This window comes from Desulfobulbus sp. (genome assembly GCF_030824455.1).
Classification (GTDB): domain Bacteria; phylum Desulfobacterota; class Desulfobulbia; order Desulfobulbales; family Desulfobulbaceae; genus Desulfobulbus.
In genome coordinates this window covers 1-93,154 of sequence record NZ_JAVBXR010000110.1, presented here as the reverse complement: position 1 = coordinate 93,154, position 93,154 = coordinate 1, and the positions used below count along the sequence as shown (strand labels likewise).

Below are 93,154 nucleotides of genomic sequence, written 5' to 3'. Positions count from 1 at the left end.
CCAACGGCGGGGCATAGAAAGGAATGTCCGTGAAAAAAGGGCCGGCGGGTATGTCTTTTGAGGGACTGCCGGCTGATGGCGTCAGGTTGGGGATACCGGCGGAAGGCGTCAGGGAGATGTCGTTGCAGCAGTAAGTCCGGGCGCTGCGGACTCCGTCGGTAATATACCCGTCGCCTTTGGGCAATCGGATTGGTTTTGACGTTTGCTTGATGACGGCGCCTTTGCGGTGCGTGACATACATAAACGTTTCTTCGGCCTGTTGGCCGAGCACGGCTTTTTCCCAGTTGAATCCTGCAAAATGAATCGAGAGCACCGGATCGTTTTCAACAATGTTGCGGAAGTCTTCAACGGTTTGGACGCTGTTTTTTGCGCAGACGCCTCTCCATTTGCCGTTGAGTTCGCTGCTGGCGTTGTCGATTTCACTGATGTTTTCGTCTCTGGTTGCTGCTTCGGCTGCGCCGCTTTCCTGGCTTGAGCGGATGTTGTGCGCGTCCTCTTTGGTTTCGCTCGGCGATTGTATCGTTATTCCTTCAAAGTCTTTGGCGGACAAATAAATAAACAAAGGCGCGAGCACCAGAAAGGAGGCAATAGACAGAATGGTTATGGCCTTTTTGCTGAAAATACTGAATTTTTTCCTGGACGTTGAGCGTTTTTTTCTCGGCATACACTGACCCTGAAATGGAAAAGACTCCCTTTTGAATTATCGATTTGATCGTGGATTCCCTGCCGTCATTAACCATAAGGTGTAGCCGATCATCGAAAAAGCAACGCCGCCCGTGGGGGGGCGGCGGCAAGCGTCTATTTTTTTGTCATCGAAACAGGTTGAGGCTGTTGGATATAAAAACCCTGGACAGCGTCGACATGCAGGGCTGACAAGGCCTGCCACTGACTTTCGGTTTCAACCGCCTCAATGATTATCATCATATCAAGACTGTGGGCGACATTACAAAGAGTATTAATAAAAAAACAACTATCGCTTTGTTCGTCCAGGCTTCCGGCGGTGATCGCCCGGTCGATTTTGACGTAATCCGGCAGGAGGGATTTGAGATAGCCGAAATGGGTCAAACCTTGCCCGAAGTGATCAATCCCCAGGCGGTGCCCATGGTGTTTAATCCGCTCGGCAAAGGCTTTGATCACTTCGCTGTGGCGATGGATCCGGAACTCGGGGAATTCAAAGTTCAGGCGCAGGTCTTTGCGGGCGCATTGGATTAACTGCCCATCGAGCCAGGAGGAAAATGCAGCGTCGGCCAACGAAAGCGGCGAGAGGTTGATAGCTATCCGGTGCGGCGTGAACTGATCGAGCGCTTGCTCCAGCAGCAATTCGATGATCATTTTGTCCAGGGCGGGCATCAGGCCCGAGCGTTCAGCCAAGGGGACGAACATCCCCATCGAGAGTTCCCGGTCGTCATGGGTGCGCACCCGGGCAAAGATCTCGTGGTGGATGATGGTTCCAGGGTCCTGGCGGCTGACCGTTGGTTGGGAGTAGAGAACAATGGCCCGGTTGGCGATGGCGTCGCGCAGCAATTCCATCCATTGGGTTTTGCCGGCGCACATGGTCGGATCGCCGTCCGCCAGGGGGAGCAGCGCAACCGTCCGGGCCTGATGATGTCGGGCGGTGTTCAGGGCAGTGTCGGCCCTTGCCAGCAACTGGGTGAACGGGGTTGCCTGTTCATAGAGAACGCCGCCGCAACAGACGCTGGCCTCGTGGGCGGGCGCTGCTCCCATGGCGGCGTGCAGGTGCAATTCGGTGAGGATGGCGTTTGCAATTTGCTGGGTGGTGTGCTCGTCGACATTCGGCAGCAAGAGGGCGAAATCTCCTCCGCTCAGCCTGCCGAGCAGGGCCTGGGGAAGATCCCGGCAACCCTGCCGGAGGATGGCGGCGATCTCCTGAAGGATGCGGTCGCCCTCCTGATACCCACTGGCCTGGTTGATTGCCTGCAGATCCTGGAGTTGAAAGAGCAGAAACGCGCCCTTGACAACGCCGTGTCTCGCTTCGTGTTTGGTTTCGTGGAGCGCCGTGATCTGGGCTTCAAGATACCGCCGGTTGCCGATCGAGGTCAGGGGGTCCTGGTAGGTTCGTTGGAGCAGGCTTTCTGCAATTGCCGCCTGTTCCTGAAAAAGTTCCCGCATTCTGACGGTGAGGTGGTTCATGGCCGAGACAACCAGCCGCAGTTCCCTGGTGCGGGGGAGGTGTTCCTGGACGTTGAACTGGCGATTGCACAGCGCCATGGCCTGTTCTTCGACCTGGCGCAGCGGTTTGAGGAGGATCCGCAGGCCGAGCCCGCCCAGCGCGGCAATGGCGGCGGCGGTGAGCGAAAACCAGAGGGCCGTGGTCTGGACGGCCTGCCAGAGCGCCAGGTAGGCGTATCCGGTGTGGCTTTCCACGGTGAGCGTCCCGGTCTGTTGCCAGCCGTGCTGCACCAAGGCGGTGGCCTGCGGGGCGGAGAGCGGCACGATGCGCATGAACCAGGCCGGAACCTGGTCCTCAGTCGCGTCAGCCCGGCGTTCGACCAACAGTTTGCCGTCAACGTCGCGCAGTTCGATCAGGCGATAAAACCCCTGATCAAACAGGGCGTTGATCATGGTTTCCATGGCCGGGATGTTGCTGCCGTTGGTCAGCGTGGTAAGCGAAAGTCCCAGGGAGGTCGCGGTTTCCTGGGCATGGACCTCCATCTGGTTGATGAGAAAAGCGCGGGTGCGCGTCAGTTCGCCCATCCACAGCCCGGCGCACAGGCAGAGGAGCACCAGCAGGGCGCTGAGCAGCAGTTGTTTATATAACGTCATCGAACAACCTCATTTTTGATGTGTTTCTTCGGCCATTCTGGCCAACAGCTCGCGCCAGGGCCGGACTCGGCGGCCATCGCCAATCCGCTCGCCTCGGCCTCGTGGTTTCTCCTTCCAGATGCCGGAGGCGTTAAAGCTGTAGACAGGCAGCAGGTCCGTTCTTCTCGAAGCAGGCTCTATGGCGTCGACCAGGCTGTCGAGGATGAGCGGTTCCGCGCCAGGGGCAGGATAATAGGCCAGGACCAGGTGGGATTGATTAAGGCGCAAGGCGGTAACGTAGTTCAGGGTCAGCTGTTTTTCCGCCATCCCAAGGGCCAGCAGGGTGAAATATTTGGCAACGGCGAACTCTTCGCAATCGCCGCCGGCACTGGCGAGAAATTCGATCGGCGTTGCCCAGTAATCCGTCTGTCCCCAGTGATCGGTATCGCTGACAAAGGGTATTTTGTTGAAAAAACGATTCACTTTGTTCAGCTTCGTCAGGTCGTCTCCTTCTTGAGAGCGCATGAGTTCCTGCCAGGCAAGCAGTCGCCGGCGTGCGGACGCGCCATATTGCCCCTCGGCTCGATGGAGGACGCGTTCGGTGAGCAGCAGGGATTCTCCAGTAACGGCCGGGGCGGCGGTGAGGATCAGGAGCAAAAAAAACGTCCAGCGGACAAGGCCCCAGGGCCTGCCGGCGGACAATCGCCCGGAACTGATCTTAAATCGCCACGCAAGAGAGGAATGCAATGGGAAAAACCCTGTGGAATTTGAGGGTTGACGCATGAGCCGCGCTTGCTATGCAAGGGTGCGGCAGAGCTGCGGGCAAGCAAGGCGCTGGGTCTGCGCACAGGTCAACGTCCTGCTTTTGTTTGCCATGTATGCTGGATTGTTCACCGCAACAATGCATACCATGTTTGCGCCTGGCGGCCATCTTCGTTCTGACGGCAGGAACATTTTTTTATCCAGGCGCCGACCGCCTCCACACGGGCGGAGCAATCCAACCAGGTTGGCAATCCGCCGCAAAGATGCTATTGATGCGCCTGTGTTCAGGCAATTGGGGATGTCTGCCTGTTGGCCCGGAGAGTTTCCGGGTTCTGTTGCACTTGACTCGGGTTTGACACCGGTTTGACTCGACGCAAGGTTGCGATTCGCCGCCCCCTGGCCAGGAAACGTGCACCCCGTGCAGGACTTGCAGCGGCGGCCCCTGCGAAAAAATAAGCGACCAAGGTAATCTTTTGAGAAATAACGACATATTACGAAGCATCCGCTACACCTTTGATTTCAGCGACGCCAAGATGACGGCCATCTTCGGCTCGGTTGACCCACAGGTGACGCGCGGGCAAATCATCGATTGGCTGAAGAAAGAGGACGAACCCACCTTCCAGAATTGCAGCGACCGGCACTTAGCGGCGTTCCTCAATGGGCTGATCATCGAGAAGCGCGGCAAACAGGAAGGGCCGCCACCTGAGCCTGAGCAGCGGCTCACCAACAACCTTATCCTGAAAAAATTGAAAATAGCCCTGGATTTGAAAGGCGAGGACATCTTGGCGATTATGGCCCTGGCGCGGTTTCATATCAGTGAGCATGAAGTCAGCGCCCTGTTTCGCCGCCCGGACAATAAACACTACCGTCTGTGCAAGGATCAGATTTTGCGCAATTTCCTCAAAGGCGTGCAGCGTAAATACCGGCCCAATGCGCTGGTCGCGGAAGCCTGACGGCGTGCGGCGTGCTGTGGAACGTGTTGGCGCCGTGAGCAACGACCGGGGGGTGCTTTGAAACTGCTCTTGAGCAATCTGAAAATCCCGGTGGAACAAGATGGGGCGGAGGAGCCGGCCAAGGCCGCCGCGCACCAGTTGCAGGTCGGCGTTGATCGCGTCAATGTATTAAAAATATTGAGCAAATCAATAGACCTTCTTGATCAGGAGCAGTTCTATTACAAGTGGTCAATCGTGGTGCAGGTGTCGGGCGGCTATGACAATCCGCAGCGGTTGCCCTTGTACCAGGAACCGGTCGAAGCGAGCCGGCGCGAGGCGACGCTGAAGGAGCGGCCGATCATCGTCGGGTTTGGTCCGGCCGGCATGTTTGCCGCGCTGGAGTTGATTGCACACGGGCTGCGGCCGATCATCTTTGAGCGGGGGAAAAAGATCGAAGAGCGCTCGGTTGACGTGCAGCGGTTTATCGCCAAAGGGGAGTTGAACCCTGAGTCCAACATCCAGTTTGGCGAAGGCGGGGCCGGCTCCTACTCGGACGGCAAGCTGTTTTCACGGCGAGACGGCAACACCAGTTCCGTCAACCGGGTGTTGCAGACGTTGATACAATTTGGCGCGCCGGAAGAAATCGGTTACATCGGCAAACCCCATCTGGGAACCGACGTCTTGTGTGAAATCGTTGCCAATATTCGGGAGCATGTCCTCGCGCACGGCGGCGAGATCCATTACCAATCCAAGATGACGGACCTCTTGATCGCCGGCGACCGGGCCGCCGGCATTGTCGTCAACAACGCCCAGGAATATTGCTCGTCCCACATCTATATCGCTTTGGGTCATTCCGCCCGCGACACCATGGCGATGCTGCACGACAAGGGAGTGGCGCTTGAGCAACGGCCGATTGCGGTTGGCGTGCGGATCGAGCATCCGGCCGCCGTCGTCAACCGCATGCGCTACGGCCCGAAATATCACAATTTCGAAGGATTGGGCGCAGCCACCTATTCCTTGAACTACACCAACCAAAAAAATCGTCGGGGCGTGTACACCTTCTGCATGTGCCCCGGAGGCGAGGTGGTGAACGCCTCCTCAGGCCAGGGGTTGCTGGTGGTCAACGGGATGAGCTACTCGCGCCGGGATTCGCCTTTTTCCAATGCGGCGCTGGTTGTCAGTTGCCACGTCGAGGATTATCCATCGGCCAGCCCGCTGGCGGGTTTGCAGTTTCAGGAGGCCATTGAGCGCAAAGCCTTTTGCGCCGGAGGCGGCGCCTGGGCGGTCCCTGCCCAGAATCTGCTTCATTTCCTAGGCGAGAGCCGTGATGCGGGAATTGGTGAAACCTCCTACAAGATGGGGGCGGTTGCTGCGGATTTGAAAGCTGTCCTGCCGCAATTTGTGATTGCGGAGCTGTTGACCGCGTTCGGGAAATGGCGCCAGGAAACGCCGCTGTTTGTTTCCGATCAGGCGATCTTGTTGGGGGCGGAAACGCGAACCTCTTCTCCGGTGCGGATCAGGCGCAATGAACGCTTTGAATCGGTGAATGTGAAAAATCTCTATCCGATAGGCGAAGGTTCGGGCTATACGGGCGGCATAACGAGTTCCGCCGCCGACGCCATCCGCGCCGTCTCGCAGCACATGGCGGAGGCGAGCCGGTGAGGCGTTGTCGCGGGCGAGCGCAGCATTCGGCAAAGACGAAGCCGATATAACCCAATTCGCTGTTTGGTGATTAAAAAATGGGCGGAGCGCGATGCGGTTTCGTGGTTCCGCCTGCTGAATGAAAGGAGTTCTTGCCATGGATGTTGTTCTCGACGCAATCGAAGTACGGGTGCTGGGCAGTTTAATCGAAAAGGAATTGGCCACGCCGGAATACTATCCGCTGTCGCTGAACGCCTTGGTCAACGCGTGCAACCAGAAAACCAACCGGTCGCCGGTGCTTGCGCTGGATGCGGACACGGTGAGCGAGACCCTGCGCGCGCTCAAGGAAAAGCACATCGTCTACCAGAGCGACGCCAGCCGCGTGGCCAAATACTGGCAGGGGTTTGCCAAGCAATACAATCTGGTCAATCGTGAAGCCGCCCTGCTCGGACTGCTGCTGCTGAGGGGTCCGCAAACGGCGGGAGAACTGCGCAGCCGCGCCGACAACCTCTGCGCCTGCGACAGCCTGGAGCAGGTGACGCAATCGCTCGACAATCTCATTTCCACCGGTCTGGTTGTTCAGCTGGCCCGGCAACCCGGCCAGAAGGAACAGCGCTACGCCCACCTCCTGGCTGGCGAACCAGAGGCGGAGCAGGCTGCCGCGCGGCCGGAAACGGTTGTGGTGGTCCGAAAGGCGGGCGATGAGCGGATCGCCGAACTCGAGCAGGCAGTGGCGATGTTGCGGGAAGAGCTGGATGGTCTGAAAAGCGCGTTTCTCGCCTTTCAACAGAGTTTCGAGTAAATCCCTTCCTGGTTTTTTCTGTGGCGCATCATCTCGAAAATGAGTGCTTTTACCTAGACATCGCCGGAGGAGGCTCTTATCGTATGAAGTCTATAAGGGGCACAAGGTGGTTGTGCGCTCAGGTTTTGTTGGTGATTGCTCTCTTGGCGCCAAGAGAAGAGCTGTGTGTTGGGCATGGAAAAGAAGGTTTCATGGGACGATATCCCCTCCCTTGACGGGCTTGGGGTGGATTGGGAGTACCAGCCGGAGACGCTGCTCGACAAGAGAGCGTTTGTTCGCCTGGGCATGGGGGCGGTGTGCCGTTTGGTTGAAGTGCGCGAGATCGTGGTGCGGCTAGTTACGCCCAAGCAGCAATACGAAGGGCCGCTGGTCGACGTCGGCGCAGGAGGGTGCGCGCTCAGTTTGCCGGTTCTGCTCGCAATCGATTCGCCGGTAAAGGTGGGTTTTTTTCTGGGCAGCGCCAAAATTATTTCCCGTGGACTGGTTCGCCACGCCAATGCCGAGGGCGGACGATTCATCACCGGGATTCAGTTCATTGATCTTGCCCCGGCGTCGGCGGAATATATTGCCGGCCTTTACGCGGCAAAGGTGTTCAGCCACGCGGTGTGAGCCGTTCTTTTAGCCTTGCTGTGCCCGTCGCAAAAAGGCGAGTCATTTTTGAAATGCAATAAGGTCGGCAAGCGTCCAGGGGCTTGCCGACCTTTCGTTTTTTGCGCCTATACGCCCATAGCGTGTCGTCAACACCTGGGCACGCTTGATCGGCAAACGATCCCCTGGTAGACGAGCTGGTGAGCTGGTCGCAGCGCGTCTGCCTGCCCTACTTGGCTTTTACTGACCAGGCGCCGGTGGCCTTGTTCGTCCCATCGGCGGCGCGCCATTGGCCTTTGCCGGTCTTGGCGTCGAACTGACCGGTCAGGTTGCCGGTGATCTCGGCATAATCCTTGCCGCCCCGCAGGGCAAGCTGCGCCTGGCCTTGGGCGTTCACGGTTCCCTCGATCTTGGCGACCTCGAGTTTTTCAAAGGTGACCGCTCCCGTCACCTTGCCTCCGCCGCCGGCCGTTGGCGCAACGGTCAGTTTGATCCAGGCGGGGTCAGGATGCTCGCTGGTGGTCATGGTTCCGCTGTAGCTGCCGGCCAGGGCAATCCCTTGGGCAGGCCCCTGCGGCGACGCGGCCGCAACTGTTGGCGTCGCCGGTTTGGCCGCCGGAGCGGTGGGGACGCTTGCAGCTTGAACTGGAGGGCCAGGTAGGGGGTGCGGCGCCGTTGCTGTTGCCGCTGCCTGCCCCGCTTTTTTGGCCGCCTCGACATAGGGCTTGTTGCTCGGTTCGCAGGCGGCGGCTTTGGCATAGGCATCGGCTGCGCCCTTGAGGTCTGTTTCCTGCGTGCAGATCTGGCCGATTTGGAATAGGGCCTTACAACTGCTGGCGCAACCTTGGTTGGCCACCGACTCAAAGAGCAGTTTGGCTCTCTTTTTGTCGCCCTGGCTAAGGGAAGCGGCAGCCTCGTCCATGGTCATGGTGCAGGCAGCCTCCTCTTTGGCCCGCTTGTCGGAGCTGGATGTCAGCTGTTTTTCTGCCTCGACCAAGGGCGGATATTTGGGGTTGATTGCCTTGGCCTCGTTCAGGATGGCTTGGGCCTTTTTCTGGGCGGCTTTTCCGGCCGGGGTGCTCTCCTTGCCGCTGGCCGCGGTCATCTGCGCTTTGGCCTGTTGGGTAAGCTGGGCCAGTTTATCACGCTGCGAACAGTAGGCGGCCAGATCGCTGCGCTTGGGATCGGCCGCGAGCACTGCATTGGCCTTGGTGCAGGCGGAGTCGACATCGCCGCTGTTCCAGGCGGCCTTGGCCTCGGCCGCCAGCTTCTCGGTCTCGCCCCCTTTCTGCGCCCCTTGCTTGATAGCCTCTTGGGAAATCGTCACCTGCACGGTGGTCGCGTCTTTGCCCAACAGGACGTTGTTCTGATCCCGCACCTCAACCCGGATTTCCAGGGTGCCTGGCGTCGACCGCTGGGCACGGGTCTCGCGGCTGGCCGATCCACCACTCAGACTGCTGCCCTCGCCAACACTCCAAGCGTAACGCAGGGCGCGTCCTTCGGGGACCGGCGCGACCTCGGCCCGGAATCCCACATCCATGCCGGCGACAATCTCCTTGTCCAGCCGGACCGCGCCGACTCCCGGTTTCCAGGCCAAGGGCTTGGTGGTTTCGCCGCCCCAGGCATGGCCGAGATTGGTGATTTTGACCTGCACCTTCCTGGGCGTCACCGTCAAGGTCTGCGCGGCCAGCTCCTCGCCGCCGGCCTTGCCCTTGAGCCGGGCGGTGATCCGCACCGGCTCCTCGCCCTTGAGCGTCAGGGCGTAGCGACGGGGATCGGAGGCGGCTCCGCTGAAGGCGCCGCCCTGGCTGTCCTCCCAGAAGTAGGAACAATCCTGGTCGGTCATTTTCGGGGTTTCCGTTGCGCGGATTACGACTTCCTGGCCGGGCAGCGGATCAGTGGGGCTTGCCGCCAGCGCCAGTGACGGGCCAACCGCCTCAACCTCGATCTGGGCCGACTCCGCCGCCGTGGACAGCGTCGCCCCTTCCTTGGCCAGGGCAATGGCCCACAGCTTGGCTCGGCCCGGTCTGAGCAGCACGGCGCTGTTGTCCAGCACCCCCGGTCCTTCGGCCTTGGCATAGCGAACCTCGGTGGCGGGCTCCCAGCGGATCACATATTTTGCGGCGTCGGCCGGTTTGCCGCCTTCGGTGAGGGTCGCCTTCAAGCCAACCGCGCCGCCCACCGGAATCTTGGCCTCGGCGGGTGAGGTTTTGCTGAGGCTCAGCCGCAGGTCGGACACCGGCAAACTGAAGGCGGCTGAGGCGGTCTTGCCCTCACCGTCGGTGACCACGAGGCCAAAGGCCAGCGGGGCGGCCGGGGATTTGGCCGGCGCCTGCGCCTGGATTGATTCCGCCTTGGCCTGGGTCGGCGGGACCGGTCCGGTCCATGCGTAGGCGTAGGGCGGTTTGCCGCCTTCAACCATTGCTTTGACGGTGGCGATTGCGTTCGGCCCGAGGCTTGGTTTGTCGGAGACGATCTTCACCGCCAGAGGTTTGGCCTCTTCGGCGCTGAAGGTCTTGTTGGTGGCCGGCGTGCCGTCCGACTTGAAGGCGGGCGCGCCGATGCGCAACGAACCGATGATGCCCATCATCTCGTTCATCGCGGCGTTGGCTTCGCTGTCAAGGAACTGCGTGTCGTTGCGGCTCCAGGTGGTGTTGACGTGGCCCCAGATGACGCCGGTTCCGCCGGCGCCGCCGCTGATGGAGAAGACATGACCGTCGCGCATGATCGCGCCGCGCACAAAACCGCTATAAGCGCCGCCCGCGTCCACCCAGCAGAAATCCAGATAAGGGCAACGGTAATCGATGCGGGCCTTGTGGAAAATGACGTAGCCCTGGAATCCACTGGCCGAGACGGCGCGGATTTCGCCGCGCTGATCCATGCCGTTGCGCAGCGAGGCCTCCAGCTCCTGCGGACTCTTGGCGCAGAACGAATCGCAGCGGCGGACCTCAATGCTGGCGTTGACCGATGCCTTGCAGTCGTTGCCCTTGCACCCCGCCGACATCAGAACGGCCTCTTTGCGTTTGGCGGAGAAACCGTTGGCGTCCGCTGTTCCTTCCCAGGGGCCGGAGGCGGAAACGGTGAAGCCGGGGAAGGCGGACGGCGTGGTTGTGGCCGATGAGGCGAAGGGTTGCCCGGCAGTCGTCGTCCCACTTTCCGGGGGAATGGCTCCGGTGTTGAACGGCTGCTGCGGCGACGGGATGGGGTCAATCGGGCCGAGTTTTCCGGTCGGCGTCCCGCCGAGGCCGGCGGTGGCTGGGTTGCTGGGGTCGGTCTTCAGCCCTGGTCCTGTTTGCTTGTCGCCCTGGCCCTTGGATGAGGTGGTTTTGTCCGGATCGGGTGCAGGTTGGTTTTCGACCGGTTGTTTGGTCGCATCCGGGGGAGACGAGACCGTAATCTCGCTGGTCAGCTCGATCAGCGGCTTCTTGGTTCCGTCGGCGGCGGACTGACTGACCGTGCAGACCACCGTTGCCGTGCCCTCCTTGGGCGCGGTCAGTTTGACCACCGAGCCTTCGAAGGCGTCCAGGGCGCAGTTTTGACAGCGCCAGGCATAGGTCAGATTTTCCGAAGCCAGTTTGCCGCGCGGCCGCACTCCAGCCGTCGCCTTGGCGCCGGGCTTGACCTTGCGCGGGGCGATAGCGAGCACCACGTCGGGCCGGCCCTCGGCCACGGCCAGTTTTTTTCGGATTTCCGCTTCAACCGGCGGATCGGTTCCGGCCAGCACAAAGACCACGCCAACCGTCACCTTGCCCTCTTCAGGGGTGGTGAAACCGGTTTTGGTGGTCAAGGGTTCAGTGAACGATGCGCGCAGATTGTCGGCGCTCCAGCGGAAGGTTACTGCCCGGTCGTTAACCATCTTGCGCAGTTTTTCGTCCTTGAAGCGCAGCTCCAGGTTGACGGGTTCGCCGGCCTTGAGCACGCTCTGGCCGGGAACGATCTCGGCGCCGGCCTCGACCAGTTTTTTGAGATCCGCTGTTTTCAAATAGAGGGCCCGGACCTTTTCCAGGGCCTTGGCGTACTGTTCGTGAAAGAGCGAGCCCTTGGGACTCTGCGGGGCCTTGAGGTCGTCTTCGGGCCGCCCCGAGTCCTCGGCCGCGGTCGCCTGGTTGCCGGCGTCCAGGGAAGCGCGTTCGGGATATATCACCTCGGCCAGGATCCCGAGGGCTTGGCGGTCGGTGGCGTCGTCCATCAGGGGAGGGCCGCGCTTGATTGCGGAAACGTCGGTCATCACCCGGGCGGTGTCTGCGGCAAAGCCCCGCCGGGACTGCTTGTGGCGGACGCTGTCCTGCCGGAAATCGCCGGAGAAGCCAAACCGCAGCACCGGGGCCATGGTCAGGCCGGTTTTATCGGCAACGCTGGCGCGCAGCTCGGCCGCGGTTTTGCGCATGTCCTCGTAGGCGGCCGTGGCCTGGATCAGATACTTGCCCTCGGCGAGTTGTTTCTGGCGTTCGGTGGAGATGTCCGGCAGCGCCGGCAGAAGCCGGGGATCAGCCGCGGCTGCGGCCCGTTGCGCAGCCTCCTGGGCCAGGTCGACGCCCAGCGGCCCGCCGCGCAGCTCCTCCAGGGAGCGCTGGAGTTCCATCAGCTCCTTGACCATCTCCTGCGGGCCCTCGACCGCCTTGTGGGCCTCTTCGGCCAGGGTAATGAGGTGTGGAACCATCACCGAGGGATAGACCGCTCTGGCCCGTTTGCGCATGGCGTTGCGGTACTGATCAAGCAACTGACACCAGTTGTCTTTCCATTTGGAGCCGTCCGAGCAGACGGTGTCCCAGCCGGCAAGGTAGTCGTACAAGGTGAATCCGGCCTGGAACCATTGCCAGTCCTGCATCTCCGAGACGCCCTCGCGAACGGCAATCTTGCGCCAGGTCTGCTGATAGGCGTTCTGGAGTTCGCCCAGCACCGGATCGCTTTCGGCGTAGCGTCGGGCGTAAAGTTCGGCGGCCAGCTTGGTGAGATCAACGGTGATCCATTCCTGCGGCTTGTTCGGGTTGCGGACCGCCGATTCGCCGGCCCTGGGGAGAAACTGGGCCAGCTTGTCGCGGGGAATCTGCTGTTCGCGGCCCACGGCCAACGCCTTGAAGCTATGCCCCTCGAACACGCCGCTGGTCGCCAGCACGTCGACCAACTGGTCCTGGTAGGACTGCAGCTGCCAGGCGCGGCCGAACTCGACGGTCATCTTGGCCGCGTCCATGCTCAGCGCCGCCGGCCACATCCCCGGATAGAGATAGAGCGCATCGGTGACGAATTGGTAGGCCGCTCCCGCGCTCAATCCCTCCTGGGCGATTTTCTGGAAGGTCATGGCGCCGGGGGCGAAGTCAAACAGCGCAAAGGCTGCCGAGGAGAGATCCTCGGTCCAGCCGCCGTCCTTCCACCGGTCCGCCATGGCGTTGTAGATCCTGGGACCGGCAAGGACGGCGGTTCCTACCCCGGCCACCGACATGCCGATCATCAGTTTCTTGCAGCTGGGCGAACCAACGCATTTGCTGAAAAAGGCGTCTCCCTCCTGGGTCTGCAGGCTCGGTTTGAGGCCGTTTTCCAGGAATTCCAGCTCGGCGGCGGCCTGGGCCGCCTCGGGGCCGCCCTTGGCAACGGTCGCTTTCCTGGCGGCAACGGCCTCGTCGGCCGCCTTGAGCTTATCTGCCGCCCGCAGGGGACGGAGCCGTTCGAGCAGGCTGGCAAATTCCTCCTCCTTTCCCGACCACTGACGCAGGACGTCGAGCATGTCTTCGGACTGCCAGCGGGCGGTGTAGAGCAGTTTTTTTAGGCCAGGATTGCCGTTCGAGGATTTGATAAGTTCGTCCACCATGGCGTCGGCCTTGATCCAATGGCAGATTTCCGCCCCATTGGCCTCCAGATCCTTGAGGGTGGCGAGGCCGTTGGCCAGTTCGTCGACGGCGGCGCGGATGTTGGCGTTTTCCGCCAGTTTGCCGCCGGCGTTGCGGTCCACCAGATCCATCAGCCGGGAGTGGACGCCTTGGAAGGAGTCCCTGGCGCTGCGGACGCGCAGATCGTTCATCATCGTTTTTTCGGCCTGGCTGAGGTCGACCGGCGGAACTTTGCCGGCCTTGGCGATGATGTCGTCCAGGGCGGCCATTTCGCTGTTCGCGCTGGCGGCGCCGATGCCAGCCTCGTTGATCTTGGACCGGGTGCGTTTGAGGTACTTGGCTTTTTCCGCGTCGGTCAGCTTTGCCCAGCCGCCGTGGTGATGGATCTGGCGTTCGACGCTGGCAAACATGGTCAGCGGTCCGTACCGCTTGGCCGCGTCGTCGAGCAGGGAATTGAGCCAGGAGGAGGTCTCCGGCATATTCTTGAGATAGTCGGCCAGCGGCGTCTTCAGGGCGCTCAAGGCGCCGTCCCCGGTCCGCCCGTAGACCACCGCGCCCTTGTTCAGCATTTCGGAGCGGATGCCGCTCATCGCCGCCTGCCCCTCGAATTTCTCCGGCTCCAGCAGGTTGAGCACCGCCAGGTCCTGGCGGCTGAACCGGCCCGGGTCCTGGACGGTGAACCCCTTGACCTTGAGCTTGGCCAGGCCGCGACTCTCGGCCAGCCGGTTAAATTCGTTCTTGGCGGCCATGGAGTCCGGGCCGACAAAGGTGATGTCGTCGTCGGAAAGGATGAATTTGTAACCCGACTCCGGCCGGTCGGCGATGTGTCGCAGGCCGGACGACCCGGTGCGAATGACGGCCTCCATGTTCGGATGTTTGGCCACGATCTCGGCCAGCAATTCGTTGACTTGCCCCACCCGGACATCGTCGAGTTCGGCAAAGAACCGCCGGGCGGCAGCGTCCCGCGCCTGCTTGTCCGGGTGCGAGGTTGCCAGGGACTGGTCCACGGTTTTGGCAAAGTCCATGGTGTCCTTAGCCGAGTCGATGTTCAATTGCCGTAGTATCTCGGTGCGCTGGTCGCCCCCTCCGCCGGCCGCCCAGTCGGCGACTGCCTGGCGGATAAAATCCTGTCCCCCGTTCTGCGGGGCGGCGGCGTGGACGAAGGCGACCGCAACCAGGATGAAAAACTGCACGAACAGAAGACAGGCGGTGAGACGGGCGTAAGGTCTGCTGGGCATGGGGCGACTCCGTACAATGGGGGTCTATGGGCAGGGGGAAATCGTCGCAGGCAAGGTCGGCCCCAAAGAGGCCGCTGCTGCGGGTCAGACGCTGAAGCGGCTTTACGTCTTCACGCGGTGCCGGAGGGGGAAGATACGCTCCCCGTCGGTTGCGGAAGGCGAAAGTGGAGTGTGTTGGGAAAGGCGTCCCGGTTGGGTTCGGGTTGTGCCAAGGCGGGCGGCGCATTGGCGACTGCCAAAAACCTTTGTTGTCCCGCTGCAGCAATCAGCCGGCACTTCATCTTGCTGGCCCGCAGTCGTTGTCGCATAAAGATGTGCTACAAAACAGCAGACGGCAAGTCAAATGAATTTTCTCGGCTGCCGGCGTTGGATTGTCGACCCATGGCGCTGGCGCGTGAACACCCTCGGGCTACCAGAGAAGTTACTCCCTGGATTGCGACGAGCCGGAGGGGGCTACAAGTTTGGCCCTGATGAAGCGGAAGGCCTGCTGCTGTTCCATGTTAAGGAGCACGAAAGGATGGTGAGGTTCGGCGGGGCGGAAAAGTTTTTAGTGTTGGTTGAGGTGGCTATTTGCTCTTCTGAGCGGGATGCACACCACAAAACCTCGTCGATGAAGATGATATTTCATTTCTAAAACAAAAGGCCGTAAAACAGAGGTAGCTCGAGGGCGCCTTCCGCCAGGACCTCTCCTGTCGCATCAATGTCATCCCGGTGACCATCCCGCCGATGCGGGAGCGGCCCCTTGATCTGCCCTTGTTGGCGGAATCCTTTTTCCGCACCCTGCAGCTCAAAAGCGGCAAAGATATCCGCAGCGTCTCCCGCCGGGCCATGGACCTGCTCATGGCCTACTCCTGGCCGGAAAACGTGCGCGAACTGCGCAGCACCCTTGAGTATGCCTTTGTCACCTGCCAGACCACTTCGATCGAGCCCGAGGACTTGCCTGCCGCCATGCTTCAAGCGCAAACAGTGGCGAAAGGGCCGGTGGCCGGCGCATCCCGTCAATATTCAGGGGATCGGGAGCCACGACGGAAGCAGGAGTTGATCGAGGCCTTGCGGGGGGCCGAGGGGTATCAGAGTCGGGCTGCGGAGATTTTGGGAATTTCCCGGGTGACGGTGTGGAATCGGATGAAGCGGTATGGGTTGCGGGCCATACGGCAAGTGACTCAGTGAGTGGACTGATTGACCAGCGGCATGCCCAGGTAGAGGCGGCCCCTTTGAACAGCAAAGCTCAACAGGGCAAAGAAGTCCGTGCCGAGCTCAACGAGCTGGGGCTGGCTTCTGAAGCGTGGAAAGAGTGAATTTGTTGGTCTGGAGGAATTTGTTCGGTGCGGCGCGGTTGCAAATCGACTGAAGGGAGTTGGAGCCCTCAATGGGAAGGGACAGACGGACTCGAGGCTTTTGAAAAAGCAAGTGGTGTTTGCAATTTTCTCGTTAAATTGAGAGTATAAGTGGAATTCGCTGTGCGCAAAACAAGAACAGCCAGGACAACTGCGTTGTCCTGGCTGTAAATTTCGCTCTATTTCAAGCAAAACCGGTAACGAAATTAGGGGGATATATAACCCGAGAACTTCGTGACTTATAAAATGGTGCCGAAGAGAAGACTCGAACTTCCACTGGGGAACCCCAACTAGACCCTGAACCTAGCGCGTCTACCAATTCCGCCACTTCGGCACTGCGTCGGCGATTATGCTCGTTTGGCGCTCCTTTGTCAAGATTTTCTTTGCAGCCGGTGCGGAATGTTGCTCCGTCCAAGGCGCGGGGGCTTAGCCTGGTGGGCGGCGAAACAAGCGCTGCGCTGAAAATTGGTAGGCCGGCGGCGAACAGTTGCGGCGCAATTTCGAAAGGATAGAGCGTCGATTGGGAGGGCTGAAGGGCAGGGCGCCTCGGCGGCGGGCGGCTGCAGGATGCGCGTCGCCGGTTACGGCGGAGGACATGAACTGTTTGCTTGTTTTTTCGATTTGGGGTACATATCCCGATTCCATGGTCGCGAGGAACGTCTTGCCAACCGGGAATTCACTTTTTTGTTGTGCTACGAACCCGCCGATCAGCGGCGGCGGCTTCCATGGAAATATACACCGACCTTACAGAGATTCGACGTCCCTTCACCCGTGCGCATGTCACCATCGGCAACTTCGACGGCGTCCACTTGGGGCACCAGCGGCTGTTTGACCAGGTGGTGGCCAGGGCTCGGCAGAACAAGGGCGTCAGCGTCGCCGTCACCTTTGATCCGCATCCGCTCAAGGTGTTGAGCCCCCAGGGCATCCGGCTGATCTCGACCACGCCGCAGAAGATCGAGCTGATCGAACGGGCCGGGATCGAAATATTGGTAATCATCCCTTTTAGCCGCGAAGTGGCGGTGACCACGGCGGTTGATTTTGTCGACGATGTGTTGCTCAAGCGGGTCGGCATGGTCGATCTGGTGGTCGGCTATGATTACGCCATGGGCAAGGGACGGCAGGGCGACACCGCCTTCCTCCAGCTTCAGGGTGAGGAAAAAGGGTTTTCCGTGATGGTCATGCCGGCCCATTACGAGCAGGGCATGCTGGTCTCCAGCACCCGCATCAGGGAGTTGGTGGCCGCCGGCAAGATGCGCGACGTGCACCGCCTGCTTGGCCGCTACTATCAGATACGCGGTGACGTGCAGTGGGGGCGGCAGCGCGGCGGCAAATTGCTCGGCTTTCCCACCGCCAACCTCAACCTCTCCGAAGAAGATCTCTGTCCCAAACGGGGGGTGTACGTCACCCAGGTCATCTATGATGGCCGGCAGTACGGCGGGGTGTCCAACATTGGCTACAATCCGACCTTCGGCGGCGCCAGCCTGGTGGCGGAAACGCATATCTTTGATTTTAACGCCGACATCTACGGGCGACCGCTGAAGATCAATCTGCTGCGGCATTTGCGCGGCGAGATCACCTTCAACGGCCCGGAAGCGCTGGCCCGGCAGATTCGCAAGGACATCGAAGTCGCGCAGAAGGTTCTGGCCAAAGAACGGCAGAAAAAGCTGATCGCCTATCACCGGTCCGGCGACGCCTGAACTGCTTGCCGCACAAATTTTTCCCGAACGCGGCGGCTTGCGTCCGAAACGTTTGTGGCTATACTATAGAAACTTTTTTTCATGGGTTTGCCGGAACACGCCGGCAAAGGCTTGTCACTTAAGAATATAAGAAGGTTTTTTTATGACGGAAGCACAGAAGCCGGCCGATATCTCGGCTGTGATCAGCGAGCTTGAAAAGGTGGTGCAGGATAAACCGAACAACGTCATGGCCCGGCACCATCTTGGCCTTGTGTATCGGCAGGTGGGACGGGTCGACGAGGCCATCGTTCAGCTGGAAAAAGCCATCGAACTGGACAACCAGTCCATGGAGAGCATGATCAATCTCGGCGCCATCTTTTTTGATCGCGGCGACACTGAGCGCGCCATGGAGCTGAACGAGCGGGCGTTGAGCATCTCGCCGGACATGGCCGAGGCCCACGTCAACATCGGGTTGATCCGCCAGCACCGCAACGAGGTTGATCAGGCGGTCAAGTGCTATTCCAAGGCCCTGCAGATCGATCCCAAGCTGATCACCGCCTGGATCAACCTGACCTCGGCCTACACCATGCTCGAAGACGACGTCAAGGCGGTGGACGCGGCCCGTCAGGCCGTCACCCTGGAGCCGGATTCGCCCATGGCCCGCAACAATCTGGCCGTGGCCCTCTATTTCAAGGGCGACTTTGCCGAGTCCCAGCGCAACATGGAAAAAGCAAGCGAACTGGGGTACAGCGTTGATCCCCGTTTTGTCGACGCCCTCAAGGCGAAGCTGGCGTAAGAGCCATGGGCAGTAAGGCGGAGGCGTTTCTCAAACCCTGGTGTCCGTTCTGCGGCATGGACGTAGGCAAGCCAACTGAAGGCCAGCAGCGCAAATTGCGGGAGTTCCCCCTGGGCGTGTGCGAATGCGGCGCGGTGTATGTGGCCGAGGCCACAGGGCACAACATCGGCGCGGCCATGGTCGAGTGCCTGGTCAGCGCCTGCAACGATCAGTGGGACCTGGCCTGGGAGCTGATTCCAGAGGACGATTACCTGACCGGCACGCTGGAAAATTACGACGAGGTCACGCATCAGATCGTGCCCAAGCGCAATCTCGACGGTCGCGCCGTGCGCGGGGTGCTCTATTTCGTCCGCCTGCACCGGGAAATGGCCGAACTGGTCAAGCGCTACGAACACAAACTGGCCGCTGGAGTCGCTGAACAGGGCGGTCCCGCAGGCGCGGTCCCGGAGGTTGCGCCGGCCATCGAGCCCGCCCGTGATCCGAAACGGAAAAAACGTCGGGCCGACAAGCAGGTGGTCAAAGAACTGGCCCAGCGGCTTGACATTGACGCCTTGGTGGATCTGTACTTTGACGACCGCAAGGTGCTGCGCTATCTGCAACGGCTGCTCTATGAACCCCAGCAGGGCGCGCGCTACCAAATCGCCTGGGTGCTGGGGCAGGTCTGCGGTCGGGTGGCCACCCGCGAACCCGGACCTGTGGCCGATCTGTTGCACCGATTGTTTGAAGCCTGCTCCGACTCGGCCGCCAGTTCCTGGGGCATGGTCGAGACCATTGGCTCGATTATCGCCGCCCGGCCCGACATCTACGGCGCATTTACCCGGCATCTGTTCAATTTTATGGGCGATCCCGGCACCCGTGAGGCCGTGCTCTGGGGGTTGGGTGAAATCGCCGCGACCCGGCCGGAGTTGATCCGCAAAACTCCGTTTTATTCCCTGTTCCCGGTGCTCAACCACAGCGACCCGGTGCTGCGCGGTCTGACCCTGCGGCTGCTTGGCCGGATTGCGGCCAAGGAAGCCGGGTTGCAGATCATGGGATTGCAGCGCGACGACACCTCCGTCACCATTTACGAACAGGGCGCACCCGTGACCATCACCGTGGCCGAACTTTCCGCGCAAGCCACCAGCAACATTCACAAGGAAGCAGTCAATGGCGAGTGAAACCTTTCAACCTTTGAGTTCTCTGGGGCCTATGTCCCAGGAAACCAAGGCCGAACAATCCGACAATCCGGCCAAGAACGATTATATTGAGGGCCGCAAATTCTACGGCAACGGCGAATATGCTCAGGCGGCCATCGCTTTTCACAACGCTCTCAGAGGTTTTGAGGAGCAGGGCGACGAGCAGGGAATCGCCAACGCCTCGGATCGGTTGGGCGACGCCTGTCTGGCCCGCGACGAATACGCCATGGCCATCGCCAACTATCAGCGTGCTTACACGGTCTGCGAAAAAGAGGACGACAGCTTTTCCCAGTTGGCCCTGAACAAAAAAATGGCGGCCGCCTACCGCAAACTCGGGGACCACGAAAAGGCCCTCGAACTGCTCTACGACATGCTGGAGCATTACCGCCTGACCCAGAACCCCAAGGGCGCGGTCGAGATATTAATTGTCGTGGCCGAGGTCTACAACGAGCAGGGCGACAAGAGCAGGGCGGCCGACGCCTACCGCTCGGTGTCAAGCATTCACAGCCGGTTCAAGCATTCCCGCCTGGCCGAGGAGTTTGCTCAGTTGGCCAACGCGTTGGAGCAGGGCGAGTAAATGTTCACCGGGATCATCCAAGGGCTGGGCACGCTGGTTGAAAAGCGGCCGGCCGGCGGGGGCATGATCTTTGGCCTGGACGCGGATTTTGCCCTGACCGATCCCCAAGAGGGCGAATCGATCGCGGTGAACGGTGCCTGTCTGACGGCGCGCAACATCAAGGGGGCCAGGTTTTACGTCGACGTGTCGCCGGAAAGTTTGACCCGAACCGGGCTGGGCCAACTGCAGACCGGTCATCGGGTCAATCTGGAGCGGGCGCTGCGCCTGAGCGACCGTTTGGGCGGCCATCTGGTCAGCGGTCACGTCGACGCCCAGGGGCGGGTGGAACAGCGCCGCGCAACCGGCGATTTCACCCTGTTCACCTTTTCCCTGGACCCGGCGCTGACCAAGTATGTGGTGGAAAAAGGCTCGATCACCATCAACGGAGTCAGCCTGACGGTGAACGCCTGCGAGCGCGGTCGTTTTTCAGTGTCCATCATCCCCCACACCTTGTCGGTCACCACCTTGGGCGGCCTGAAGGAGGGCGACCGGGTGAACCTTGAAGTCGACATGATCGGCAAATATGTGGAAAAACTACTGGCGGAACAATCGTCCGGCACTGCTGCGGAAAACCGGATCAATCCGGCCTTTCTCGCTCAGCACGGATTTCTGTAAGATTGGTTGAGGATCGCTCTCCGGGCACGCGCCTGGAGGGGTTGAGCAAGAGGGAAGACCGCGGCAAAGCGGCCTTTCCGCAACGAGGCATGATATGGCAGTCAGTTCGATAGAAGAGGTAGTGCAGGACATCAAAGCCGGAAAGATGGTTATTCTGGTGGACGACGAGGATCGTGAAAACGAGGGCGACCTCTGCATGGCGGCGGAGATGGTGACGCCGGAGGCCATCAATTTCATGGCCACCCACGGCCGCGGTCTGATTTGCCTGGCCATGAGCCCGGACATTATTGATCAGTTGGGCTTGCCGATGATGGTGTCCAACAATCAGTCGCCGTACGGCACCGGGTTCACCATCAGCATTGAAGCCCGCACCGGCGTCAGCACCGGCATCTCAGCGGCGGATCGCGCCCGGACCATCGAGGCGGCAGTGGACCCCAAGGCCACGCCTCGCGACATCATCAGCCCCGGGCACATCTTTCCCCTGCGCGCCCGAGGCGGCGGCGTTCTGGTCCGCACCGGTCAGACCGAAGGTTCGGTTGATTTGGCTCGCATCGCAGGTCTGCGCACCGCCGGCATCATCTGCGAAATTATGAAGGACGACGGCACCATGGCGCGCATGCCCGATCTGGAGGTCTTTGCTCAGCAACATGGCCTGAAGATCGCCACCATCGCCGATCTAGTCGCCTACCGTTTGCGCAAGGACGTGCTGGTGCGCCGCGCCGCAGAGGCCCGGCTGCCCACCTTCCACGCCGGCGAGTTCCGTTTGATCGCCTATCAAAACGATGTTGACGGTCAGGAGCATGTGGCCCTGGTCAAAGGCGAGATCAATCCGGAAGAGCCGGTGATGGTGCGCGTCCATTCCGAATGCCTGACCGGCGACGTCTTTGGCTCCGCCCGTTGCGACTGCGGCTCGCAGCTGCACGCAGCGATGCGCATGGTTGAGCAAGAGGGTCGGGGCGTGGTGCTGTATATGCGCCAGGAGGGTCGCGGCATCGGCCTAATCAACAAGCTCAAGGCCTACAAATTGCAGGACAACGACGGCCTGGACACGGTCGAGGCCAATATTCGCCTCGGGTTCAAACCCGATCTGCGCGATTACGGCATCGGCGCCCAGATTCTCCGCGATTTGGGCGTGCGCAAAATGCGCCTTTTGACCAATAATCCCAAAAAGATTATTGGCCTGGAGGGCTACGGGCTCGAAGTGACGGATCGCCTGCCCATCGAGATTCCCGGCGACGAGGAAAACAAGGACTATCTGCGAACCAAACGCGATAAAATGGGACATATCCTTGAATTGTACGGCGATCAGCCGATGGGATGCATCACCAGGGATCCGTGATATTTTAACTACAGGAACACAGCATGGCACAGTATCTTGAAGGACATTTACAGGGCGCGGGACGTAAAATCGGCATTGTCGTGGCCCGGTTTAATTCGTTTATCTCTGAAAAACTGCTGGAAGGGGCGATCGACACCTTGGTGCGTTCCGGGGTCAACACCGACGACATCGTGGTTGCCCGGGTGCCCGGAGCCTTTGAAATTCCTCTGGCAGCGCAAAAAATGGCGAGGTCGGGCAAGTATGAGGCGGTTATCTGTCTCGGCGCGGTGATTCGCGGCGCCACGCCTCATTTTGATTACGTGGCTGGCGAAGTGGCCAAGGGCACGGCACAGGTGATGCTCGACGCCTCCATTCCAGTGCTCTTCGGCGTCTTGACCACCGAAACCATCGAGCAGGCCATTGAGCGCGCCGGAACCAAGGCCGGCAACAAGGGCTCGGACGTGGCGGTTGCCGCGCTTGAGATGATCAATCTGCTGGAAGCGATCGGCTGATCGCCTGTGCGCGCCTGCTTGCAGCGCGTTTTCTTTACCTTTATCGATTGTCATAGAATTTCATGGGATTACGTCGCAAATCGCGAGAGTTGGCCTTGCAGTTTTTATTCAGCCACGATTTTCAGGAGCGCTCCGGCGCTCCTGAAGAGGTGGGCAGAGATTTTGACGTCTTTTGTCAGGCCTTTGACGTCAGTGAACAATCCTTGCCCTACGGTCGTGAACTGATCCAGGGCATCTGCCGAGACTGCGACGCAATTGATGCCCTCCTGGCGGAACATTCGCACAATTGGCGGGTGGAGCGCATGTCCCATGTGGATCGGAACATTCTGCGCATTGCCGTGTATGAAATGCGCGACTGCGACCAGGCGCCCGCTCAGGTGGCGATCAACGAGGCCCTGGAGATTGCCAAGCGCTATTCCATCGGCGAATCTGTAGCGTTTATCAACGGCATTCTTGACGCCGTGCAGGCCTCGTTGCCTCGATAAATCCCGCCTGTCGCCGGGAGGCCGCTTGTCTTTCTTTCAGACTTCGCCAATCTGGTTCCACTCTTTCGCTCTGCCGCCGCGTTGGTGATTGCCGCCGTGCAGTCTCCCCCATCAGGGCGAGGAGAGTGATTGGTATTTTTTCGGGATACAATCCTTCCCGCCATTGCCCATCTCGCCCGTGCGTGTTTCAGGGCGCCTAAGCGGCCGCCGCAACGGCGCCGAGGACGCGACTTGTCTTTGAAGCTTGCACGGCGTGACCATGTCGGGCCTTATTTGAGCACCTTGGTATGTCCACATCCGTCTCGCGACCGCAGCCCAGAAGCCGGCAAGAGGTTGTTTCTCTCATCCTCCTGTTTTTTGTACTCTTTCTTTTGCTGGCCCTTGGCAGCTACAGCCTGCCGTTGCTTGGCCCGGAGCCCGCCCTGCAGCAACCGGCCGCCAATTGGTGCGGCGCCATTGGTTTCTATTTTGCTCACTACCTGTTGTCGATTTTCGGCCTGATTGCCGTTTTTCCCGTGGGCATCCTTGGCTACGCCATGACCACGGTGCTGCTGTCGCGTCCTGCAACCAATCGCCTGCCCGCCATAGTCGCAGGCCTCTCCGGAGCCATGATCAGCTCTTCAGGGCTGTTCGGCGCCTTTGAGCAGATGCTTTTGCCGGCGGCCTTTGTGGCGCCCGGCGGCTATTTGGGCTCTCTGGTCTGGACCCTGCTGCACAGCGCTATCGGCGGTGTCGGTTCGATGCTGGTGTTGCTGTTGCTGCTGATTTTTTCCCTGATGGCTTCGGTGCGATTTTCTCCTTTGGCCCTGGTGCGGCGCAGGTCAGCGGAAGTTGGCGTCGCCCAACCGCTCGCGAAGCCATTGGAATCAGAGGCGGCAAACTCGGAACGGCGCGTGAAAGCCCCTGCCGCTCCGAAAACGGCGGCAAAAAAATCCCAGCCTGCGCCTGAAACCGTTGCCCCCCCTGCGGTGCATGAGCCGTTGAAAAACGCGCCAAAACAGAAGCAGGAGGCTCTCGCCGAGGATCGCGGTCCTAAAACGCCGCGATTGAGCGATTTCCAACTGCCGCCGCTGACCTTGCTTGATCAGAACGACGAGGGCGATATTGAGCTGAGCCGCGAACACTACTATGAGGTGAGCGCCACCTTGCTGGCCAAACTTCAGGATTTCGGGGTGCAGGGAACAGTGGCTGGCATTTCGCCGGGGCCGGTGGTCACCACCTACGAATTTGCTCCGGCGCCGGGGGTCAAGATCAACAAGATCGTCACCTTGGCGGACGACTTGGCCATGGTGCTCAAGGTGGATCGGGTGCGGATTGTCGGCTCCATTCCCGGCAAGGCGGCCATCGGCATTGAGATTCCCAATCCGATCCGTAAAACCGTATTCCTGCGCGATATCCTCTTGACCGACGAGTATCAGGACGCCGCTTCCATGCTCACCCTGGCGCTTGGCTTTGACGTCATCGGCCGGCCGGTGGTGGCCAACCTGGCGCGGATGCCCCATCTGCTGATTGCTGGCGCGACCGGGGCGGGCAAATCGGTGGCGATCAACGCCTTTATCGCCTCCATCCTGTTCAAGGCCACGCCTGACGACGTGCGCTTGCTGATGATCGATCCCAAGCGGATCGAATTGTCGATGTACGACGACATACCTCATCTGCTCCACCCGGTGGTGGTCGAGGCGAAAATGGCGTCGCGGGCGCTGTTGTGGGCCGTGCGCGAAATGGAACGCCGCTATCGTCTGCTTGAAGAGCGACGGGTGAAATCCTTTGCCTCGTACAACAACGTCGCGGAAGAAAAGCTGCCCTATATTGTTATTATTGTCGATGAACTCGCCGATTTGATGATGGTCGCCTCAAAAGATGTGGAAACGTCCATCGCCCGCTTAGCGCAGATGGCGCGCGCCGCCGGAATGCACATTATTCTGGCGACGCAGCGCCCTTCAGTGGACGTGCTCACCGGGTTGATCAAGGCCAATTTTCCTACGCGAATATCGTTTAAGGTTTCGTCCAAGGTCGATTCGCGCACCATCCTTGACGGTTCGGGCGCCGAGCACCTCCTGGGCATGGGGGACATGCTTTTCCTCCCGCCCGGCGCCGCCAAGCTGCAGCGCATCCACGGCGCCTTTATTTCTGAGCACGAAACCGAGCGACTTGTCGAGTGTCTGAAGCTGCAGGGGAGCGCCGAATACGACGAATCGGTGTTGCAGGTGGTTGAAGAAGAGGCGGACGGCGGGGTTGCCACTGATGAGGAATATGATGAGAAGTATGACGAAGCAGTCGCCGTGGTGACGGAAACAGGGCAGGCCTCGATTTCCATGGTGCAGCGTCGGCTGCGCGTCGGCTACAATCGCGCCGCAAGGATGATCGAAATTATGGAGAAGGAAGGCATTGTCGGCCCTGCCGACGGCTCGCGGCCGCGTGAGGTTTTTGCCCGATCAAGCTATAGCGAGGATGATTGACCGGTGTGCGATGAGAGCCGCGCAAGCCGCCGTTTGATTCGCTGGCGCCGTGTTCAGCGTGTGGGAAAGAGTTGCCAGACGGCATGTTTATCAGTATGTATCCATAATTCTGATGCTTTGGTTAAATTTTGCTGTTCAGCCTTGTTTTGACGATTTTTCTTGACATAGGTGGGGCAACAAATTAAAAGACTCACACAACCAGAATGAGTGGCTGTTCATTTTTTGAAAAATAATAAAATGTCTGAAAAGACGTGTTAAATGAGCATGTTCTAAAAAATGGTTGCGGTGGAAAACGGATGGCTGCATGACGTGAGTATTTGTTTTTCTTGAAGCAAGAAGCTAGAGGTTATTGGCTGTCCAGTTCGGACGCCATAAAGGAAAATCCAAGTGAGGAGGTAGTTTAATGCCAAGTTACGTAGATCCTTCAAAATGTGATGGTTGCAAGGGCGGCGATAAGACCGCTTGCATGTACATCTGCCCCAACGATCTGATGGTTCTCAATGTTGAGGCCATGAGAGCGTACAATCAGGAGCCGGATGCATGCTGGGAGTGCTACTCCTGTGTTAAGATTTGCCCGCAAGGCGCTATCTTTGTTCGTGGCTATGACGACTTCGTGCCCATGGGCGGCCAGGTTCATCCGATGCGTTCTTCCGATTCCATCATGTGGACCGTTAAGTTCCGCAATGGCAACGTAAAGCGTTTTAAATTCCCGATTCGGACCACCGCTGAAGGCGCTGCCAACGAGTACGCCGGTCAGAAGGGTGCAAACCTTGACGACGAGTGTTTGTTGCTTGAGGCCAATCTGCCGACCCCCACTAAGCTGGCCTAAGCGTCAACGGGAAACAAGGGTTCACTCAAAATTCTATTCTGAAAATACTACTGAGGAGATAGAAATATGGCATTACCAAATAAGCCGAAAGGCGAGCTTGCCGCCGTTGTCGATCCGGAAATCGTTGAGCATAGCTGTGACGTGCTGATCGTCGGCGGTGGTATGGCTGCTTGCGGCGCCGCTTTTGAGATCAAGAAATGGGCTCCGGAAGGCATGAAAATCATCCTGGTGGACAAGGCGTCCATGGAGCGCTCCGGCGCTGTTGCACAGGGTCTTTCCGCTATTAACACCTACATCGGCGAGAACGCCATCGAAGACTATGTCAAGATGGTTCGCAACGACCTGATGGGCGTTGTTCGCGAAGACCTTATCTACGACCTTGGTCGTCACGTTGACGAGTCCGTAAAGCTGTTCGAAGAGTGGGGTCTGCCCGTTTGGAAGAGAGCTGAAGACGGATCCAACCTTGACGGTTCCAAGCCTGCTAAAACCCTTCGTGAGGGCGGAGCTCCGGTACGTACCGGCAAGTGGCAGATCATGATCAACGGCGAATCCTACAAATGCATCGTCGCTGAGCCGGCCAAGAAGGCGTTAGGCGAAGAGAACATTCATGAGCGTATTTTCATCGTTAAGATGCTGCTTGACAAAAACAAAGACAACACCATCGCCGGTGCTGTTGGTTTCTCCACCCGCGAGAACAAAGTTCATGTTTACAAATGCAAAGCAGCTCTCGTAGCCTGCGGCGGCGCTGTTAACATCTTCCGTCCCCGGTCCACCGGTGAAGGTAAAGGCCGTGCATGGTACCCGGTATGGAACGCAGGTTCCACCTACACCATGTGTGCACAGGTTGGCGCAACCCTGACCATGATGGAAAACCGTTTCACACCGGCGCGCTTCAAAGACGGTTACGGCCCGGTTGGCGCATGGTTCCTGCTGTTCAAGGCCAAAGTGCAGAACGGTCTTGGCGAGTTCTACGCCAACAGCCCTGCAGTTAAGGAAGAGTTGGCCCAATTCATGCCGTACGGCGCCTCTGCGGTTACCCCGACCTGTCTGCGCAACCACCTGATGCTCAACGAGCTGAAGGCTGGCCGCGGTCCGATCTACATGGCTACCGACGTTGCTCTGAACGCCTTCCTGGATGCACAACGTGCAGCCGGCAAAGACGAAAAAGAAGTGAAGAAGTTCTGGAAGCACCTTGAGTCTGAGGCTTGGGAAGATTTCTTGGATATGTCCGTTGGTCAGGCTGGTCTGTGGGCTGGCGCTGATATCGAGCCGGAGAAAGTTGGTTCCGAGATCATGCCGACCGAACCCTACATGCTGGGTTCTCACTCCGGTTGTTGCGGCATCTGGACCTCAGGTCCGGAAGAGAGCTGGGTACCGGCAATCGACGGTCCTCGTTCGCATCAGTACAAGTGGGGCTACAACCGTATGACCACCGTTAACGGTCTGTTCACCGCAGGTGACGGCGTTGGCGCATCCGGTCACAAGTTCTCCTCCGGCTCTCATGCCGAGGGTCGTATCTGTGCAAAAATGATGGTGAAATATTGCCGCGACAACGCTGCATTCGCCCCTGAATTAGCACAGACCCCCCAAGAACTGGCTGACGAGATCTACGCACCGGTCAAGCTGTACAACCAGTTCAAGGATGCATCCACCGCAGCCGACGTCAATCCGAACTATGTAAAACCGTCCGGAATGATGATGCGTCTGATGAAAGCCACCGACGAGTACGGCGGTGGTGTTGCAACCTACTACATGACCTCCGGCAAGCTGCTGAACATCTGTCTGGATCTGCTCCGCTTGATGCGTGAAGATGCAGCGAAGATGGCAGCCGGCGACCTGCACGAGTTGATGCGCGCTTGGGAGAACTATCACCGCATCTGGTGTGTAGAAACCCACATTCGTCACATCGAGTTCCGTAAAGAGTCCCGTTACCCCGGATTCTACTATCGCTCCGATTATCCGACCGTTGATGATGAGAACTGGAAGGTATTCGTTAACTCCACCTTTGATCCTAAGACCAATGAGTGGAAGTGCGAGAAGGTCAATTGCGTGAACATCATCGAGACCACTCCTTGGATCTGATCTCGAGACGACACTAATTGTCTCCAATAAAATCTCCAGACTCCCTTGTGGGGTCTGGAGATTTTTTGTATACGGCTCTGATTTTGTTTGAGTTGATGCGAAAGATGAAGTAATTTTTCACATTTCGGATCAATTGAACCAGAAATCACCTTTCATCAATACCAGCAGTTATGGAGGTTTGGCATGAGTGACACTGCAGGCAATGGTGCGGTACTGGTTGTGGGTGGCGGTATAAGTGGTTTGACCGCCGCGCTTGAAGCTGCTGAAGTCGGCAACGACGTTTTTCTGATCGAGAAAAACTCTTATTTTGGTGGCCGCGTAGCCCAGCTCAATCAGTATTTCCCCAAACTTTGTCCCCCAACATGTGGACTTGAGATCAATTTCAAACGCATCAAGGACAACCGAAAAATTAGAACCTACACCCTGACCACCGTGAAGTCGATCTCCGGCGGGCCTGGCAACTTTGAGGTTCAGCTGGAAACAGCGCCCCGCTACATCAACTCCAACTGCACCGCTTGCGGCGATTGCGCCCAGGTCTGCACCGACGAGATTGAAGACGCCTTCAACTTTGGCATGGGCAAGACCAAGGCCGCTTATCTGCCCCACGAGATGGCGTTTCCTCGCCGTTATGTGCTGGCCAAAGAAGCGTGTTCCGCCGCCTGTCTGGACGCCGTCAAGGCCGCCTGCAAGTACAACGCCGTTGAGTTGGACATGCAGCCCAAAACCTTTACGCTGAAGGTCAGCTCCATTATCTGGTCGACCGGTTGGAATCCTTACGACGCCAACAAGATCACCAATTTGAATTACAATTCCTCTCAGGCGATCATCACCAATATGATGATGGAGCGTTTGGCTGCCGACAACGGTCCGACAAGAGGCAAAATCGTCCGACCCGGCGACAACAAAGAACCGGCTTCCTTTGCCTTTGTGCAATGCGCCGGATCCCGCGATGAGAACCATTTGCAGCACTGCTCCTATATCTGCTGCATGGCCACCTTCAAGCATATTTCCTATATCCGGAGCCAGTATCCGGACGCCAAGATCTATGTATTTTACATCGATCTGCGCACCCCTGGGAAATACGAGCATTTCCGCGAGAAGTTCATGGCCGATGCAAACACCACCTTTATCAAAGGCAAGGTGGCCGACATTGTTGCCGAACGCGATGGTGGCGTCACCGTGGTTGCTGAAAACGCGATCACCGGTGCGAAAGTGCATCAAAAGGTCGACCTCTGTGTCCTGGCGACTGGCATGGAACCGGCTCTTGGCGAGCAGGGCAAGGCTTTGGGCGTAACTATGGACGGCAACGGATTTGTCGTTTCCAGTCCGGAAAAGGGCATGATGTCAGCTGGCTGCGCTAAATCAGCCGTTGATGTTTACTCCAGTGGACAATCCTCCACTGCAGCTGCTCTCAAAGCTATTCAGATCGGACGGTAGGAGGAGAGTCAATGAAAAAAGTATATGGTGCATATCTCTGTACTGGTTGTGGCATTGGCAATGTCCTCGATGTTGACGGATTGAAAGACGCGGCGGCCGACGCCGGCATCGCCATGCAGGACCACGGTTGCCTGTGCGGAGCCGATGGTCGCGCGTTTATTGAGAAAGACATTGCCGAGAAGGGCGTGAACACCATTGTCGTGTGCGCTTGTTCACCACGCGTCATGCAGCAGGAATTTAATTTCGGCGAGCAGACCATTACCGTGCGCGGCAACCTGCGTGAGCATGTGGCGTGGACTGCGGGCGAACCGAAGGAAGACGGCAGCGTCGATGATTTTCTCCAGGAAATGGGCACGGACTATGTGCGCATGGCTGTGACCAGAGCTCAGAAAACCGAGTTGCCGGTTCCCTACACCATGGAGAGCATCAGCAAAAAAATTCTGGTCATGGGCGGCGGCATTGCGGGTTTAACTGCGGCGAAAGAGGCTGCAAAAGCCGGTTATGCAGTGACCCTGGTTGAAAAAGACGCGCAGTTGGGCGGCAAAGCGCTGGGCTGGCGGAAGATGTTTCCGACTGCGTACCCGTATTCCGAACTGGAAAGTCCTAATATTCAGCAGCTGATTGCCGAAGTTCAGGGCGACAGCAAAATCACTGTAAAGACGGCCTGTGAAGTTGCGCGGATCGGCGGCGCTCCAGGCCAGTTCAATGTGACCCTCAAGGCTGCCGGCGCCGTTACCGAGTGGGACGCTCCCGCCAAGGTTACCGCTGATCAGCAGGATCTCATCAACAAGGGTGAGGTGGACGATCCCAACAAGGGGCTGCAAAAGTACACGCTGTTGAATCCAGAAGGCGAGATCTTCGGTGCCGTTGTCCTGGCCACCGGCTGGAAGCCTGCCGATGTATCCCAATACGAACATCTGGGTTACGGCAAGCTGACCAATGTGGTCACCAACGCCGAGTTTGAAAAGTTGGCTAAAAACGGCAAGGTCCCGGCCCGCGTCGCTTTTGTGCAGAGCCCTGGCGGCAAAGAGAACGACAAAGACTTCCCGTACTGCAACTCGGTCACTTCCATGGTGGCTTTAAAGCAGGCCAACTATGTTGTCGAAGACAACCCGGTGGACGGCAAGGCCTATATTCTCTATCAGCATATGCGCACCCCCGGCAACACTGAGTTGTTTTACAAGGGAATGCAGTCGCAGGACGGCGTGTTTATGACCAAGGCTGCAGTCACCAAGGTCGCTGCAGCCGGCAACGGTTTGACCGTCGATGTTGAAGACAACCTGTTGGGCGAGAATCTGCAACTGGAAGTTGACATGGTGGTTCTTGCCGCCGGCATGGTTCCGACCACCGCCGCAGAGAATGTGATCAATTTGGCGTACCGTCAGGGGCCTGCCTTTTTAGATCTTGATCTCTTCGACGGCTATGCTGATTCGCATTTCATCTGCTTTCCGTATGAGACCAGAAGAACCGGCATTTATACATGTGGCGGCGTGCGCAAAGCCGAGACCATGGAGGAAACCATTGACGACGCCACCGGCGCGGCATTGAAAGCCATTCAATGCATTGAGTCGGCCAATCGTGGCGTTGCCGTGCATCCCAGGTCCGGCGATCAAACCTATCCTGACTTCTTCTTCTCGCGTTGCACCCAGTGCAAACGCTGTACAGAGGAATGTCCGTTTGGCGCGCTGGATGACGATGAGAAGGGAACGCCGTTGCCTAATCCGACCCGTTGTCGGCGCTGCGGCACATGCATGGGCGCTTGTCCTGAGCGCATTATTAATTTTGCCGACTACAGCATCGACATGATCGGATCAATGGTCAAATCCATTGAAGTTCCCGACGACGATGAGGAAAAATTGCGCGTCGCCGTGTTTGTATGCGAAAACGACGCTTATCCCGCGATCGATATGTCAGGTATGCACCGTAACAAAATCAACCGCCTTGTTCGCTTCATTCCGGTTCGTTGTTTGGGATCGGTGAACATGGTGTGGATTAAGGACGCCATGTCTTCAGGTATGGACGGCGCTTTGTTGCTTGGCTGCAAGTACGGCGACGATTATCAATGCCACTTTGTCAAGGGATCCGAGATCGCCACCAGGCGTATGGAGAACATCGGCGAAACCTTAGGTTCGCTCGGCCTTGAACCTGAACGTTGCGGCGTGCGGGAAATCGCCATCTCCGATTACGATAAAATTCCTGCCATCATCGATGAATTTGTCGAGGAAATCGTGGCAATGGGACCCAATCCGTTCAAGGGCTTCTAATTTTTATCAAGCCTTTTTCTGCCGCCATCTTCTCGTTGAAGATGGCGGCAACTTATTGCTCTGTGACCCAAACCTACTGACGCGCAGATCATCACCTTTCATGACAGGAGGAAATAATGTCTATGAACGTGCAACCCGATCTTGATTTTATCAAAGCCATGAAGGAGGCGGGTGGCGACACTTTGAAAAAGTGTTATCAGTGTGCGACCTGTTCGGTCGCCTGCCCGCTTTCCTCTGACACCAATCCTTTTCCCAGAAAGCAGATGATTCTTGCTCAGTGGGGTTTAAAGGACAAACTTGTCAGCGATGCAAACATTTTCCTTTGCCACCAATGCGGCGACTGCACAGAGATGTGCCCCCGCGGAGCGCGGCCCGGCGATGTGCTCGGCGCTATTCGCTCCTACGCCTACCGCTCCTTGGGGTGGCCCACAGCATTGGCGTCACTGTGCGCATCCGCCAAAAACCTGCCCATGCTGATTGGCATTCCGGCTGTCGCCATTTTTATTTTATGGTTGATTTCTGGCGGCATGCACATCCCGACAGGCGAGCATTTTGCCAAAGCCGGTTACACCCAGTTCTTTGGACATTGGGATTTCCGTCTGCTTGCAAAAAATGTTTTGTTTATTGACATCATTATGCTGACTGCCGCCGGCATAGCCGTGACCTCGGTGTACAAAGGCGTTTCAACCCTGTGGAAAGGCATGGAATCTTCCATTGGACTGAAAGATGTGCCCTATCGCCCTTCCGTGACTCAATTCGTCAAATTGTTTTTGTGGCCGTCCGTTATTGAGATACTGCAGCACGCCCGTTTTAAAGAATGCACCGTGAACGCGGATCGGGTCAAAGGACATCAACCCTTAATGTTTGGCTTTATCGGCCTTTTTATCGTCACCTGTTATTCCCTGTTTACCCAGGATGTCATTGGCATTTTTATTCCGTCGATGCATGGCCCCATTTCGATGTGGAATCCGGTTAAATTGCTGGCGAACGTCTCTGCCGTGGCGATGATTGCCGGCATCGGCATTTTGTGGATGAACAGAACGAAAATGGAAACCGCTGGAAAAGCATCCAACACCTTTTATGATTGGTTCCTTATCTGGATCATCATGGGAGTTGGGGTGACTGGCCTTTCTGCCGAGTTGTTGCGACTAGTAGGCATCCCTTCTCTGGGCTACGTTGTGTACTACCTGCACCTGATTTCTGTTGTTATGCTCTTTTTGTACATGCCGTACACCAAATTTGCCCACATTGTGTACCGGACCTTTGCCATGGCGTTTGAGCGTTATCGGGAGTCGTCGTACATCAAAAATCCCTTGAATCAGTAAATACCGGTTTTTTATCGGTTGGCGCTTGCAGACCGAAGGCCTTGGCCTTCGGTCTTTTTTTTGAAGCGTTTATTAAACAAAATAAACATTGATTTTTTTAAAAAAAAGGGTATAATTGTCGAGTTCGTGCTGGCGTAGCTCAATTGGCAGAGCACCTGATTTGTAATCAGGGGGTTGCGGGTTCAAGTCCCATCGCCAGCTCCAGGTTGAGTTAGAAAACAAAAGCCAGAAAGCAGCTGGCAAGAATGTGTTGTCTGCTTTCTGTCTTTTGTTTTCTGGTTATATGTGGAGGGGTTCCCGAGCGGCCAAAGGGAACAGACTGTAAATCTGTCGGCGGAGCCTTCGGAGGTTCGAATCCTCCCCCCTCCACCACCACATGGTAAGTGCGTTTGCTGCTTTGGTGTAATTGGCAAGCGGGAATAGCTCAATGGTAGAGCATCAGCCTTCCAAGCTGAGGGTTGCGGGTTCGAGTCTCGTTTCCCGCTCCAGTTTTATTTGGTGGTGGCCGCACCGCATTCTGTATGTTCATTGCCCGCGTAACTCAGTGGTAGAGTACCTCCTTGGTAAGGAGGAAGCCATCGGTTCAAGTCCGATCGCGGGCTCCAAAGTATCAGTCGATCGGTAAAAGGGGTCGATTGAGCCTGATTGAACTTTTGCCCAAGGAGACATGAGATGGCGAAGGAAAAATTTGCGCGGACAAAGCCGCATGTCAATGTAGGAACAATCGGTCATATTGACCATGGCAAAACAACTCTGACAGCGGCTATTACGCGGGTTCTTTCAACTAAAGGGATGGCCAAGTTCACCGATTTTAGTGAAATTGACAAGGCGCCTGAGGAGAAAGAGCGTGGTATTACCATTGCAACGGCTCACGTTGAATATGAAACCGTTGCTCGCCATTACGCCCATGTGGATTGCCCGGGTCATGCTGATTATATCAAGAACATGATTACTGGCGCTGCTCAGATGGACGGCGCAATTTTGGTTGTGGCTGCAACTGACGGCCCTATGCCGCAAACGCGCGAGCATATTTTGCTTGCCCGTCAGGTTGGCGTCCCTGCGATGGTTGTCTTTCTGAATAAATGCGACATGGTCGATGACCCTGAGCTTATTGAGCTGGTGGAGATGGAGCTGCGTGAGTTGCTCGATAAGTATGACTTCCCTGGCGACGATATTCCAATTATCCAGGGCTCAGCGCTCAACGCTCTCGAGTTCCCGGAGGATGCTGACAAATCCAAATGCATCTGGGATCTGATGGCGGCGGTTGACAGCTATATCCCGCAGCCAGAGCGCGCTATTGACAAGCCATTCTTGATGCCGGTTGAGGATGTTTTTTCAATTTCTGGGCGTGGCACCGTGGCTACCGGGCGTATTGAGCGCGGCGTGGTTCATGTTGGCGACGAGGTTGAGATAGTTGGTATTCGGCCGACTGCAAAAACCACCTGCACCGGCGTTGAAATGTTCCGCAAGTTGCTTGATGAAGGACAAGCTGGCGATAATATTGGTGCCTTGCTGCGCGGCGTCAAGCGTGAGGAGATTGTTCGCGGGCAGGTTCTTGCTAAGCCCGGCTCAATCAAGCCGCACAAAAAATTCAAGGCTGAGGCCTATATTCTGAACAAAGAAGAGGGTGGTCGTCATACCCCATTCTTCAACGGTTATCGTCCGCAGTTTTACTTTCGGACCACTGACGTTACCGGTGTCTGCACACTCGAAGAGGGTGTCGAGATGGTAATGCCCGGCGACAACATTCACATCACGGGTGAATTGATTACCCCGATTGCGATGGAAGCTGGGCTTCGCTTCGCTATCCGTGAGGGTGGCCGCACTGTTGGTGCGGGCGTCGTTAGTGAAATTATCGAATAATGATTGCCTTCTCCTTGCGAGGGCGATATTGAAGTGAAAAAAGCAGCCGGGCATGTCCCGGCTGCTGTCACTCTGTAGGGCTAAATATGAGAGATAACATAACGTTGGCTTGCCAAGATTGTAAGCAGCGCAATTATACCACCACGAAGAATAAAAAAACTGTGCCTCACAAACTGGAGCTGAAAAAATATTGCCCTTTTTGTAAAACACATACACCGCACAAAGAAACCAAATAAACAGGCCAGTAGCTCTAATGGTAGAGCACCGGACTCCAAATCCGGGGGTTGGGGGTTCGAGTCCCTCCTGGCCTGCCACTGAGACTTCACAGCAATGTGAATCATAATTTTCTCAGCATTATAATGTCGACAAAAAAAGCAGCTCGCGTCAGCAAAATTGGCATGGAAGAGAATAAAGCGACGGGTGAACAGGGAGGTAAGTCTCCTTTTTCCCCTTCTGGTATCCGCCAGTTTTTTCTGGAAGTGCAATCCGAGTTTCGCAAAATCGTTTGGCCTGGAAAGAAACCTACAGCGGGTTTGACGGGTTTTGTCATTTTGCTGGTGGTTGTAATTTCTCTTTACCTGGGTTCTGTCGATCTTCTTTTAGGAAAATTGGTGTCGACTGTTCTCAAATGATTGGCACGCTGGGAAAAATACATGGCTAAATGTTGGTATATTGTCCATACGCACACTGGTTTTGAAAATAAGGTTAAAGCGACTCTTGAAGAACGCATTAAATTAGCCGGACAGGACGAGATGTTCGGAGATATTCTTGTGCCCACTGAACAGGTTGTTGAAATGGTCAAGGGGGCAAGGAAAACTTCTGAACGGAAATTTTTTCCTGGGTACATTCTTGTCAACATGGAGATGAACGAACACTCCTGGCACACGGTTCAAGAAACGCCGCGAGTTACAGGTTTTGTCGGAATCAATATGAGCCAAGCGGGAACTGATCGAGATATTTATAAAAAAATCCCATCATTGACCGAAAAGGAAGCGCATAAAATTTTAGGCCGAATAGCTGACGGGGCTAATAAGCCGAAACCCAAGGTTGTTTTTGTCGAGGGTGACGCGGTTCGTGTGGTCGATGGTCCGTTTGCCAATTTCCAAGGCGTTATCGAAGAGGTTTTTCCGGACAAAGGGCGGGTGAAGGTTTTGGTTTCGATATTCGGACGTTCCACGCCGGTTGAACTAGAATATATCCAGGTGAGTAAAAATTGAGCTCCCGGTTTATCGGGGAGGTTTGAACCATGGCAAAAAAAATACAAGCATTTATTAAATTACAGATCCCGGCCGGCAAGGCTAATCCATCCCCGCCTGTCGGGCCAGCGCTTGGCCAGCACGGCGTTAACATCATGGATTTCTGTAAAGCGTTTAACGCTCAAACCCAATCAGTCGGCGACACGATCATCCCGGTCGTCATTACCGTCTACTCGGATCGGTCCTATAGTTTTATTACTAAAACGCCACCTGCTTCTGTGTTGCTGAAAAAAGCCGCTGGATTGAAAAGTGGCTCAAGCAATCCCAAAAAGGATCGTGTTGCAGAACTTGACCAGGCCAAAATTCGAGAAATCGCAGAAACTAAAATGCCTGATCTCAATGCCTACGACATTGAGCATGCGGTGCGGATTATTGAGGGCACGGCTAGAAGTTGCGGCATCACTGTCATTAAATAATTTTTAGATATTCGCTAACCTATGCGTATCCACAAGGCGCATCAGGGAGAATAGGGAGGCTATTATGCCCATTCGTGGAAAAAATTACAAGAACGCTGTCGCTGGCTTGGATCGTCGTGCAATGCACGATCTCTCTGACGCTCTTGAAAACCTTCTTAAAGCGAAATTTGCCAAGTTCGACGAATCTGTCGATGTGGCTGTTCGTTTAGGCGTTGATCCTCGTCATGCTGATCAGATGGTGCGTTCCAGCGTTATTCTGCCTAACGGCACAGGCAAAACTGCACGAGTGCTTGTTTTCGCCAAAGGTGAAAAGGAAAAAGAGGCGTTGGCCGCCGGAGCCGATTACGCCGGATCCGATGAATTGATTGCAAAAATTAAAGATGGTTGGCTTGACTTTGACAAAACCATTGCGACCCCGGATATGATGGGCGAGGTCGGTAAAATTGGACGTATTCTCGGCCCGCGTAATTTAATGCCCAACGCCAAGCTGGGTACCGTTACCTTTGATGTTGATCGTGTTGTTAATGAAATCAAGAAAGGCAAGGTCGATTTTCGCGTCGACAAGGCCGGCGTTGTTCACGCAGTCATGGGCAAAAGCTCGTTTGGCGTGGAGAAGTTGACTGAGAACGTGTTGGCCTTCATTGATAAATTGATTCAACTGAAGCCTGCCACCAGTAAAGGCGTCTACTTGCGTGCTATTTCATTGTCGTGCACTATGGGACCTGGGTTCAAAGTCGATCCTTTGCAAGTTCGATCGCTGATCAAAACAGCGTAATACAATGGTCAGCAATTTCTTTGCTGGCTGCTGCATCTGAGTGCAACCTATTTTAAGATTAACCTTAGGGAAGGTCAAAGACAGCAGGTACGGAAGTTTAATAGCTTGAATCAACGATGAAAGCTACCTGCCGAGGCCATGCCGGCACGTTATATTTAATGCCGGGTTATAGTCTTCATTCCTCTTTCTGCTCTTTTTGACAGTTCCCGTTTACAACTCAAGGAGGTACTAACGTTGAATCGCGATCAAAAGACCGATGTCATCAGTGGACTCAACGAGACCTTTTCCAAAGCAAAGTTCGCCGTTGTCGCTGATTACCGCGGACTTAAAGTAACGGAACTGGAAAAACTACGCAAGAATCTTCGTCAGAGCGATGCTCAAATCCAAATTGCAAAGAACACTTTGCTCAAATTGGCAGTCAAGGGAACCGCATATGAAGGTCTTAGCGATTCTTTTAGCGGCACCACGGCAGTGGCCATCGGTTTTACCGAACCGGTTGGTCCTTCCAAGGCTCTAGCTGCTTTTGCCACAGAGTTTACTGCATTCTCCATTCGTTCAGCTGCGCTTGAAGGCAAAATGCTGCGCGCGGAAGATGTGGTTGCTTTGTCCAAACTACCCAGCAGGGAAGAGTTGCTGGGCAAGTTGTTGGGTACCATGGCGGCTGTTCCAACTGGATTTGTACGCGTTCTGAGCGCGGTGCCGCAGAAATTGCTGTATGCGTTTTCTGCGATCAAAGATCAGAAAGAAAGTTAAATCAAAACACCCCTCGCGATACGTGAGGGGTAAACGAGTATACCATTAGCCCGGAGGAATGAAATGGCTGTAACGAAAGAGGAAGTAATCGATTTTATTGCTAACATGACCGTACTTGAGCTTTCCGAACTCATCAAAGAGCTGGAAGAAAAGTTCGGAGTATCTGCTGCTGCCCCTATGGCAGTTGCCGTTGCTGCAGGCCCAGCTGACGGTGGAGCCGCCGCTGAAGAGAAAACTGAATTCGACGTTATCCTGACCAGTGCAGGCGACCAGAAGATTAAGGTAATCAAGGAAGTTCGCGCCATCACCTCTTTAGGGCTTAAAGAAGCCAAAGACTTGGTTGAAGGCGTTCCTGCAGCGGTAAAAGAAGGCGTCAGCAAGGACGAAGCTGCTGCAATCAAAACCCAAATCGAAGGTGCCGGCGGTACCGTCGAGATCAAATAATTATTTCTATCCTTTGCATTCTCGGGCACTTGTTGGCCCGAAGGCAAATCACCCCCCCATCAGGCAACGCTATAGGGCTTTTAGCCCCGTAGCGTTCCTGTGTTTGTAGGTTTTTCTATTTTTTCAGGTCGGATTGCTTTTTAAATTTAAGCTGTAATTTCAGATTAATATTAAATCGTGATCTGCGTCACGCGGAATGTTTCGAGGGAGCCATGAAAAGAGTACGTAAGAGCTTTGCTAAAACCAGCCAGATTATAGAGCCGCCTCATCTTATTGCAATGCAGCGGGAATCTTACGAGCACTTTCTGCAACGGGATATTGCGCCAGAGTTACGCAGGGAGCACGGACTTCAAGCCATATTTCGAAGCATTTTTCCTATATCAGATTTTAATGGATTGTGCTCCCTGGAATTCGTTCGATACTCATTCGGAGAGCCAAAGTATACGGTGGCCGAGTGTATAGAACGCGGCATGACCTACGAGGCCCCGCTCAAAATCACCGTCAGGCTTATAACCTTTGATGTTGACGAAGAATCGGGCGTTCAATCGGTTCGAGACATTAAAGAACAGGAGGTGTTTCTGGGCGCTTTGCCGCTGATGACGCAAGACGGCGTTTTCGTAGTGAACGGCACCGAGCGGGTAATTGTCAACCAGCTGCAGCGTTCGCCTGGTCTTTTTTACACACACGATCACGGCAAATCGCATGCCTCCGGGAAACGGCTTTACTCTGCCCGCATTATTCCTGTGCGCGGTTCCTGGCTTGATTTTGAATTCGACATAAAAGACGTGCTATATGTCCGCATTGACCGCCGACGGAAACTCCCTGTAAGCGTCTTGCTTAAAGCGTTGGGGTATGACGAAGAAGGGCTGCTGAATGAGTTTTATCATTCGGATGTGGTGCTCTTTGACGGTGAAAAATACGCTATTGCCTTTAACTCGGTCACCTTTGCCAACCAGCGTCTCACCACAGACATTATTAATCCCAATGATGGATCGGTTGTCGCCAAAAAAGGTAAAAAGGTCACCAAAACACTTGCCAAAAAAATTGAGAATTTAGGCGTCTCTTCATTGCCCGTCAATGCGGAAGATCTCCATGGGCGGTTTTTCGCCAATGACATTGTCAATGCACAAAACGGCGAGATCATTTTCAAGTGCAACGACACCGTCACCCAGGCAGCTCTACAAACACTTGTTGATGTCGGGATTAATACCTTCTCACTGCTCTTCATTGACGGCGTCAATTTCAGTGAATCGTTTCGCAAGACCCTGCTGTTGGATAAAATTAAGGATACCGACGAGGCCTTGATCGAAATTTATCGTCGTTTGCGCCCCTCCAGCCCGCCAACTCAAGAGGTCGCCAAATCCTTTTTTGACAATTTGTTTTTCAATGCCGCCACCTATGATTTATCCGAGGTCGGGCGCTATAAAATCAACACCAAGCTTGAAGTCGACACACCCATTGAGGTGCGTACTTTAACCCAGGAAGACATCGTCAAAAGCGTCAAATATTTGGTGCGAATCAAGGATGAACTAAAAGACGGCGACGACATCGATCACTTGGGCAATCGCCGGGTGCGAACTGTGGGCGAACTTTGCGAGAATCAGTTCCGCATGGGGCTGGTTCGGATGGAGCGCGCCATCAAAGAACGCATGACCCTGCAGGAAATTGAAACCTTAATGCCGCATGATCTCGTCAACCCTAAACCAGTGACATCGGCAATTAAGGAGTTCTTTGGCACCAGTCAGTTGTCTCAGTTTATGGACCAAACGAATCCCCTGTCCGAGGTTACCCATAAGCGACGACTTTCCGCATTGGGACCTGGCGGTCTTTCCCGTGAACGCGCCGGCTTTGAAGTGCGCGACGTCCACCCCACCCATTATGGTCGGATTTGCCCGGTTGAAACCCCTGAGGGTCCGAATATCGGACTCATTGTCAGTCTCGCAACCTATGCAACCGTCAATCCTTATGGATTTATCGAAACGCCTTATAGGTATGTTCGTGATCGTATAGTGTCCGACGAATATAAATACTTGTCGGCGCTGCAGGAAAAAGACCACGTGATCGCCCCAGCCAAAGTGGCGTTGGATGATCATCGACTCAGCGATGATTACCTGATCGCGCGTCAAGAGGGTGAGGTGGCCATGGTTGCGGCAGACGACATCACCATGATGGACATCGCTCCCAACCAGATGGTGTCGGTGGCCGCTTCTTTGATTCCATTTTTGGAGAACGACGACGCTAACCGCGCGCTCATGGGCTCCAACATGCAGCGTCAGGCTGTGCCGTTGCTGAAAACTAGTTCACCGCTGGTGGGAACAGGCGTAGAGAAATTCGTTGCCCGAGATTCAGGAGCCTGTTTGCTTGCTGCAGGCGAAGGGGTTATCGAGGAATCCGACGCGAACCGAATTGTTGTGCGTTACGATCAGCCAGGCATTGACGGCTTTGACACTGGAATCGGGGTTTATCACCTGTCTAAATACAAGAAATCAAACCAAAACACCTGCTTCAACCAAAAAGCGCTTGTTTTCCCTGGCGAGAGGGTTGTTAAAGGATCCGTGCTAGCCGACGGACCATCGACCGAGGCTGGCGAATTGGCCCTTGGCAAGAATGTGACCATCGCTTTCATGCCGTGGCGCGGGTACAACTTTGAAGATTCGATTCTGATCAATGAGCGTTTGTTGAAGGAGGACACCTTTACCTCCATTCACATCGAAATTTTCGAGACCATGGCGCGGGACACCAAACTCGGAAAAGAAGAGATCACCCGCGACATACCCAATGTTGGCGAGGAAGGCCTGCGAAACCTCGACGATTCCGGCATCGTTCGCATCGGCGCTGAGGTGCGCGCCGGCGATATGCTGGTTGGCAAAGTGACCCCCAAGGGCGAGAGCATGCTTTCCCCTGAAGAGAAATTGCTCCGGGCCATTTTTGGTGAAAAAGCCGGCGATGTTAAAGATTCCTCGCTCAGGGTTCCGCCGGGTGTTGAAGGTGTTGTGATCGACGCCAAGGTGTTTTCCAGAAAAGGGGTCGACAAGGATGAGCGCACCCTGATGATTGAGGAGATGGAAATTGAGCGCCTCAATCGAGACATGGAAGACGAGTTGAAGAGCCTGAAAAACGGCGTTCGCAACGCTCTTGGGGTGTTGCTCGAGGGGCGTACCGCCAAGAGCGACGTTACCGACAAGAAGGGCAAGGTTATTCTTAAATTGGGCAAGCAGTTAACGCCAAAAATAGTCAGCCAAATCAGTTTTGCCGATTTGCGGGATATGGATTTTTCCGAGAAGGCAAAATATGAGGAAGAGATTGACGCGGTTTTTAAACGCTACAACAGTCAGGCTTCCATTGTTCGTGGACGATACCAGGGCATTGTCGAGCGGATGGAAAAAGGTGACGATCTGCCGCCAGGTGTTGTCAAAATGGTAAAAATCTATGTCGCCACCAAGCGTAAACTTGCGGTCGGCGATAAGATGGCCGGTCGTCACGGCAATAAAGGCGTCGTCTCTCGGCTGTTGCCGGAAGAGGATATGCCGTTTTTTGCCGACGGCGGCACCGTCGACATCGTGCTCAATCCGCTGGGTGTGCCTTCCCGTATGAATGTGGGCCAGGTGCTTGAGTGCCATTTGGGCTTTGCAGCAAAGAAAATGGGTGAACAGCTTTCGGCGCTGGCAAAGCAGAATGAAATTGCTGGGCTCCGGCAGCGACTGCAACAGATCTACTCTGCGGATGAATATAATCGCTTGACCGAAGGATTAAATGACGACGAATTGCTCGACCTAATGCGCAAGTACGGGCGGGGCATTCATGTGGCCACTCCGGTTTTTGACGGTGCATCGGAGTCGGAAATACGGCAGGCCTTGGTTGATTCCGGCGTAGACGAGGTCGGCCAATCGACCCTGTATGACGGTTTGACCGGTGAGGCGTTTGACAATCAAGTAACGGTTGGCATCATGTATATGCTGAAGTTGCACCATTTGGTTGACAACAAAATACATGCGCGATCAACCGGACCTTACTCGCTAGTAACCCAACAGCCACTTGGCGGAAAGGCCCAATTTGGCGGGCAGCGGCTTGGAGAGATGGAGGTGTGGGCGATGGAAGCTTACGGCGCCGCCTACACGCTCAAAGAATTTTTGACCGTCAAATCAGATGACGTTGAAGGCCGAACGACAATGTATGAAAAGATCGTGAAAGGCAACAACTTCCTGGAAACCGGATTGCCGGAATCGTTTAATGTTCTTGTCAAAGAATTGAAAGGACTATGTCTCGATATTGAATTGCAGGAGTAATGTGCCTGCTTTCTTTGGGAATGGTCAACAAGATCATCTGGATTTCGCCGTATAAACGGGTTGATTTGAATATAAAATAGGTGAATTCGTGGAAGAACTGTTTAGCTTCTTTGCAAAACCAAAAGGTCCCGTCATTTTTAATCAGGTGAAGATTTCACTCGCCTCGCCGGACAAAATTAGGGAGTGGTCGCATGGAGAAGTAAAAAAACCGGAAACCATCAACTATCGGACGTTTAAGCCAGAACGCGACGGTCTGTTTTGCGCCAAAATTTTTGGACCAGTCAAAGATTACGAGTGCAATTGCGGCAAGTATAAACGCATGAAACACCGCGGCGTCGTGTGCGAAAAATGCGGAGTTGAAGTTATTCAATCCAAGGTGCGGCGCGAGCGCCTGGGTCATATTGAGCTGGCCGCTCCAGTCGCCCACATTTGGTTTCTGAAAAGCCTCCCATCAAAAATAGGGGCGATCCTTGACATGACGTTGAAGCAACTGGAACGCATCCTGTACTTCGAGTCCTATGCGGTGGTCGCTTCAGGGGTGGAAGATTTGCCGGTTGGTTCGTTGCTCAATGAGGATCAGTATCGCACGGCGCTTGAAGAACATCCCGGAAAATTTCGGGTGGGCATTGGCGCGGAGGCTATTCGCGAGATGTTGATGGGGCTCGACTTAAAGGAGCTTTCCGAAACATTGCGTAAAGAAATGAAAGAAACTGGCTCCGTCACCAAACGCACCAAGTACGGCAAGCGATTGAACGTGGTCGAGGCCTTTCGTGATTCCGGCAATCGTCCCGAATGGATGATTCTCGAAGTCATTCCGGTCTTGCCCCCTGACTTGCGTCCGTTGGTTCCCTTGGAAGGCGGACGGTTTGCCACCTCGGACTTGAATGATCTGTATCGCCGGGTCATTAACCGCAATAATCGCCTGAAACGACTTCTCGAGTTGGATGCGCCCGACATTATTATCCGCAACGAGAAACGGATGTTGCAGGAAGCGGTAGACGTCCTGTTCGACAATGGTCGGCGAGGTCGCACCATCACAGGGCCTAACAAAAGACCGCTTAAGTCGCTGTCCGACATGCTGAAGGGCAAGCAGGGACGTTTCCGGCAGAATCTGTTGGGTAAGCGGGTTGATTATTCCGGACGTTCCGTTATTGTCGTTGGGCCGCATCTCCGGCTGCATCAGTGCGGTTTGCCTAAGAAAATGGCGCTCGAACTTTTTAAGCCTTTTATCTACAACAAACTGGAGCGCAAGGGGTACGTCACCACGATTAAAAGCGCCCGCAAAATGGTGGAAAAAGGCACAAAAGAGGTGTGGGACGTTCTTGACGACATCGTCCAGGAGTATCCTGTCATTCTTAACCGCGCGCCTACCCTGCATAGATTAGGCATGCAGGCCTTTGAGGTGGTGCTGATTGAGGGCAAGGCCATTCAATTGCATCCCTTAGTCTGTGCTGCGTTCAACGCCGACTTCGACGGCGATCAGATGGCGGTGCATGTGCCCTTGTCTGTTGAAGCTCAGGTGGAGGCGCGAGTGTTGATGATGTCCACCAACAACATCCTGTCGCCTGCCAACGGCGGCCCCATTATTATCCCCAGCCAGGACATTGTTCTTGGGCTGTACTATATGACCCGTGAACGACTGGGCGTGGTGGGCGAGGGGGCTGTTTTCGGTTCTGCCGCGGAGGCTCGGATTGCCTATGACCATGGCGCCGCCCATATGCAGGCGCGGGTAAAAGTGCGCATCAAAGGCGTGTTGGTGGACACCACCATCGGCCGGATGCTTGTAGGCGATCTGCTGCCGTCGATGATTCCTTATTCCCTGGTGAACAAGGAGCTGTCCAAAAAGGAACTGGCGTTTTTAATTGACTATACCTACCGCCATGGCGGAACCAAGGAAACTGTCATCCTTGCTGATCGCCTGAAGGATCTCGGCTACGAGTATGCCACCCGTGCTGGAATTTCCATCTGCATCAACGACATGAAAATTCCGGTTCGAAAGGAAGAGTTTGTCGAAGATGCGGAAAGAGAAGCTGCCGATGTTGATCAGCAGTATTCCGACGGTTTGATCACTGATGGTGAAAAGTACAATAAAATCATAGATATTTGGTCAAAGGCCACCGACAAGATCACCAAAGAAATGATGGACGAGATGGCGGTAGAGTTTATGCCCGACATTTCCGGCAAGGTGCAGGAGATTAAAAGTTTCAACTCCGTGTACATCATGGCTGATTCAGGCGCGCGTGGCTCCAAGGATCAAATTCGACAGTTGGCGGGGATGCGCGGCCTAATGGCCAAGCCTTCCGGCGAGATTATTGAAACGCCGATTAAGGCCAACTTTCGCGAAGGCCTAAGCGTCCTTGAGTATTTCATTTCTACCCACGGCGCGCGTAAAGGTCTGGCGGATACGGCACTCAAAACTGCCAACTCTGGTTATCTGACCAGACGGCTTGTTGACGTTGCGCAGGATTCCACCATCATCATGAAAGATTGCGGTACGATGCGCGGCACATTGGCCGAACCGCTGATAGAGGGCGGCGAAGTGATTGTACGCATCGGCGAGCGCATTCTTGGCCGAGTCGCCCTTGAGGATGTGGTCGATCCGCACACTGGGCAGGTCTTGGCCGGCATGGACGAGGAGATCACCGAAGACAAGGTTGAAGCTATTGAAGCTGCCGGCATTGATCGGGTTCACATTAGATCAGTGCTGACCTGCGAAGCGAAACGCGGTGTGTGCGCCATGTGTTACGGCCGCGATTTAGGGCGCGGGCATATGGTCAATATCGGCGAATCGGTTGGCATCATTGCGGCACAATCCATCGGCGAACCTGGCACGCAGTTGACCATGCGAACCTTCCACATCGGCGGCACCGCTCGCGGCGCCGTCGAACAGGCGGAGGTTCGGACGCAACGCGGTGGGCAAATTAAATATAAGAATTTGCACTCGGTTACCAATAGCGAAGGCTACGAAGTGGTCATGAACCGAAACGCCGAGATTACTGTTCTCGACGATCAGGGCGTTGACCGGGAACGTTTTCCTGTTCCTTATGGGGCCACGCTGCGAATCACTGACGGCAAAGGAGTCGATCCCGGAACCGTTATTGCCGACTGGGACGCATTTTCCATCCCCATCGTGGCTGAAGTTAGCGGTAAAGTCAAATACGGCGATGTTGTTGAAGGCGACACCATGCAGGAGCGGGTTGACCAGATCACCGGCAAGGCCAGCAAGGTCATCACGCCTGGGAGTTCGACTAAGCAAATGAATCCTCGTGTATCCATCAAAGACGACCGGGGACGGACAATGAAACTTCCCGACGGCGAATTAGCAGCGCGCTATCCATTGCCTGTAGGCTCGATTATTACCGTCAGCGAACACGATGTGATTACAGCTGGCACCGTTATCGCAAAAATTCCTCGGGAAACCACGAAAACGAAGGATATTACTGGCGGTCTGCCGCGAGTCGCCGAGTTGTTCGAGGTGCGCAAGCCCAAGGAACAGGCCATCATCTCTGAAATCGAAGGACGTGTAACGTTTGGGAAGGATCTTAAAGGCAAGAGGCGTGTTGTCGTCACTCCTGAGATTGGCGAGCCCAAGGAATACCTGATTCCCAAATCAAAACACATTACTGTCCATGAGAACGACCGGGTTGAAGCCGGCGATCCTTTGATGGAAGGCATACGTCTGCCCAACGATATTCTTCGCGTCAAAGGCGCTGAGGCGTTAGCTCGTTTCCTTGTTAACGAGATTCAGGAAGTGTATCGATTGCAGGGTGTTAAGATCAACGACAAGCACATAGAGACCATTGTGCGTCAGATGTTAAAGCGAGTCCGTATAACTGATGCCGGCGATTCTCGCTTTATGCTGGATCAACAGGTTGAGTGGTGGAAATTTCAGGAGGAGAATGAGCGTTTACTTCAAGAAGGCGGACATCCGGCTGCGGCCGAACCCTTGCTTCTCGGCGTTACCAAGGCGTCTCTCTCTACCGATTCTTTTATTTCTGCAGCCTCATTTCAGGAAACCACAAAGGTGCTGACGAACGCCGCCATGGCTGGAAAAATAGACAATCTTTCTGGATTAAAAGAAAACGTTATTATGGGCCGGTTGATTTCGGCTGGAACCGGATTACCGCAGTACCGCCTTAACCGTGATAATTGACAAAGATAAAGCTTGACCTTTTTGCTTCATTCGATTAAATATTTGTCCTTTCATGTTCTCCTCCAGCTGCGAGGGGAGCTTGATCGCATTTTTTAAAGGAGCTGCCTGCATGCCCACTATTAATCAACTCGTCAGGAAGAGACGAAAAAAGATGACCAATCGCACCAATACGCCTGCTTTGCAAAGCTGTCCGCAAAAAAGAGGCGTGTGCGTGCGGGTGTACACTACGACCCCTAAGAAACCAAACTCTGCGTTGCGTAAGGTTGCGAGGGTTAGGTTGACCAACGGGATCGAGGTGACGTCGTACATACCCGGCATAGGTCACAATCTCCAGGAGCACTCGGTGGTGCTGATCCGTGGCGGTCGCGTGAAGGATCTGCCTGGTGTGCGCTATCATATTATTCGCGGCACCTTGGATACGCTCGGTGTGAATGATCGTCGCCAAGGCCGGTCGAAGTATGGCGCGAAGCGTCCTAAATAATTCCTGACACGATTCAAGACGAGTTATAGTATGCCACGAAAAAAATTACTAGATAAGCGGCCCGTTGCTCCGGATCCAAGATTCAATTCCGTGTTGGTTTCCAAGTTTACCAATGGATTGATGGGCGACGGGAAAAAAACTGTTGCTCGGCGTCTGTTTTATGATGCGATGGAGATTATCGGCGGCAAGGTTTCTGATCAGGAGCCGATGGCTATTTTCGAGGGGGCGATGGAGAATGTTCGTCCTCGTGTTGAGGTGAAAAGTCGACGCGTCGGCGGTGCAACTTATCAGGTGCCTGTTGAGGTGCGCCCAGAGCGTCGCAACGCCTTGGCCATTCGCTGGATTATAAACTTCTCGAAAAGTCGTTCTGGGCAAACAATGTCTGAAAAGCTTGCCGCCGAACTTTTGGATGCCTTTAGCAATCGAGGCGCTTCCGTCAAAAAGAAGGATGATACGCATAAAATGGCTGAAGCCAACAAGGCTTTTGCCCATTACAGATGGTAGGGGCGTCTCGCTGCTTGCTGTCTGGGGGGGCGCTGTTTGCTCGCGAAGCGGTTGCTTGGATGGCGCGCTTTTATCTTTTGGCTAAGCAGTGCAATAGAAGCGATGGGTATTGATTGTGGCCGTGACAGATCAGTTGTCGAGCGTTCGCAATATCGGCATAATGGCTCATATCGATGCCGGAAAGACCACGACAACAGAGCGGATTCTTTATTACACAGGGCGCTCGCATAAACTCGGTGAGGTCCATAACGGCACGGCTGTTATGGATTGGATGGAGCAGGAGCAGGAGCGGGGGATAACCATTACCTCAGCCGCCACAACCTGCAGATGGAAAGAGTGTCAAATTAACATAATTGACACCCCGGGACACGTTGACTTTACTGTCGAGGTTGAGAGGTGTCTGCGGGTTTTGGATGGGGCGGTTGCGGTTTTTTGCGCCGTTGGCGGAGTTGAGCCCCAGTCGGAAACAGTCTGGCGCCAAGCTGATCATTATCGAATTCCGCGTGTTGCTTTTGTTAATAAAATGGATCGTATCGGGGCCTCTTTTGACCGGTGCGTTCAGCAGATCGAACAACGTTTGGGAGCGAATCCTGTTGCGATATCGCTACCCGTAGGCAGTGAAGATCAATTCGCAGGTATAATTGATCTCATCGCGCAAAAGCTGCTTAGATTTGATGAAAGCTCTATGGGGCAAATCATCAATGAAGAAGCGGTGCCTGATGCACTGCTCCAAGAATCAACGGCCGCAAGAATGGCGCTCATCGAGAAGTTGGCCGACTTCGATGAGAGCGTCATGGAAAAATATTTAAACGATCAAGAGATTACTCCCGGTGAAATTCGTGCTGCGTTGCGTAATGCCACGCTGGCAATGAATGTCGTGCCGGTGCTTTGCGGTTCTGCATTTAAAAACAAGGGAATTCAACCCTTGTTAGATGCAATTGCATGGTATCTGCCGTCACCCGTTGATGTTCCCCCAGTAGAGGGGACGGATAAGGACGGTGCGCCGCTTGTCCGCAAGCCCGAGAGGAGTGAGAAGTTCTGTGGTTTGGTGTTTAAGCTGCAGACGGATCCGTACGTTGGGAATTTGGCATTTATTCGTGTGTACTCAGGTGAACTGAAGACAGGCGACAAAGTGGCAAATCCGCGTAAAGATAAAACGGAAAAAATCTCGAAACTACTCAAACTGCACGCCAACAAGCGCGAAGAGATTTCGTCCATAGGCGCTGGGGATATCGGTGCGATTGTGGGGCTCAAATTTACTCGCACTGGCGATACGTTGTGCGATAATGGCGACTTTATCGTTTTGGAAAGCATAGTGTTTCCTGAGCCGGTGATAGGCGTTGCCATAGAGCCGAAAACAAAGGCAGATGAAGCGCTTCTTGCGGAGAGCTTGGAAAAGATTGCCCGCGAGGACCCTAGTTTCAAAATCGCCTTGAGCGAAGAAACCGGACAGACGATTATTTCCGGTATGGGTGAACTACACCTCGAAATTATTGTTGATAGGCTCATTCGTGATTTTAAGGTTTCGGCAAACGTCGGGAGGCCGCAAGTAGCCTACCGGGAAACGGTCACTCAGACGGCCAAATCTGAAGGACGTTTCGAAACCATGGGCAGCGGCAAAGAGCAGTATGGGCATGTCGAAATAGAAATAGCGCCAGGGGCGAAAGGCAGCGGCAACCAGTTTGAATGCATGGTTGATGAGAGTCAAGTACCCCCACAGTATATCGAATCTATAAAAAAAGGCGTGCTTGACAGTCTTGATTCAGGGCCGCTTATCGGATATCCGATGATGGATGTCGTCGCAAGGTTAGTGGGCGGCTCCTATGATGAGGAAAAATCGACAGATATGGCGTTTGGCGTCGCAGCGACAATGGCTTGTCGAAAAGCGGCGTCTCTGGCCGAGCCGGTTCTTATGGAACCGGTGATGAATCTTGAGATAGTGACTCCTGACGAATACTTGGGCGAGGTAATCAACGACCTCAACAGGAAACGCGCGCAAGTGAATGGAGTTGATGTTGAAAAAGGGCGGCAAGTTGTCCATGGCAAAGCGCCTCTAGCGGAGTTGTTTGGGTTTTCAACTGATCTTCGCTCGGCTACACAGGGCCGCGCCACTTTTTCGATGTTTTTTTGTGAATTTGCTGTGGTTCCGGCAAAACGAGCTGAAATAATCATACATAAGATTAAAGGCGTATAACTCTTATACCCGATTGAGGTGCATTAATGGCGAAGGAAAAATTTGAGCGGACAAAGCCGCATGTCAATGTAGGAACAATCGGTCACATTGACCATGGCAAAACAACTCTGACGGCGGCAATCACCCGGGTTCTGTCGACCAAAAACATGGCCAAGTTCACTGACTTCAGTGAAATCGACAAAGCGCCAGAAGAGAAGGAGCGCGGCATTACCATTGCGACTGCTCACGTTGAATACGAGACCACTTTGCGCCATTATGCCCATGTGGATTGCCCAGGTCATGCCGACTATATAAAGAATATGATCACGGGCGCCGCCCAGATGGACGGCGCTATTCTGGTCGTTGCCGCCACAGACGGCCCTATGCCGCAAACACGGGAGCATATCCTGTTGGCTCGTCAGGTTGGCGTTCCGGCTATGGTGGTGTTCCTCAACAAATGCGACATGGTCGACGATCCAGAGTTGATTGAGCTGGTTGAGATGGAGTTGCGAGAGCTGCTCGACAAGTATGATTTTCCAGGTGACGACATTCCTATCATCCAGGGGTCAGCTTTGAACGCGCTGGAATTTCCGGAGGACGAGGAAAAGGCCAAATGCATCTGGACGCTGATGGAAGCGGTCGATAGCTACATTCCTCAACCTGAACGCGCCATTGACAAGCCGTTTTTAATGCCGGTCGAGGACGTTTTTTCGATTTCTGGCCGGGGCACCGTCGCCACCGGCCGCATTGAACGCGGCGTCGTCCATGTCGGCGACGAGGTTGAAATTGTGGGCATCCGTCCTACCGCGAAGACCACTTGTACTGGCGTTGAAATGTTCCGTAAGTTGCTAGACGAAGGGCAGGCTGGCGACAACATTGGTGCCTTGTTGCGCGGCGTCAAACGTGAGGACATTGTTCGGGGTCAAGTTCTGGCTAAGCCAGGCTCGATAAAGCCGCACAAAAAATTCAAAGCCGAGGCGTATATACTCAACAAGGAGGAGGGCGGTCGGCACACCCCTTTCTTCAACGGTTATCGCCCGCAGTTTTACTTCCGGACCACTGACGTTACCGGCGTTTGCACCCTCGAAGAGGGGGTGGAAATGGTAATGCCCGGCGACAATATTCACATCACTGGTGAATTGATTACACCGATTGCGATGGAAGCGGGACTTCGCTTCGCTATCCGCGAAGGCGGTCGCACTGTCGGTGCCGGCGTCGTCAGCGAAATCATCGAATAAAAGGAGAGTTATGATTCCGACAGATAAAATCCGGATTAGATTGAAGGGTTACGATCACAAATTGCTTGATCTGTCCACTCGCGAAATAGTTGACACTGCACGGCGCACTGGAGCAACTGTTGTTGGTCCGATACCGTTGCCAACAAGCATTAATAAATATACAGTGCTAAGATCACCCCACGTAGACAAAAAATCACGCGAGCAGTTTGAGATGAGAACTCATCGTAGGTTGCTTGACATACTTGAACCAACGCAACAAACCATTGATTCGTTGATGAAGCTAGAGTTGTCTGCTGGTGTTGATGTGGAAATAAAACTCCCCTGATTTGTTGGCGCAAGCAATAAACTGATTGATTAAATTATAATCACTTCAAGTGATTAAGAATTGAATTCAGGTAGACAGATGCCGAATACAAAAGGAATACTAGGACGGAAATTAGGAATGACTCGGGTCTATGATGAAAATGGCCGATCCATTCCGGTGACTGTTATTGAAGCCGGGCCATGTACAATTCTACAAAAGAAAACTGTTCAAAAGGAAGGCTACGACGCAATCCAAGTCGGTTTTCTCGAGAAGAAAGAATCCCGTATGAATCAACCAGAGCTTGGACATTGTAAACGATCCGGAGGGAAAGGATTCTATCACATCAAGGAATTTAGAATCTCTAATCCCGAAGCGTATGAAGTCGGCCAGCAGATTACACTTTCAGAAGTAGTGGCGATTGGCGACATCGTTGATATCTCTGGCAAGAGCAAAGGGAGAGGCTTTCAAGGCGTCATGAAAAGGCATGGTTTTTCGGGCGGTGGCGCTAGTCATGGTTCCGGATTCCATAGAGCTCCAGGTTCGATTGGTTGCAGTGCTTGGCCGTCACGAGTATTGAAAGGGAAGAAAATGCCGGGCCAAATGGGCAACGAGGCGATGACTCAGAAAAATTTGAAGATTATCGACATTCGAAACGAAGAGAATGTGTTGCTTGTTCGTGGTACTGTGCCAGGAGCAAAAAATGGATTACTCAATATTTATACAAAAGCGTAATCCCCTGGACAGCTTTTAAGGAGATTCTCATGGCAGTTTGTGATATTTTAAATATTCGAGCTGAAAAAGTTGGTGAAATTGACTTAAACGATCTGTTGTTTAATGTCGAAATCAACACGGGCATTTTGCACGAAGTCGTTTGTATGCAAAGAGCCAATCGGCGAAGCGGCAATGCTTGCACCAAAACTCGAGGTGAAGTGAGTGGGGGAGGCGCTAAACCATGGCGCCAAAAAGGGACTGGACGCGCTCGCGCCGGCAGTCGAACCTCTCCTGTTTGGCGAGGTGGCGGAACGGTGTTTGGACCCAAGCCCAGAGATTATAGCTATACAATGCCTAAAAAGGTCAAGCGACTTGCCCTCAAGATGGCCATGACTGCTCGCAAGCTGGAAGGCAATTTGGTTGTTGTTGACAAATTTGAATTGCCTGAGGCCAAAACAAAAGAGTTCGTCAATGTTATGAATAATTTTCAATTTGAAAATTGTCTCATTGTTACAGGCGAACTGGATGACAACATCAACTTGTCGTCGAGAAATGCTGTTGCTTACAAAGTCTTGCCGGTAGCTGGATTGAATGTATATGATATTTTGAAGTATTCAAAATTAATGCTGCTTCAATCTAGTCTTCCCCTAATTGAAGAGAGGTTGATGGTATGAAGGCTATTTATGATGTAATCAAAAGCCCATGCTTGACTGAAAAAAGCAACGCGCTTCAGGAAACTCAGTCAAAAGTCATTTTTAAAGTCGACCGACGCGCAAATAAAATTGAAATAAAAAATGCGGTTGAGAGCTTGTTTGGCGTAACGGTGGCAAAAGTTGCGACAACAAATATGACGGGGAAGCAAAAACGGGTAGGTGCTCGATCCGCTGGGAAGACGAGTGATTGGAAAAAAGCATATATCACCTTGTCCGAAGGGAAAATTAATTTTCTCGACGAGCTTTGATCCAAATTTATTGATTAAGGTCAGCAGAGATTATAGGAATTGCAATGTCTATAAAAATCCATAAACCGACATCACCTGGAAATCGACACCACGTCTCTATCCATCAGGCATATCTCTCTGAAAAAGAGCCTGAAAAAAGCCTCACGTCAGCACTGCGAAAGACAGGGGGGCGTAACACTTATGGGCGGGTTACGGCTCGTCACAAAGGTGGCGGGCATAAAAGGAAATATAGAATTATTGATTGGAAACGGAATAAAGTTGAAATCCCTGCAAAAGTGACGGCGATTGAGTACGATCCCAATCGTTCTGCCAACTTGGCTCTTTTAACCTATGCAGACGGTGAGCGCGCCTATATTCTGGCGCCAAATGGGATCGCGGTTGGCGACACTGTTGTCGCCGGCGGAGGGGCTGACATCAAGGTAGGCAATTGTTTGCCTATGATCAATATTCCATTGGGTACCGTTATCCACAATATTGAGATGAAAATTGGCAAAGGAGCTCAACTCGTCAGGTCAGCTGGCGTTTCTGCTCAATTGATGGCTAAAGACGGAAATCAAGTGCTCGTTAAGTTGCCCTCTGGGGAAGTACGAAGATTTAATAAAGATTGTAGGGCGTGCATTGGACAAGTTGGCAATTCAGAGTACGGCAGTCAGAAACTGGGTAAGGCTGGGCGCTCTCGGTGGAAAGGGATTCGTCCTTCTGTTCGTGGTGTCGCAATGAATCCGGTTGATCACCCCATGGGCGGTGGTGAAGGAAAAAGCTCCGGCGGACGCCATCCTTGTTCACCGTGGGGCATGCCGACAAAAGGATACAAAACTCGGAAGCGAAAAACATCTGATCGTGACATCGTCAATAAGCGGAAATAGTGAAGGGAGAGATAGATTATGGCTCGATCCATTAAAAAAGGTCCTTTTGTAGATGGCCATCTGATGAAGAAAGTTGAGCAGGCTCAAGAGGCTGGCTCGCGCAAGGTCATTAAAACTTGGTCCAGACGCTCTGATATATTGCCGGAAATGGTTGGTTTGACTTTCGCAGTTCATAATGGGAACAAGTTTATTCCCGTTTATGTCAGCGAAAATATGGTAGGGCACAAACTCGGTGAGTTTTCTCCTACCCGGACATATTATGGGCATGCGTCAGACAAAAAAGGCAGATAAGCAATAACTGATCTTGCAGCAAGATCCTTAGGAGTGAAAACGATGGAAACAAAAGCCGTCGCAAAATATATACGGATTTCACCACAAAAAGCGCGCCTTGTGGCAGACGTTATACGTGGCATGAATGCCGAGAAAGCTGTCACCACCTTGCGTTTCATGCCTAAAAAGGCCGCGCGAATTATTCGCAAGGTATTAGAGTCGGCTGTCGCCAACGCTGATCAGACGGATTCTGTTGACGTGGATACCTTGTATGTGAAGGAAATTTCCGTTGACGGTGGCCCAATGTTAAAACGTTTTAGCCCTAGGGCACAGGGAAGAGCTACCCGAATTCTTAAACGCACGAGCCACATCACCGTGATCGTCGATGAAGCGTAACCAATAATCGACACTTTTTGACACTACTAGAAGGGAACGGAGGATTATCTTGGGACAAAAAGTCAATCCCATTGGACTGCGTATTAATATTACACGCTCTTGGGAATCTATTTGGTATGCTGATAAAGATTACGCCAGCAATTTGCATCAGGATCAACTTATACGAAAGTATCTGAAGCAACGACTCTTTCATGCTGGTGTTTCAAGGATCGTTATCGAACGAACCGGTGAAAAGGTTAAAGTGAAATTGTTCACCGCGCGTCCTGGGATTGTTATCGGAAAAAAAGGGACGGAGATTGAAGGGCTCAAAAAGGATCTCGAACAGAAGTTCAAGCGGAATTGCTTTATCGATATCCAAGAAGTGCGGCGCCCTGAAGCTGACGCTCAACTTGTGGCTGAAAATATAGCCACTCAGCTTGAACGCCGCATCGCATTTCGTCGGGCCATGAAAAAGTCAATCAACTCGGCCCTGAGATTTGGTGTTCAAGGAATCAAAATTTCCTGTTCAGGTCGGCTTGGCGGCGCAGAAATGTCGCGCACGGAGTGGTTTAAAGAAGGCCGAGTGCCATTGCATACGTTACGCGCTGATATTGATTATGGAACAGCTGAAGCCAAAACGACTTACGGCATAATCGGTGTTAAGGTTTGGATATTCAAAGGTGAGATTCTCGCGGACACAGAGAGTGCAGGTGAGCATGCCTCGCCGGCTAATTGATTTACGATTAACTCTATCCGCCGATTTGATCGACTTTCCCTAGGAGTTTGTACACATGTTAAGTCCTCGTAAAGTAAAACATAGGAAACAGCATAAAGGCAGGATGCATGGAGAGGCCTACCGTGGCGCTGAACTGGCGTTCGGAGATTATGCGCTCAAAGCTGTAGGGTGCGGGCGGATGACTGCGCAACAAATTGAAGCTGCTCGTATCGCAATTAATCGCAAAGTTAAACGTGGCGGAAAACTTTGGATTCGTGTTTTTCCTGATAAACCCATTACCAAAAAACCCGCTGAAACTCGAATGGGTAAAGGCAAGGGTGTCCCAGAGTATTGGGTGGCTACTATTCGTCCAGGTCGCATTCTCTATGAATTGAAGGGTGTGCCTGAAGAATTGGCCTTGGAAGCGTTGCGACTCGCTAGTTTTAAATTACCGTTTCCTACAACGGTTATCAGTAAGAGTAAAACGATATGAAAGCAAAAGACTTGAGAAGCTTAGCTGTTGAAGATTTGCAAATGAAAGATAATGAAATGCGCGAAGACCTTTTTAAACTCCGCTTTAAGCATGGAATTAGACGTCTTGAAAATCCAGCGAAACTGAGTCAATTGAAAAAAGACATAGCAAGAGTCCGGACGGTAATTGCTGAAAAAAAACAAAACCAATCTGCGTAACTGATTAACAACCGACTTGGAAGACAATATGAGTACTCAAGTAAAGAAAACGCGACAAGGCTTTGTTGTAAGCAACAAAATGGATAAAAGCGTTGTCATCATCGTCGAGCGAAAAATTCCTCATAAACTCTATGGGAAATATATTCGTCAGCAGGTAAAGTATATGGCTCACGATGCCTCGAATCAATGCCAAATTGGCGATCTCGTCTTAATTGAAGAATGTCGCCCGCTTTCTAAAAGTAAAAGATGGCTTGTTCGAAATATAATTGAGCGTGCCGCATAAATTTTTATGCCACCTATCAAAGCTTAACGATAAGAATTGAGAAGATAATCGGGTGAGGTCATGATCCAAACTGAAACCGTGTTGAATGTTGCCGATAACTCTGGCGCCAAAAAAGTTCTCTGCATTAGAGTCTTGGGTGGCACAAGAAAGCGTTATGCACGTATTGGCGACATTATTGTAGTGACAGTCAAAGAAGCTATTCCCCATGCAAAGGTTAAAAAGGGGGATGTGCTTAATGCTGTGGTTGTACGAACTGTTAAGGCTATCAGACGCCCCGAAGACACTACTGTTAAGTTTGATGAAAACGCGGCAGTTCTCCTAGCCAATAATGGCGAACCCATAGGGACTCGTATTTTTGGCCCGATAGCTCGAGAACTCAGATCCTTGGGATTTATGAAAATCATATCTCTCGCGCCTGAAGTTTTATAAAATTTTTATTATTAAGAGATATCGAGGAATATAGACATGCGCCAGGGAAATTCAAAAATACGCGTTAATGATAAAGTTGAAGTGATAGCCGGCAAAGACAAAGGTCGCGTTGGTAAGGTTCTAAGGATTGAACGCGAAAATGATCGCATCATTGTAGAGCGTATCAATTTGATAAAAAAACATCAGAAAGCGACTGACGCCTCCCAGCCGGGGCAAATTATTGAACGAGAGGCAGCAATACATATTTCCAATGTTATGCTCGTTTGCCCTGAATGCGCTGAAACCGTAAGGATGGGCAAGCATTTGCTGGACGACGGCACTAAAGTGCGAATTTGTAAAAATTGTAAAGCAACGATCGAGTCAGCTAAATAGTAGATACTGTCTGCTTACGGAGTAAATAATGGGTACCCTGAAAGAACAATACGAGAACGAACTGAAAGCTGCACTTCAACAACAGTTGGGAATAGCCAATGTCATGGATATTCCGCGTATCGACAAGATCGTCCTTAACATGGGCCTTGGCGAAGCAGTTCAAAACCCTAAGATAGTTGAAAAGGCTGCACAAGAATTAACCTTAATATCGGGTCAAAAGGCCGTTGTCACACGTGCAAAAAAATCGATTGCGACGTTTAAACTGCGCGAAGGAATGCCCATTGGGACCCGCGTTACTTTAAGAAGAGATCGTATGTATAATTTTCTTGCCAAACTCATCAACATAGCCTTGCCTCGGGTTCGGGATTTTCGCGGCGTATCCCCTAAAGGCTTTGACGGGCGGGGAAATTTTTCGATGGGTGTGACTGAACACATTATTTTTCCCGAGATCGATTACGATAAAATCGATCAGATCCGTGGTTTTAATGTCACCATTGTAACGACTTCGAAAACCGACGACGGTGCTCGCGCCTTGCTTGAGGCAATTGGCATGCCTTTTAGAAAAAAACAAACTGTTTAACTGACTAACTAACGCTCACGTCGTTTCTGAGGAGGATTCTGTGGCAAAAAAATCACTCATTGCCAAGGCTAAACGCACGCCAAAGTTTTCTGTCCGTGCTTACAATCGTTGCCCACTTTGCGGGAGATCAAGGGCTTATTACCGAAAATTTGGGTTATGTAGATTATGCTTTCGCAAGCTCGCTTCTCAGGGCCAAATCACTGGCGTAACCAAGTCCAGTTGGTAATTGCTAGCACGTTTTTCAATCTAGTATTTTAATTTCATTAAGAGGAATTATTCAATGTCCATGAGTGACCCGTTGGCTGATATGCTGACAAGAATTAGAAATGCAACGAAGTCGCGTTTTAGTTCAGTTGAGATGCCATTGTCAAAACTTAAGGTCAGTGTAGCAAAAGTATTAAAAGACGAAGGTTATATCTCTGACTACTCAATCAACGAGGAAGGTCCTCAAGGGACACTGAAGCTTGACCTGAAATACGGGGGACAGAACGAACGTGTCATTACCGGTATTAGACGAGTAAGCAAACCGGGTCATAGACAGTACAAAACGAGTAATAAAATCCCCAAAGTAATGAGTGGTCTTGGCGTGGCAATTTTGACGACGTCAAAGGGAGTCGTTACCGATAAAGAAGCGAGGTTGCGGAATATCGGCGGCGAATTACTCTGTGAAGTATGGTAAATTGCTTTAGTTTTGTTGTTATAAGGAGAAGCTAATGTCCAGAATAGGTAAACAACCGATACCAATTCCAACCGGAATTAAAGTTGAAATACAGGGAACTCATGTTACCGTGTTGGGTGGAAAAGGCACTCTTGAGCGTGATATTCGTCCTGAGATTGATGTCAATGAGCAGGACAACATGTTAATTTGCACCCCTAAGGGCACCAGCAAAAAGGTTATGGCCCTATGGGGCATGACCCGATCACTCATTAATAATATGATTGTTGGCGTTCATCAAGGGTTTGCAAAGAAACTCATGGTTGAAGGCGTCGGATATAGAGCAAATATTAATGCTCAAACATTGACATTGAATGTCGGTTATTCCAATGGCGTTGAATTCATCTTGCCAGAAGGGATAACCGCTACAGTTGATAAGGATAATTCCATAAACATCCAGGGCATTGATAAAGAGCTTGTTGGGCTAACCGCAGCTCAAATCAGAGATATCCGAAAACCTGAACCTTATAAGGGAAAAGGCATTCGCTATTTTGATGAGCATATTGTCAGAAAAGTCGGCAAAGCCGGCGGCAAGAAATAAAATCCAACAACTAAAGTGTCCTATTATGGCGAAAACTAATCCGAAAGTTACAGCAAGAAAAAAACGGGTCCAACGTATTCGAAAAACGATTTTTGGGACGACTGAGCGACCAAGAATGAGCGTTTATCGGAGTAATCGGCATATTTATGCTCAGATAATTGACGATGTGCAGCGCAAAACTTTGGTGGCCATGTCTACTGATGATAAGTCCTTTGCAGTCGATGACGATGCGAACAAATGTGCACAAGCCCGGAAAGTTGGCGTTCTTATTGCGGAAAAGGCAAAGTTGGCTGGCATAGAAAAAATCGTTTTTGACCGTGGCGGTTATCTTTACCACGGTAGAATCAAAGCTCTTTCAGACGGCGCCCGCGAAGGCGGCCTACAATTTTAAAGTGATGATCGTATTCTATAGATCAACTATATCAACGGGGGTGTTTCTTGGCTGAATTTAAGAGAGCTAAAGAGGGGATTCAGGAAGAGCTCATCGAAAAAATTGTCTTCATTAATCGTGTCGCTAAAGTAGTAAAAGGTGGTAGGCGATTCAGTTTTAGCGCGATAGTTGTTGTTGGAGACGGAAATGGAAAGGTCGGTTATGGCCTTGGCAAGGCAAATCAAGTTCCTGAAGCAATACGTAAAGGGGTAGAACAAGCTCGTAAGGATATGCAGCTTGTTTCTTTGACAGCAGTATCGATACCTCACGACATTACAGGCAAATTCAAATCCGGTAGCGTTATGCTTAAACCTGCTTCCGACGGCACCGGCGTTATTGCTGGCGGAGCCGTTCGGGCGGTGCTTGAAGCTGCAGGCGTCCAGAATATTTTAACGAAATGTCTTGGTTCGAATAACCCGCATAATCTTGTCAAAGCTACTATGGATGGCCTGCGAAGATTACGGACAGCTGAACAAATTGCTCGCCTGCGGAATATGACAATTGACGATATGGTTGCTTAACGGCTAACCAATAGGATGCGATTATGAACGAGACAATTACATTTACCCAAGTCAAAAGCGGTATTGGCAGTCCTGAGGCGATTAGGGCCACTCTTGTCGGTTTGGGTTTGACGAAAATGTATAAGACTGTTACCAGGAAAAATACTCCTGAATTACGCGGCATGTTGCATAAGGTTCAACACCTTGTCAAAATGGAGGATTAATCTGTGTTAAAATTAAATACGCTTACTCCGAGCGCAGGTGCACGCAAAGCAAAAAAACGCGTAGGGCGTGGCCCAGGAAGCGGTAGCGGCAAAACTGCAGCTCGAGGACATAAAGGCGCTCGCGCTCGCTCTGGCTATAGCGCAAGTCCCGGTTTTGAGGGTGGGCAGATGCCGTTGCATCGCCGATTGCCCAAAAGAGGGTTTACCAATATTTTTAAAAAGGTTTACACTCTTATTTCTCTTGACGATTTGAATCGTTTTGACGCTGGCTCTGTAGTCGATGTGCAAGCATTGGTGAATGCTGGTCTTGTGAAAAACGACGGTTTTGTGAAAATTTTAGCCAATGGCGAAATAACGAAACCTTTGACGGTTAAAGTTGACAAGATTAGTCAGGGGGCGAAGGAAAGGATTGTCACCGCCGGCGGCACAATTGAGGAGTGATGCATGAGCGGTTTAGTGAGTGCTGCCAGTATCCCTGAGTTACGCAAGAGAGTGATTTTCACTCTCTTGATGCTTTTAGTCTACCGAATGGGGGTACAGATACCTACACCAGGCATTAATGGGGAAGCATTAGCCGCTTTTTTTGAGAAAAACGCCAGTACTCTCTTTGGCATGTTCAACATGTTTTCCGGCGGCGCACTTGAAAATTTCTCTATTTTTGCGCTCGGCATCATGCCGTACATCTCCGCTTCGATCATTATCCAGTTGTTGACTGTTGTCGTGCCGCAGCTTGAATCCCTTTCAAAAGAGGGAGAGACTGGGCGTAGAAAAATAACCCAGTACACACGATACGGCACGGTTGTTCTCTCTGTTGTGCAGGGATTCTTCATCGCGTCTGGCCTAGAAGGGATGACTAGTCCAAACGGCATTGCCATTGTCATTGATCCTAGCTTGCAATTTAAGCTGATGACCGTTCTGACGCTTACTTCGGGAACTGCATTTATCATGTGGCTCGGGGAGCAAATGACGGAGCGCGGCATCGGCAACGGTATTTCGCTGATTATTTTTTCCGGAATTGTTGCGCGAATGCCGTCGGCGGTTGGTAATACTATCGAACTTATTAAGTCTGGAGAATTGTCTTTAATTTTCGTTCCAGTCATCATGACAATGATGTTTTTTATTGTCGCTTTTATTATTTTTATTGAAACTTCGCAGCGAAGAATTCCTATACAGTATGCAAAAAGGGTAGTGGGGCGCAGAGTGTATGGTGGGCAAGCTTCTCATTTGCCGCTGAAAATTAATGTTTCGGGAGTTATCCCACCAATATTTGCCTCATCAATCATGATGTTTCCCGCTACCATCGGGTCATTCATTAACATTGATTGGGTTCAACAAATTTCCGCCGCATTTTCACCGGGAACGATCTATTATTACGCAATGTACATTGGTATGATAGTGTTCTTTTGCTTTTTTTATGCCGCAGTTTCTTTTAAGGCAAATGATGTTGCGGAAAATTTGAAAAAGAACGGGGGGTTTGTTCCAGGTATTCGACCAGGCAAGAAAACCGCTGAATTTCTTGATACCACGTTAGTCAGGCTTACTGTTGTAGGTGCGTTATACCTCAGTGCCGTTTGCGTGATGCCAACAATTCTCATTAGCAAGCTCAATGTGCCTTTTTATTTTGGAGGCACGGCGCTTTTGATCGTTGTAGGAGTGGCTATCGATACTATTTCACAGATCGAATCCCACTTGATTATGCGTAATTATGATGGATTCATGAAAGCCGGCCGGATTCGTGGACGACACTGAGGCCACTGTGGTTAATGAGCATAACGATAGATCGATCACTATAAAAACTGCCGATGAGATAGCTATTATGCACCGGGCCAACCAGATCGTCTCTGGTGTGCTTGCCTTGCTTGAATCTGAAATTCGTGAAGGCGTCTCCACTTTGGAGCTCGATAAAATCGCTGAAACGTTTTGTCGCGATCATCATGCGTTGCCTGCTTTTAAAGGATACAAAGGGTATCCCGCGAGTCTTTGTGCCTCTGTCAATGAAGAAGTCGTGCATGGCATTCCATCCCATAAGAAAATTCTTCGAAATGGGGATATCATTTCGCTTGATTTTGGTGCATTGCTTGACGGATTTTATGGCGACGCTGCTATTACAGTAGGTGTTGGCGATGTTGATCCAAAAACTTCCTTGTTGTTGCAGGTGACACACACTTCTCTTTTAAAAGGGATTGAGCAGGTTATGGTTGGAAATAGGATATCGGATATTTCTCGGGCCATACAGTCCTATGCTGAGGGAAAGGGCTTTTCTGTTGTTCGCCAATTTGTAGGGCACGGAATTGGTGCGAGATTGCATGAACCCCCTGAAGTTCCCAATTATGTGCAGCGGCAAGCTTCACCACGTATGATTGAAGGCATGGTTTTGGCTATCGAACCAATGATTAATCTGGGAGCCGCAAAAGTTAAGATTTTGCACGATCAATGGACAGTTGTAACCGCAGATCGAAAACCATCCGCTCACTTTGAGCACTCCGTTGCCGTGACCTGTTCCGGCCCGCTAATTTTGAGTGAGCGAGCATCGTTGTTGTGACCACGGCATATGATTTGTGTTTAACGTGCCATACGCGCACGAAATGGCTTGATAAAAAGTGGATTGTTCGATATATGATTAAAATTTATGCTCGATCATTTGGGAGCGAATAACCCATGGCGAAAGAAGAGGCCATTGAAGTTGAAGGCACTATCATTGAACCTTTGCCCAACGCTATGTTCCAGGTTGAATTGGATAATGGGCATAAGGTTCTCGCGCATATCTCCGGAAAAATGCGTATGCATTATATAAAAATACTTCCTGGCGATCGGGTGACGGTTGAGCTGTCTCCTTACGATTTGACAAGGGGCAGGGTTACTTTCCGCGCTAAGGGCGGAAAGAGCAAAAAATAATTTAATCTGTCTGGGGCACGGCATGAAAGTACGTTCGTCGGTTAAAAAAATATGCAGTGAATGCAAGATTTTAAAGCGAAAAGGGGTTGTTAGGGTGGATTGTGTCAATCGAAAGCACAAGCAACGGCAAGGGTAATATTTACCCCCCCCTCTCTCTTTTTAAAATTAAGCAAGTTTCTGACAAAGGAGTAAGAATTTGGCACGAATAGCTGGTGTGGATTTGCCACGCAACAAACACATGGATCGAGCGCTTACATATATTTACGGTATTGGCTTAACTACTTCGCGCCAAATTCTCGATAAGGCCGATCTTCCTTATCAAATGAATAGTGACGATTTAAGTGGCGATGACGTTAATCGAATTCGAACGATAATCGAAAATGATTATGTCGTGGAGGGTGACCGTCGACGAGAAGTGTCTATGGATATTAAGCGACTGATGGATCTTGGTTGTTACCGAGGACGGCGTCACCGCAGAGGGTTGCCTGTTAATGGTCAACGAACCAAAACCAACGCTCGTACTCGCAAGGGGCCTCGACGTGGTGCAGCTGTTCGTAAAAAATAACCCTTTATCGATCTAATGTTCCGAGCCCGGGCATTTAGGAGTTAATATGGCAAAAGCAGGAAAAGTAAACGTAAAGGTTAAGAAAAAGGATAAAAAGAATGTCCCCGAGGGCATTGTTTTTATCTATTCTACCTTCAACAATACGGTCGTCACCATCTCTGATCGCCAGGGAAACACCTTGTCTTGGTCGAGTGCAGGAGTGTTGGGATTTAAAGGGTCTAGAAAATCAACCCCTTTCGCTGCCCAAAACGCTCTGAGTGATGCTGTGGCTAAGGCGAAGGAACATGGGTTGCGTAAGGTTGAAGTGCGAGTCAAGGGGCCCGGGCCTGGTAGGGAAGCCGCACTGCGAGCATTAACAACTGTTGATTTGGATGTTAGTCGTATTGTTGATGTAACTCCGCTTCCTCATAATGGGTGCAAGCCGCCCAAAAGAAGAAGAGTTTAAGTCCAACTAGAATAAACCGCATTGTGTCTTGAACGCCAAGGCAATGGATGGAGGTAAAATTTGGCTAGATATACAGGGGCATCCTGCAGGCTTTGCAGGCGCGAAAATCTCAAAATGTTTCTTAAAGGGGATCGCTGCTATTCTGACAAGTGTGCTTTTGAAAGACGCTCATTTGCTCCAGGACAGCATGGCCAGAATAAATTTCGCAAAGTTTCCGATTATGCCGTTCAGCTTCGTGAAAAGCAGAAGGTTAAACAAATGTACGGCATGCTTGAAGCGCAATTTAGACGTTACTTCGAACGCGCTGAACGAGCAAAAGGAGTGACCGGTGAGAATTTATTGGTGATGCTTGAGCGTCGCTTTGACAATACTCTTTATCGTATTGGATTTGCCAGCTCCCGTGATCAAGCTCGGCAAATGGTTCGTCACAATCTTTTTAATATTAATGGAAAAAAAGTTAATATTCCTTCGTACCAAGTCCGGCCAGGCGATGTTATAGCCCTGAAGGAAAAGAACCAGAAGAATGAGTTAATTGTCGATAATCTCGAAGGTTCGGTTCGCAGAGGTCTGCCTAGTTGGCTAGAGCTTGATCAGGCTAAATTTCAGTGTGTTGTCAAAGCGTTGCCAAACCGCGAAGAAATAACGATGCCCATTCAGGAACAGCTTATTGTTGAGTTGTATTCCAAGTAACTTTTATCGTTAGGTATTGCATGGCACAGGAAATACGGGATGAAAATCCCTTTTATAGAAACTGGCACACCCTTATTTCGCCTGAGAAGCTTGAGGTAAATGAGGGATCGCTGACTAGCCGTTACGGTAAGTTTGTTTGCCAACCGCTTGAACGGGGGTTTGCCACTACTATTGGCAATTCACTGCGCCGTATTATGCTCTCGTCTATTCGTGGCGCCGCGATTACATCGGTCAAATTGGGCAACGCACTGCACGAATTTACGACCATTGACGGTGTTCACGAGGATGTCGCGGAAATTATTCTTAATCTCAAGCAGGTTCGTTTGAAGTTAAATGGACCTGAATCTCGCACAGTGCTGATTGAGAAGGTTGGGCCAGGCAAGGTTTTCGCTGGCGACATCAACGGCGGCGCATACGTTGATGTCATGAACCCTGATCTTGTCATTTGTTCAGTGACAAGCGACATTACCTTTCGCGCTGAGTTAGAAGTTCATTGGGGAAAGGGATACGTCCCTGCTGATCAGAACAAAAAGGAAGGACAACCAATTGGTGTAATTTCAATTGATTCCGCTTTTTCGCCCATCATCCGCGTGCAATATGTAGTAAGTCAAGCTCGTGTTGGTCAGCAGACGGATTTTGATCGCTTGACGATCGAAATTGAAACGGACGGCAGCGTTGAACCGCAAAACGCATTAGCGTATGCGGCCAAGATCATGAAAGAGCAGATGACGATTTTTATCAATTTTAATGAGGAAATCGCTAAAGCGCCCGACAACTCCGACAATGATGAAGATGGAAAGGCTTACCCGCCTTTTCTCGACAAGAATGTCGAAGATCTTGAGCTTTCTGTTCGTTCTGCAAATTGCTTGAAAAATGCTCAAATTCAATATATTGGCCAATTGGTCAACAAGACTGACGCAGAAATGCTTAAGACCAAAAATTTTGGGCGCAAGTCATTGAACGAAATTAAAGCATTGCTTTCCGAACATAATCTTACCCTCGGCATGAAATATGACGGTTGGGTGGCCCCCGAGAAACGCGAAGAAAAACACGAAGAATAATCCATTGACATTTATTGGATAATTCTCTTTAAAGACGAAAGGATAGGACCATGAGACATAGAAAAGCAGGTCGCAAGCTTGGCCGTAACGCTTCCCATCGTGATGCCATGTTCAGGAATATGGTAACCTCGCTTCTTGATCAAGAGCGGATCGTTACCACTGTCCCCAAGGCAAAGGAAGCGAGGCGAGTTGCAGAGCAAATGATCACATTAGGCAAGCGAGGCGATCTACATGCTCGACGTCAAGCCATGGCCTATATTCGTTCCAAAAGCATAGTTGCAAAGCTCTTTGATCAATTGAGCGGCCAGTATTCAGAACGACACGGGGGATACACGCGGATCATTCGTACAGGAACCCGATTGGGCGATGCCGCTCCTATGGCTATTTTAGAACTTGTTGACTATCAAGAGCAGGTTGAAGAAGTCAAGGGTGCTCAAGAGCAGTAGAATTTTTTGGCAAGTATTGTTTGAGGCTGGTATGGAATTCATACCAGCCTTTTTTTTCTAATTTTTTTGAGCATAATGGACACCAAAGAATTCCTACCGCCTGAGCGAACCAGGGTTGAAAACGATCTTTTTAATTTTCACTGTCACTCCGGGGTGAGTTGCTATCTTTCGTGCTGCCGTAATGTTGATATGTTGCTTTTTCCATACGACATTATCCTATTGAAGCAGCAACTGAACATTGCATCGTCTCAATTTTTACAGCAGTTTGTGTCCATTTGCGAAGGCAGCCACCCTTTTTTCCCGGGTCTGAAGTTAAAAATGAACGCCGATGAAGGTCAGCCCTGTCCGTTTCTCGGCGACAAAGGATGTACGGTGTATGTAAATCGTCCTTCCGCCTGCCGCACTTATCCACTTGAACGCGGCATTGAGCATCTCGGTCCGGGGCGGGGCTTGCGTGTACATTATTTCCTCACTCACCACCCTTACTGCAAGGGGCATGGCGAACAGAGGCGGTATTCTATTCGCCAATGGGAGCGCGATCAAAAATTGCATGATTGCAACTATTATAATGATTTATGGGGAGAACTCGACGCCTTTTTTGCCAGCAATCCGTGGGCCGGCGAAGGTAAAGCCGGACCTTATCAGCAATTGGCTTTTATGGTGTGTTACAACGTCGACACCTTTCGCGATTATGTCGAAACGCACGGGATATTGAATCAATTTCAACTGCGAAAGGATGAGCGGCAACGTATTGCTCGGGACGATGGATCCTTGCTTCAATTCGGCTTTCGTTGGTTGGAATTCATCTTGGGCGGCCATAAAAAATTATTTAAAAAATAATTGAGTTTGCAGTTCTTGCCGTCAATTCCCAATGGCCTGTAAGGCAAGCTTGAAAAATAATTTATGGTATGATACTGTAGCTAATTTATCGAAAGCCCGCCGACTTGTGCGGGCTTCAATCACACACATCCCTTCGACAGCTCTTTGGTGTCCTGCTTATTCAGTGGGATTGGCTTGCGGGATGGAGGTTTTAACCAAACACAGGAGATTTGTATGGCAGCAGTAACTATGCGGCAAATGCTTGAGGCCGGACTTCATTTCGGTCATCAAACGCGACGGTGGAATCCGAAAATGAAGCCCTATATCTATGGGCCGCGTAACGGAATTTATATCGTCAATCTTGACGTCACCATGAAGCTTTTCAAAAAAGCATATAATGCGATGGCTGAGGTGGTTGGCAATGGCGGTTCCGTGCTTTTTGTCTGCACCAAGCGTCAAGGGCAGGTAATCGTTAAGGAAGAGGCCGAACGGTGTGGCATGTTTTTTATCAATCACCGTTGGCTTGGCGGCATGTTGACCAACTTCCAGACAATTAAGCATTCTGTTGATCGTTTGAAAAAGATCGAAGCCATGCAGGCGGACGGTTCCATTAACCGCTTCCCCAAAAAAGAAGTGCTGCAGATGGAAAAAGAGCGGATAAAGCTGGATCGCAATATCGGCGGCATCAAGAATATGCGCAGCCTTCCTGACGTTCTTTTCGTCGTAGACCCCAAAAAGGAAGATATTGCCGTTGGCGAAGCGGTTAAGCTCGGCATTCCCGTCATTGCCTTAACGGATACGAACTGTGATCCCGACGGCATTGACTTTGTGATTCCTGGCAACGACGACGCTATTCGCGCTATTAAGTTGATCACGTCCACGATAGCTGAAGCGGTGCTTCAGGGGAAAATTCGTCGCGGGGATGAGACCGAAGCGAACATTGACGACATTGAAGCCGCCATGGCGTCGGGAGTCGAAGAAGAATTGGCCGCTAAAGTGGATGAGGCGTAACGTCGAGAACCAGCTGCCGTTCGGCTGCCGTCCTAACTAAACCGACATGGCAGCCTCAGGCTGCTATGTCGGTTTTTCTATGCTGTGTTAAAGAGTTAATTTTCAGGAAGCACCTACCTGTGAATAAGGAGAACGTACTGTGAATATCACAAGCCAAATGGTTAAAGAGCTGCGCGATAAAACCAACGCCGGCATGATGGATTGCAAGAAAGCCCTGACAGACACGTCAGGAGACATGGAAAAGGCTGTTGATTTGCTGCGACAAAAAGGACTTGCCGTAGCCGCGAAACGTGCCGGCCGTGAAACCAAAGAAGGCGTTGTTGAAACGTACATTCATGCCGGCGGCAAGCTCGGTGTTATGGTCGAAGTCGGGTGCGAGACGGATTTTGTTGCGAAAACCGATGATTTTAAAGCCTTTGCTAAAAACATCGCCATGCACATTGCAGCCGCCAACCCCGTAGCCATTAACCGCGAAGAAGTGCCCGCCGACGTGTTGCAGCGCGAAACGGACATTTATGTCAATCAGGCGCAGGAGTCCGGCAAACCCCAGCAGATTATCGAAAAGATTGTCGGCGGCAAGGTGGAAAAATATCTGGCGGAAATTTGTCTTCTTGAGCAGAAATACGTTAAAAATCCAGATTTGAGCATTCAGGACTTGTTGAACGAGTTGGTGGCCAAGATGGGCGAAAATATTTCCATCAAAAAATTCGCTCGATTCCAGATAGGTTGATCTTTTTTGCTGTCTGTATGAGTGAGTGGGAAAGCTCCTTAGTATGATCCGTGTACATGAGGTTGCGGATGAGTCGCGGAGGGCGGCGGAATGAAATTTAAGCGAGTATTGTTGAAAATCAGCGGTGAAGCGCTCATGGGTGATAAAGCCTACGGCATTAGCACCGAGGTGATTAAATTCTTATCGCAAGAAATCCAGGCGCTGCACAACCTCAAAATTGAACTCGCCCTTGTGGTCGGCGCCGGCAATATCTTTCGTGGAGTGGCCGGCGCCGCCAGCGGCATGGACAGAAGTTCCGCTGATAACATGGGCATGTTGGGAACGGTCATGAATTCTTTAGCGGTTCAGGACGGGTTGGAAAATCTGGGCATCCCCGCCAAAGTCATGTCGGCCATCACCATGTTGAATGTCTGCGAACCCTATGAGAGGCTCAAGGCGCTCGAACATTTGGAAAAAAAGCAGGTGGTTATTTTTGCCGCCGGCACTGGAAACCCCTATTTTACCACCGACACTGCCGCCGTGCTGCGGGCTCTGGAGATTAAGGCAGACGTCATCATGAAGGCCACCAGAGTGGACGGCGTATATGACCGTGATCCAGAGAAGGACGCTAACGCTGTTCGATATCATACGCTCACCTATTCAACGGTGTTGCGTGATGATCTGCGGATTATGGACGCGGCTGGAATCTCATTGGGACGCGACAATAATCTGCCGATATTTGTCTTCGACATGACCAAACCTGGCAATATTGTCAAGGCGGTCATGGGGGAAGACGTTGGAACGCTGATTACCAATTAACGCCTACCCGTCGCGCCTGCGCGACCGAGTCGTCGTTGCGGAGAACACCTTTTGAGCTTGAGGCGTCCGACAGGCCGCTGCATGAGGAGACTATGACAAACGCAATCATTGACCAGTTGAAAGATAAAATGGCGTCAAGCATTGACGCCCTCAAACGGGAATTGGTGAAAATCCGCACCGGAAGGGCGACGCTGTCGCTGCTTGACGGCGTTAAGGTCAAGGCCTATGGTTCGCAAATGACGATGGATCAGGTCGGGACCATGACCATTCCCGAGAGCAATATGATTGCCATCAAACCCTGGGACCCCCAGATGCTGCCGGCCATTGAAAAGGCGCTCTTGTCCTCGGGGTTGGGCTTGACGCCGGCAAGCGACGGAATTGTTGTCCGCCTGACCATTCCGCCATTGACGGGCGAGCGCCGTAAGGAACTGGTCAAGCAGGTCAAAAAAATCGGTGAAGAGTATAAAGTCGCTCTTCGCAACATCCGTCGGGACGCCAACGAAACCCTTAAAAAGCTCAAAAAGGATAAGGCAATCTCCGAAGATGAGATGTTCCGCCTCCAAGAAGATCTGCAAAAAATCACCGACGGATGCGTCAGCCAAGTTGACGAAATCACCGGCGGCAAAGAAAAAGAAGTCATGGCGGTGTGAACTCCTTGCATCGCTTCGTGTATAGCCGTGATTGAATCAACCCACAGCCTGACTGCGCCTCGTCACGTCGCCATCATCATGGACGGCAACGGTCGATGGGCCGAAGAGCGTCGGCGACCGCGCTTGTTCGGACATAAAGCCGGGGTTGATTCCGTCCGCGAGATCGTTGAAACGGCTTGCGAAATCGGCGTTAACGTGCTTACCCTGTACGCTTTTTCAACTGAAAATTGGAATCGGCCGTCCACGGAAGTGAGCGGTTTAATGGGACTGTTGCAGAGCTATCTGCAGTCGGAATTGCGGACCATGCTCCAAAACGACATTCGGCTGCATTGTTTGGGGCAGCCTGACCGACTGCCGACAGAGGTGCGAACAGTTTTGCTGCGAACCATTGAGGAAACCCGTTCGTGTTGCGGCATGACTTTGAACCTGGCCTTGAGCTATGGCGGTCGAGGCGAGATCGTCGAGGCTATGCGCGTTCTGGCGCGTAAATGTCAGGAAGGAGGTCTTGATTGGCAGACGCTTTCCGAGGCGGATGTGAGTGAACACTTGTTCACTTCCGGTCAACCGGATCCTGATCTCCTGATCCGCACCGGCGGCGAGCACCGGTTGTCCAATTTTCTCCTCTGGCAAGCTTCCTACGCTGAATTGTATTTCACCGATATTAAATGGCCGGATTTTCGGAAGGAACAGTTTCTGGAAGCGGTCAATAGCTTTCAACGCCGACAGCGCCGGTTTGGCAAAACCGGGGCGCAACTGCAGGCGGAGTAACGGCTATGAATCGAGTGATCCCCGGGGTCCTATTGGCCGGCGGCTGGTTTCTCCTGCTGTTTCTGGGGTCGCCTCAATTGTTGTGGGGCGTCGTCGCCGGTGGGGCGGCAATTGCTCTCCATGAATATTTCCGCATGACCTGCGCGTCGCTTGTCGGCGCGCGTCTTTGGGCCACCATCGCGTGTTGCCTGCTGCCTGTGCTGTGCGCCTTCGCCGGTGCAAGCGACGCAGTGCTCGCTGGGGTGATAGGCAGTTTGCTGATTGTAGTCGCTATAGCGTTGCATGGTTACGCCGCCATCCCCGACGTGTTTCGGTATGTCAGCTGCAGTGGTTTTGCCAGTCTCTATATTTCGCTTTGTCTGGCCTATGTGGTGCTGATTCGCTTTTTGCCGCAAGGCCCGTTGTGGTTGACCCTCCTGGTTGCCGTTGTCGCCGGTTCCGACACTGGAGCCTATTATGCCGGCAGGGCCTTTGGGCGCCGCAAACTCTTTCCGCAGATCAGCCCTAAGAAGACCGTGGCGGGGGGAGTCGGCGGTTTGGCGGCCGGCATGGTTGCGGCTGAGATTGTGAATCTATTGTTTCCCGTCAAGGCACATCCTGGTGTCCTGCTGCTCGCCGCCGGCCTGCTGATTGTTGTCGGCATTGCCGGCGACCTGACCGAATCGATGATCAAACGATCAGTCGGAGTCAAGGATTCGGGCACGATTCTTTTTGGCCACGGCGGGTTGCTTGACCGCATTGACAGTTTGCTGCTCACCGCCCCTGTCCTCTACTGCCTGCTTCGGTTCGGCGTATTGTGATGAAAGCCCTTTCGTTGCTCGGCTCAACCGGTTCCATTGGCACAAACGTGCTGGCGGTGGTGCGGCAGTTTCCCGAACATTTTCGAATCGTCGGGCTTTCCGCTGGACGCCGTATTGAGCTCCTGGCTGAGCAGGTGCGCGAATTCCAGCCCGAGTGCGTCTCGGTCGGCGATTCGTCGTTGGTCGCCGCCTTGGCGAAAAAACTCCCGCCGTCTTATCGATCCCGCATCCTGTGCGGCGTCGAGGGCAACTGTGCGGTAGCCTCGCTGTCGGAGGCCGACATGACGGTCTCCGCTGTAGTCGGCGCGGTGGGCCTGCTGCCGGCCCTTGCCGCCATTCGCGCCGGCAAGGACGTCGGGTTGGCCAACAAGGAGACCCTGGTCATGGCTGGGCGACTAGTCATGGACGAGGTTCGGCGCCATCAGGTCCGTCTGCTGCCTATCGATTCCGAGCACAGCGCCATTTTTCAAGCCCTGGAGGCCGGCCGCAAACAGGACGTGGCCCGCATTATCCTCACCGCATCAGGCGGCCCCTTTCGTACCTGGACTCAGGCGGCGCTGCAAAATGCCGTCCCGGAACAGGCCCTGGCGCATCCCAACTGGACCATGGGCCGAAAAATTTCCATCGATTCCGCCACGCTGATGAACAAAGGACTCGAGGTGATCGAGGCTCGCTGGCTGTTTGACGTCGAACCTGAGCGCATCGAGGTCGTGGTCCATCCCCAGTCCATCGTCCATTCGCTGGTGGAGTATCAGGACGGCTCGGTGGTGGCGCAACTGGGCATCCCAGACATGCGCATCCCCATTGCCTATGCCTTGTCGTACCCCAAACGCCTGGAATTGGGTTTGCAGCGTCTCGATCTGGCCCAGTGCGGCGGTCTTGCCTTCGAACCGCCCGATCATCAGCGTTTTCCGGCACTGCGCATGGCCTACGAGGCCCTCGCCGCCGGCGGGGTGAAGCCTGCGGTTCTTAACGCCGCCAACGAGGCGGCCGTCGAGGCCTTTCTCGCCGGGCGGATCGGATTCACCCAAATTGCCGAAGTCGTGGGCGCGGCGCTGGACAGCACCGCCCAGGGTGATGAACTCGACCTGCAGGCCATTCTGGCGGCGGATCAGGAAGCCCGCGTGGTTGTTGAGCGAGAGATTCAGTCTGCTTGAACCAGCCGAGCCTGGCCTTCCGTTTGTACTCCGCATTCCTCATTGTTGACATTATTCCTTAGGATTTCCATGAATTCCGTTCTCTCGTTCATCCTCGTCCTTGGCGTCCTTATTTTTGTCCATGAATTGGGGCATTTTTTATTGGCCAAGGCCTTTGGCGTCAAGGTGCTGAAATTTTCCCTTGGTTTTGGCAATAAGGTGATTGGTCGCCAATGGGGGGAAACCGAATATCTGATCAGCGCCTTCCCCTTGGGCGGTTATGTGAAAATGTACGGCGAGCAGTCCGAGGAAGAGATCCGTCCAGAAGACCGACACCGTTCCTTTTCCCACAAGCCGGTGTGGCAGCGTTTTGGCATTGTCTTTGGCGGGCCGTTGTTTAATCTGGTCTTTGCGGTGGCGCTGTTTTTTGTCATGTTCGTTTTTGCCGGCATGCCGGAACCGGTCGATTCCACCAAAATCGGCGAGGTTAATGCGGGCTCTGTGGCTGAACAGGTGGGGCTCAAAAGCGGCGACGTTGTCCGTGCCGTCAACGGCGCCCCGACCACCTCTTGGGATCACGTTTCCGACGCCGTCAAGGAGAGCAAGGGGGCGGAGATGACCCTGGAGGTTGAACGTCAAGGGCAGCTCTTAACCTTTGCCGCCAAGCCCACCATGCAAAAGGTGAAGAATCTGTTTGGCGAGGAGGTCGGCGAGCGGTACATGCTCGGGATTGTCCGCAGCGACGAAATTCGCTATGTGGACGCCACCATCGCGCAGTCGGGCAAGGCCGCCTTGGTCCATACTTGGAATCTGGGCTATCTCACGGTAATGGGCATCGTCAAGATGATCCAGCAGGTCATTCCGGCCAGCGAGTTGGGCGGTCCGATCCGGATCGCCGAACTGGCAGGGCAGCAGATGGAGGCGGGTTGGATGAATCTGCTCTATTTCATGGGACTGTTGAGCGTCAACCTCGGTATTCTCAATCTGCTGCCTATTCCGGTGCTTGACGGCGGCCACCTGGTCTTTCTTTCCCTGGAGGCGATGCGGCGCAAACCTTTAGGCGAGCGCGCTATGGATATCAGTCAGAAAATCGGCATCGCCATCCTCGGAACCCTGATGCTTTTTGTGTTCTACAACGATATCCTCCGGCTGGTCAAACGATGGCTGACGTCCTGATTCTGGCGATTGAGACGGCCACCGGGTGCGGCGGCGTCTCGCTGACCAAAGGGGGCGTTGACGAGGGTAGGGTGTTGGCCGAATACACCTTGCAGCCCGAGATCACCCATTCGCGGCGCTTGCTTGGCTCCGTTGGCGCCATGATGGAGGCGGCAGGAGTGGGTTGGGGCGATCTTGACGCTGTGGCGGTCAGTCTGGGGCCAGGTTCTTTCACGGGATTGCGCATTGGCATGGCGGCGGCCAAGGGCATCGCCATGGGCGCCAGCCTGCCCTTGCTCGGCGTGCCCACCCTTGACGGGCTGGCCGCGCAGGCAACGCCCACGGAATTGCCCTTGTGTTGCCTGCTCGACGCTAGGAAACAACAGGTCTATGCCGCCTTTTACAGTTTTCAGGCCGGCTGCTGTCTGCGAACCAGCGATTTTATGGTTGTCTCGGCAGAGCAACTGGCGCAGCGCATCCAGGCTCCGACCCTGGTGGTGGGACCTGGAATCAATGCCTGCCAGGCCACGCTTGCCGAGCAACCGTTGGCGCACTTGGCGCCTGTGGGTTTGCTCCATCCTCGGGCCGCATTTATTGGCTTTGTCGGCGCGGTGATGCTGGCGCAGGGGCAGGGCAACGACGATCTGGTCCCGCTCTATGTCCGCGCCTCCGAGGCGGAATTGAATCTGCGGCATCAGTGAAAGGAAAGAGGAAGAGATGATTCAACGCAAGCCAACGCGGCAAATTCATGTCGGGCCGGTGGCCATCGGCGGCGGCGCGCCCATTGCAGTGCAGTCGATGACCAACACCCTGACCGGCGACGTCGAAGCCACGGTTGCCCAGATCCGGAGCCTGGAGCAGGCCGGATGCGAGATCATTCGGGTGGCGGTTCCAGATTTGGAGGCGGCCGAGGCGATTGCCGCCATTCGGGCGCAGATCGCCATTCCCCTGATCGCGGACATCCATTTCGATTCCCGTTTGGCGGTGGCGGCCGTGGAACACGGCGCCCAGGGGATCCGCATCAATCCCGGCAATCTCGGCGGCCCCGACAAACTGGCGCGGGTGGTGGACGCGGCCAAGATGCACGGCGTGCCGATTCGGGTGGGCGTCAACTCCGGCTCCATTGAAAAGGACCTGCTCAAGCAGTACGGCTATCCCACCCCGGAACGGCCGGACGCCTTGATCGAAAGCGCCTTGGGCAATGTCCGCCTGTTGGAAAAGCTGCATTTTTTTGACGTCAAGATTTCGATCAAATCCTCGGACACCCTGACCACCATCGCCGGCTACCGCCAGCTCGCGCGTGCCACCGACTATCCCCTGCATCTCGGCGTCACCGAGGCGGGCGGGCTCATCGCCGGCACGGTCAAGTCCAGCGTGGCCCTGGGCATCTTGCTCTCCGAGGGCATCGGTGACACCTTCCGGATCTCGCTCACCCGCGATCCGGTCGAGGAAATCCGGGTGGCCTATGAACTGCTGCGCTCCCTGCGCATCCGCGAACGCGGCCCGGAACTGATCTCCTGTCCCACCTGCGGCCGCACCCGGATTGATCTGTTCACTCTCGCCGAACAGGTGGAGCGGCGGCTCCAGACCATGCAAAGCAACCTCAAGGTGGCGGTCATGGGCTGCGTGGTCAACGGGCCGGGCGAGGCCCGCGAGGCCGACATCGGCATTGCCGGCGGCAACGGGATCGGGATTGTGTTTAAAAAAGGCGAAATTTATAAAAAGGTGGCGGAAGCCGACCTGCTGCCGGTGTTCCTTGAGGAACTGGACAAGCTGGAAGCAGAACGAAAAAGCGGCGCCTAATCCAGGCTGCCGATGGCCCCGCCCCTCTTCTACCTGTATTTCTCGAACGGAGATTCGATATGCGTTATTCACAGATGTTGTTGCCCACCACCAAGGAAACCCCGTCGGAGGCCGAGGTCGTCAGCCACCAGTTGCTGATGCGGGGCGGATTCATTCGCAAGCTGACCTCCGGGATGTACACCTATCTGCCCATCGGGTTGATGGCCCTGCAGAAGGTGGCGGAGATCGTTCGTCAGGAGATGAACCGCGCCGGGGCCCAGGAGATCCTCATGCCCATGGTGCAGCCCGGTGATTTGTGGGAGGAGTCGGGCCGATGGAAGAAATACGGTCCGGAACTGCTCCGGTTCCGGGATCGTCACGACCGCGACTACTGCCTGGGACCGACCCACGAAGAGGTGGTGACCGACATCGCCCGTCGCGAACTGCAGTCCTATCGACAGATGCCGATCAACCTGTATCAGATCCAGACCAAATTTCGCGATGAAATTCGGCCGCGCTTCGGCCTGATGCGCGGCCGCGAGTTTGTGATGAAGGACGCCTATTCCTTTGACGTTGACGACGAAGGCGCCAGCCGCAGCTACGAAAACATGCGTCAGGCCTACTATCGCATATTTGAGCGCTGCGGCTTGGAGTTCCGCGCCGTGGAGGCCGACAGCGGCGCCATTGGCGGCTCCTTTTCCCACGAGTTCATGGTCCTGGCCGAGACCGGCGAGGACACCCTGGTGATCTGCGATTCCTGCAGCTACGCCGCCAACGTCGAGAAGGCGGCGATTGTTCTGCCTGAGGCGGTAGTCTCAGACGCGCCTCTGCAGGATATGGTCAAGGTCGAAACCCCGGGCATGAAGAAGGTCGACAAGGTGGCGGCGTTTCTCAAGGTGCAGCCCGCCGACGTGATCAAGACCATGTTCTACCTGGCCGACGGCGCGCCGGTGGCGGCCTTGGTGCGCGGCGACCGCGAGGTGCAGTCGGTCAAGCTCAAGAACCTGCTGGGCGCAACCGATGTCGAGCCCCTGGACGAGGACCAGATCTGGCAGCAGACCCGGCTGCCGGTCGGCTATCTCGGGCCGGTGGGGCTGGAACTGAAAACGGTCGCGGATCAGGAGGTGATGCGGATGGTCAACGCGGTGGCCGGAGCCAATGAAAAAGGCTGCCATCTCACCGGCGTCAATCCCGGCCGCGACTTCCAGCCGAGCGTGGTCGGCGACCTGCGCCAGATAACCACCGCCGACCGCTGCCCCTTGTGCGGCGGCGGCCTACGGCTCAAGGAAGGCATCGAGGTCGGCCATATCTTCAAGCTTGGCACCAAGTATTCCGAGGCCATGGAGGCCGCCTTTCAGGACAGCGACGGGCAGGCCAAACCCTTTGTCATGGGCTGTTACGGCATCGGCGTCAGCCGGGTGGTGGCGGCGGCCATTGAACAGAATCACGACGACAAGGGCATCATTTTTCCGGTGCCGCTGGCCCCCTTCCAGGTGATTGTTCTCAACCTTGGCCCCAAGGACGAGGCCTATTGCACGACGGCTGAAGCGTTGTACAACGGGCTGCGGGCGCAGGGGTTGGACGTGCTGCTTGACGACCGCGACGAGCGGCCGGGCTCCAAGTTCAACGACGCCGACCTGCTCGGTATTCCCTACCGGCTCACCGTGGGCAAGACCTTTGAGAAAGAGGGCAAGGTGGAAATGCGCTCGCGCAAAACCGGGGAAACGCAGGTGCTCGCGCTGGACGAGGCGGTTGACGTGCTCGCCGGACTCATTCGCCAGGCCCTTTCCTGATTTCGGGGGTTCCCCCCATTGACCGGAAACAGCACACGACCATGTCGGACATCAAACCGCTTCTCTCTTTAGCCGCAGCCTATCTCAACGGGATCGATCTGGCCCCGATCGGCAAGGCCTACGAGTTTATCTGCGAGCGTCACGCCGGCCAGCAGTATGTGACCGGTGAGGCCTATGTCGACCATCTGCTGGCCGTGGCCTCCAGTCTGGCTTCGATGAAGCTTGACCTCGACACCATCGTCGCCGGCCTGCTCCACGGCACGCTCAAGGAGCAGGTCGCCACCCCGGAGGAGCTAAAAAAGAAGTTCGGCGCCGACGTCGCCAACATTGTCGACGGCGCCACCCGGATCACCAATGTCCGCTACAACTCGCACCTTGCTCATGAGGCGGAAAACATCCGCAAACTGCTCCTGGCCATGGGGGCGGACATCCGCGTTTTGCTGGTCAAGCTGGCCGACCGCCTCCAGGACATGCTCAATTTGGATGTGGTCGACGAGGAGGAGCGGCGCGCCAAGGCCAGGGAAACCATGGACCTCTATGCGCCGCTGGCCAGCCGCATCGGCATCGAGTGGCTCAAGCGCGAGTTGGAGGATTTGGCCTTCAAGTATCTGCTGCCGGTGGAATACGCCGAACTGACCGCCCATCTGGAAAGCACCCTTGCCGAACGCCAGGCCTACGTTGACGAGGTTCTGGAGATCCTGCGCGAAAAACTCAAGGCCAGCAAGATTGTGCCGGTGCGGCTCCTTGGCCGGCCCAAGCACATCTATTCCATCTACAAGAAGCTGGTGGCCCAACGCATCCCTCTGGAGCGGGTCTACGACAAGGTGGCCTTCCGCATCATTGTCCGCACCGTCAAGGAGTGCTACCAGACCCTGGGCACGGTGCACGCCGACTGGACGCCGGTTCCGGGTCGGATCAAGGACTGGATCAGCGCCCCGAAGTCCAACAACTACCAATCGCTGCACACCACCGTGGCCGGGCCGCGCGGCCACTTTATCGAGATTCAGATTCGCACCGAGGACATGGACCGGGTGGCGCAGGAGGGCGTGGCCGCCCACTGGGCTTACAAGGAAGGACAGAAGATCACCAGCGGCGACGCCCGATTGTTCAAGGACCTGAAGCGGTTGGTGCAATCCCTGCAAGAGGTCGAAGACCCCAGCGAGTTCATGGAGTCGTTGCGCGGCGAGCTGTTTGAGCCCGACGTCTTCGCCCTGACGCCGACTGGCGAGGTGCGCGAACTGCCCCGGGGCAGCACGCCGATCGATTTTGCCTACGCCATCCATACCGGCGTCGGCGACACCTGCGTCGGGGCCAAGGTCAACGGGCAGATCGTCCAGCTCAAGCACGAGCTGCAGAGCGGCGACATAGTCGAGATTCTGACCCAGAAAAATCAACACCCCCGCCGCGCCTGGCTGCAGTTGGTCAAGACCAGCCGCGCCCGCACCCGTATTCGTCACTATCTGCGCCGCGAGGAAAAGGAACGCTCCCTTAAGCTCGGCCGCGAGATCTGCGAGCGGGAATTGAAGAAGTGCGACGTCAATCTGCGCGGTCTGCTCAAGAGCGGGCATCTTCGTTTGCTGCTCAAGCAACTCAACTGCAACACCCTGGAAGACATGCTGGTGCGGGTCGGCAGCGGCTCCATTACCGTGCCCCACCTGCTCAGGACCCTGCAGCCGGAGGAATTTCGCGAGGCCGAAGAGAAACGGCGGGCCGCGGAGATGCTCGAGCGGGCGCAGCGGACCGCTGAAGAGAGCCGGTCCGGCGCCACGCGGCGCAATGTGATCGACATCGACGGCGTCGACGGCATATTGATTAAGGTCAGCCAGTGCTGTCGACCGGTGCCCGGCGACCCGATCATTGGCTTTATCACCACCGGCTCCGGGGTATCGGTCCACAAGGCCGATTGTCACAACCTGCAGGCTACCGATCCGGCCCGCTGGCTGGAGGTGGCCTGGGCCGGATCGCCGCAGAGCACCCACCGGGCCGGGCTGACGATTCGCGCCGAGAACCGTAAAAATCTGCTGGCCGACATCAGCGGCGCCATCAGCGCCGACGACGCCGACATCGTGGAACTGAACGCCCGCACCACGGTGGAAAACATCGCCGAGCTGGAAATCCTGCTCGAAGTGTTCAATCTCAAGCACCTGCAGGTCGTGCAGCAGCACCTTCTGCAGATGCCGGAGGTGATGGAGGTCCGCAGACGGTAGGCGGCCGTTTGCAGGCCTTTGGTTTGGCAGGGCGGCCATGGAACAGATGATCTGCGCGGTCTGCGGCAATGAGGTTGAGAGCGGAAGGCTGCAATGCCCCTATTGCCAAGCCGAATGCAACGGCAACGTCCTGCCCCCGACCGGGGCCTTCCACCGTCTGGTCAATCTGAAAAGAGGCATGCCGCTGGTCCAGCTGGCTCTCGACCGGTTGGACGGTGAAATCAACCTCAGCAAGGGGCTGGGGTGCAAGGCGCTGACCCTGATCCACGGTTACGGTTCCAGCGGCGCGGGCGGGGCGATTAAAACAGCGGTGCTGCGCCAATTGCACTTCCTCCACCATCAGGGACGGATCCAAGACGTCATTCCCGGCGAAGAGTTTGAGGGCCGCTCCGGTCGCGGCCGTCAACTGCTGCGCCGTTTCCCCTTCCTCGCCGAACACCGCGATCTGAACCGCGCCAACCCTGGCGTCACCTTGATTATCCTGTGACCGGGCGACACTCCGTCGCTCCGCCAAACAGTCGGAAACACACGTCAACACTATCTACAAAGGGAGTTTATATGCGAAACGGTGATCGTCCGGCCGACGCTCTGCGTCCGGTCAGCGTCGAATATGGGTTGCAGCCCCACGCCCACGGTTCGGCGCTGATCCGAATGGGCCACACCCATGTGCTCTGCGGGGTGACGGTGGAAAACAAGGTGCCGCCTTTTCTCAAGGACAAGGGGCAGGGCTGGATCACCGCCGAATATGGGATGCTGCCCTGCGCCACCCACAGTCGGGGACGGCGGGAGGCGGTTTCCGGCCTGTCTGGCCGCACCCATGAAATTCAGCGGTTGATTGGCCGATCTCTACGGATGATGGTGGATCTGCGGCTGTTGGGCGAGCACACCCTGCGGGTGGACTGCGACGTGCTCAACGCCGACGGCGGCACCCGCTGCGCCTCGATCACCGGCGGCGCTCTGGCTGTGCGCATGGCCCTTGCCGGCATGGTCGAGCGCGGGCAACTTGCCGTTTTGCCGCCGCTCTTGCCGGTGGCGGCGGTGAGCGCCGGGGTGGTTGGCGGCCAGCCGGCGCTTGATCTGGATTATGCCGAAGACTCGTCCGCCGATGTCGACGCCAACTTTGTCATGAGCCGCGACGGACGGTGGATTGAAGTGCAGACCACGGCCGAAGGCGCGCCCTTTGCCCCGGAGCTGTTCACCGCCATGGCGGCCCTGGCCACGCAGGGCATCGGGCAGTTGTTCGAATTGTGGGATGCGGCAGGGGCGAAGGGGTGAAGCCTGCTCGGCGCAGCGAAGAAAAAAGGAAGGCGTTCAGTCGATAATCGAGGCGAATTTGACCGCGTCGAGATAGAGATCGTAGACCTTGGCCGGGTCGACCTTGATCATCCGCAGGGCCTGCAGGCATTCCTTGGATTTGCCCTGCTCGTAGGCGACAACAGCCTGCAGGAAGGGGGCGAGCGGCCCTTTGCCGACGGTCAGCGCCTCTTTGACCTCGTTGGATAGGGGCAGCTTTTCCATCATCTGTTCCATGGGCATGTCCAGGATGGCGTCAATCAAGGAAAAGAGGCCGAGGAGAAACGTCTCGGAGACATCCTGAGCGCGTTGGCTGTTCTCGGCCAACAGTTCGCACCACCGGGCCCTGAGCACGGACAATCGCACCAGTTCGGTCGGCTTGTCCGCCGCCAGTTCGGAGACGATCACCAGAGTGACAAAGCGGCGGATTTCCCGCTCGCCCAGGTAGGTGATGGCTTGGCGGATGGAATCGACCTGATGGAGCAGATGAAAATAGGCTGAATTGATGTAACGCAGCAGTTTGTAGGAGACGGCGACGTCGGCTTCGATGATCTTTTCAAGCCTCTCAACCGATGTTTCTCGTTTGTTGACCTCCATCAGGAGACGAAGCAGGCTGGTTTTGTTTGAGGCGATTTCAGTGATGCGCAGAGATTCGGGCCTGGCAAAAAAATAGCCTTGAAAATAGTGGAAACCGAGTTTGCGGGCGTGTTCAAACTCTTCGTAACTCTCTATTTTTTCTGCAAGATATTTAATGCTAAAGCGGGACAATTTGTACTGCAGCCGTTCGATTTCCTGCGGAGTCGAAAGGCGATAGTCGATTTTGATGATGTTCGTCAGTTCCACCAGCGGCAGCAGTTCCTTGGCGTAGACAAAATCATCAAGGGCAAGAATATAGCCCTGCTGAGAGAGATGGCGGCAGGCCTCGATCACCTCCGGGGTGGGCGCCACGTCTTCAAGAATCTCAACGACGATTTTATTTTTTGGAAAGGAGTAGGCAATCTCCTTGAGGAGGAGATTCTCGGTAAAATTGATGAAGCAGGGCTTGTTGCCGGCGATTTTTTCAATGCCCTCGGTGAGAAAGGCGGTGGAGAGCAGGCTGGTTGTGGCCCGGTCGCCGCTCAGTTCGCCTAAACTCAACCCCAGAGTCTGGCGGAACAGCAGCTCATAGGCAAACAGTTTTTTGTGGACGTCGAAGACTGGCTGCCGCGCTATATGGACATACATGAGGCCTCGGTGCGAACTCCGAAATTGATCATAGGCGGAGTATAGGCCAAATATTTACTTTGACCAAGAAATAACACCGGCCTAGCGCGGAAGCAACCGGAGCAGCGCCATGCCGTCCGGGGTGACCGGCTCGGTTTGGTGGAGTTGTTCGATCTCGGCCAGCGACATAAACCGGCCATAATCAATTTCTTCGGCCTGGAGGGTAAAGGGACCTTCGCTGGTGCAGGCAAAGATGCGGCCCCAGACTTTGTTGTTTTCGTCCTCGTAATACTGATCAAAAAGCCGGCGCAGTTGCACCCCCGCCACACCCAGTTCCTCACGCAGTTCGCGCTTTGCCGACTCCTCGTAGCTCTCTCCGGCCAGCACCACGCCGCCGGCGGCTAGATCCCAAAAGCCTGGATAGATGTCCTTGCTCATGGTCCGTTTCTGGAGGAACAGTTCGCCGCTGCGGTTGAACACCAGGATATAGGAGGCCCGGTGGATAAGGCCTTGCTGGCGCATGATCCGTCGGCTGACCGCGCCAATGGAGTTGTTGTCGCGGTCAACGATTTCGACGATTTCTTCGGCGGGATTGAGGGAATTGGCGGGCATTACGCCTCCTCGGTCCGCCGCTCCGCCGGCGTCAGCGGATGACGTATTTCCCAGCAGCGGTGAATGCGGCGGTTGCGGGAGAAATCAAAGGGCACGGTTTCGTCGCTGATTTCGCGAAGATCGAACTCCTGCTCCAGTGCCGGGTCCAGCTTGAATTTGCGGAAATTGGTGGAGAAAATCAGCACGCCGCCTTTGGCCAGATGCTGCATGGTCATGCGCAACAGGGCCGGGTGGTCGTTTTGCACGTCAAAGGTTTGTTTGCGGTGACGGGCATTGGAAAAAGTCGGCGGATCGACAAAAATCACCCCGAAGCGTTCGCGGTTCTGCTTGAGCCAGTCGATGCAGTCGGCCTCGACCATCTGATGCAGCGGGCCGCCAAAACCGTTGAGTGCCAAGTTGGCCTGGGCGCGGGTCAAGTAGGTTTCGGAGACGTCCACGGTGGTGGTGGCGGTGGCCCCGCCGATGGCGGCGTATACGGTGGCCGAGCCGGTGTAGGCGAACAGGTTAAGAAAGGTCTTGCCCTGGGCCAGCCGCCCCAGCCGCGCCCTGGTGAGGCGGTGGTCGAGAAAGAGGCCGGTGTCGAGATAATCGGTGAAATTGACCAGGAAACGGCCGCCGCCCTCGCGCACCTCGTAGAGCGCCCCTGGGCCGGGCTTTTTCTGGTACTGTTGCGCCCCTTTTTGTTTCTGCCGGGTTTTGATGAAAATCCGGCTGCGGGGCGTGTCGAACACCGAGCGAATCACCTGCATGGCCAGACTGAACCGTTCCTCAGCCTTGGCCGGCTCGATGGTGGCGGGCGGCGCATACTCCTGAACGTGAATCCACTCTTCGTAGAAATCAATGGCAAGATTATACTCAGGCATGTCGCCGTCGTAGATGCGGAAGCAGGTAATTCCCTCCTGTTCGGCCCAAGGAAGCAGCGAGGCGCAGTTTTTGATCAGCCGGTTGGCAAAATCAACCCCAGGCGCGCCAGGTTCCAAGGGCGTTGTGGTCCAGCGGGGCGTCGCTTTTTCCGTCAGCTGATTGTCGGAACCCACCAGGAGTTGGCATTTGATTGGTCCGTTGAAGAGCCGATGCCGCTCTGCCCAGTTCATGCCGGTCATCTCGGCCAGATCGGGGTTGGCGGTGAAGAAGCCCAGGGTCCAGCCGCTGAAATGGGCGGCAAAGACGCGGCCCAAGGACCGGTAGAGATATTTCACCGCCTCTTTTTCCGACAGCCGTTCGCCGTAGGGCGGGTTGGTCAGCAGGCACCCCTGGGGGCCGGGGCTCTGCAGCCGGGCCAGTTGCCGTTGTTTGATGACGACCATCTCGCGCAGGCCGGCGGCGATCACGTTTTTCCGGGCGGCGGCCACCACCTTGGGGTCGGCGTCGTAGCCGATGAACTGCGGCCAGGTCTCGGGCATGCCCCGGCCTTCGCGGTCCAGGGCCTCTTGCACCAGCCGTTCCCACAACTGAGGATCGTGTTTGTTCCAGGTCATGAAGCCGAAGGTCTTGCGCAACAGGCCGGGGGCGCTGTCGCTGAGCATCAGAGCCGCCTCAATCAGCAGGGTGCCGCCGCCGCACATTGGATCAAGCAGGATAGGTTCGCGGTCAACACGGTCAAGCCAGCCGGAAAGGCGGACGATGGCGGCCGCCAGAGTCTCCTTGAGCGGCGCTTCGCCGCCCCCGGTGCGATACCCGCGTCGGTGCAGGCTTTCGCCCGAAAGGTCCAGCGACAACGAGGCCCCTGTGCCCATTACATGGAGATTGATGCGGATGTCGGGGGCAAAGGCGTTGACGTCCGGACGCTTGCCAAAGCGCTTGCGGAACTGGTCGACAATGGCGTCTTTAATCCGCAGCGAGGCGAACTGGCTGTGGTTGAGGGCGGCGTTGACCAGGGTGGTGTGGACCGCAAAGGTCGATTCGACGGTGAAATGTTCGTCCCAGAGGATGTTGCCGGCGTGCAGGTAAAGGGCGTCCGGATCCGGGGCGTCGAACCGGGCCAGCTCCAGGAGGATGCGCGAGGCAAAGCGCGACCACAGGCAGGCCCGGTAGCCGGTTTCCAGATTGCCGGTCCAGGAGACCGCCCCGGCGCCTTCAACGATGTCTTCACCGCCAAAGACGGCAATCTCTTCGCTGACCAGGGTTTCCAGGCCGGAGCCGCAGGTGGCGGTAAACCGCAGGGGTTGCTTCTTCTTTGTCTTGGAGGTCGGACGGATGCGGAGCATGAATTCTAGTCGTGTTGGCTGAACAATCTGTAGAGAGCAAACCCGGAAGGTCGCCTCAATGAAGGGGGCCACGGGAGAGATGGCGGGACGGAACTGGCGCTGTGGGCTGAATATCTTGACAAGGCGTGCAACCTGTGCGAACCATGGGAGAAAAAGTCCGCGCTCATGAGGGCAAAGGACGTGTCGGTTGATGCGCTTGCTGTGAGCCGCGTGCAAGCCGCTGGCGTGCAACAGGCACGCACCATAGCCATTCTCGCCGGGGAAGTAAACAAGAACAAGGCTCCACGGCGCGTTCTTTGCCGCAGGGGGTGCCCGGCAATGAGCCGCCTTGGGGTCAGGCTATGGGAATCAAAAGGATTTCTCACCCCGATGGGCGTCATTTTGCAAGACCGCACCGCAGGGTGGACGGACCGTCGTGCAATGAACCGGGACAGAGAGGTTTGGCGATTTTTTTACTGGAGATCGACAGAGGAGACTTCAATGGACGAACCAAGTGCAAGTCCTGGCGCGCAGGCCGCAGAGGAAAGCAGGCTCAGCCGCGAGCAGAGGCATGCCTTCAAAAATATCTTCAGCATCATCATTGCCAATGCGGAGATGATCGACGAGGACCTGCCCGCCGCCGAGCCGGTGCGGCGGCGGCTTGAGCGGATCGTTGCGGCCAGCCGTCGCGGCGAGCAATTGGTGCAACAGATCTGCAACCTGACAACGCCGCCAGCCCACGACGAGACCTCGCCAGCCGCTCCGGCTTCTCGCCTCGCCGCGCCGCCCGGCCGGGTGCTGGTGGTGGACGACGAGCCTGATGTGGTGGAGATTATCCGCCGCTATCTGGAGAAGGAAGGGATGCGTGTGCAGGGCAGCACCGACAGCAGGGAAGCGCTCGAGTGGCTGCAGAGCAATCCCTTTCAGTTTGATCTGGTGATTTCCGATTTCGACATGCCGCTTCTCTCTGGAATCGAGCTGTGCCAACGTGCGCGTGGTTTGCGGCCCGACCTGCCGGTGATCATGGTCACCGGCCATGATCACCGGGGCTCAGGCGAGCAGTTTGCCGATGTTGGGATCAGGGCGTTGTTGCTCAAACCGCTCGACAGAAATGATTTGCTGAACATGGTTCGCCGTCTTTTGCCGGCTTGACATTTCGCGGGCCAGCAGGTGTAATGGATGAGGTTGCATGTTTTACCCGCGCGAGATTGTGATGCGATTCCAACAAGTTTTTATTGCCGTTCCCCAAAGCCCCCACAGAATGCATGGCTGAAATCCTGATCATCGACGACGACCAACTGTTTGCCGAAACCGTTGCCGACAAACTGGACAGTCTGCACCATTCCGCCCATTGCGTCCACACCCTGGCGGATGGCCTGGAAGTGGCGGCGGCCGGCGTCTTTGACGTGATTCTGCTCGACGTCTGGCTCCCGGACGGCAACGGTTTGCACATGATCGACCCCTTGCGGGCCGTCCCCTCGGCGCCGCAGGTGATCATCATCACCGGCCAAGGCGATCCAGACGGGGCCGAACTGGCCATTCGCCACGGCGCTTGGTGCTATCTGGAAAAAAGTTCCATCGTCAAAGAAATCGCCCTGTCGCTGACCCGCGCCCTGCAATACCGGCAGGCCCTGCGCGGCCAGAAGGCCGTGCTTAAAACCGTGGAGCGCGACCAGCTGGTGGGGGAGAGCCCGAGCTTCCTGCATTGTCTGGAAACGCTTGCGAAGGCTGCGGCAGCCGACGCCAGCGTCCTCATTGCCGGCGAATCGGGCACCGGCAAAGAGGCTTTTGCCCGGGCCATCCACGCCAACAGCCGTCGCAAGAACGGCAACTTTGTGGTGGTCGACTGCACCGCCTTGCCCGAACAGCTGGTGGAAAGCGTGCTCTTTGGCCACGTCAAAGGCGCCTTCACCGGCGCGGACCGGGCCAATCGCGGCCTGATCCGGCATGCGGACCAAGGCACGCTTTTTCTCGACGAAATCGGCGAGCTGCCGTTGGCGACGCAAAAGAGTTTTCTTCGGGTCCTGCAGGAGCGCGCTTTTTGTCCGGTGGGCAGTCAGGAGGAGTGCAAGAGTGATTTTCGTCTGATCTGCGCCACCAATCGCGATCTGGCGGCTATGACCGAGCAGGGATTGTTTCGCGAAGATCTGCTGTACCGCCTCCGCGGCCTGTCTCTGACGCTGCCGCCCCTGCGCGAGCGGGAGGGCGACATCCCGCTGCTGACGACCCATTTCCTCAGCCGCCTGGTTCAGCGGTACGGGCAAGAGCAGAAGGAATGCATGCCCGATTTCATCGACTACCTCACCTCCTACAGCTGGCCGGGCAATGTCCGCGAACTGTCCCAAGCCATTGAATCCGCCTTTGCCCAGGCCGTCTATTCGCCGGTCCTGTTCACCCAGCACCTGCCGGTGCACATCCGCACCGCCCATGCCCGCGCCAACGTCACCCGGCAGGAGGCCGCCCCTCTCGCTCCACCGTCTGCCGTTCCGCCCGTGCTCGTTTGGCGGGAGGCCAAGGACGCCTTTGAACGCCAATACACCCGTCATCTCCTCCAACAGAGCGAAGGCAACATCATGGAGGCCGGACGTCTCTCCGGCCTTTCCCGCACCCGTCTTTATCAGCTGATCAAAAAATATCCGGAAGCATAGTTGTTGCTCCCGATCATATTCCGGAACGCTGCAGGCTCTTTTTTTGCCGACTCCTGTTCACTTCCCTGGACACAGTCCCCTTTTGTTGACACCTTTTGCCGGCCCGTTTCCGAACAGCTTTTTGCGGCGCAGAGACCGCAATGGGCTGCCGGGCAGGCTTTGCAGGCATTTTTGCCTGCTCAGTCTCGACAGGCATGTTCCTTGCCAAACCCCAGGCAAACGGCAATCTTTTCCGGTTGACTGGGTAAAAAAGGTGAGGGACTTGTAATGAACGTGCTGTTATACGCGGCAAAACAGACCGAAAGCGGTGAGCGGCTGAAGCGCTCCATAGAGGCGTCTGCGTCTTTGGAAGCTCTGGTCCATTGCTGCAACATGCCGGAATTGATTCGTCATTTTCAGACGCCTGATCCGCTGCCGAAGATCGTTGTCCTGCTGGCTGCGAACCGGCAGGATTTGAAGATTTTCGAGGCGTATCGTTTTCGTCTGGAGCAGGTGTTCTTCATCCTGGTGCTGCCCGCCGCCGACGCCGAAACCGTGGCCTGCGGTCATCAGTTGCGGCCACGGTTTATTGCCTATCAGGACAGCGATTTCAGTGAAGTCTGCGCCGTGCTTGACAGGTTGGAAGCGCGGCGCGACGGCCTTTCCAGCGGCGACAAGCCGTGCGCCCCATAAACGGGAACATCATTATGAGCCAGGAACAACTTTTTGCCTCCTTTATCCTTGATCGTCGGGCCGGGATTGAAATTGCCCTGCCGGCGGAGCAGGTGATCGAAGCCATGCCGCTCAACGCGCCGATTCAGCCTTTGCCCACCGGCGCCGTGTTTCTGGAGGGCGTCATGCCTCTGCGCGGCGACGTCATCCCGGTGATCAATCTGAAAAAACGGTTGGCCTTGGCGGAGACTGAATACGGCGCGGACGCCAAGGTGGCGGTGATTCAGTTCAACCGCAAACGCTACGGTTTGCTGGTTGACGACATCCGCGACGTCCTCCGGGTTGCGCCCGAGTTGATCGAACATCTGGACGCCTTTCTCCTTACTGAAGAAACGGTCATTGCCGACCTGATCAAGTTGGAGCAGGGGAGGCGCACCTTGGAATTGCTTGATCTGCAGCGGCTTTTCCCGGACGGCGCGGCCGCGATTGAAAGCGTCGTTGACCGCAACGAACAGCCGCCTGCGGCGGCGCGCACCTATTCGCAATTCGTTGTCTATTCCTGCCGGCGGCAGGTCTACGGCATTCCGGTCGCCGACTCCAGGGAGATTTGTTTTTTTGCCGACATTGATCAGACCTTCAAGAGCGGCAAAGTGGAGGGGGCGTTGCAACTGCGGGGCCAGACCATTCCCGTGCTCTGCAGCGCCACGCTGCTGGGCTGCACCGAGGAAACCCTCCAGCCCACCGAAGACACCCGCATCCTGGTGATGCAGTCGGACAACTTGTCGTTTGGTCTGATCGTCGACAAGGTTCATCAGATCCTGGTGGTGGCCGACGACGAGATCCTGACCATCCCCGGAAACCACCTGCCGCACCTGCAGGGCGTATGCAACAACAAGCAGTACAACAACATTATGCTGCTTGACGTCCAAGGGCTGATCAGCTCGCAAACGGACAAGATCAACGCCATGTCGCGGCTGCGCAAAACCGGCGGCGACTCCGCCTCAGAGATCGAGCCGGCGGCCCGCCACCTCATCACCGAGCATTGCTACCTGGTGTTCGCCATCGGCAAGCACTACGCCATTGAACTGAAAGACGTGCAGGAGATCATCGATTGCGGCGATTTCATGCAGATCGCCAGCGGCGGCGGTTTGGTGCAGGGCATCATCAACCTGCGCGGGCGGATCGTGCCGGTGTTGAGCTTGCGCAATTTTTACAATTGCCCGGATCATAACGTGACCACCAAAGAGCTCGGCCGGGAGGACAAGCTGATCATCGGCAAGGCCAACGGCAACCTGGTGGCCCTCTTGGTGGACGAAATCGTCACCATTTACAAGCAGGAGCGGTTTCACGCCACGCCCTCGTTGCGGCCGGAGCTGCAGTCAAAGAAGGACACCCTTGATCGGCTGATAGAATTTGTCAACGATAACGGGCTGAAGGAACATGTGCTGGTTGTCAATGTCGCCAATGTCCTGCGCAATCATCTCCAGATTCCTGATCAGGAGACCACTGCGCCGGAGGCGGCTGCGGCGGAAGACCACGTCCTGGTCGATCACCGTAACTCCAGTGGACACACACAAAGTTGAAATATCGAACGGAAAATCAATGGAGGAAACAATGGCAACCGCAGAACAATCAATGACCGGCATGGATCTGTCTTTATTTGAAACCTTGGACGAACCTGGTTTCATGGTCGACGCCAAACGAACCGTCATTTGGGCAAACCCCGCATTTTTTGAGACCTTTGGCCTGGAATCGGCTGCAGTGATCGGCAAGATGACCTGCGAGGAAACCTGCAATCTTCACCTCTGCGGCTCCAAGGATTGCCCGGTGGAAAAAGCGGGCCGGGTGCACAAACCGGTCACCGCCGAGGCCATCCGCAACAACGGTTCCGGCCTTCGCTATTACCGCTCCCTGGCCCGGCCGCTGCCAAACGGCTCCGGCCAGACCCTGGTCACCATGACCGACGTCAGCGACCAAAAACAGCTGGAAGCCCGGTTGCGGCAGATGGAGACCGATCTCAACGTCATTCCCACCCCTATTCTGGAAATTGACGATAAATTCACCGTCACCTTCATGAATCCGGCGGGCGCGGCGATTGCCGGTCTGACCCCGGACGAGGCGGTGGGCAGGAAGTGTTACGACCTGTTCAAGACGCCGCACTGCAAGACCGAGAAATGCGCCTGCGCCCGGGCGATGAAGACCGATTCGGTGGTCACCGAGCAGACCATTGCCCGGCCGAAGGATGGGGTGATCGTGCCGATCAAGTACACCGGGGCGCCGATCAAGGACGCCAAGGGCAATATTGTCGGCGCTGTTGAATACGTGCTCGACGTCACCGAGGAAAACAAACAGCAGCAGATGGCGGAGGAGAAGATTGAAAACCTCAACACCATCCCCACGCCTATCATGTCGATCGACACCGACTTCACCATCACCTTCATGAATCCTGCGGGGTCGTCCATTGCCGGTCTGACCCCGGACGAGGCGGTGGGCAGGAAGTGTTACGACCTGTTCAAGACGCCGCACTGCAAGACCGAGAAGTGCGCCTGTTTCCGGGCGATGAAAACCGACAGCATCGTCAGCGAGCAGACCATCGCCCGTCCGCGCGACGGGGTGATCATCCCAATCAAGTACACTGGCGCGCCGATCAAGGACGCCAAGGGCAACATCAAGGGCGCGCTGGAATACGTGCTCGACGTCACCGAAGAAAGCAAACAGCAGCAGATGGCGGAGGAGAAGATCGAAAACCTCAACACCATCCCCACGCCGATCATGTCGATTGACACCGACTTCACCATCACCTTCATGAATCCTGCGGGATCGTCCATTGCCGGCCTGACCCCGGACGAGGCGATAGGCAGGAAGTGTTACGACCTGTTCAAGACGCCGCATTGCAAGACCGAGAAATGCGCCTGCGCCCGGGCGATGAAAACCGACAGCATCGTCAGCGAGCAGACCATCGCCCGTCCGCGCGACGGGGTGATCATCCCGATTAAGTACACCGGGGCGCCGATCAAGGACGCTAAAGGCAACATCAAAGGCGCGCTGGAATACGTGCTCGACGTTACCGAAGAAAGCAAACAGCAGCAGATGGCCAACGAGAAGATCGAAAATCTCAACGCCATTCCCACCCCGATCATGTCGATTGACACCGAGTTCACCATCACCTACATGAATCCGGCCGGCGCCGCAATTGCCGGCCTGACCCCGGACGAAATGGTGGGCAAAAAGTGCTACGATCTCTTTCGCACCCCGCACTGCCGCACCGAGAAATGCGCCTGCGGACAGGCCATGAAGCGCGACGCAATTGTCACCGAGGAAACCATCGCCCGTCCGCGCGACGGGGTGATCATCCCGATCAAGTACACTGGCGCGCCGATCAAGGATGCCAAGGGCAACATCAAGGGCGCGCTGGAATTCATTCTCGACGTCACCGAGGAGGCGCGGCAACGCCACGACGCCAACACCAAGATCGAGAACCTCAACGCCATTCCGACCCCGATCATGTCGATCGACACTGATTTCTCGGTCACCTACATCAATCCCGCCGGCGCCCAGGTTGTCGGTCTGACCCCGGACAGCGTCATTGGCCGCAAATGCTACGATCTGTTCAAAACGCCGCACTGTCAGACGGAAAAATGCGCCTGCAACCGGGCGATGAAGACCGATGCGGTGATCAGCGAGGAAACCATCGCCCGTCCGCGCGACGGGGTGATCATGCCGATCAAATACACCGGCGCGCCGATCAAGGACGCCAAGGGCAACATCACCGGCGCCCTCGAGTTCGTCCTCGACATCACCGACGAGGCCCGGCAACGACAGGAGGCCAATGAGAAGATCGAAAACCTCAACGTCATTCCCACCCCGATTTTCTCCATCGACACCGATTACACCATCACCTACATCAACCCGGCCGGGGCCAAGGCTTTGGGCGCAAGCGTGGACGAGGCGATCGGCAAGAAATGTTTTAGCCTGTTCAACACCACCCATTGCAACACCGAGCACTGCGCCTGCAGTCAGGCGAT

At 54.6% G+C, this 93,154-nt stretch carries 91 protein-coding genes and 6 tRNA genes; 89 read left to right on the top strand and 8 right to left on the bottom strand.

Annotation, left to right across the window (positions count from 1 at the left end):
* From RCH93_RS14325 to RCH93_RS14315, 3 genes are all read right to left on the bottom strand, one after another.
* Positions 1-664: hypothetical protein (locus RCH93_RS14325; RefSeq protein ID WP_306549095.1), on the bottom strand; the 664-nt coding region annotated here is incomplete at its 3' end.
* Positions 665-798: 134 nt separating this feature from the next.
* Positions 799-2,784 (bottom strand): EAL domain-containing protein, encoded by a 1,986-nt coding sequence (locus RCH93_RS14320; protein ID WP_306549094.1) that lies wholly within the window; start codon positions 2,782-2,784, stop codon positions 799-801.
* A gap of 9 nt (positions 2,785-2,793) precedes the next feature.
* A complete protein-coding gene (locus tag RCH93_RS14315; RefSeq protein WP_306549093.1) occupies positions 2,794-3,420 on the bottom strand; it encodes a transglutaminase-like cysteine peptidase in 627 nt (208 codons plus the stop codon).
* Between the two features lie 578 nt (positions 3,421-3,998).
* On the opposite strand from RCH93_RS14315, the gene RCH93_RS14310 reads away from it, so the two are divergent.
* The 4 genes from RCH93_RS14310 to RCH93_RS14295 all read left to right on the top strand — a co-directional run bounded on the left by RCH93_RS14310 (position 3,999) and on the right by RCH93_RS14295 (position 7,509).
* A complete protein-coding gene (locus RCH93_RS14310) occupies positions 3,999-4,478 on the top strand; it encodes a DUF1456 family protein (protein WP_306549092.1) in 480 nt (159 codons plus the stop codon).
* A 57-nt stretch (positions 4,479-4,535) separates the two neighbouring features.
* Entirely contained in the window at positions 4,536-6,119 is a 1,584-nt protein-coding gene (locus tag RCH93_RS14305; RefSeq protein WP_306549091.1) for an NAD(P)/FAD-dependent oxidoreductase, read from the top strand.
* A 136-nt stretch (positions 6,120-6,255) separates the two neighbouring features.
* The gene (locus RCH93_RS14300; RefSeq protein WP_306549090.1) at positions 6,256-6,900 is read left to right on the top strand and encodes a YceH family protein; all 645 of its coding nucleotides are present in this window, start codon (positions 6,256-6,258) and stop codon (positions 6,898-6,900) included.
* A 174-nt stretch (positions 6,901-7,074) separates the two neighbouring features.
* Complete coding sequence (locus RCH93_RS14295) at positions 7,075-7,509, top strand: PilZ domain-containing protein (RefSeq protein WP_306549089.1); 435 nt, start codon at positions 7,075-7,077, stop codon at positions 7,507-7,509.
* Positions 7,510-7,717: 208 nt separating this feature from the next.
* On the opposite strand, the gene RCH93_RS14290 is transcribed toward RCH93_RS14295, so the two are convergent.
* Positions 7,718-14,551, bottom strand: a complete 6,834-nt coding sequence (locus RCH93_RS14290) for a hypothetical protein (RefSeq protein WP_306549088.1) — start codon at positions 14,549-14,551, stop codon at positions 7,718-7,720.
* A gap of 343 nt (positions 14,552-14,894) precedes the next feature.
* On the opposite strand from RCH93_RS14290, the gene RCH93_RS14285 reads away from it, so the two are divergent.
* Together RCH93_RS14285 and RCH93_RS14280 are read left to right on the top strand one after the other, a co-directional pair.
* The gene (locus RCH93_RS14285; protein ID WP_306549087.1) at positions 14,895-15,185 is read left to right on the top strand and encodes a hypothetical protein; all 291 of its coding nucleotides are present in this window, start codon (positions 14,895-14,897) and stop codon (positions 15,183-15,185) included.
* A gap of 77 nt (positions 15,186-15,262) precedes the next feature.
* Entirely contained in the window at positions 15,263-15,721 is a 459-nt protein-coding gene (locus RCH93_RS14280) for a helix-turn-helix domain-containing protein (RefSeq protein WP_306549086.1), read from the top strand.
* 414 nt (positions 15,722-16,135) lie between these two features.
* On the opposite strand, the gene RCH93_RS14275 is transcribed toward RCH93_RS14280, so the two are convergent.
* Positions 16,136-16,222, bottom strand: a tRNA-Leu gene (locus tag RCH93_RS14275).
* 391 nt (positions 16,223-16,613) lie between these two features.
* Between RCH93_RS14275 and RCH93_RS14270 the strand changes: the two genes are divergently transcribed.
* The 78 genes from RCH93_RS14270 (at position 16,614) to rph (ending at position 81,811) form a co-directional block, all read left to right on the top strand.
* Positions 16,614-17,585 carry a bifunctional riboflavin kinase/FAD synthetase gene (locus RCH93_RS14270; RefSeq protein WP_306549085.1) on the top strand — a complete coding sequence of 324 codons (972 nt, stop codon included), beginning with the start codon at positions 16,614-16,616 and terminating at the stop codon, positions 17,583-17,585.
* A gap of 142 nt (positions 17,586-17,727) precedes the next feature.
* Positions 17,728-18,360, top strand: coding sequence for a tetratricopeptide repeat protein (locus RCH93_RS14265; protein ID WP_306549084.1), 633 nt, complete (start codon positions 17,728-17,730; stop codon positions 18,358-18,360).
* A 5-nt stretch (positions 18,361-18,365) separates the two neighbouring features.
* A complete protein-coding gene (locus tag RCH93_RS14260; RefSeq protein ID WP_306549083.1) occupies positions 18,366-19,517 on the top strand; it encodes a DVU0298 family protein in 1,152 nt (383 codons plus the stop codon).
* Positions 19,507-20,112 (top strand): tetratricopeptide repeat protein, encoded by a 606-nt coding sequence (locus tag RCH93_RS14255; protein ID WP_306549082.1) that lies wholly within the window; start codon positions 19,507-19,509, stop codon positions 20,110-20,112. Before RCH93_RS14260 ends, RCH93_RS14255 begins: the two co-directional genes overlap by 11 nt.
* On the top strand, positions 20,113-20,766 hold the full coding sequence (locus RCH93_RS14250) for a riboflavin synthase (protein WP_306549081.1): 654 nt from the start codon (positions 20,113-20,115) through the stop codon (positions 20,764-20,766).
* Positions 20,767-20,860: 94 nt separating this feature from the next.
* Positions 20,861-22,105 carry a bifunctional 3,4-dihydroxy-2-butanone-4-phosphate synthase/GTP cyclohydrolase II gene (locus RCH93_RS14245; RefSeq protein WP_306549080.1) on the top strand — a complete coding sequence of 415 codons (1,245 nt, stop codon included), beginning with the start codon at positions 20,861-20,863 and terminating at the stop codon, positions 22,103-22,105.
* A gap of 23 nt (positions 22,106-22,128) precedes the next feature.
* On the top strand, positions 22,129-22,596 hold the full coding sequence (gene ribE / locus RCH93_RS14240) for a 6,7-dimethyl-8-ribityllumazine synthase (RefSeq protein ID WP_306549079.1): 468 nt from the start codon (positions 22,129-22,131) through the stop codon (positions 22,594-22,596).
* 62 nt (positions 22,597-22,658) lie between these two features.
* A complete protein-coding gene (gene nusB / locus RCH93_RS14235; RefSeq protein WP_306549078.1) occupies positions 22,659-23,081 on the top strand; it encodes a transcription antitermination factor NusB in 423 nt (140 codons plus the stop codon).
* Positions 23,082-23,368: 287 nt separating this feature from the next.
* Positions 23,369-25,540: a DNA translocase FtsK 4TM domain-containing protein gene (locus RCH93_RS14230; protein ID WP_306549077.1), complete on the top strand. Its 2,172-nt coding sequence runs from the start codon at positions 23,369-23,371 to the stop codon at positions 25,538-25,540.
* 403 nt (positions 25,541-25,943) lie between these two features.
* Positions 25,944-26,369 (top strand): adenylyl-sulfate reductase subunit beta, encoded by a 426-nt coding sequence (gene aprB / locus RCH93_RS14225; RefSeq protein ID WP_306549076.1) that lies wholly within the window; start codon positions 25,944-25,946, stop codon positions 26,367-26,369.
* 66 nt (positions 26,370-26,435) lie between these two features.
* The gene (aprA, locus tag RCH93_RS14220; protein ID WP_306549075.1) at positions 26,436-28,451 is read left to right on the top strand and encodes an adenylyl-sulfate reductase subunit alpha; all 2,016 of its coding nucleotides are present in this window, start codon (positions 26,436-26,438) and stop codon (positions 28,449-28,451) included.
* 183 nt (positions 28,452-28,634) lie between these two features.
* Positions 28,635-29,888, top strand: a complete 1,254-nt coding sequence (locus tag RCH93_RS14215; protein WP_306549074.1) for an FAD-dependent oxidoreductase — start codon at positions 28,635-28,637, stop codon at positions 29,886-29,888.
* A gap of 11 nt (positions 29,889-29,899) precedes the next feature.
* The gene (locus RCH93_RS14210) at positions 29,900-32,152 is read left to right on the top strand and encodes an FAD-dependent oxidoreductase (protein WP_306549073.1); all 2,253 of its coding nucleotides are present in this window, start codon (positions 29,900-29,902) and stop codon (positions 32,150-32,152) included.
* Positions 32,153-32,268: 116 nt separating this feature from the next.
* The gene (gene qmoC / locus RCH93_RS14205) at positions 32,269-33,477 is read left to right on the top strand and encodes a quinone-interacting membrane-bound oxidoreductase complex subunit QmoC (RefSeq protein WP_306549072.1); all 1,209 of its coding nucleotides are present in this window, start codon (positions 32,269-32,271) and stop codon (positions 33,475-33,477) included.
* 128 nt (positions 33,478-33,605) lie between these two features.
* Positions 33,606-33,681 (top strand) — tRNA-Thr (locus RCH93_RS14200).
* Between the two features lie 83 nt (positions 33,682-33,764).
* Positions 33,765-33,849, top strand: a tRNA-Tyr gene (locus tag RCH93_RS14195).
* Between the two features lie 41 nt (positions 33,850-33,890).
* Positions 33,891-33,965, top strand: a tRNA-Gly gene (locus RCH93_RS14190).
* Positions 33,966-34,007: 42 nt separating this feature from the next.
* Positions 34,008-34,082, top strand: a tRNA-Thr gene (locus RCH93_RS14185).
* 67 nt (positions 34,083-34,149) lie between these two features.
* On the top strand, positions 34,150-35,340 hold the full coding sequence (gene tuf / locus RCH93_RS14180; protein WP_306549071.1) for an elongation factor Tu: 1,191 nt from the start codon (positions 34,150-34,152) through the stop codon (positions 35,338-35,340).
* Between the two features lie 86 nt (positions 35,341-35,426).
* The gene (gene rpmG, locus RCH93_RS14175) at positions 35,427-35,576 is read left to right on the top strand and encodes a 50S ribosomal protein L33 (protein ID WP_306549070.1); all 150 of its coding nucleotides are present in this window, start codon (positions 35,427-35,429) and stop codon (positions 35,574-35,576) included.
* A gap of 2 nt (positions 35,577-35,578) precedes the next feature.
* Positions 35,579-35,654, top strand: a tRNA-Trp gene (locus RCH93_RS14170).
* Positions 35,655-35,699: 45 nt separating this feature from the next.
* Positions 35,700-35,972: a preprotein translocase subunit SecE gene (gene secE, locus RCH93_RS14165; protein WP_306549069.1), complete on the top strand. Its 273-nt coding sequence runs from the start codon at positions 35,700-35,702 to the stop codon at positions 35,970-35,972.
* Positions 35,973-35,993: 21 nt separating this feature from the next.
* The gene (nusG, locus tag RCH93_RS14160) at positions 35,994-36,557 is read left to right on the top strand and encodes a transcription termination/antitermination protein NusG (RefSeq protein WP_306549068.1); all 564 of its coding nucleotides are present in this window, start codon (positions 35,994-35,996) and stop codon (positions 36,555-36,557) included.
* A 29-nt stretch (positions 36,558-36,586) separates the two neighbouring features.
* Positions 36,587-37,012 carry a 50S ribosomal protein L11 gene (gene rplK / locus RCH93_RS14155; RefSeq protein ID WP_306549067.1) on the top strand — a complete coding sequence of 142 codons (426 nt, stop codon included), beginning with the start codon at positions 36,587-36,589 and terminating at the stop codon, positions 37,010-37,012.
* Between the two features lie 64 nt (positions 37,013-37,076).
* Positions 37,077-37,787, top strand: coding sequence for a 50S ribosomal protein L1 (gene rplA / locus RCH93_RS14150; protein ID WP_306549066.1), 711 nt, complete (start codon positions 37,077-37,079; stop codon positions 37,785-37,787).
* A gap of 234 nt (positions 37,788-38,021) precedes the next feature.
* A complete protein-coding gene (rplJ, locus tag RCH93_RS14145) occupies positions 38,022-38,540 on the top strand; it encodes a 50S ribosomal protein L10 (protein WP_306549065.1) in 519 nt (172 codons plus the stop codon).
* 63 nt (positions 38,541-38,603) lie between these two features.
* On the top strand, positions 38,604-38,984 hold the full coding sequence (rplL, locus tag RCH93_RS14140) for a 50S ribosomal protein L7/L12 (protein ID WP_306549064.1): 381 nt from the start codon (positions 38,604-38,606) through the stop codon (positions 38,982-38,984).
* Between the two features lie 212 nt (positions 38,985-39,196).
* The gene (rpoB, locus tag RCH93_RS14135) at positions 39,197-43,270 is read left to right on the top strand and encodes a DNA-directed RNA polymerase subunit beta (protein WP_306549063.1); all 4,074 of its coding nucleotides are present in this window, start codon (positions 39,197-39,199) and stop codon (positions 43,268-43,270) included.
* A gap of 88 nt (positions 43,271-43,358) precedes the next feature.
* Entirely contained in the window at positions 43,359-47,423 is a 4,065-nt protein-coding gene (rpoC, locus tag RCH93_RS14130) for a DNA-directed RNA polymerase subunit beta' (protein ID WP_306549062.1), read from the top strand.
* A gap of 109 nt (positions 47,424-47,532) precedes the next feature.
* Positions 47,533-47,904 carry a 30S ribosomal protein S12 gene (gene rpsL, locus RCH93_RS14125; protein WP_306549061.1) on the top strand — a complete coding sequence of 124 codons (372 nt, stop codon included), beginning with the start codon at positions 47,533-47,535 and terminating at the stop codon, positions 47,902-47,904.
* Between the two features lie 30 nt (positions 47,905-47,934).
* A complete protein-coding gene (gene rpsG / locus RCH93_RS14120) occupies positions 47,935-48,408 on the top strand; it encodes a 30S ribosomal protein S7 (RefSeq protein WP_306549060.1) in 474 nt (157 codons plus the stop codon).
* Positions 48,409-48,523: 115 nt separating this feature from the next.
* A complete protein-coding gene (gene fusA / locus RCH93_RS14115) occupies positions 48,524-50,602 on the top strand; it encodes an elongation factor G (protein ID WP_373693301.1) in 2,079 nt (692 codons plus the stop codon).
* Positions 50,603-50,628: 26 nt separating this feature from the next.
* Complete coding sequence (gene tuf, locus RCH93_RS14110; RefSeq protein WP_306549058.1) at positions 50,629-51,819, top strand: elongation factor Tu; 1,191 nt, start codon at positions 50,629-50,631, stop codon at positions 51,817-51,819.
* A gap of 13 nt (positions 51,820-51,832) precedes the next feature.
* Complete coding sequence (gene rpsJ, locus RCH93_RS14105) at positions 51,833-52,144, top strand: 30S ribosomal protein S10 (RefSeq protein WP_306549098.1); 312 nt, start codon at positions 51,833-51,835, stop codon at positions 52,142-52,144.
* 78 nt (positions 52,145-52,222) lie between these two features.
* A complete protein-coding gene (rplC, locus tag RCH93_RS14100; RefSeq protein WP_306549057.1) occupies positions 52,223-52,855 on the top strand; it encodes a 50S ribosomal protein L3 in 633 nt (210 codons plus the stop codon).
* Between the two features lie 29 nt (positions 52,856-52,884).
* The gene (gene rplD, locus RCH93_RS14095) at positions 52,885-53,508 is read left to right on the top strand and encodes a 50S ribosomal protein L4 (RefSeq protein ID WP_306549056.1); all 624 of its coding nucleotides are present in this window, start codon (positions 52,885-52,887) and stop codon (positions 53,506-53,508) included.
* Positions 53,505-53,795: a 50S ribosomal protein L23 gene (locus RCH93_RS14090; RefSeq protein WP_306549055.1), complete on the top strand. Its 291-nt coding sequence runs from the start codon at positions 53,505-53,507 to the stop codon at positions 53,793-53,795. Before rplD ends, RCH93_RS14090 begins: the two co-directional genes overlap by 4 nt.
* Positions 53,796-53,839: 44 nt before the next feature.
* On the top strand, positions 53,840-54,661 hold the full coding sequence (gene rplB / locus RCH93_RS14085) for a 50S ribosomal protein L2 (RefSeq protein WP_306549054.1): 822 nt from the start codon (positions 53,840-53,842) through the stop codon (positions 54,659-54,661).
* A gap of 18 nt (positions 54,662-54,679) precedes the next feature.
* The gene (rpsS, locus tag RCH93_RS14080; protein WP_306549053.1) at positions 54,680-54,952 is read left to right on the top strand and encodes a 30S ribosomal protein S19; all 273 of its coding nucleotides are present in this window, start codon (positions 54,680-54,682) and stop codon (positions 54,950-54,952) included.
* A gap of 42 nt (positions 54,953-54,994) precedes the next feature.
* A complete protein-coding gene (gene rplV / locus RCH93_RS14075) occupies positions 54,995-55,327 on the top strand; it encodes a 50S ribosomal protein L22 (protein WP_306549052.1) in 333 nt (110 codons plus the stop codon).
* Between the two features lie 49 nt (positions 55,328-55,376).
* Entirely contained in the window at positions 55,377-56,042 is a 666-nt protein-coding gene (rpsC, locus tag RCH93_RS14070; protein WP_306549051.1) for a 30S ribosomal protein S3, read from the top strand.
* A gap of 55 nt (positions 56,043-56,097) precedes the next feature.
* Positions 56,098-56,514, top strand: a complete 417-nt coding sequence (rplP, locus tag RCH93_RS14065) for a 50S ribosomal protein L16 (protein WP_306549050.1) — start codon at positions 56,098-56,100, stop codon at positions 56,512-56,514.
* Entirely contained in the window at positions 56,511-56,711 is a 201-nt protein-coding gene (rpmC, locus tag RCH93_RS14060) for a 50S ribosomal protein L29 (protein ID WP_306549049.1), read from the top strand. Before rplP ends, rpmC begins: the two co-directional genes overlap by 4 nt.
* A gap of 28 nt (positions 56,712-56,739) precedes the next feature.
* The gene (gene rpsQ, locus RCH93_RS14055) at positions 56,740-56,994 is read left to right on the top strand and encodes a 30S ribosomal protein S17 (protein ID WP_306549048.1); all 255 of its coding nucleotides are present in this window, start codon (positions 56,740-56,742) and stop codon (positions 56,992-56,994) included.
* Between the two features lie 60 nt (positions 56,995-57,054).
* Entirely contained in the window at positions 57,055-57,423 is a 369-nt protein-coding gene (gene rplN / locus RCH93_RS14050) for a 50S ribosomal protein L14 (protein WP_306549047.1), read from the top strand.
* A gap of 36 nt (positions 57,424-57,459) precedes the next feature.
* Complete coding sequence (rplX, locus tag RCH93_RS14045; protein ID WP_306549046.1) at positions 57,460-57,795, top strand: 50S ribosomal protein L24; 336 nt, start codon at positions 57,460-57,462, stop codon at positions 57,793-57,795.
* A 28-nt stretch (positions 57,796-57,823) separates the two neighbouring features.
* Complete coding sequence (gene rplE, locus RCH93_RS14040; RefSeq protein WP_306549045.1) at positions 57,824-58,375, top strand: 50S ribosomal protein L5; 552 nt, start codon at positions 57,824-57,826, stop codon at positions 58,373-58,375.
* A 40-nt stretch (positions 58,376-58,415) separates the two neighbouring features.
* Complete coding sequence (locus RCH93_RS14035; protein WP_306549044.1) at positions 58,416-58,601, top strand: type Z 30S ribosomal protein S14; 186 nt, start codon at positions 58,416-58,418, stop codon at positions 58,599-58,601.
* 54 nt (positions 58,602-58,655) lie between these two features.
* A complete protein-coding gene (gene rpsH, locus RCH93_RS14030) occupies positions 58,656-59,054 on the top strand; it encodes a 30S ribosomal protein S8 (RefSeq protein WP_306549043.1) in 399 nt (132 codons plus the stop codon).
* A gap of 34 nt (positions 59,055-59,088) precedes the next feature.
* On the top strand, positions 59,089-59,631 hold the full coding sequence (gene rplF / locus RCH93_RS14025; protein ID WP_306549042.1) for a 50S ribosomal protein L6: 543 nt from the start codon (positions 59,089-59,091) through the stop codon (positions 59,629-59,631).
* A gap of 25 nt (positions 59,632-59,656) precedes the next feature.
* The gene (gene rplR, locus RCH93_RS14020) at positions 59,657-60,022 is read left to right on the top strand and encodes a 50S ribosomal protein L18 (protein WP_306549041.1); all 366 of its coding nucleotides are present in this window, start codon (positions 59,657-59,659) and stop codon (positions 60,020-60,022) included.
* Positions 60,023-60,069: 47 nt separating this feature from the next.
* A complete protein-coding gene (gene rpsE, locus RCH93_RS14015) occupies positions 60,070-60,582 on the top strand; it encodes a 30S ribosomal protein S5 (RefSeq protein ID WP_373693299.1) in 513 nt (170 codons plus the stop codon).
* Between the two features lie 23 nt (positions 60,583-60,605).
* On the top strand, positions 60,606-60,785 hold the full coding sequence (gene rpmD / locus RCH93_RS14010) for a 50S ribosomal protein L30 (RefSeq protein ID WP_306549040.1): 180 nt from the start codon (positions 60,606-60,608) through the stop codon (positions 60,783-60,785).
* 3 nt (positions 60,786-60,788) lie between these two features.
* Positions 60,789-61,226 (top strand): 50S ribosomal protein L15, encoded by a 438-nt coding sequence (gene rplO / locus RCH93_RS14005; protein WP_306549039.1) that lies wholly within the window; start codon positions 60,789-60,791, stop codon positions 61,224-61,226.
* A 3-nt stretch (positions 61,227-61,229) separates the two neighbouring features.
* The gene (gene secY, locus RCH93_RS14000; RefSeq protein ID WP_306549038.1) at positions 61,230-62,534 is read left to right on the top strand and encodes a preprotein translocase subunit SecY; all 1,305 of its coding nucleotides are present in this window, start codon (positions 61,230-61,232) and stop codon (positions 62,532-62,534) included.
* Positions 62,521-63,327: a type I methionyl aminopeptidase gene (gene map, locus RCH93_RS13995; RefSeq protein ID WP_306549037.1), complete on the top strand. Its 807-nt coding sequence runs from the start codon at positions 62,521-62,523 to the stop codon at positions 63,325-63,327. Before secY ends, map begins: the two co-directional genes overlap by 14 nt.
* Positions 63,328-63,443: 116 nt before the next feature.
* Positions 63,444-63,680 (top strand): translation initiation factor IF-1, encoded by a 237-nt coding sequence (infA, locus tag RCH93_RS13990; RefSeq protein ID WP_306549036.1) that lies wholly within the window; start codon positions 63,444-63,446, stop codon positions 63,678-63,680.
* A gap of 22 nt (positions 63,681-63,702) precedes the next feature.
* Positions 63,703-63,816, top strand: coding sequence for a 50S ribosomal protein L36 (gene rpmJ / locus RCH93_RS13985; RefSeq protein WP_306549035.1), 114 nt, complete (start codon positions 63,703-63,705; stop codon positions 63,814-63,816).
* A gap of 60 nt (positions 63,817-63,876) precedes the next feature.
* Positions 63,877-64,245 (top strand): 30S ribosomal protein S13, encoded by a 369-nt coding sequence (gene rpsM / locus RCH93_RS13980; RefSeq protein ID WP_306549034.1) that lies wholly within the window; start codon positions 63,877-63,879, stop codon positions 64,243-64,245.
* Between the two features lie 46 nt (positions 64,246-64,291).
* Positions 64,292-64,690 carry a 30S ribosomal protein S11 gene (gene rpsK / locus RCH93_RS13975; protein WP_306549033.1) on the top strand — a complete coding sequence of 133 codons (399 nt, stop codon included), beginning with the start codon at positions 64,292-64,294 and terminating at the stop codon, positions 64,688-64,690.
* A 60-nt stretch (positions 64,691-64,750) separates the two neighbouring features.
* Positions 64,751-65,380 (top strand): 30S ribosomal protein S4, encoded by a 630-nt coding sequence (rpsD, locus tag RCH93_RS13970; protein WP_306549032.1) that lies wholly within the window; start codon positions 64,751-64,753, stop codon positions 65,378-65,380.
* A gap of 20 nt (positions 65,381-65,400) precedes the next feature.
* The gene (locus RCH93_RS13965) at positions 65,401-66,441 is read left to right on the top strand and encodes a DNA-directed RNA polymerase subunit alpha (protein WP_306549031.1); all 1,041 of its coding nucleotides are present in this window, start codon (positions 65,401-65,403) and stop codon (positions 66,439-66,441) included.
* Between the two features lie 50 nt (positions 66,442-66,491).
* Positions 66,492-66,887: a 50S ribosomal protein L17 gene (gene rplQ / locus RCH93_RS13960; RefSeq protein WP_306549030.1), complete on the top strand. Its 396-nt coding sequence runs from the start codon at positions 66,492-66,494 to the stop codon at positions 66,885-66,887.
* Positions 66,888-66,962: 75 nt separating this feature from the next.
* A complete protein-coding gene (locus RCH93_RS13955) occupies positions 66,963-67,727 on the top strand; it encodes a YkgJ family cysteine cluster protein (protein ID WP_306549029.1) in 765 nt (254 codons plus the stop codon).
* A gap of 213 nt (positions 67,728-67,940) precedes the next feature.
* Positions 67,941-68,717 (top strand): 30S ribosomal protein S2, encoded by a 777-nt coding sequence (gene rpsB / locus RCH93_RS13950; RefSeq protein WP_306549028.1) that lies wholly within the window; start codon positions 67,941-67,943, stop codon positions 68,715-68,717.
* A 139-nt stretch (positions 68,718-68,856) separates the two neighbouring features.
* Positions 68,857-69,447, top strand: a complete 591-nt coding sequence (gene tsf / locus RCH93_RS13945) for a translation elongation factor Ts (RefSeq protein ID WP_306549027.1) — start codon at positions 68,857-68,859, stop codon at positions 69,445-69,447.
* Between the two features lie 90 nt (positions 69,448-69,537).
* The gene (gene pyrH, locus RCH93_RS13940) at positions 69,538-70,245 is read left to right on the top strand and encodes a UMP kinase (RefSeq protein ID WP_306549026.1); all 708 of its coding nucleotides are present in this window, start codon (positions 69,538-69,540) and stop codon (positions 70,243-70,245) included.
* 92 nt (positions 70,246-70,337) lie between these two features.
* Positions 70,338-70,895 carry a ribosome recycling factor gene (gene frr, locus RCH93_RS13935; RefSeq protein WP_306549025.1) on the top strand — a complete coding sequence of 186 codons (558 nt, stop codon included), beginning with the start codon at positions 70,338-70,340 and terminating at the stop codon, positions 70,893-70,895.
* A 27-nt stretch (positions 70,896-70,922) separates the two neighbouring features.
* Complete coding sequence (locus RCH93_RS13930) at positions 70,923-71,663, top strand: isoprenyl transferase (protein WP_306549024.1); 741 nt, start codon at positions 70,923-70,925, stop codon at positions 71,661-71,663.
* A gap of 5 nt (positions 71,664-71,668) precedes the next feature.
* A complete protein-coding gene (locus tag RCH93_RS13925) occupies positions 71,669-72,463 on the top strand; it encodes a phosphatidate cytidylyltransferase (RefSeq protein WP_306549023.1) in 795 nt (264 codons plus the stop codon).
* Complete coding sequence (locus RCH93_RS13920) at positions 72,463-73,620, top strand: 1-deoxy-D-xylulose-5-phosphate reductoisomerase (RefSeq protein WP_306549022.1); 1,158 nt, start codon at positions 72,463-72,465, stop codon at positions 73,618-73,620. The genes RCH93_RS13925 and RCH93_RS13920 overlap by 1 nt, the downstream gene beginning before the upstream one ends.
* Positions 73,621-73,689: 69 nt before the next feature.
* Complete coding sequence (gene rseP / locus RCH93_RS13915) at positions 73,690-74,775, top strand: RIP metalloprotease RseP (protein ID WP_306549021.1); 1,086 nt, start codon at positions 73,690-73,692, stop codon at positions 74,773-74,775.
* The gene (gene tsaB / locus RCH93_RS13910; RefSeq protein ID WP_306549020.1) at positions 74,760-75,455 is read left to right on the top strand and encodes a tRNA (adenosine(37)-N6)-threonylcarbamoyltransferase complex dimerization subunit type 1 TsaB; all 696 of its coding nucleotides are present in this window, start codon (positions 74,760-74,762) and stop codon (positions 75,453-75,455) included. The genes rseP and tsaB overlap by 16 nt, the downstream gene beginning before the upstream one ends.
* The gene (gene ispG / locus RCH93_RS13905) at positions 75,448-76,557 is read left to right on the top strand and encodes a flavodoxin-dependent (E)-4-hydroxy-3-methylbut-2-enyl-diphosphate synthase (RefSeq protein WP_373693300.1); all 1,110 of its coding nucleotides are present in this window, start codon (positions 75,448-75,450) and stop codon (positions 76,555-76,557) included. The genes tsaB and ispG overlap by 8 nt, the downstream gene beginning before the upstream one ends.
* A gap of 59 nt (positions 76,558-76,616) precedes the next feature.
* Positions 76,617-78,329 carry a proline--tRNA ligase gene (locus tag RCH93_RS13900; protein ID WP_306549019.1) on the top strand — a complete coding sequence of 571 codons (1,713 nt, stop codon included), beginning with the start codon at positions 76,617-76,619 and terminating at the stop codon, positions 78,327-78,329.
* Positions 78,330-78,370: 41 nt separating this feature from the next.
* Positions 78,371-80,536 (top strand): bifunctional (p)ppGpp synthetase/guanosine-3',5'-bis(diphosphate) 3'-pyrophosphohydrolase, encoded by a 2,166-nt coding sequence (locus RCH93_RS13895; protein ID WP_306549018.1) that lies wholly within the window; start codon positions 78,371-78,373, stop codon positions 80,534-80,536.
* A 37-nt stretch (positions 80,537-80,573) separates the two neighbouring features.
* The gene (locus RCH93_RS13890) at positions 80,574-81,023 is read left to right on the top strand and encodes a hypothetical protein (protein WP_306549017.1); all 450 of its coding nucleotides are present in this window, start codon (positions 80,574-80,576) and stop codon (positions 81,021-81,023) included.
* A 71-nt stretch (positions 81,024-81,094) separates the two neighbouring features.
* Positions 81,095-81,811, top strand: coding sequence for a ribonuclease PH (rph, locus tag RCH93_RS13885; RefSeq protein ID WP_306549016.1), 717 nt, complete (start codon positions 81,095-81,097; stop codon positions 81,809-81,811).
* Positions 81,812-81,847: 36 nt separating this feature from the next.
* Here rph and RCH93_RS13880 read toward each other — a convergent pair whose 3' ends face one another.
* The 3 genes from RCH93_RS13880 to rlmKL form a co-directional block, all read right to left on the bottom strand.
* Entirely contained in the window at positions 81,848-83,053 is a 1,206-nt protein-coding gene (locus RCH93_RS13880; protein WP_306549015.1) for an EAL and HDOD domain-containing protein, read from the bottom strand.
* Positions 83,054-83,134: 81 nt separating this feature from the next.
* Positions 83,135-83,644 carry an NUDIX hydrolase YfcD gene (gene yfcD / locus RCH93_RS13875; RefSeq protein ID WP_306549014.1) on the bottom strand — a complete coding sequence of 170 codons (510 nt, stop codon included), beginning with the start codon at positions 83,642-83,644 and terminating at the stop codon, positions 83,135-83,137.
* The gene (gene rlmKL, locus RCH93_RS13870) at positions 83,644-85,851 is read right to left on the bottom strand and encodes a bifunctional 23S rRNA (guanine(2069)-N(7))-methyltransferase RlmK/23S rRNA (guanine(2445)-N(2))-methyltransferase RlmL (RefSeq protein WP_306549013.1); all 2,208 of its coding nucleotides are present in this window, start codon (positions 85,849-85,851) and stop codon (positions 83,644-83,646) included. The genes yfcD and rlmKL overlap by 1 nt, the downstream gene beginning before the upstream one ends.
* Positions 85,852-86,331: 480 nt before the next feature.
* On the opposite strand from rlmKL, the gene RCH93_RS13865 reads away from it, so the two are divergent.
* From RCH93_RS13865 to RCH93_RS13845, 5 genes are all read left to right on the top strand, one after another.
* The gene (locus RCH93_RS13865) at positions 86,332-86,982 is read left to right on the top strand and encodes a response regulator (protein ID WP_306549012.1); all 651 of its coding nucleotides are present in this window, start codon (positions 86,332-86,334) and stop codon (positions 86,980-86,982) included.
* Positions 86,983-87,095: 113 nt separating this feature from the next.
* Entirely contained in the window at positions 87,096-88,478 is a 1,383-nt protein-coding gene (locus RCH93_RS13860) for a sigma-54 dependent transcriptional regulator (protein ID WP_306549011.1), read from the top strand.
* 267 nt (positions 88,479-88,745) lie between these two features.
* Positions 88,746-89,150: a hypothetical protein gene (locus RCH93_RS13855; RefSeq protein ID WP_306549010.1), complete on the top strand. Its 405-nt coding sequence runs from the start codon at positions 88,746-88,748 to the stop codon at positions 89,148-89,150.
* 14 nt (positions 89,151-89,164) lie between these two features.
* Positions 89,165-90,712, top strand: coding sequence for a chemotaxis protein CheW (locus tag RCH93_RS13850; RefSeq protein WP_306549009.1), 1,548 nt, complete (start codon positions 89,165-89,167; stop codon positions 90,710-90,712).
* Between the two features lie 31 nt (positions 90,713-90,743).
* Positions 90,744-93,154, top strand: a 2,411-nt coding sequence (locus RCH93_RS13845; RefSeq protein ID WP_306549008.1) for a PAS domain-containing protein, incomplete at its 3' end; no start/stop codon positions are given.

Bases quoted from the DNA above. Each gene is read 5' to 3' on its own strand.
- RCH93_RS14320 (WP_306549094.1), bottom strand. From the start codon at position 2,784: ATGACGTTATATAAACAACTGCTGCTCAGCGCCCTGCTGGTGCTCCTC.
- RCH93_RS14300 (WP_306549090.1), top strand. From the start codon at position 6,256: ATGGATGTTGTTCTCGACGCAATCGAAGTACGGGTGCTGGGCAGTTTA.
- RCH93_RS14295 (WP_306549089.1), top strand. From the start codon at position 7,075: ATGGAAAAGAAGGTTTCATGGGACGATATCCCCTCCCTTGACGGGCTT.
- RCH93_RS14290 (WP_306549088.1), bottom strand. From the start codon at position 14,551: ATGCCCAGCAGACCTTACGCCCGTCTCACCGCCTGTCTTCTGTTCGTG.
- RCH93_RS14285 (WP_306549087.1), top strand. From the start codon at position 14,895: ATGAATTTTCTCGGCTGCCGGCGTTGGATTGTCGACCCATGGCGCTGG.
- RCH93_RS14270 (WP_306549085.1), top strand. From the start codon at position 16,614: ATGGAAATATACACCGACCTTACAGAGATTCGACGTCCCTTCACCCGT.
- RCH93_RS14265 (WP_306549084.1), top strand. From the start codon at position 17,728: ATGACGGAAGCACAGAAGCCGGCCGATATCTCGGCTGTGATCAGCGAG.
- RCH93_RS14260 (WP_306549083.1), top strand. From the start codon at position 18,366: ATGGGCAGTAAGGCGGAGGCGTTTCTCAAACCCTGGTGTCCGTTCTGC.
- RCH93_RS14255 (WP_306549082.1), top strand. From the start codon at position 19,507: ATGGCGAGTGAAACCTTTCAACCTTTGAGTTCTCTGGGGCCTATGTCC.
- RCH93_RS14250 (WP_306549081.1), top strand. From the start codon at position 20,113: ATGTTCACCGGGATCATCCAAGGGCTGGGCACGCTGGTTGAAAAGCGG.
- RCH93_RS14245 (WP_306549080.1), top strand. From the start codon at position 20,861: ATGGCAGTCAGTTCGATAGAAGAGGTAGTGCAGGACATCAAAGCCGGA.
- ribE (WP_306549079.1), top strand. From the start codon at position 22,129: ATGGCACAGTATCTTGAAGGACATTTACAGGGCGCGGGACGTAAAATC.
- nusB (WP_306549078.1), top strand. From the start codon at position 22,659: ATGGGATTACGTCGCAAATCGCGAGAGTTGGCCTTGCAGTTTTTATTC.
- RCH93_RS14230 (WP_306549077.1), top strand. From the start codon at position 23,369: ATGTCCACATCCGTCTCGCGACCGCAGCCCAGAAGCCGGCAAGAGGTT.
- aprB (WP_306549076.1), top strand. From the start codon at position 25,944: ATGCCAAGTTACGTAGATCCTTCAAAATGTGATGGTTGCAAGGGCGGC.
- aprA (WP_306549075.1), top strand. From the start codon at position 26,436: ATGGCATTACCAAATAAGCCGAAAGGCGAGCTTGCCGCCGTTGTCGAT.
- RCH93_RS14215 (WP_306549074.1), top strand. From the start codon at position 28,635: ATGAGTGACACTGCAGGCAATGGTGCGGTACTGGTTGTGGGTGGCGGT.
- RCH93_RS14210 (WP_306549073.1), top strand. From the start codon at position 29,900: ATGAAAAAAGTATATGGTGCATATCTCTGTACTGGTTGTGGCATTGGC.
- qmoC (WP_306549072.1), top strand. From the start codon at position 32,269: ATGTCTATGAACGTGCAACCCGATCTTGATTTTATCAAAGCCATGAAG.
- tuf (WP_306549071.1), top strand. From the start codon at position 34,150: ATGGCGAAGGAAAAATTTGCGCGGACAAAGCCGCATGTCAATGTAGGA.
- rpmG (WP_306549070.1), top strand. From the start codon at position 35,427: ATGAGAGATAACATAACGTTGGCTTGCCAAGATTGTAAGCAGCGCAAT.
- secE (WP_306549069.1), top strand. From the start codon at position 35,700: ATGTCGACAAAAAAAGCAGCTCGCGTCAGCAAAATTGGCATGGAAGAG.
- nusG (WP_306549068.1), top strand. From the start codon at position 35,994: ATGGCTAAATGTTGGTATATTGTCCATACGCACACTGGTTTTGAAAAT.
- rplK (WP_306549067.1), top strand. From the start codon at position 36,587: ATGGCAAAAAAAATACAAGCATTTATTAAATTACAGATCCCGGCCGGC.
- rplA (WP_306549066.1), top strand. From the start codon at position 37,077: ATGCCCATTCGTGGAAAAAATTACAAGAACGCTGTCGCTGGCTTGGAT.
- rplL (WP_306549064.1), top strand. From the start codon at position 38,604: ATGGCTGTAACGAAAGAGGAAGTAATCGATTTTATTGCTAACATGACC.
- rpoB (WP_306549063.1), top strand. From the start codon at position 39,197: ATGAAAAGAGTACGTAAGAGCTTTGCTAAAACCAGCCAGATTATAGAG.
- rpsL (WP_306549061.1), top strand. From the start codon at position 47,533: ATGCCCACTATTAATCAACTCGTCAGGAAGAGACGAAAAAAGATGACC.
- rpsG (WP_306549060.1), top strand. From the start codon at position 47,935: ATGCCACGAAAAAAATTACTAGATAAGCGGCCCGTTGCTCCGGATCCA.
- tuf (WP_306549058.1), top strand. From the start codon at position 50,629: ATGGCGAAGGAAAAATTTGAGCGGACAAAGCCGCATGTCAATGTAGGA.
- rplC (WP_306549057.1), top strand. From the start codon at position 52,223: ATGCCGAATACAAAAGGAATACTAGGACGGAAATTAGGAATGACTCGG.
- rplD (WP_306549056.1), top strand. From the start codon at position 52,885: ATGGCAGTTTGTGATATTTTAAATATTCGAGCTGAAAAAGTTGGTGAA.
- RCH93_RS14090 (WP_306549055.1), top strand. From the start codon at position 53,505: ATGAAGGCTATTTATGATGTAATCAAAAGCCCATGCTTGACTGAAAAA.
- rplB (WP_306549054.1), top strand. From the start codon at position 53,840: ATGTCTATAAAAATCCATAAACCGACATCACCTGGAAATCGACACCAC.
- rpsS (WP_306549053.1), top strand. From the start codon at position 54,680: ATGGCTCGATCCATTAAAAAAGGTCCTTTTGTAGATGGCCATCTGATG.
- rplV (WP_306549052.1), top strand. From the start codon at position 54,995: ATGGAAACAAAAGCCGTCGCAAAATATATACGGATTTCACCACAAAAA.
- rplP (WP_306549050.1), top strand. From the start codon at position 56,098: ATGTTAAGTCCTCGTAAAGTAAAACATAGGAAACAGCATAAAGGCAGG.
- rpmC (WP_306549049.1), top strand. From the start codon at position 56,511: ATGAAAGCAAAAGACTTGAGAAGCTTAGCTGTTGAAGATTTGCAAATG.
- rpsQ (WP_306549048.1), top strand. From the start codon at position 56,740: ATGAGTACTCAAGTAAAGAAAACGCGACAAGGCTTTGTTGTAAGCAAC.
- rplN (WP_306549047.1), top strand. From the start codon at position 57,055: ATGATCCAAACTGAAACCGTGTTGAATGTTGCCGATAACTCTGGCGCC.
- rplX (WP_306549046.1), top strand. From the start codon at position 57,460: ATGCGCCAGGGAAATTCAAAAATACGCGTTAATGATAAAGTTGAAGTG.
- rplE (WP_306549045.1), top strand. From the start codon at position 57,824: ATGGGTACCCTGAAAGAACAATACGAGAACGAACTGAAAGCTGCACTT.
- rpsH (WP_306549043.1), top strand. From the start codon at position 58,656: ATGTCCATGAGTGACCCGTTGGCTGATATGCTGACAAGAATTAGAAAT.
- rplF (WP_306549042.1), top strand. From the start codon at position 59,089: ATGTCCAGAATAGGTAAACAACCGATACCAATTCCAACCGGAATTAAA.
- rplR (WP_306549041.1), top strand. From the start codon at position 59,657: ATGGCGAAAACTAATCCGAAAGTTACAGCAAGAAAAAAACGGGTCCAA.
- rpmD (WP_306549040.1), top strand. From the start codon at position 60,606: ATGAACGAGACAATTACATTTACCCAAGTCAAAAGCGGTATTGGCAGT.
- secY (WP_306549038.1), top strand. From the start codon at position 61,230: ATGAGCGGTTTAGTGAGTGCTGCCAGTATCCCTGAGTTACGCAAGAGA.
- infA (WP_306549036.1), top strand. From the start codon at position 63,444: ATGGCGAAAGAAGAGGCCATTGAAGTTGAAGGCACTATCATTGAACCT.
- rpmJ (WP_306549035.1), top strand. From the start codon at position 63,703: ATGAAAGTACGTTCGTCGGTTAAAAAAATATGCAGTGAATGCAAGATT.
- rpsK (WP_306549033.1), top strand. From the start codon at position 64,292: ATGGCAAAAGCAGGAAAAGTAAACGTAAAGGTTAAGAAAAAGGATAAA.
- RCH93_RS13965 (WP_306549031.1), top strand. From the start codon at position 65,401: ATGGCACAGGAAATACGGGATGAAAATCCCTTTTATAGAAACTGGCAC.
- rplQ (WP_306549030.1), top strand. From the start codon at position 66,492: ATGAGACATAGAAAAGCAGGTCGCAAGCTTGGCCGTAACGCTTCCCAT.
- RCH93_RS13955 (WP_306549029.1), top strand. From the start codon at position 66,963: ATGGACACCAAAGAATTCCTACCGCCTGAGCGAACCAGGGTTGAAAAC.
- rpsB (WP_306549028.1), top strand. From the start codon at position 67,941: ATGGCAGCAGTAACTATGCGGCAAATGCTTGAGGCCGGACTTCATTTC.
- pyrH (WP_306549026.1), top strand. From the start codon at position 69,538: ATGAAATTTAAGCGAGTATTGTTGAAAATCAGCGGTGAAGCGCTCATG.
- frr (WP_306549025.1), top strand. From the start codon at position 70,338: ATGACAAACGCAATCATTGACCAGTTGAAAGATAAAATGGCGTCAAGC.
- RCH93_RS13925 (WP_306549023.1), top strand. From the start codon at position 71,669: ATGAATCGAGTGATCCCCGGGGTCCTATTGGCCGGCGGCTGGTTTCTC.
- RCH93_RS13920 (WP_306549022.1), top strand. From the start codon at position 72,463: ATGAAAGCCCTTTCGTTGCTCGGCTCAACCGGTTCCATTGGCACAAAC.
- rseP (WP_306549021.1), top strand. From the start codon at position 73,690: ATGAATTCCGTTCTCTCGTTCATCCTCGTCCTTGGCGTCCTTATTTTT.
- tsaB (WP_306549020.1), top strand. From the start codon at position 74,760: ATGGCTGACGTCCTGATTCTGGCGATTGAGACGGCCACCGGGTGCGGC.
- RCH93_RS13900 (WP_306549019.1), top strand. From the start codon at position 76,617: ATGCGTTATTCACAGATGTTGTTGCCCACCACCAAGGAAACCCCGTCG.
- RCH93_RS13895 (WP_306549018.1), top strand. From the start codon at position 78,371: ATGTCGGACATCAAACCGCTTCTCTCTTTAGCCGCAGCCTATCTCAAC.
- RCH93_RS13890 (WP_306549017.1), top strand. From the start codon at position 80,574: ATGGAACAGATGATCTGCGCGGTCTGCGGCAATGAGGTTGAGAGCGGA.
- rph (WP_306549016.1), top strand. From the start codon at position 81,095: ATGCGAAACGGTGATCGTCCGGCCGACGCTCTGCGTCCGGTCAGCGTC.
- RCH93_RS13880 (WP_306549015.1), bottom strand. From the start codon at position 83,053: ATGTATGTCCATATAGCGCGGCAGCCAGTCTTCGACGTCCACAAAAAA.
- yfcD (WP_306549014.1), bottom strand. From the start codon at position 83,644: ATGCCCGCCAATTCCCTCAATCCCGCCGAAGAAATCGTCGAAATCGTT.
- rlmKL (WP_306549013.1), bottom strand. From the start codon at position 85,851: ATGCTCCGCATCCGTCCGACCTCCAAGACAAAGAAGAAGCAACCCCTG.
- RCH93_RS13865 (WP_306549012.1), top strand. From the start codon at position 86,332: ATGGACGAACCAAGTGCAAGTCCTGGCGCGCAGGCCGCAGAGGAAAGC.
- RCH93_RS13860 (WP_306549011.1), top strand. From the start codon at position 87,096: ATGGCTGAAATCCTGATCATCGACGACGACCAACTGTTTGCCGAAACC.
- RCH93_RS13855 (WP_306549010.1), top strand. From the start codon at position 88,746: ATGAACGTGCTGTTATACGCGGCAAAACAGACCGAAAGCGGTGAGCGG.
- RCH93_RS13850 (WP_306549009.1), top strand. From the start codon at position 89,165: ATGAGCCAGGAACAACTTTTTGCCTCCTTTATCCTTGATCGTCGGGCC.